This window comes from Fibrobacter sp. UWB10, assembly GCF_900182935.1.
Lineage (GTDB): Bacteria > Fibrobacterota > Fibrobacteria > Fibrobacterales > Fibrobacteraceae > Fibrobacter > Fibrobacter succinogenes_O.
Map to the genome: position 1 here is coordinate 57672 of NZ_FXUE01000004.1, position 115343 is coordinate 173014.

Annotated in this window: 85 protein-coding genes, 1 tRNA gene and 2 pseudogenes (2 of these 88 cut by a window edge); 50 read left to right on the forward strand and 38 right to left on the reverse strand. The window is 49.4% G+C overall.

The annotated features are described in order from the left end of the window. On the reverse strand, positions 1-153 hold the beginning of the coding sequence (locus QOL41_RS10575; RefSeq protein ID WP_283429729.1) for a cellulase family glycosylhydrolase. Its footprint begins 2082 nt before the window's first position; only the first 153 of its 2235 coding nucleotides appear in the window; it begins with the start codon at positions 151-153; its stop codon lies beyond the left edge, outside the window. 396 nt (positions 154-549) lie between these two features. Here QOL41_RS10575 and QOL41_RS10580 point away from each other — a divergent pair, with 396 nt between their 5' ends. From QOL41_RS10580 to QOL41_RS10590, 3 genes are all read left to right on the forward strand, one after another. Continuing rightward, entirely contained in the window at positions 550-1452 is a 903-nt protein-coding gene (locus QOL41_RS10580) for a T9SS type A sorting domain-containing protein (RefSeq protein WP_283429730.1), read from the forward strand. A 158-nt stretch (positions 1453-1610) separates the two neighbouring features. Further along, on the forward strand, positions 1611-3113 hold the full coding sequence (locus QOL41_RS10585; RefSeq protein WP_283429731.1) for a glycosyl hydrolase family 8: 1503 nt from the start codon (positions 1611-1613) through the stop codon (positions 3111-3113). A 154-nt stretch (positions 3114-3267) separates the two neighbouring features. Further along, positions 3268-4146 carry a BatD family protein gene (locus QOL41_RS10590; RefSeq protein WP_283429732.1) on the forward strand — a complete coding sequence of 293 codons (879 nt, stop codon included), beginning with the start codon at positions 3268-3270 and terminating at the stop codon, positions 4144-4146. Here QOL41_RS10590 and QOL41_RS10595 read toward each other — a convergent pair. The 3 genes from QOL41_RS10595 to QOL41_RS10605 all read right to left on the reverse strand — a co-directional run bounded on the left by QOL41_RS10595 (position 4118) and on the right by QOL41_RS10605 (position 6284). Next, positions 4118-4762 (reverse strand): hypothetical protein, encoded by a 645-nt coding sequence (locus tag QOL41_RS10595; protein WP_283429733.1) that lies wholly within the window; start codon positions 4760-4762, stop codon positions 4118-4120. The genes QOL41_RS10590 and QOL41_RS10595 overlap by 29 nt on opposite strands. An 86-nt stretch (positions 4763-4848) precedes the next feature. Then, a complete protein-coding gene (locus tag QOL41_RS10600; RefSeq protein ID WP_283429734.1) occupies positions 4849-5460 on the reverse strand; it encodes a hypothetical protein in 612 nt (203 codons plus the stop codon). A gap of 11 nt (positions 5461-5471) precedes the next feature. Then, positions 5472-6284 carry a TIGR02147 family protein gene (locus QOL41_RS10605; protein WP_283429735.1) on the reverse strand — a complete coding sequence of 271 codons (813 nt, stop codon included), beginning with the start codon at positions 6282-6284 and terminating at the stop codon, positions 5472-5474. Positions 6285-6485: 201 nt separating this feature from the next. Between QOL41_RS10605 and QOL41_RS10610 the strand changes: the two genes are divergently transcribed. Beyond that, a complete protein-coding gene (locus QOL41_RS10610; protein WP_283429736.1) occupies positions 6486-6917 on the forward strand; it encodes a GNAT family N-acetyltransferase in 432 nt (143 codons plus the stop codon). A 12-nt stretch (positions 6918-6929) separates the two neighbouring features. On the opposite strand, the gene QOL41_RS10615 is transcribed toward QOL41_RS10610, so the two are convergent. Continuing rightward, positions 6930-7376: a zinc ribbon domain-containing protein gene (locus QOL41_RS10615; RefSeq protein WP_173370692.1), complete on the reverse strand. Its 447-nt coding sequence runs from the start codon at positions 7374-7376 to the stop codon at positions 6930-6932. Between the two features lie 104 nt (positions 7377-7480). Continuing rightward, on the reverse strand, positions 7481-7813 hold the full coding sequence (locus QOL41_RS10620; RefSeq protein WP_283429737.1) for a DMT family transporter: 333 nt from the start codon (positions 7811-7813) through the stop codon (positions 7481-7483). Positions 7814-7867: 54 nt separating this feature from the next. Between QOL41_RS10620 and QOL41_RS10625 the strand changes: the two genes are divergently transcribed. From QOL41_RS10625 to QOL41_RS10640, 4 genes are all read left to right on the forward strand, one after another. Then, positions 7868-8257 (forward strand): TfoX/Sxy family protein, encoded by a 390-nt coding sequence (locus QOL41_RS10625; RefSeq protein ID WP_283429738.1) that lies wholly within the window; start codon positions 7868-7870, stop codon positions 8255-8257. A 65-nt stretch (positions 8258-8322) separates the two neighbouring features. Continuing rightward, positions 8323-9084, forward strand: a complete 762-nt coding sequence (locus QOL41_RS10630) for a hypothetical protein (RefSeq protein ID WP_173653649.1) — start codon at positions 8323-8325, stop codon at positions 9082-9084. A 178-nt stretch (positions 9085-9262) separates the two neighbouring features. Next, positions 9263-10246 (forward strand): AAA family ATPase, encoded by a 984-nt coding sequence (locus QOL41_RS10635; RefSeq protein WP_072807678.1) that lies wholly within the window; start codon positions 9263-9265, stop codon positions 10244-10246. A 76-nt stretch (positions 10247-10322) separates the two neighbouring features. Continuing rightward, complete coding sequence (locus QOL41_RS10640; RefSeq protein ID WP_283429739.1) at positions 10323-13076, forward strand: TIGR02171 family lipoprotein; 2754 nt, start codon at positions 10323-10325, stop codon at positions 13074-13076. 56 nt (positions 13077-13132) lie between these two features. Here QOL41_RS10640 and QOL41_RS10645 read toward each other — a convergent pair whose 3' ends face one another. Then, entirely contained in the window at positions 13133-15601 is a 2469-nt protein-coding gene (locus QOL41_RS10645; RefSeq protein WP_283429740.1) for a hypothetical protein, read from the reverse strand. Between the two features lie 246 nt (positions 15602-15847). On the opposite strand from QOL41_RS10645, the gene QOL41_RS10650 reads away from it, so the two are divergent. From QOL41_RS10650 to QOL41_RS10715, 14 genes are all read left to right on the forward strand, one after another. Next, a complete protein-coding gene (locus QOL41_RS10650; protein WP_283429741.1) occupies positions 15848-17131 on the forward strand; it encodes an adenylosuccinate synthase in 1284 nt (427 codons plus the stop codon). Positions 17132-17153: 22 nt separating this feature from the next. Then, complete coding sequence (locus QOL41_RS10655; protein WP_173653646.1) at positions 17154-17867, forward strand: Crp/Fnr family transcriptional regulator; 714 nt, start codon at positions 17154-17156, stop codon at positions 17865-17867. Positions 17868-17882: 15 nt separating this feature from the next. Then, complete coding sequence (locus QOL41_RS10660) at positions 17883-18656, forward strand: PASTA domain-containing protein (protein ID WP_173653645.1); 774 nt, start codon at positions 17883-17885, stop codon at positions 18654-18656. Positions 18657-18690: 34 nt separating this feature from the next. After that, complete coding sequence (locus QOL41_RS10665; RefSeq protein WP_283429742.1) at positions 18691-20598, forward strand: tetratricopeptide repeat protein; 1908 nt, start codon at positions 18691-18693, stop codon at positions 20596-20598. Positions 20599-20693: 95 nt separating this feature from the next. Continuing rightward, complete coding sequence (locus tag QOL41_RS10670) at positions 20694-21467, forward strand: hypothetical protein (protein ID WP_283429743.1); 774 nt, start codon at positions 20694-20696, stop codon at positions 21465-21467. A 19-nt stretch (positions 21468-21486) separates the two neighbouring features. After that, complete coding sequence (locus tag QOL41_RS10675; protein WP_283429744.1) at positions 21487-24888, forward strand: FG-GAP-like repeat-containing protein; 3402 nt, start codon at positions 21487-21489, stop codon at positions 24886-24888. Continuing rightward, positions 24885-25775, forward strand: a complete 891-nt coding sequence (locus QOL41_RS10680) for a formylglycine-generating enzyme family protein (protein ID WP_283429745.1) — start codon at positions 24885-24887, stop codon at positions 25773-25775. Before QOL41_RS10675 ends, QOL41_RS10680 begins: the two co-directional genes overlap by 4 nt. 46 nt (positions 25776-25821) lie before the next feature. Beyond that, complete coding sequence (locus QOL41_RS10685; protein ID WP_283429746.1) at positions 25822-26340, forward strand: copper resistance protein NlpE N-terminal domain-containing protein; 519 nt, start codon at positions 25822-25824, stop codon at positions 26338-26340. A 13-nt stretch (positions 26341-26353) separates the two neighbouring features. Further along, positions 26354-27121 carry a LytR/AlgR family response regulator transcription factor gene (locus QOL41_RS10690; protein ID WP_283429747.1) on the forward strand — a complete coding sequence of 256 codons (768 nt, stop codon included), beginning with the start codon at positions 26354-26356 and terminating at the stop codon, positions 27119-27121. 56 nt (positions 27122-27177) lie between these two features. Then, on the forward strand, positions 27178-29214 hold the full coding sequence (locus QOL41_RS10695) for a fibrobacter succinogenes major paralogous domain-containing protein (RefSeq protein WP_283429748.1): 2037 nt from the start codon (positions 27178-27180) through the stop codon (positions 29212-29214). Further along, the gene (locus tag QOL41_RS10700; RefSeq protein ID WP_283429749.1) at positions 29214-32144 is read left to right on the forward strand and encodes an FISUMP domain-containing protein; all 2931 of its coding nucleotides are present in this window, start codon (positions 29214-29216) and stop codon (positions 32142-32144) included. The genes QOL41_RS10695 and QOL41_RS10700 overlap by 1 nt, the downstream gene beginning before the upstream one ends. Positions 32145-32197: 53 nt before the next feature. Beyond that, a complete protein-coding gene (lepB, locus tag QOL41_RS10705) occupies positions 32198-33601 on the forward strand; it encodes a signal peptidase I (protein ID WP_283429750.1) in 1404 nt (467 codons plus the stop codon). Then, the gene (locus tag QOL41_RS10710; protein ID WP_283429751.1) at positions 33601-35382 is read left to right on the forward strand and encodes an Ig-like domain-containing domain; all 1782 of its coding nucleotides are present in this window, start codon (positions 33601-33603) and stop codon (positions 35380-35382) included. The genes lepB and QOL41_RS10710 overlap by 1 nt, the downstream gene beginning before the upstream one ends. Before the next feature lie 35 nt (positions 35383-35417). Further along, the gene (locus QOL41_RS10715; protein WP_283429752.1) at positions 35418-38144 is read left to right on the forward strand and encodes a helicase C-terminal domain-containing protein; all 2727 of its coding nucleotides are present in this window, start codon (positions 35418-35420) and stop codon (positions 38142-38144) included. Positions 38145-38151: 7 nt separating this feature from the next. Here the strand turns inward: QOL41_RS10715 and QOL41_RS10720 are convergent, their stop codons facing one another. Together QOL41_RS10720 and QOL41_RS10725 are read right to left on the reverse strand one after the other, a co-directional pair. Then, positions 38152-39174 carry a diguanylate cyclase domain-containing protein gene (locus tag QOL41_RS10720; RefSeq protein WP_173653637.1) on the reverse strand — a complete coding sequence of 341 codons (1023 nt, stop codon included), beginning with the start codon at positions 39172-39174 and terminating at the stop codon, positions 38152-38154. Positions 39175-39396: 222 nt separating this feature from the next. Beyond that, positions 39397-40554, reverse strand: coding sequence for a GGDEF domain-containing protein (locus QOL41_RS10725; protein WP_283429753.1), 1158 nt, complete (start codon positions 40552-40554; stop codon positions 39397-39399). Between the two features lie 71 nt (positions 40555-40625). Between QOL41_RS10725 and glmM the strand changes: the two genes are divergently transcribed. Then, entirely contained in the window at positions 40626-41966 is a 1341-nt protein-coding gene (gene glmM, locus QOL41_RS10730) for a phosphoglucosamine mutase (protein ID WP_283429754.1), read from the forward strand. Between the two features lie 422 nt (positions 41967-42388). Here glmM and QOL41_RS10735 read toward each other — a convergent pair whose 3' ends face one another. The 15 genes from QOL41_RS10735 to QOL41_RS10805 form a co-directional block, all read right to left on the reverse strand. Then, positions 42389-43888, reverse strand: a complete 1500-nt coding sequence (locus QOL41_RS10735; protein ID WP_283429755.1) for a T9SS type A sorting domain-containing protein — start codon at positions 43886-43888, stop codon at positions 42389-42391. A 242-nt stretch (positions 43889-44130) separates the two neighbouring features. Then, positions 44131-44502 (reverse strand): Hsp20/alpha crystallin family protein, encoded by a 372-nt coding sequence (locus QOL41_RS10740; protein ID WP_173653633.1) that lies wholly within the window; start codon positions 44500-44502, stop codon positions 44131-44133. A 242-nt stretch (positions 44503-44744) separates the two neighbouring features. Further along, entirely contained in the window at positions 44745-46049 is a 1305-nt protein-coding gene (locus QOL41_RS10745) for a TolC family protein (protein ID WP_283429756.1), read from the reverse strand. Positions 46050-46166: 117 nt separating this feature from the next. After that, positions 46167-46241: transfer RNA gene (locus QOL41_RS10750), tRNA-Val, on the reverse strand. Positions 46242-46287: 46 nt separating this feature from the next. Further along, a complete protein-coding gene (locus tag QOL41_RS10755; RefSeq protein ID WP_283429757.1) occupies positions 46288-46752 on the reverse strand; it encodes a PTS sugar transporter subunit IIA in 465 nt (154 codons plus the stop codon). Between the two features lie 99 nt (positions 46753-46851). Continuing rightward, positions 46852-47616 carry a type I 3-dehydroquinate dehydratase gene (locus QOL41_RS10760; RefSeq protein ID WP_173653630.1) on the reverse strand — a complete coding sequence of 255 codons (765 nt, stop codon included), beginning with the start codon at positions 47614-47616 and terminating at the stop codon, positions 46852-46854. A 16-nt stretch (positions 47617-47632) separates the two neighbouring features. Continuing rightward, positions 47633-48634: a dihydroorotase gene (pyrC, locus tag QOL41_RS10765; protein ID WP_283429758.1), complete on the reverse strand. Its 1002-nt coding sequence runs from the start codon at positions 48632-48634 to the stop codon at positions 47633-47635. A 99-nt stretch (positions 48635-48733) separates the two neighbouring features. Next, positions 48734-49528 carry an ABC transporter ATP-binding protein gene (locus tag QOL41_RS10770; protein WP_283429759.1) on the reverse strand — a complete coding sequence of 265 codons (795 nt, stop codon included), beginning with the start codon at positions 49526-49528 and terminating at the stop codon, positions 48734-48736. A gap of 20 nt (positions 49529-49548) precedes the next feature. Beyond that, positions 49549-50427 carry an MlaE family ABC transporter permease gene (locus QOL41_RS10775; protein WP_283429760.1) on the reverse strand — a complete coding sequence of 293 codons (879 nt, stop codon included), beginning with the start codon at positions 50425-50427 and terminating at the stop codon, positions 49549-49551. Further along, a complete protein-coding gene (gene yihA / locus QOL41_RS10780; RefSeq protein WP_283429761.1) occupies positions 50408-51091 on the reverse strand; it encodes a ribosome biogenesis GTP-binding protein YihA/YsxC in 684 nt (227 codons plus the stop codon). Before yihA ends, QOL41_RS10775 begins: the two co-directional genes overlap by 20 nt. After that, positions 51088-51684 carry a recombination mediator RecR gene (gene recR, locus QOL41_RS10785; protein ID WP_072801045.1) on the reverse strand — a complete coding sequence of 199 codons (597 nt, stop codon included), beginning with the start codon at positions 51682-51684 and terminating at the stop codon, positions 51088-51090. The genes yihA and recR overlap by 4 nt, the downstream gene beginning before the upstream one ends. Next, positions 51674-52909 carry an EAL and HDOD domain-containing protein gene (locus tag QOL41_RS10790; RefSeq protein WP_283429762.1) on the reverse strand — a complete coding sequence of 412 codons (1236 nt, stop codon included), beginning with the start codon at positions 52907-52909 and terminating at the stop codon, positions 51674-51676. Before QOL41_RS10790 ends, recR begins: the two co-directional genes overlap by 11 nt. 3 nt (positions 52910-52912) lie before the next feature. Beyond that, complete coding sequence (gene hisG / locus QOL41_RS10795) at positions 52913-53752, reverse strand: ATP phosphoribosyltransferase (RefSeq protein ID WP_163437458.1); 840 nt, start codon at positions 53750-53752, stop codon at positions 52913-52915. Further along, positions 53749-54009: a phosphoribosyl-ATP diphosphatase gene (hisE, locus tag QOL41_RS10800; RefSeq protein ID WP_072979481.1), complete on the reverse strand. Its 261-nt coding sequence runs from the start codon at positions 54007-54009 to the stop codon at positions 53749-53751. Before hisE ends, hisG begins: the two co-directional genes overlap by 4 nt. Positions 54010-54049: 40 nt before the next feature. Further along, complete coding sequence (locus tag QOL41_RS10805) at positions 54050-55012, reverse strand: GGDEF domain-containing protein (protein WP_173653626.1); 963 nt, start codon at positions 55010-55012, stop codon at positions 54050-54052. A 288-nt stretch (positions 55013-55300) separates the two neighbouring features. Between QOL41_RS10805 and QOL41_RS10810 the strand changes: the two genes are divergently transcribed. From QOL41_RS10810 to QOL41_RS10825, 4 genes are read left to right on the forward strand one after another with little or no spacing between them, the layout of a single operon-like run. Then, positions 55301-55810 (forward strand): DivIVA domain-containing protein, encoded by a 510-nt coding sequence (locus QOL41_RS10810; protein ID WP_173653625.1) that lies wholly within the window; start codon positions 55301-55303, stop codon positions 55808-55810. A 6-nt stretch (positions 55811-55816) separates the two neighbouring features. Beyond that, a complete protein-coding gene (locus tag QOL41_RS10815) occupies positions 55817-56038 on the forward strand; it encodes a DUF167 domain-containing protein (protein ID WP_173653624.1) in 222 nt (73 codons plus the stop codon). Between the two features lie 52 nt (positions 56039-56090). Continuing rightward, entirely contained in the window at positions 56091-58364 is a 2274-nt protein-coding gene (locus QOL41_RS10820; protein ID WP_283429763.1) for an HD domain-containing phosphohydrolase, read from the forward strand. A gap of 13 nt (positions 58365-58377) precedes the next feature. Continuing rightward, positions 58378-59268: a flavodoxin gene (locus tag QOL41_RS10825; RefSeq protein WP_283429764.1), complete on the forward strand. Its 891-nt coding sequence runs from the start codon at positions 58378-58380 to the stop codon at positions 59266-59268. A 5-nt stretch (positions 59269-59273) separates the two neighbouring features. Here the strand turns inward: QOL41_RS10825 and QOL41_RS10830 are convergent, their stop codons facing one another. From QOL41_RS10830 to QOL41_RS10845, 4 genes and pseudogenes are all read right to left on the reverse strand, one after another. Further along, complete coding sequence (locus QOL41_RS10830) at positions 59274-60053, reverse strand: DUF975 family protein (protein WP_283429765.1); 780 nt, start codon at positions 60051-60053, stop codon at positions 59274-59276. A 45-nt stretch (positions 60054-60098) separates the two neighbouring features. Further along, complete coding sequence (locus QOL41_RS10835) at positions 60099-61895, reverse strand: glycoside hydrolase family 44 protein (protein WP_283429766.1); 1797 nt, start codon at positions 61893-61895, stop codon at positions 60099-60101. Between the two features lie 148 nt (positions 61896-62043). Continuing rightward, positions 62044-65700: a methionine synthase gene (gene metH, locus QOL41_RS10840; protein WP_283429767.1), complete on the reverse strand. Its 3657-nt coding sequence runs from the start codon at positions 65698-65700 to the stop codon at positions 62044-62046. A 75-nt stretch (positions 65701-65775) separates the two neighbouring features. Then, a pseudogene (locus tag QOL41_RS10845) lies at positions 65776-65877 on the reverse strand (CobW C-terminal domain-containing protein); the annotation flags it as partial. A 317-nt stretch (positions 65878-66194) separates the two neighbouring features. On the opposite strand from QOL41_RS10845, the gene QOL41_RS10850 reads away from it, so the two are divergent. The 18 genes from QOL41_RS10850 (at position 66195) to QOL41_RS10935 (ending at position 98503) form a co-directional block, all read left to right on the forward strand. Further along, positions 66195-67058 (forward strand): DUF4423 domain-containing protein, encoded by an 864-nt coding sequence (locus QOL41_RS10850; RefSeq protein WP_173653618.1) that lies wholly within the window; start codon positions 66195-66197, stop codon positions 67056-67058. Further along, positions 67055-68359 carry a hypothetical protein gene (locus QOL41_RS10855; protein ID WP_283429768.1) on the forward strand — a complete coding sequence of 435 codons (1305 nt, stop codon included), beginning with the start codon at positions 67055-67057 and terminating at the stop codon, positions 68357-68359. Before QOL41_RS10850 ends, QOL41_RS10855 begins: the two co-directional genes overlap by 4 nt. A 123-nt stretch (positions 68360-68482) precedes the next feature. Then, complete coding sequence (locus QOL41_RS10860) at positions 68483-70711, forward strand: carbohydrate-binding protein (RefSeq protein WP_283429769.1); 2229 nt, start codon at positions 68483-68485, stop codon at positions 70709-70711. Positions 70712-70837: 126 nt separating this feature from the next. Next, positions 70838-73066, forward strand: coding sequence for a carbohydrate-binding protein (locus QOL41_RS10865; protein WP_283429770.1), 2229 nt, complete (start codon positions 70838-70840; stop codon positions 73064-73066). Positions 73067-73199: 133 nt separating this feature from the next. Beyond that, a complete protein-coding gene (locus QOL41_RS10870; protein ID WP_283429771.1) occupies positions 73200-75290 on the forward strand; it encodes a carbohydrate-binding protein in 2091 nt (696 codons plus the stop codon). Between the two features lie 150 nt (positions 75291-75440). Continuing rightward, the gene (locus tag QOL41_RS10875) at positions 75441-77045 is read left to right on the forward strand and encodes a sialate O-acetylesterase (RefSeq protein WP_283429772.1); all 1605 of its coding nucleotides are present in this window, start codon (positions 75441-75443) and stop codon (positions 77043-77045) included. Positions 77046-77213: 168 nt separating this feature from the next. After that, the gene (locus QOL41_RS10880) at positions 77214-78887 is read left to right on the forward strand and encodes a sialate O-acetylesterase (RefSeq protein WP_283429773.1); all 1674 of its coding nucleotides are present in this window, start codon (positions 77214-77216) and stop codon (positions 78885-78887) included. Positions 78888-79159: 272 nt separating this feature from the next. Beyond that, the gene (locus QOL41_RS10885) at positions 79160-81484 is read left to right on the forward strand and encodes a beta-xylosidase family glycoside hydrolase (protein WP_283429774.1); all 2325 of its coding nucleotides are present in this window, start codon (positions 79160-79162) and stop codon (positions 81482-81484) included. A 24-nt stretch (positions 81485-81508) separates the two neighbouring features. Further along, entirely contained in the window at positions 81509-83008 is a 1500-nt protein-coding gene (locus QOL41_RS10890) for a carbohydrate binding domain-containing protein (RefSeq protein ID WP_088628536.1), read from the forward strand. A gap of 166 nt (positions 83009-83174) precedes the next feature. Beyond that, positions 83175-84998 carry a carbohydrate-binding protein gene (locus QOL41_RS10895; protein WP_283429775.1) on the forward strand — a complete coding sequence of 608 codons (1824 nt, stop codon included), beginning with the start codon at positions 83175-83177 and terminating at the stop codon, positions 84996-84998. A 62-nt stretch (positions 84999-85060) separates the two neighbouring features. Then, complete coding sequence (locus QOL41_RS10900) at positions 85061-85216, forward strand: hypothetical protein (RefSeq protein WP_283429776.1); 156 nt, start codon at positions 85061-85063, stop codon at positions 85214-85216. Positions 85217-85231: 15 nt separating this feature from the next. Then, positions 85232-87916, forward strand: a complete 2685-nt coding sequence (locus QOL41_RS10905) for a beta-L-arabinofuranosidase domain-containing protein (RefSeq protein ID WP_283429777.1) — start codon at positions 85232-85234, stop codon at positions 87914-87916. Between the two features lie 176 nt (positions 87917-88092). Beyond that, positions 88093-91671 carry a fibro-slime domain-containing protein gene (locus tag QOL41_RS10910; RefSeq protein WP_283429778.1) on the forward strand — a complete coding sequence of 1193 codons (3579 nt, stop codon included), beginning with the start codon at positions 88093-88095 and terminating at the stop codon, positions 91669-91671. A 111-nt stretch (positions 91672-91782) separates the two neighbouring features. Continuing rightward, a complete protein-coding gene (locus QOL41_RS10915; RefSeq protein ID WP_283429779.1) occupies positions 91783-93444 on the forward strand; it encodes a carbohydrate-binding protein in 1662 nt (553 codons plus the stop codon). Positions 93445-93552: 108 nt separating this feature from the next. Then, positions 93553-96159, forward strand: a complete 2607-nt coding sequence (locus tag QOL41_RS10920; RefSeq protein ID WP_283429780.1) for a carbohydrate-binding protein — start codon at positions 93553-93555, stop codon at positions 96157-96159. A 104-nt stretch (positions 96160-96263) separates the two neighbouring features. Then, a complete protein-coding gene (locus QOL41_RS10925) occupies positions 96264-97421 on the forward strand; it encodes a hypothetical protein (protein WP_283429781.1) in 1158 nt (385 codons plus the stop codon). 105 nt (positions 97422-97526) lie between these two features. After that, on the forward strand, positions 97527-98069 hold the full coding sequence (locus tag QOL41_RS10930) for a glutathione peroxidase (protein WP_283429782.1): 543 nt from the start codon (positions 97527-97529) through the stop codon (positions 98067-98069). An 8-nt stretch (positions 98070-98077) separates the two neighbouring features. Continuing rightward, positions 98078-98503, forward strand: a complete 426-nt coding sequence (locus tag QOL41_RS10935) for a MarR family winged helix-turn-helix transcriptional regulator (RefSeq protein WP_283429783.1) — start codon at positions 98078-98080, stop codon at positions 98501-98503. On the opposite strand, the gene QOL41_RS10940 is transcribed toward QOL41_RS10935, so the two are convergent. The 5 genes from QOL41_RS10940 to QOL41_RS10960 all read right to left on the reverse strand — a co-directional run bounded on the left by QOL41_RS10940 (position 98500) and on the right by QOL41_RS10960 (position 105354). Continuing rightward, entirely contained in the window at positions 98500-98631 is a 132-nt protein-coding gene (locus QOL41_RS10940) for a hypothetical protein (protein WP_283429784.1), read from the reverse strand. The genes QOL41_RS10935 and QOL41_RS10940 overlap by 4 nt on opposite strands. 27 nt (positions 98632-98658) lie before the next feature. Further along, entirely contained in the window at positions 98659-100077 is a 1419-nt protein-coding gene (locus tag QOL41_RS10945; protein WP_283429785.1) for a hypothetical protein, read from the reverse strand. A gap of 479 nt (positions 100078-100556) precedes the next feature. Beyond that, positions 100557-102599, reverse strand: a complete 2043-nt coding sequence (locus tag QOL41_RS10950; protein WP_283429786.1) for a hypothetical protein — start codon at positions 102597-102599, stop codon at positions 100557-100559. 6 nt (positions 102600-102605) lie between these two features. After that, positions 102606-103970, reverse strand: coding sequence for an ATP-binding protein (locus QOL41_RS10955; protein ID WP_349362405.1), 1365 nt, complete (start codon positions 103968-103970; stop codon positions 102606-102608). A gap of 181 nt (positions 103971-104151) precedes the next feature. After that, a complete protein-coding gene (locus QOL41_RS10960; RefSeq protein WP_283429788.1) occupies positions 104152-105354 on the reverse strand; it encodes a PDDEXK nuclease domain-containing protein in 1203 nt (400 codons plus the stop codon). Positions 105355-105725: 371 nt separating this feature from the next. On the opposite strand from QOL41_RS10960, the gene QOL41_RS10965 reads away from it, so the two are divergent. Next, positions 105726-106028, forward strand: a complete 303-nt coding sequence (locus QOL41_RS10965; RefSeq protein ID WP_283429789.1) for a hypothetical protein — start codon at positions 105726-105728, stop codon at positions 106026-106028. 517 nt (positions 106029-106545) lie between these two features. Here the strand turns inward: QOL41_RS10965 and QOL41_RS10970 are convergent. The 3 genes from QOL41_RS10970 to QOL41_RS10980 form a co-directional block, all read right to left on the reverse strand. Further along, on the reverse strand, positions 106546-107937 hold the full coding sequence (locus tag QOL41_RS10970) for a hypothetical protein (protein WP_283429790.1): 1392 nt from the start codon (positions 107935-107937) through the stop codon (positions 106546-106548). 88 nt (positions 107938-108025) lie between these two features. Further along, positions 108026-108679 carry a hypothetical protein gene (locus QOL41_RS10975; protein ID WP_283429791.1) on the reverse strand — a complete coding sequence of 218 codons (654 nt, stop codon included), beginning with the start codon at positions 108677-108679 and terminating at the stop codon, positions 108026-108028. A 34-nt stretch (positions 108680-108713) separates the two neighbouring features. Then, positions 108714-109463: an AgmX/PglI C-terminal domain-containing protein gene (locus QOL41_RS10980; RefSeq protein ID WP_283429792.1), complete on the reverse strand. Its 750-nt coding sequence runs from the start codon at positions 109461-109463 to the stop codon at positions 108714-108716. A 264-nt stretch (positions 109464-109727) separates the two neighbouring features. On the opposite strand from QOL41_RS10980, the gene QOL41_RS10985 reads away from it, so the two are divergent. Continuing rightward, positions 109728-110435, forward strand: coding sequence for a master DNA invertase Mpi family serine-type recombinase (locus QOL41_RS10985; RefSeq protein WP_349362403.1), 708 nt, complete (start codon positions 109728-109730; stop codon positions 110433-110435). On the opposite strand, the pseudogene QOL41_RS10990 reads toward QOL41_RS10985, so the two are convergent. Next, positions 110333-110683 (reverse strand): annotated as a pseudogene (locus tag QOL41_RS10990) ((deoxy)nucleoside triphosphate pyrophosphohydrolase); the annotation flags it as partial. The gene QOL41_RS10985 and the pseudogene QOL41_RS10990 overlap by 103 nt on opposite strands. 1 nt (position 110684) lies before the next feature. Next, a complete protein-coding gene (locus tag QOL41_RS10995; RefSeq protein WP_283429793.1) occupies positions 110685-113585 on the reverse strand; it encodes a DUF3427 domain-containing protein in 2901 nt (966 codons plus the stop codon). Between the two features lie 183 nt (positions 113586-113768). Between QOL41_RS10995 and QOL41_RS11000 the strand changes: the two genes are divergently transcribed. The 3 genes from QOL41_RS11000 to QOL41_RS11010 all read left to right on the forward strand — a co-directional run. Continuing rightward, positions 113769-114326, forward strand: coding sequence for a hypothetical protein (locus QOL41_RS11000; protein ID WP_283429794.1), 558 nt, complete (start codon positions 113769-113771; stop codon positions 114324-114326). Next, positions 114313-114501 carry a hypothetical protein gene (locus QOL41_RS11005; protein ID WP_283429795.1) on the forward strand — a complete coding sequence of 63 codons (189 nt, stop codon included), beginning with the start codon at positions 114313-114315 and terminating at the stop codon, positions 114499-114501. Before QOL41_RS11000 ends, QOL41_RS11005 begins: the two co-directional genes overlap by 14 nt. 139 nt (positions 114502-114640) lie before the next feature. Continuing rightward, a protein-coding gene (locus QOL41_RS11010; RefSeq protein ID WP_283429796.1) for a DNA cytosine methyltransferase crosses the window boundary here: on the forward strand, positions 114641-115343 show its 5' portion. It continues 425 nt past the right edge of the window; the window shows 703 of its 1128 coding nt (coding positions 1-703); it begins with the start codon at positions 114641-114643; its stop codon lies off the right edge, out of view.

Genomic DNA, 115343 nt, shown 5'->3' on the forward strand with positions numbered 1-115343 from the left:
GTTCTTGGCGCCAACGATTTTACCGCCGTCAGTATGGAGAGCGCCATAATAGCTGACAGGGCCAATGCGTTTGGGGGTGGCAGTGGATGCTGCCGCGAGTGCCGGTACCGCAGCGAGTGCGAGCAGGCAGGGGATAAGTTTTTTAATATTCATAATGATTCCCTTAGATAATCCCTTTTTTCCCATCGAGGGTAAAGATACCTTAATTATGGAATATTTGGAGGGTTCCGCCCCTAAAATAATGTTTACTTGTGAATACGGGAAAAAATATATTTTTTCGGCCTTTTTATCGCTGTTCGCAAGAAATAAAAAATGTGCGCGTGTATCGAATGTGATTTCGCTTACATTTGTTAAAAATAGCGAAAATCGGCATATCTGGTAAATTTTTATTATCCTTTTTGCGTTTTTTTGAAGATTTTAGGGTTTGTGCAATAGGTGTCCGTTTTTTAGCGAAAAAAAGGAAAAAATATTTGACAGCTTGCGAAAAAAAAAGATATATTAGGGTGCGAACCGCCCTTATGGGCATAACTTTAAAAAAGAGAGAGAATTATGAACAAGAAAATTCTTAGCGCTTCTGCCATCTTGGCAGCTGCTTCCCTTTCCTTCGGTTTCGTGACCTGGAATGGTGAAGATGGTATTGCTCGTGTTGATACCGAACTCGACGCTGGCGAAGATAACTCCGGTTACTGGTACAATTACAACGACAAGGCTGATGGTGGCGAATCTGTTGTTGATTGGAAGGTTGCACCGGACGAAGAATACGGTGGACTTGAACCTGTTCTCGAAGCTTGCGTCACCGGTATCTGCGGTACTTACACCCTCGGTAAGGGTACCTTGGATTATGACCCGTTCATCGGTATCGGCTTCAACGTTGGTGGTGCCGACGCTGCTGGTAAGGCTATCCCGGTTGATGCTTCCTCTATGAGTGGTGTTTGCATGACGCTTTCCGTAACGCATGCTGCTACCCTCGAACTTGGTCTCGGCGACGCTAACGACGCTAAGATCGGTTACGCTAACCCGGCTTATGACATGGGTAAGTCTGCCACTGGTAAGTCTGTTGATGTTCCTTGGGCTAAGTTTGCTCAGCCGAGCTGGGCAAAGGCTGAACAGTCCATCTCCATCGACGAAGCTGTTGCATCTCTCGCTTCTATCAAGGTGAAGGTGCAGGCCAAGACTGGTTCTACCGGTGAATTCAACATTATGCAGGTTGGTGACTACGGTAAGTGCGGCACTGCTATCGGTGCCAAGGCTATGCAGTCTTCTCTGAAGGCTCAGCTCGCTGGCCGTACCCTTTCCTTCGGCAAGTCTGTTGCCAAGGCTGAAATTGTGAACCTCCAGGGTCAGGTTGTTATGGCTGCCTCCTCTGTGAAGACCATGGATCTTTCCAAGCTCCAGGCTGGTGTCTACATGGTTCGCGCTATGGGTCTCTCTCAGCAGATCATGCTGAAGTAATCTTACTTCGGTAAAATCTTAAGGAAGGGTTGCGGGTTCCCGCGGCCCTTTCTTTTTTTGATATGACCTAGATTACACTAAAATTAATTTTTGGTCTGGTTTGTTGAAAAAACGGCAATAAAATATATATTTGAGAAAAAACGCAAAACGAGGTTGTTATGCATTTCAAGAAATTTCTAACCCCCATGATGGCTCCTTTGGCCTTGAGCTTGGCTTTTGGCCTTGCTGCATGTGGTGACGATTCTACATCAGGTACACCTGATCCTGTTGTGGATCCGACGCTTGATCCGGGTACCACTATTCCGACCGATCCCGGTACGACAATTCCTACAGATCCGGGTACAACTACTCCGACCGACCCTGGTACGACAGTTCCTGTAGATCCGGGCACCACGACTCCGACCGATCCGGGTACCACTACGCCGGTTACCAATCCGGGAACTGCTTGGACGTCGCCGGTGGCTTTGGCTGCTTCTGCCAACCCGGCTTATCCTGCCAATGTTTATGCCCTTTGGAAGCCTTCTCACTTTGCAACTCTCGAAGATGAATTGGTCTACTATTCTTCGAGTGCAGCAGACTTTGCGGAAATTTTTACAGCGCAGTATTTGCCGGCGGGTCGTGTGCTTTGGTCTAACCAGAATACGGGTTACTATAAGCAGTCCTGTTTGAATAAGGATTCTGATGTCGCAAGCATGAAGTATCGCGGTTGCACTGTGTCCGAAGGCGTTGGCTACGGCATGTTGCTCACCTACTTTAATGGCGATGACGACGCCTTTGTGCGCATCTGGAATTATTCTAGGGCGTTCCGCGATTATTATGGCGTCGAACTTACTCCGTGGATTACTTTCAGCTTTGCCAAGAAGGTGGACTATACCAGTGCTACCGATGCTGACCTGGATATTGCCACGTCACTTATCTTGATGTATTACAAGACCGGTTCTGTGGCATACCTTACCGACGCCCAGAGAATTATGAAGGCAATTTGGGACTACGAAATCAACAAGACCAGTTTGCTGATTTACTCGGGCGATGACGATATGTGGCAGGGAGCTGATCCTGTTTACAACCTCAGCTATTTCTCGCCGGTGGCACTCCGTTTGTTTGCCATGGTTGATACCGATCCGAGTCATAACTGGACCGGTGTGCTCGACGCCATGTATGCTTACATGACTATGGTGCAGAATGCCGGTACGGGCGTGTTCCCGGATTGGAGCAATTCGGCCGGTGTGGCTGTGGACCCGGACAATGGTTCTGCCGCAAAGACCTACTGGACATTCAACAAGGAATCGGTACGTATTCCGTGGCGTATCGCATGGGATTACTACTGGTTCCAGGATGAACGTGCCTTGGCTATCTTGACGAAGCTGAACACCTTTATTTCTGGAAAGTCTGGAGGCGATCCGTCTTCGAATGCGTTGATGGTCAACTACTCATGGGATCCGGCAAAGAATGATGCTGCTAGCACTGGTACGGCAACTCCGTCTCATTGGCTTGGTGCTTGGTGCGTAACTGGTTTTGGCTCCAATCCGACTTGGGTAAGCGCCTGTACGGATTTGTTCAACACCAGAACTCCGGCTAACACAGGCTCTAGTTACTTCACCGATATCCTGATGGGTATTTACAGTGCCTTGCTGAACGGCAACTTCGTTCGCCCGTTCTAACAAAAAGCTCGGGGCGAATACGAAATTGCAATAGCGTAAGTAAGCGCCCCTCGCCGGTATAAGAAACCCTAGACTAAAACGTCTAGGGTTTCTTTTATACCGCGCAAAACTTGCTCGCGACTCTCGGCTTTTGGTTTTTGTATATTCTGCGTGTATGGAAAACGATTCTTTGAATGTAGAAAATGTGGCTGATTCTGCTGTAACTGATAGCGTTGTGGCGGCGCCGGAGATCGAAATGCCGACGCCGGAACAGCTCGGGATTTCAATTTCAGCGGGGCCGCAGGGGGGAATGCCTGCGGTGACCGTGGGCGACACGTTTGAATTCCCGGTGACGGTTTCTTGGGGCGTGCAAGGGAGTGCGCTTTTGGTGGTGCCGACGGGCACGGCGAATGCGAAGGGCCTGACTCAGGTGGGCATGTCGCAGGAATCGGCTCGCTCTGTGAAAGACGGCAAGGAAGTTGCCTCGATTACGTTTACCTACAAGATTTTGGCGGCCGATACGGGCAACTTGCATATTCCGGCGATGCGGTTTGAAATTCCGACGCAAATGGGGCAACCGCTCGATTTGCGCAGCGAAAGCGTGGACGTGCGCGTGAATGAACCTTTTAACCCGCTTCCGCTTGCTGTTGGGCTTATTGTGGCTTTGTGCGTGCTTTTAGCAGGCTTGTGGCGTGTAAAGCGCCGTAGTGCAGCCCGAGAGGCTGTTGCGGCTAAAAACGCCGCAGAAGACGCCCTGCGCGAACGCATGATGGTTCTTAAGCAGCGAGTGAATACGGCTGATAGCCGCGAATGGCTCCTGGAGCTCGAAAGCATTTGCAAGGATTACGTGGCGGAAAAATTCGGAATGACCGCCTCTGCGGTCAATTTGGATGCCCTTGTAAAAGATGGCAAGCTTGAAGGCTGGGAATCGCTTATAGAAGAATTCGCGCATGCCCGCTATGGTGGGGGCAAGCGCGACGGATTCGAGAATCGTGAGACCTGGAAAGGCGCCATGACTCTTATGGCTATTTCTGAAGACGACATGGGGAGATAACCATCTCGGCGAAAGGTCTCCAGTATGGGTCGCTGTAGGTGCGGGCTATGTCTTTCGGACAGCCTTCGCATTCTAGGGGCTTCGTCTTGACCTCGCATTCAAGGGCATCTTCGTTAGTATCGATGAATGTCCCGCCCTCGGCTTCGCAGGAATCCCGGAATGCCTCCTCGATACCGGTGACGTATTTGGCCGAGTTGCGGCTCAACGTTTTCGATACAGTACTATCGTCCATGGAGAGGTGCTCGCGGTAGGTAAGGGTGTCCTGTGCCAGTTCGCAACTGATGCGGTCACTTGTTCCCCAATACATATTGGCTACTGTCCCGCTTTCTAATTGGACCCTGTGAGGGAGGCACCACATGGGATTATCCGGATGTTCTGGGCTTTCGACACACCAGTGGTCGACCATAATCATTTTGCTGAGCGTGTAGCCTTCCAGCCAGCTTTCGGGAATGGAGTCCGTTTCGTTTGACGAATCGATGCGAGCTTGTTGTTGCTCCTCGTTGTTGCCGGATGCCTGCGAAAGGGCTTGTTCCGGGGCGGACGCGTTGTCGTTTGAACAGGCATACAGCGCGAATGCGGTAAGCCCGCAGATGAATGTTTTGGTTGCGAGTTTCATAGTTCCCTCCTTGTTTATGGATGAGTTTTGTAACGCGTCATGGCACGAAGCCTTGACGCCGTATTTTGTTGTTTTGGTTTAGTTTCTTATTCTTGGCAGATGCCTACAATCAACTCTACGTACTTCTTCCAGGTTGGGTCCACGTATTGCCTGCTTTCGTTCAGATGTTTGGAACTTTCCAAATCACAGGAGTGGGTGTGCTGGCCTGCAGTTTTGCTTGTCGTGTCCCTCCCGAACGCGCCCCCTTCAGCGTTACAATCCGATTTGAAATCATCTGCGTCCAAGGAATCTGGCAGAACGAGGTACTTTCGTATCAGCGAATCGCCGGCATTGACGGAATAGACAAACCAGTTCGTTTCGGTTTCGCAAGTGAGCGATTTGAAATGTTCGCGGACAACGTTGTACAGCGCCCCGTTTTTGACATTTATGTCCGGATTTCTAATTGTGCTGATGATGTAGCCTTCCCGGGGAATCTGCGGGTCATGTGGCTCTGTGGCTATAAGCGTGTCGTTTATAAGCCATTCGGCAAGCGCGCTGTCGAGTGCTGCCGTGATGGAATTCTGCTGCTCGTCGGTGCCGGCGGTGTTGTCTTTGCCGCAGGCCGTGAGTGTCGTAGTTGTGACAAGCGGGAGTGCGACTGTGAATAAGCCTGCAAACAAGGTTGTTGCGATGGAGAAGATTTTCTTTGTGGTCGTCATGATAAGCACTCCTAAATCTTGTCGGTCAATGGGAATAGTTGCAGGTTCAGACGATAGACTTGATTGATGTCCTTACATTCATTCGCTAGAGCGATAATGCGTTTACGGCAGTTGTTTACTTCTTCAGAGATTCTTGCGAGTGTGGCATCGTCGACGCCTATCGTGACTCCCGAGATATTCCTTTCGCGGACGTCAATTTTGTCGAGGGCTTCTTTCGCGAGATCGGCCATTTCGCGGTTCATGCTGCGGAGCGCAAGGGGAATCGCCTCGGTTGATCCGGTGATGGCCTTGTCTGTTTGACGGTAAACGTTTTCGTCGGTTTCTTCGAGGAATTTTGCGCGGGTGAGCATGGCGAGAGAGTCGCGGACTTGCTGTGCGGTGTAGAGGTGCTTGATTCTTTTGGCCATTTCGTTCGGGAGGGCACCTGGCATGAGGGGCGCAAGCTCACGGACGATGGAATTTACAGCGGATTCGTAGTAGGCGAATGTATCGGCGTCGATGACGCGGGCTTTTTGTTCCTTGGCAATTCGGGTGAGTTCTGCGAAGGCGGCCTTTTTCTTTTCATCGTTTGTGGCGTTCCCGAATTCAACCATCTTTTCGAAATAGGTGCGTTCGAAACCAGTGAGCCCCATGGCGTTTGCGACGCGGGGGAGACCTACGCGGCTGAGGGAACTCTTGCCTTCGCAAACAAGCTTGAGGTACGAGGGCGATGCGAATCCAGCCTCTTTCGAAAATTCGCGCCAGGTAAAGCCGGACTTCTTCTTTTCTTCATAGAAATCCTGCATGAATCGGCGGTAATCTTGATATTCGGTTATCGGTTTCATTTTCAATTCCTTTCGGTTAGAATATAGATTGATTTTTGCGAAAGTCAATACTTGATGATACAAAAATGCTTAAAATTGAATGAAAATACGATAAAATGTGATATGCTAAAAATTATTTTTCTTAAATGAAACAAGACGAGGCGTATATGATACAAGGCGGACGAAGATGGTTTTGCCCTCGTTTTGTTATCATTGGTTGAAATGAAAATTATCCGGGTAACAAAAGAAAGCGAACGGGCTGGCGCCTACTATGTGCGCATGGCTGCGATGATGCGCAAGTATCAGATTCCGCTGGATGCTGAAATCGATGCGCATGACGGCGAGAACTGTCATTACATTTTGGCGCTGGATGATATTTACCCGGTGGCCACTTGCCGCTGGTTCGAAGTTCGCGATGGCGTTGCCGAAATCGGACGTGTCGTGGTGCTGCCGGAATATCGTGGCAAGCATTTAGGTCAAGTTGTCGTTGCCGAGGCTGAAAAGTGGATGCACGAAGTTGGCGTCAAGAAAGTCGAAATCTCGAGCCGCGTGAATGTTGCAGACTTCTATAAAAAAATGGGTTACCACTTCAATGAAAGTGGTAAAGCCCATCATGACACGTTCGAATGCGTGTTTATGGAAAAGGAACTCTGATTCCTTTGTCTGTTATGCCTTCCAATGCTTGAGCTGCGAAAGGTGCGAGTCGAAGAACTTGCGCCTTTCTGCGTCGGGGGTGTTTTCGGGGTTCGGCATGTGCGAAAGCAGGAAGTCTAGCAGCGTATCCTTGTTGCTGTAGGTGAACTTGCCTTCAGTGTAGCACCACTTGCAGTAGTCTTCGTTGAAATTTCCGTCGAGTTCGCGGCTGATCATGGCGTCATCGCCGAGAGGCATGCCGCAGCACTGGCAGAAAAGTTGCCTCGGGGCGCCCAGCAGAGTGTTGATGGAGACGTTGAATTCGCGCGAGAGCACCTTGAGCATTTCGGTGTTGGGCTGCGTTTCTCCCGTTTCCCAGCGGCTTACGGCCTGGCGCGTCACGTTGATGCGTTCCGCGAACTGCTCCTGGGTCAGATTGTGCTTTTCTCTAAGGCTCTTTAAAACATCTTGAACTTGCATGGGGTCTCCTTTTTGTCTATGCCGCAAATATACCTACGCAGCTATGCGAAGTCAAGAAACACGCTGTTGCTTTTTGTAAAAAGTGGACGGGACGAAGCTCGATATCAGTGGATATCCATCTTCGAAAACAGGTTCAGGACCGCCACACCGGAGATGATCAGGATAAGTCCCACGATGGCGCCCAGGTCGGGAGTCTGCTTGAAGAAGTAGATGCCGCTGATGGTGATGAGGGCGATGCCGAGCGCCGACCAGGTGGCATATGCGATGCCGATGGGAATGCTGCGCAGGCAAAGACTCAGCAGGTAAAGCGACGCCACGTAGCAGACGAGCGAGGCGATGGACGGGACGAGTTTGGTGAACTGCTCCGACATCTTGAGGAGCGTGGTGCCGGCCGCCTCCGCGACAATGGCGAGGATGAGGAATACGTAGTTGAGCATGTGGAGAATATACAAATTAATTTTTTATATTGTGAAAAAAGTTGAGAGGAATCCATGCCGAGTTCAGAGAAGTTTCGTGACCATGTTTTGGAGCAGTTCAATGGAAAGCTGCTTGAAGGTGGTTTCCGCGTGACTACCCGCAAGATGATGGGCGAGTACATCTTGTACGCTGACGGGAAAATCTTTGGCGGGATTTACGATGACCGCCTGCTGGTAAAGCCCGTGCCTGCGGCCTTGGCGATGCTCCCTGCCGCAAAGAAGCAGCTGCCATACGATGGCGCTAAGCCCATGCTCCGCGTGACCAACGAACAGATTGAAGACAACGACCTCTTAGTTCGTTTGCTCGACGCGATGCTTCCCGAGTTACCGGCCCCTGCGAAGAAGAAAAAAAGTAATTGCGCTGATCATTTTCCCGGCGTGGGGAAAATGGTTCGTTTTATTTGATGAAGTCCGCGAATAGGCTGATGGAATGAATCCGGGTTTTGCCTGGATATTCTATTTTGTAGATAATGACTCGCGGAATTTTATGGATTGTGTTGGCGGTGTGCGCCCTGCTGCTTGCGGGGTGCAGCGTTATAACTCGTCCGCCTTCTGCAGCTGCCTTTATGGATTCGTATAGAGAAGACTTTGCAACAACTGCTTTGACATTGTCTATGTATACGGGCGATTTAGTAAATGAAACAAAAAGGGATTTAGATTATTTGCCGTCTGGTTATGATGAGATAGAATCGGATGAGTGGCCGGTTGATTTATCTGCGATACATTATTTCAATAAATCTCATTTTACTTTAGGAATTGGATTGCAGAGCTTGACTCCGATTTGGCAACCGGGTTTTGTGTCGAAAAATTTTGGTGTGATGGCTTGGAGTAATTTGCTCCCGTTGTCTGATCGCGTTGATGAGGGAGGTGGTAAAACAGCTGTAGTGGGGTGGACTGGAGGTATATCTACTATAGAGCAATTTTATGCAGGTGAAAAATTGCGGTTTGGATTGACAGAACATATTTCTAAAAATGGACGAGAATCCTATTGGAAAGAAGAAGATTGCGGAGGGGGCTTTGGTCCTACGGGATCTTGTATGGGGAGCCCTAAATCTATTCGTTATACAGAAGTGGGTGCGGGCGGTTATGTTTCGTATGGGAATTTTTCATTGGAATTTCGTTATGGGCGAGATATCAGCGAAGATAGGAATCGTTTTTCCGTATCTCTGGATTGGATGATTCATTCAAAGAAGGAATCATTGTCGTTTACCGAAGATAAAGGACGAATTTAAAAGAAGAATATGGGGGTGCTAGGGGGAACCATTCCCACCTTTGATAAAAAAGAAAATGCCGTTAGGCATTTCAAATCCGTGTGGCATTTTCTTTCTTTCGGTCTAAAACTCGGGATTAATTTGCCTTTTTTCGTGTAATTTTGTATCTTAATTCGCGAAAACAGAAGAGGTTAACTAAATGGATATTCAGGAACTTTCGGAAAAGGTTAGACAGCAGAGTGCTTTTTGCATGAATTTGCTGCGTGAAGTGGAAGGTACGGTGATTGGCCAGAAGGCTCTGGTGGAAAGCATTCTGACGGGTATTTTGGCGGACGGTCACGTGCTGCTGGAAGGCCTGCCGGGCCTTGCCAAGACGACCGCGGTGAAGGCTTTTGCCGATGCCGTGTCGCTGGATTTCAAGCGTATCCAGTTCACGCCCGACCTGTTGCCGGCCGACTTGCTGGGTACCACGATTTACAACGCGAAGGAAGCGAAGTTCGAAACCCGCAAGGGCCCGCTGTTTACGAACCTGGTGCTGGCCGACGAAATCAACCGTGCTCCCTCGAAGGTGCAGAGCGCGCTTCTCGAAGCCATGCAGGAACGCCATATCACCATTGGCGACGAGACATTCAAGCTGGACGAGCCGTTCCTGGTGCTTGCCACGCAGAACCCGATTGAGCAGGAAGGTACGTATCCGCTGCCCGAAGCCCAGGTGGACCGTTTCCTGTTGAAGGTGAAGGTGTCTTACCCGAACAAGGCCGACGAAATGAAGATTCTCGACGCCGTTGCCGGTGCGGGACTCCGTCAGCCGCAGGCCGTCGCAACGAAGGAAGACATTCTGGCTGCTCGCCAGCTGGTGAAGCAGGTGTACGTGGACGAACGCGTGCGTGAATACATCGTGAACCTGGTGCTTGCGACCCGCGATCCGGGCAGCATCAAGCGCAGCGACCTGGTGGGCTTTGTGGAGGTGGGCGCCTCTCCGCGTGCATCCATCGGTCTTGCCCAGGCTTCGAAGGCCCATGCGTTCATCCAGGGCCGCGCCTACGTGACGCCGGAAGATGTGAAGGCTGTCGCTATGGAAGTGCTCCGTCACCGCATTATCCTCAGCTACGAGGCCGAAGCGGAAGAAGTTTCCGCCGAAACTGTCGTGCAGAAGATTCTCGACAGCGTTGAGGTGCCGTAACCTTCGTTGCTGTCGCGCGGAAATCATTTGAAAAAAGAACGCCCCGAAAAGGCGTTCTTTTTCTATTTTAGAAATCGTGAAAAATTGGCTGACTCTATTGTTTCTGAATTGTGCCGTGCTTGCCATGGTGCTTTTCGGGGCGTGTTCGAATTCGCATTATGAAGAGCAAGAGGGTTCGGTGGCTGATGCGGGGGTTCCGGCGGTTGATTCGGTCAAGGTCCCCGTGATAACGGTCGATTCCCTTAGGCCAGGAATGATGCGTATCGTGCCGAATGGGGCGTCTGTTTTGTTGGGTGACGGGAAAATGCGCGTGAATCTGAATTACGAGTATTCGCTCGGAATTCACGAAGTGACTTGCGACGAGTATAAAGAAATATCCCGAAACGAAGACTGGTATTTTGGCTTGAATTGTGGTCGTGGTTTGCCCGTGTCTGATGTGTCGTATTTTGAGGCCGTTCTTTTTGCGAATGCTTATAGTAAGGCGAATGGCTACGATACGGTTTATGCGTATCATAAGCCCATGTTTACCTCGGATGGTCGTTGCGTGAATTTGGAAGGTCTAGAGACTCGTACTGACGTAGACGGATTTCGGTTGCCGACCGAAGCGGAATGGGTGATGGCTGCGTCGCAGACATGGAATCCTGGAGTGAATAGCTGGAATTCTGCAAATTCGAATTTTACACTTCAAGCGGTTTGTGCTTTGCCGGATTCGATTGGCTTCTGTGATTTTGCTGGTAATGCCCTTGAGATGACAAATGACTGGCTTGGTGATTTTAGGGATACGGTTGTAGAAAATTATGTGGGCACACCTACAGGTAATTCGTTGCGTGAAAAGGTTGTTAAGGGTGGGTCGATTGCTAATTCGATTGCGGAAATGAACCTTGATAATCGCGGTGACGTTTATCCTGTGACTGCATCGACTCTTTTGTCGTACATGGGTTTTCGTTTGGCGTTTGGACGAATTCCGAATGCGGTGTGGATGAATGGACGTGGTAAGTCTGAAACGAGTTTTGTGAAAATGAAAGCTTATTCGTCAGATATTCAAGAAAAAATTGGAACGAGGCATGCAAAACTTGTGTTTAGAAATGGTGAGACTGATAATTTAATGTATGTCGATTTCAGTGGGGGAACTGCGAATGTTGTTGAAATCTACGATAGCATTCCCGTGTTTCATCCAGAAATTTCACCGGACGGCATGAAGGTCGCTTTCTGTACGGGAATAGAGGGCGTTAATGGTGAGTCTTCGGTGTATGTGAGAAATTTGGATGTGAATGGAAGTGAACTTGTAAAACTGGATGTGAAAAATGCGGCGATACCCCGTTGGCATGTAGACTCAAATGGCGATACTTCAATTGTGTATGTAGATGGAGCTGGTGATAATAGTGACGATGCAGAGTTCTTTGCGCATGCAACATGGATGGTGCCTTTTTCAAATGGAAAATTCGGAAAGCCAAAGAAAGTTTTAAATGGAGCTTACCATAGCGGTTTTGAAAAAGGCGGAAATTTGGCGGTGTCGGGTGCACGTAAACTACGTGTGCATGCAAACGGAAAAGATGAAATTTGGTACAATGGGGAACAGGCTTGCAATGCGTCGCTTTCGAAAGACGGCTTGAAACAAGTGCTCTTTTTGGATTTTGGCGGTTCTACAGGAAGAAAATTTGCTAGCGAAAAGTATGGCGTTCATGAACGCTTGCTTGTTGCTGACAGCAGTGGAAAATTGATTCGTGCTATTCCTGCGCCCAAGGGATATTCTTTTGACCATTCCGAATGGGCTGGCCGCGAGAATTGGTCGGTTGCGACGCTTGTGAATGCACGTGGTGAACATGCAAAATTGGTGCTGGTGAATGTTCTTGATTCTAGCATGATTGAACTTGCTGAAGGAAATGAATTGTGGCATCCGAGTTTATGGGTGATGCCGAAGGTGTTTTTTGAAAACGAATACTTGGACTTAGATAGTGCTGGCATGTATTGGGATCCTATTTTGCAGGCGGGAGAAAAGTCTGTTGCTTTAAAAATGCGCATGTTTTGGGATATGCGGGATACCTTGAAGATGATAGCTGTCGGAACTTCGCGTGCTGAGAGAGGCTTTGACCCTGCGCTGATTCCGATGCCTTCCTTAAATTTGGGGTATGTTGGTGGAGATGTGTGGACGGAACTTTATTTGCTTGACAATTATGTAGTACCGCATGCGCATGGGCTTAAATATTTGATTGTGGAGATATCTCCTGATTTAATGAAAAATGACATTGCAGTGAGGGAACGAAAATTTTTTAAACAGGCTCCAGGATATATTTATGACAAGAATCATGGTTTTTGGAAGGCTGGTGTGCCTGAGAACTTTGAAGTAGTCGTAGATGCGAATGTTTGCTATTCTAGCGAAGACTCGTTGAACTTTGTCAATACCCGTGGATTTCTGAAAATGCTATCGAATGGCTGGGGCCCAGAGATTCGAGCTTCGGGAGATTCGATTTTGTCGGGGAATGAAGAGAAAAACCTTGCGGAAAGTATTGATAGCTTGACAGCATTTATTGATAGTACACAAAACAAGGGATTTAAAATAATTGGCTTGGTTTATCCGCAATCTCCCAAGTATGCAAAAACAGGTAGTTTTGGCCGATATGGAGTACGTAGAAGTGTTGCAAAGGAAATAATAGCGTTCTTTGATTCGTTGGCCAGCGTGTATCCGCATTTTATATTGATGGATGAAAATAAGTTTGGAGCACATGACTATACGAATGCCATGGCAAACGATTATGACCACTTGTGCGCTGCAGGCGCAGAACACTTGTCTGCGCGGCTGGATTCATTGATAAAAAGCTTGGAAAAATAAATGGAAAAAAAGAGGCCAACCCGAAGGTTGGTCTCTTTTGTATTACGCATTATTGCTTACTGCAAGAATCCCTTGTCGAGTGCTGTGACTGGGATGATTCTGATGTTGTCGTCAGGATCCGTGATGATGGCTACACCGGAGAGGTAGTTGATCCAATGCTGATCATTGGAGTACTTGTGGTAACGCAAGTCGCGTCCATTGTCGCCATGAATCTTGCGCTTGCTGATGGAGATGACGAACGGGGCGAGGAACTGGTCGTGCGAAATGGCCAGGGTAACGCCCGGTTTCATCTTGTCGTAGGTGAAGTGTCTTTGAACGACAACGTCAACAATGCTGTCAATGTTGTAGAAGGCGGCTTCGCAATTGTTTCTCTGGTTGTCGTTGTCATATTCTCTGTAGGCGGCTTTTGCGAATCCACCCCAACCAGATTTGCAGGAACTGCGCTTGCCTTCGTTCTTGACGTACACCTTTTCTAACAGATCGTTGTTTGTGGTCTGGAAGCTGTTGTCGGTTTCGCCAAACCAGGTGCTGCTATCGCCCATGTATTGACCCTTGTTGTTGCCGATAATCCATGCGGATTGCTTGGCACGGTAGTAATAGGTGTGCATGTAAGAGAAATCGTCGAGATTCATTTCTTTAAGTCTGTTGCCGACGGTGGCGCACTGTTGCATGCCCGTTTCGTTCAGCGGGTCGTTCGGTCCATACTTGTCGCTGGGGCGGGCGGCGTGGCGGAGAATGAAGGTCGCCTTTTCAGTGGGACGGAGGCAACCGAGCACGTCGTAGATCGAAGAGAATTGGTCGGTGGTAGAGCGGAGGGCCCTGCATTCGGCGCTAAGGGGCTGAATGCCGTCCTTACCGTCTTCGCCGTCTTTTCCGTCCTGACCATCCTTTCCATCTTTACCATTGTAAAGTTCGCCAATCTTTTCTGTGCCGCAATAGATGTCGTAACCGTTGATGGCTTCATTCTTTACGACAGAGCAAGAGGTTCCGTCCTTACCGTTGTTACCATCCTTGCCATCGGTACCATCTTTACCATCGGCGCCATCCTTGCCGTTTTCGCCGTTCTTGAGTTCGCCGACCTTGATGTTGCCGCAGAAGATGTCGTAGCCGTTGTTGGTCAGGTTCTCTTCGATGCGGCAGGAAGTTCCGTCCTTACCGTTGTTGCCATCCTTACCATCATTGCCGTCTTTACCATTGGCGCCGTCCTTGCCGTTTTCGCCGTTGCGGAGTTCGCCGACCTTGAATTCGCCACAGTAGACATCGAAACCATTGATGTCATCGTTAGCTTCGACGCGGCAAGAAGTTCCGTCCTTACCATCGTTACCATCCTTGCCGTCGGCGCCCTTTTCGCCATTGCGAATTTCGCCGACCTTTTCTTTACCGCAGTAGACATCGTAGCCATTGATGTCATCGTTGGCTTCGACGCGGCAAGATGTTCCATCCTTACCATCAATGCCGTTGTTGCCATCCTTGCCATCGGTGCCATCTTTACCGTCGGCACCATCCTTGCCGTCTTTACCGTTGTAAAGTTCGCCAATCTTTTCGTTGCCGCAGTAAACTTCGTATCCGTTGATCTTGTCGTTCTTTACGACAGAGCAAGAGGTTCCGTCTTTACCATCCTTGCCATCGACGCCATCCTTTCCGTCCTTACCGTCGATACCATCTTTACCATTGGAGCCGTCCTTACCATTGGCGCCATTCTTGAGTTCGCCAACCTTTACGTTGCCACAGTAAACGTCAAAGCCATTGATTTCAAGATTTTCGGCTACATAGCAAGAGACGCCATCCTTACCGTCCTTGCCGTCGTTACCATCTTTACCGTTGGTACCGTCTTTACCATTGGTGCCATCTTTTCCGTTAGCACCGTCCTTACCGCTTGCACCGTCCTTTCCGTTGCGGAGTTCGCCGGCCTTTTCACCACCGCAGTAAATGTCGTAACCGTTGTTTTCTGCGTTGACCTTGACCGTGCAGGAGGCTCCATCCTTACCATCCTTGCCATTGGTGCCATCCTTTCCGTTGGTACCGTCTTTGCCATTGGTTCCGTCCTTGCCGTTTACGCCATCTTTACCATTGGCGCCATCTTTGCCGTCTGCACCGTCTTTACCGTTGTGCAGTTCGCCAACTTTTTCGTCGCCGCAGTAAATGTCAAAACCGTCAATTTTTGCATTTTCGGCGATATAGCAGGAGGTTCCGTCCTTGCCATCTTTACCGTCTACGCCGTCCTTACCATTGACGCCGTCTTTACCGTCATTGCCTTTATCACCTTTTTCACCCTTTTCGCCATCTTTTCCGTCGATGCCGTCGAGACCGTCCTTGCCGTCTTTTCCGTTCTGGACAATGCCGACAGAGTCACCGCCGCAAATAACCTTAAGCCCGCTTAAGTCTTGCAAAGGTTCCGTTACACAGTAAAACGGTTCCTGTTCTTGTTCCGGTTCGGGTTCGGAAACCTGACTTGTTTCTTCAAGACAGCCGAAGAAAACCGGCATGCAAATGAGTGTAGATACGAGTAGAAATTTCTTCTTCATTTTTAGCTCCCTTTTAAATAAGCGCGTACAAATTAAAAATTGTAAGCAAAAAAAAAGTTTGATGTATTTTGATTTGTATGGATTTTTTGACAATAAATGCCTGTTTTTGGGCTAAAACGATGCCTTTGGGTGTCCGCTTGGCGCCATTGAATCCCCACTTTTTTATCTTTATGGCGAAAAAGGGCTCAGGGAAATTCCCTGGGTAGCTTATTTTCGTGTTTAACTAGAAATAAAAACGAAGGATATATGGCAAATCGTGTTGTAATCGGTTCCCAATGGGGTGACGAAGGCAAGGCCAAGGTTGTTGATTTTCTGACTCTGGACGCAGACTACATCGTGCGTTTCCAGGGCGGCGCCAATGCAGGCCATACCGTGGAAGTGGGCGACAAGAAGTTCGTGTTCCACCTGATTCCCTCGGGCATTATGCATGATGACAAGATTTGCGTAATCGGTAACGGCGTGGTGCTTGACCCGGTGCAGACTTTGGCAGAAATCGCCGACTTGCACACCAAGGGTATCAACCCGGAAGGTCGCCTGTTCATTGCCGACAACGCACACGTGGTGCTCCCGTACCATTCTACCCTCGATAAGGCCAAGGAAAAGAAGGCTGGCAAGGGCGCTATCGGTACGACTGGCCGCGGCATTGGCCCCTGCTATAGCGACAAGGTGAACCGTATCGGTGTCCGCGTGGGCGACTTGATGGACGAACGCGAACTGCGCCCCCGCGTCGAAGCGATGGCCAAGGTTCACAACGAAGAATTTAAGGTGATGTACGATGTTCCCGAAATTGATCCGGAACAGGTCATCAAGGACTACCTCGAACTCGGTCAGAAGATCAAGCCGTTCGTGCGCGACGTGAGCGCTATGCTCTATGCCGCTGTGAAGGCTGGCAAGCGCTTGGTGTTCGAAGGTGCCCAGGGTACTATTCTCGACGTGGACCAGGGTACTTACCCGTTCGTGACCTCCAGCAATACGGTCGCTGGCTATGCAAGCTGCGGCGCAGGCATTGGCCCGACGGCTATTGACCAGGTGGTGGGTGTCGTGAAGGCTTACACGACTCGCGTGGGTAACGGTCCGTTCCCGACTGAACTTTTGGACGAAACGGGCGAAACGCTTCGTAAGATTGGTAACGAATACGGTGCTACCACGGGCCGTAACCGCCGCTGCGGTTGGTTCGATGCTCCGGTGGTTCGCAAGGCTGCCGTGGTGAATGGTCTCACTCACCTCGCCATTACCAAGCTCGACGTGCTCGATACGTTCGATTCTATCAAGATTTGTACTCACTACGAATGCGATGGTGAAAAGATCGAAAACTTCCCGAACCAGCTTTCGAAGGTCGGCCGCTGCGTGCCGGTTTACGAAGAAATGCCGGGTTGGAAGTGCGATACCACCAAGTGCCGCAAACTCGAAGACCTGCCGGAAAATGCCCGCAAGTACCTGAACCGCATGGCGGAACTCGTGGGTGTGAAGATCGGTATGATTTCGATCGGTGCAAAGCGTGACCAGAGCATCATCGTAGATCTGGACTAAAATCTAAAAGAAGGAGAAGGTTATGGACAACAACGATGTATGCAGCCTTTTGAAAGGCGTAGATCTCTTTTCTGAATTGACAGAAGAACAACTTGGCTTGCTTGCCAACTTGGTTGTTGTCCAGGACTTCAACCGCGATGAAACGGTGGTACTCGAAGGCGACTGCTCGATGAAGGCCTTGTACCTGATTGCATCGGGAACGGTGCAGGTGTACATGACCGGCGTCGATGGTCGCGAAACCATCCTCAGTTTCTTGGAACGCGGTGACTTCTTTGGTGAAATGTCGCTCATCGACGGCGAACCGAGGTCTGCCTCGGTTCGTACCGTGACCGATGCTCAGTTGATGATTATTCATCGCGAGCCGTTCCTTTCCTTGATTCGAAAGACACCTGAAATTGCAATGTGTCTTTTGTCTGAAATGTGCAAGAGACTGCGCAAGGCCAACAAGCAGATTGGTTCCCTTTCTACCATGTCTGTGAGCGGTCGCGTTGCCGGTACTCTCCTGAACTTGATGGAAGAACGCGGTATGCGTATTCATACCGACAACGGTCAAATGGTCACGGTGATTCACAACCGCCCGACCCAGCAGCAGTTGGCCGATATGTCGGGCACCACTCGCGAAACGGTGAGCCGCATTTGTTCGATGCTGGTTAAGGCAAACGCAATTGCCATGACCGGCAAGGACATTGTGATTTTTGACGAGACTGCTTTGCAGGAAAAAGCTACTAAAGGGTAGCGACGACACTTGATTATGGATAAAGTAAAGAATTTCTTGAATAAATTGCTCGCGTGGGCCAAGAAAGCTCCGGTAGTGAAGGCAATCGGCATTTGGATTGTGCTTTTGATTGTGCTCGCCTTTGCGGTTGATAAGTTGATCATGCCGATTTTCTCGGGTCATTTTGCCTCGACGGGTGAAGTCCCGAATTTGGAAGGCATGAGCGAAGAAGCTGCCCAGAAAGCTTTGGAAGATGCCGGATTCAAGTACGAATGGCTTGAAGAAGGCCGCTACAGTGCGCAGATTCCTGCCGGCATGGTGCTTGTGCAGATGCCTGCCGCCGGACGTACCGCAAAGCTCGGGCGTACGGTCAAGCTCACGAGAAGCTTGGGCCTTCGCGAAGTGGAAATTCCCGATTTGCGCGGCAAAAGCCAGAAGCAAGCCTCTATTTCGCTTGCTCGCGCAGGCCTTGTCCAGGGTGCGATTGTGAAGGGCGCTCACCAAAGCATTCCGCGCGGCGTCGTGATTCGCACGATTCCGGTGGCTGGCGAAAAAGTTCGCATTGGCGACACGGTGAAGGTCGTGATTTCTGCTGGCGCTACCCAGGGTAAAACTGCTCTTCCGGATTTTAGCGGTGAACTTATTGACAACGTTTACATCAAGATGGAAACGCTTGGCTTTAAAGTTGGAAAGATCAAACGCAAAAAAGACGAAGAAGGCCGTCAGCCTGGAACGGTGATTGAAACTTCGCCGAAGCATGGCGATTACTTGCCGCCCGATTCCAAGGTTAACTTCGTGATTGCGGATTAAAAAGTTCATGAGGGCATTGCTACTTTCACTTTCTTTGATAGCGACTCTTTTTACGATGTCGCTTTCGCTCGGAGCGTGTGCTTCGTCGAAAAAGAGTAGTGCCCTGACTGCTGCTGATTCTGCTGCGATTGCCGCTGCAGTTAATGCAAAATTGGATTCTATCAAATTTGCCGAAGAACAAGCTTATGCGCCGAATTTAGATGCGGCGCACGAGTCGTTCATTCGCGCCCAAGAAATGGAACTTCGCGGCGAGAAGGCTTTGGCAAATGTGTTCTGGCAACATGCGGCTGAATCGGACCCCAAGAGCCGTTATCTCGCATTCAAGCTTGCTGAAATCATGATGTCGCAGGGCTCGGATTCGCTCGCCCTGTTGCAGGCTCAGCGAGCCCAAACGTTGAAAGGTCGCGCTACCGCTTCTCAACTTGGTATTCTTGCACACCTGTACGTGAAGGATGGCCGTGCCGATTCTGCCCGCAAGTACTTTAATGCGGCGCTGGATTCTTCGCGCTACCAGGACATGACGCTTTTGTACGATTATAGCTTGTTCCTAGAAGCCATTCAGGATGCTAAGGAGCTAGTTCGTGTGTATGATTTGTTGCTGCCGCAGGTGAATTTCATGCCGACACTTTTCCAGCGTCAGCTTAAATTGCTGCTGGATTTGGGCAGGGATTCTGCTGTCGTGGAACTTTTTGAAAAAGGTCACGAGGCTACGGGCGACAAGAAAATGCTTTTGCAAATGGTGCAAGGGCTTGTGTTCCAGAAGCGCTTGAAAGAAGTTCAGGCCGTTGTTGACACGCTTACGGAATCGACGCAAGAAGATGAATCCATGGTGGTGCTCTTGATGAGTGCCTTGGCCGAAAACAACAAGCGCGATTCAGCCTATGCAATGCTCAAGAAAAAGTATTTGGTTGACATGGTACGTACACCGTTGTTGGCTAGTTTCTTGGGGCAGTACGAAAATGTGTATGGCGATGTGGATAGTGCAAAAGTGCATTTAAAATATGCCGCAGAAAATATGGGTGACCAGCGGGTTTATGTAACGAGTGCATACCACACGCTTTCGGCGATTGCTTTTAAAGAAAAGAAGACTAAAGATGCGGTACGCTATGCCGAAAAGGCGGATTCTGCTGCGATGGGTGGCGATAAGGCGTCGCTTGCATTGACTTATGGCACAGCTGGAATGTTCAATAAAGCCTATAAGATGCTCGACTCGTTGATTGCCGTGTGGGACAAGTGGACTCCGATGGAAGGAATTGCGGATTCTGCTTCGATGGTCCGCATGAAGATGGATGTTGAGCGTAACAGGCGCCAGTTCCGTAATGTGTATGCCCGCCTTTTGAGTGCCGAAGCTCAGGACATTTTGCAGAAGGATATCGGGGATTCTGTAAGAATCAAGAATGCGATGGGTTTGCGTGAACGTGCCGATGGCTTGTACAAGGATCTTGCTTCGAAGGATTCTTCGGATTTGCAGGTCCGCGTGGTGCGTGCCATGAACTTGGAACGCATGGAACGTTATGATGAAGCGTTTGCCATTTTCGAATATGTGCTTCGCTTTGTGAATCCCTCCATTGACCGCGCCGAAGTGTTGAACTATTATGGCTACACGCTGATTGACTTGAATCGTAGCCCCGAAGAACTTGACAAGGGAATCGGTATGGTCGACCAAGCTTTGTTAATGGAAGAAAAGAAGGGCGAGCCGTCTGAAGCGTACTTGGATTCAAGAGCCTGGGGATTTTACCGCAAGGGAAAGTTTGAAGATGCCCTGACGGTGATGAAGCTTATCAAGAGCCCGCATTTTGACGATGACTATGTCTACTGGGAACATATGGCTGCCATTTATGAAGCGCTTGGCATGAAGAATGAAACCAAGGCCGCTTACAAGAAATTGAAAAAATTGCAGCCGCATCACCCTGCCGTAAAGAAATACTTTAATAAAAAGTAGGAAGTAAACTGTGGCTAATGTGAGATGTGGAATGAAAAATGTGAGATGATGAATCACGCATTACACATTTCACATTGCATGTCACAAGAGCCAAATTGATTGAATCGAAGGACCTTTTGTTGAAGTTTATCTATTCCATATTGGTGCTACTTTCTCTGTGCGTTCTTGCCGGATGCGCGGGTAAAAAGCCTGTGGTGGAGCCTGCCGCTGCGGTCGATAGCGCTCAAGAGGCTCCGCGTGATAGCCTGCGCGCCAAGTTTTTGCTGACGATTTATGAAGAAGGAAAAACGCAGGAACTGGACGCCGTCATTTTCTCGGTGCCGGGCAAGCGTTACCGTATGGAACTCACGGGCCCGCTGGGAATTGGGGTCGCTTCGCTCTTGTGGAAAGAAGAAGGCTGGCAGATGACTTTCCCGACCGAAAAGCTTTACATGAAGGGTGTGGGCTACATGGTCGGACTCTTGAACAGTGATGCTATCCCGATGGTGCATATTCACCAGGTAGCAGACATTTTTGACGGGCGCTTGTTGCCCGAAGGCTACAAAGAAGTCGAACCGCCCGAAGATTCGACACGCATGGAAGGCGTGACTTATGCCCGCGAAAAGATAGGGCGCCTTTTCCGATTTGCCAAAGAGGGTGGCCACGTCGCTTGGCTTTCTCGCATGGGCCGCGGCGGCAAGACCGAAACCATTCATTTTAATGATTTCAAGCAATTCGAGGGAGTGGATACTCCGTCGAGAATTGAGTTTGATTTGGATGGCGAAAAATTCCTGGAAATCAAGATCAAGAAGATTGCCCGAAACAAATCGTTCAGTTCAGGAACCTGGCGATTGAACATTCCCAAGAGCTTCAAGCGCGTTGGGGAATAATTTTTTGTAAATTATGGTTATGAAGTTGAATGCTAAGATTTTTGCATTGGTTTTTGGGCTATTCTCTTTAGCGACGACGTTTGCGGCAGATACGCTGCAGGTGTTTGCCATTCGTGTGGAATTTGCCGAAGAAAAAACAGATAACAGCCTGACGACAGGAACGGGGCTTTTTGATTCTGACAAGACGAAAAAAGATGCTTATAGTTTAGACCCTGTGGGTGTGCGTAACAGTGTGCCTTACTGGAGAAAGCATTTTGAATTTGCCAATGCCTACTTTAACAAGGCGAGTAACGGTAATGTGGTCATCGATGCGCACTTTTATCCGAAGGAATCGAGTGCCTACAAGCTGAAAAAGCAGATTATCGATTATAACCGCACAAGCAAGATGAAGGGCGAAAAGACGGCGGAATTCGACGATGCCCGCAGCCGTGACTACTTGCAGTTTATTTATGACGCCGTGATGGCGGCACATGAATCGGGCGATTCTCCGTTCAAGGAACCGCTTTCGAAGAACCCGAATACAAAACGTGCCTACATGATTATTCATGCGGGCGCAAGCCGCTTGGTTGATGGCGGTAGCATGGGGACGCGCGGCGCCGATACGCCGGGCGACTTTATGGATGTGTACATCGATAAGTCTGCCTGGCAGTACTTGCCGGATTCGATTAAGAATGTGGCGCTCCGTAAGGAGGGCAAGAAGGCGAATGGCAAAGAGGATTCGCTGGTGGCCGAAGCCCTGCTGTTGAAGGATGCTGCCATCGATACGCTGAAATCGATTATGGTCACGAGCGAAACCGCGTCGCAAGACGGCCTGAATTGGGGCGTGAATGGAATTATTGTGAACCAGATCGCGCGTGAACTGGGGCTCCCGAATACATACGATGTGGTGAAGGGCATTAGCCGCTTGGGTTATTACGATGTGATGGACTTTGCGGGCTATAATGCGGGCAATGGATTCTTGCCTTCGCTGCCGGCGGCGTGGGAACGTGCCTACATGGGCTGGACTCCGGTAAAAGAAGTGCGTCCGGTGGCAGGCAAGCCCGTGACGGTCGAAATTTCGGCTGCGGGCACCGGCAAGGGAACCGAGATTGTGAAGGTTCCGCTTTCTGCAAGCGAATACCTGCTGATTGAAAACCGTCAACGCAGTTGGAATAAAGAGGGTGAAGTCAGCGTGTCGCTGAGCGCTGCAGGCGAAAGTACCGATACGACAATCAAGACCGTGCCTGTAGATAGCTTGCATTTGGTTTTTGAAGATAGCGTGGATTGTGCGAAAAAGTGCAAGGCCAATAATAAAAAGGCGAAGGGTGTTATCGTTGATATTGACAGCTACGATGCGGGCCTCCCGGCAAGCGGTATTGTGGTGTGGCGCGTAAATGATTGGTACTTGCGTGAAACCTTGGAATACGGCATTGCAAACTTCTGGGGTGGCGACACTTTGCGCGACCACCAGTTCGGTATTGCGATGGTCGAAGCCGATGGCATTTTGAGCATTGGCAAGACGTTCAAGAATGCCCTTGGCGAAGATACTTATGACTACGGATCGGGTACGGACTTGTTGCCGCACTTGCGTAAGCCGAACAAGGATTCCAAGCAGAAGTTTGATACGGTCAAGACGATTGGTTCTACCGGTTATGCAAACACCATGACGACCCAGGGCGGCTATACCGGAATCAAAATTGCGGTGAATGTGCCGAAGGGTGCCCGTACGGAAAAGACCTCTAATTCGTTCATGGGCGATAGCGTGGTGAACTTTGGCGCGCAAAAGATTAGCGTGACCATTAGCATTGATGACGGAAGCATCGATGGCGCCGAATTCCCGCGTAACATTGGCCTTGCCTCTGCTGTGCGTGGCGCTGTGTTTGTTGACAATCCTGAAAGCGATGGTGAAAAACTCATTGTTGCTGGAGCAATGGATGGTACTCTTCAAGTGTTCAATGCGATGGGCGATACCTTGTTCCCGGCAGATACCGCAATTGTGCAAAAGACATTGAGCCGCGACAATGCCGAACGTGAAGTTCCGCTGTACCGCGTGGGCGCAAGCTATGGCCCGCTGGTGGGCATGGCAAGCGATGGCAAGGATGTTTACAGCCTGCATACGAGTAAATTCGTGAAAACGAGCTTTGTAGGTGGACTCCCGACGCAAGAAGCAATTACGATTGATTCTGCTTTGACAGGGCCCGTTATTGTTGACGGCAACATTTACTATACAACGGTAAAAGGCTCCTTTGTCTATAATGCAAAAGAGGGCAAGGTGACTGCTCTCGGCAACGAAGGCGCCGGCAACCACACTGGTATTACCGACATGGCGTATTGTGGCACCGAAGATGGTAAGCCTGCCTTTGCTTATTATGTGGCTTCGGAAGGCTCTGCATATTTGCATGGTGTCGAAGTGAAATTGAATGGCCGGGGTGATGAGAAATATCGCCTTGCTTGTACCGATTTGAATCGTGACGGCAAAGAAGAAGTGATTGCGGTTGGTAGTCGCGGAACGGTTGCGGTTTCGACTGCTGCAAATGAAAAGACGGACTTGAAATGGACCAAAAACTACAAGCGCGGCTCTGCAGGTACGAGTGGTTTGAAGCATGAAACCTCTGGTATTGCTGTTGGTGACATCAACGGCGACGGCTATCCTGAAATTGTGTTCCTTGGCGACAATCTGGTGTATGCGCTGGATCGCTCGGGACTCCCGATTGCTGGATTCCCGGTAAAAATTAGCCGCGGTGCGCCTGTTTATGGATTCTTTAGCGACCCGATTCTTGTAGATGTGACGGGCGACGACATGCCTGAAATTCTGGTGCCGAGTAGCGATGGCTTGGTGTATGCGTTTACTGGCAAGGGCAAGCAGGTGACGGACGGATTCCCGATTGCCGCTGGCAGCTATGAAGACATGGATTCTACAAAGGTTGTTCAGCCGATGAGCATCTTTGTGGCAAACGCTGTGTCTGATAAGAAATCTGCGGGCCCGGAACTTTATGCGCTGCATCGCAATAACCTGACGGCTTTCCGCCTGCGCAAGGCCTCTAGCGATGCCACAGAATCGGATGCCGCGTGGACGCTTCCGGCTGGCGGTAACGAACGTACGGGTTACTTTGATGCTTCTAAGCTTGCCGATGTAAAGAAGGTCTCTGCGAAGGATGAAATTTCTGAATTCTTCATGTTCCCGAATCCGGTTCGCGGCGGCAAGGCGAAGGCTCGCTTTGAAATCGGTGCGGCAGCAAAGAATGCAACGCTTGAACTCTATGATATTACCGGACTTTGCGTGTTCAAGGCAAAAATGAGCGATGCAAAGCAGGGCCGCAACCAGTTTGAAAACCTTGATCTGAAGGACCTTGGTTCTGACGTTTATACTGCTCGACTCAAGGTGAAATTTGAAAGCGGCAAGACCAAGCAGAAACTCTACCGCATAGGAGTGGTAAAATGACACGAAGAATCGCCACATTATTGGTCGGCATGACGGTCGCATTCCTAGCCGCTTGCACAGCGGATGGGGAATCTACGGAGTTGGTGCCGGTATACCATGGTGATGACGATTCTGGTAACGGGAAAAGTTCTAGCGGTAACGCGGGTTCTAGCTCTTCGGCAGAATCTTCAGAGTTGGCAGAGCTTTCGGACTATTTAGAGATGGTAAGGGTGCCGGCGGTTTCCTTTACTCGCGGTACTGTAGACTATAAGATTAGTGCATTTTCTGTCGGCAAGACCGAGGTGACGCAAGGTCTTTACCGCAAAATCATGGGCTCTATTTCTAAAGACGATGAGCTGGGTGATGACTATCCGGTTTTCAATGTAAGCTGGTACGATGCAGCCCTTTTTTGCAATGCGCTTGCAAAAAAAGTGGGGTATGATACGGCTTATGTTTATGAATCGATCAATGATGGCGGTGAATTAGAGAATTTGTCTGTAAACTACGCGGCGGAAACGGTGCGACTCCCGACAGAAATGGAATGGGAAATTGCGGCCCGTGCGGGGACCTTGACGACTTACTACTGGGATACCGATGTGGCCTCGAAATATGCATATTATGCACAAAATAAAGGCCCTGTGGCGGTTGCCGGCTTTATCCCGAATGACCTTGACCTTTATGATATGGCGGGCAATGTTGCTGAATGGGTGAACGATTGGTACGGCTCGTATCCGACGGTTTCGCAAACGAACTATACAGGCCCTGCTGAGGGTTCGTACAAGGGAATTCGCGGCGGCGGATGGTCCGATAAGGCGACTGCTCTAGCTTCTGCTGAACGTGACAAGAAAAACCCCAAGCATCGAAGTCAGACGCTTGGCTTTAGGGTCGTTTATTCAGCCGGATTTTAGTTGCTTTAAAAGCCTGTTTCAAACTTAAATTACTACATTGTGAACCATGAAGAGGTTTAAATCCATGGTTCTCCCTGTTGCAAGAATGGCTTTGCCATTGCTTGCTGTCTTTGCCTTGATGGCTTGTGAAGAAGAAAAATCCGCACCGTTGCCGGATTTGCCTGCGATTGAAATCCCGAAGGATGTGCCGGGGCTTTATTCCGGAAGATTGCCGTGCGATGACTGCACGAGTCGCATGGTGCGCATGACTCTTGGCGAAGACAATTCCGTCGAAGCGATTCAACTGGTGTTGAAAGATACGATGGAAACGGATTCCCTGAAGGGAACGTATGCCGTAACGGATAGCACCATCAAGGTGACTCTTGAGGGCGATAAAGGCCATTGGAATTTTAAGCGAGCCAAGTTTGGCAATTTGCAGTATATGACGGCGGCCGGTACCGTGTACGAAGACAAAGATGGTATGACCGCTGAACTGATTCGCATTTTCAAAGTCAAGCCAAAGACTATTGCAAAAGATACGGCAAAGGATTCCGCTGTTGCGGATACAGTAAAGAAGGGAAAATAGCCTAAGGAGTAATATGCAGTGTACCGCGTTAGTGATTGATGACGAACCGCTTGCCCGCAAGCGTATGATTTCGCTTTTGGAACCCTATTCTTCTGAAATTGAAATTTTGGGTGAAGCCGGTTCGGGAGCACAGGCTGTCAAGATGATTCACGAGATGATTCCTGACGTGGTCTTTTTGGATATCCAGATGCCCGACATGGATGCTTTCGAAGTGTTGCATTCCCTGCAGGGTGACGATGTCCCGCTGGTGATTTTCACGACTGCGTACGATAATTTTGCGCTTAAGGCGTTCGAAGAAAATACGGTGGATTACCTTTTGAAGCCGGTGGCGCCTGAACGTTTGGCCGCCTCTATTGAAAAATTGCGTAAGGCAATTCCACAGGTGGACGACACGACGATTCCCTCTGACTTGAACTGGGAAAAGCTGCGCAACCTTGTGGACATGAGTGGCCTTTACTTGCAGCGTTTGCAGGTCAAGGTGGGCGACCGCATCGTTTTTGTGAATATTGACGAAGTGATTCGATTCCATAGCGAAGAAAAGTACACGACGGTCTATACCGTGAACGGCCAGTACGTGATTGATACGCCGCTGGTGGAACTCGAAAAGAAACTCGACCCGAAACACTTTACTCGCGTGCATCGTTCTCACATTGTGGCTATTGACTACATTGCTGAATGCCGCAAGGGCGATGCTGGCCGTATGGTGATGGTGTTGCGCGACAAGGCTGCAACACAGCTGGTGGTGAGCCGCTCACTCGTCAAGAAGATTAGAACGCTGTAGGCATTGCTTTCTAAAAACGAATTGTCGAAAGACAATTCATGTGGAAGGAGGGTATCATGAAGAAAATAATCGTGGCAAAAGCGATGTACTTTGCCGTATCTGCATGCTTTTGGCTTGCGGGCTGCGGTTCGGATGGCAGTTCCAAGGATCCTGTTAAGGAAGAGTCTTCAGAACAGCCCGATGCTCCTGAAGAAGAGGGGCAAGAGCCTAGCGGCGAAGAAGGTCGCGGCGGAAATTCGGAGTCCGGAGTCAAGGTCAATCCGAATGACGAGAAGGATGTCATTAAGTCGACCCTCATGGAGACCGAGGATTTTTCGATTGATACCATACGCGATTCGTATCGGGGAACCTATAGCTACTACCTCCGCACGGGAAATGTCGTGTGGTCGCTCCAGAAGGTTTCGGCGGAATCTGCTGATATAGAGAGCGTGTGTTATGACGGACAGAATGGCAACTGCGATGATTACGGTCGCCTGTTTTCGGCGAGTGTGAAGCCTGCCCATGCCGTATGCCCGGACGGACAGAATTTGGCCTCTTCGAAGGACTGGACGATTTTGGATGCCTACCGCTCCAAGCATCGCGAAATAGACAAGCTCCTGAATCTTGCGTATGGCGGCTATTGTCTGCAGCTCGGGGATTCGCTTGCCTGTTCCGGTATCGATACCACGGCAAACTACATGACCTCGGATGGAAAAGTCTATTCGATCAAGAAGGGTGACTTGGTGGCCAAAATGGGTGCCGCCAGCGAAAACGGCTTCTACAATGTTCGCTGCGTGACATACCCGACTTTCGTGAAGTCGCTCAAGGATCTGCCCGCTTGCGACCCGTCCTTGAAAAATCCGCCGGAACGGATTTACGTGTTCGACGAAAGGGAAAATTACCGCTGCTATGCAGACGAAAAGTCTTGGTTTCCGGATTTTACTGAAACCTGCACTGAAAAGAATAAGACGCTTGTCTTTGACAATACGATGATGGTTTGCGAGGACGGCCTTTGGCAACTTGCGGACATAAGCTATTCCCCTGAAGAATGCAACTCCAAGAACAACGGGAAAATCCTCGTGTTCAACGGAGAAAAGTATGCTTGCAACGGTTCCAGATGGCGCGAGTTCACGGATCTCGAAGATTCACTGGGAATTTGCAATAGCCGTAAAGAAGGTATGTTCGACACCTTGTACACGGGGAGCAAGATTAGGCTGTATTACTGCAATGGCGTTAAATGGGATGATGCATCCATTGAAACCTATAAGGGCGCTTGCAAAGACAGCTCTTCTAAATTCATGAACGACACAATCGATTTCAAGAACGTGCTCTACGTTTGCCGCGGAAACGGCTGGAAGGAATATTCCGATATCGAAAAACAGTTCGGCGTCTGCATTCCACAAAAACTTTTCATGTTCGAAAACGGTAGCTATGATGTAGATAACTACAAAACAGAATACCTGTGCGATACGACCGGTTGGAAAAAGTTCGGACCCAATGATATTTTTGGTGAATGCGATTCGACGGAGGTCGGGATGGTTACCATCTATCGCGATAAGCATTATAGATGTACTCAATATGGGGACTGGATACATCATGGGGGAATAAATACCAGTATTCCTCGTGACAGTATGCACCTTTGCAGCGAGCAAAACAATACGCGGATTATTTCTGGAAATTACGAGAAGGTTTCTATATGCAGGCAGTATAGTAACGATTCCACTAAGTATGGCGTTGTCACTACGGAGTTCCCCAAGTGCGACAAGTCCAATGAGGGCGAAGAATACATACACGATTCGGGTTTCTGGACTATAAAGGCTTACTGCGGCGGTAATGGCTACTGGCACAATTACTACGATGATTTGAAAAAGTGTACGACGGCGAATTATGGCGAACTTGCGGAATCGAAGGAATTCGGTGCGGTAGGCTGCGATGATGATGGCTGGCGCCCTGTAATCGATTCAGAAAAGAAATATGGCCTTTGCAACGATAACAATGCCGATGAAATAAAGAAGGACGGGAAGAAGCAGGTTATTTGTCACATGGGCGCGTGGAGCGGATACAAGGACAAGAGCGCGTATCGCGTGAATGGTTCTAAAGGGGAGGGTAAATAATGAAGACGTTTTCTGATTGTCTGATGAAAAAGTCCGCCGCCTTTTTGTGCATGGCGCTGGTTGCCGTATTTTACGCTTGCGGCGATGACTCGAGTTCTTCGCAGGAACCTAACGAAGGCGACGTTGTTGCCGAAAGCAGCAGTAGCGGCAAGAAGGGCTCTTCTAGCAGCGTCGAACCGATTGTCGATATTAAGGAAGGCTCGGTTGTCGACGCAGACTCGATCGATTTGAGCGAATTTGAGCCGGAAGGCACTGTTGTCGACACGCGAACCAGAAAGTCTTACGACCTTCTGGTTTCGGGAATTACGGTCTGGGTGAATGAGAATCTGGATTACAAGACAACACGCCCGATGAGTACTTGCTACGATTATGCGGATTCCCTGTGCGTCAAGTACGGCAGGCTCTATACCTATGCAGAAAAAGACGTTTGCCCTGACGGATTTGAGTTGCCCAATGTAGAAGACTTTAAGCTTCTGGTAGAATCCGAGGGTGGCTACAATGCTCAATATGCCGGAAGCTGCAAGACGCAAAAAGACAAGCCGATGGCATGCTCGGGAGCCAATGATACGGCGTTCTATGCGGTTCAAGGCGATAGCATCGTGGCAATTTCAAAGAAAGGGGACGTTAGGGCTTTTGAAAACGATGGGCGATTTGTCAGCGTTCGCTGTGTCAAGGAGAAGACTATTGTCGAGAAAAATAAGGAACTGCCCAAGTGCACGGACGCCTATAAAGGTCGCACGGTCTTTGTGATTGAAAAAGATTCCGCCTATACTTGCAAGAATTTCGAGTGGGAATACGCAAAGGAATACTCTGTCTGTAACGATGGCGAAAAGTATGTCTATACCAATAAGAAGAAAGACATCTTGTACGCATGTACCGATGGCATGTGGCATGTTGCCGCCCTCGAAGACATCGACAAGCCCTGCGTCGATGAAATCCGCCATAAGAACGTCGTCTTTAACGGTGTTCGCTATGCCTGCTCCAGGACAGGCTGGGTGGAACTCGAATACCCCGCATCGGAACTTGGCGAATGCTATTCCGATATTTTTGGAACGGCAACCAAGAGTGAATCGAATAGGACCTATATATGCAAAAATACGGGCCGCTGGGAATTTGCGGGGCCGTATGACCTTTATGGTGGATGCTCGCGCAAGTTCCATGGACAGGTCGTGACGATTGATTCTGTCGATTATTTCTGTTCGATAAAGGAACTTGTGTACGAGGAGAAATATTATTGGCAATCGAATAAGGGGAACGTGAATGAGGAACATGGTTTTTGCACCGATGACCGCATTCAGGAACGTGTTGTTTATGCCGATTTCTTCTATTATTGCACCTACCATAACGAATGGCAAGTCGCGACCAAAAACGAGTCCTATCTGCCACTCTGCAATTCTTCGAGGTGGGATACCACCTATAATGTAGGAAATAACGAATACTGGTGCAGCAGCCGTAATAAAGACTGGCAACTTGTGGAGCATTGGCTCTTTGACGGTCAAAAGGATTCGATTGGCTGCAAGCCGGATAATTATGGCAAGATTTACACTTTGAAAGATGTCGAGTACATTTGCGCCTTGAGCGATAATGTGTTCGAATTCAGAAAGCTGAATAAATTTGAATCGAGATTTGGTGTTTGCAAATTGGATACGCTGTACATGATTGCCGAAGATGATACTTCTTACACTTGTAACGATGGCGTATGGAGCAACCGAAAGCTCGGTGTCTGCGAGGCCGAATATGGTACATGTGCGAGAGAAAATGACCGTGTAGAAGTCTTTGGCGATTCCGCCTGTATCTGTGATGCTGGCAGTTGGGAAAAGCGCGAATTGAAAATTGTCGAGAAAAAATTTGAAATTTGTACAAGGGCGCATAACTATGTCATATTCTATGGCGATGACCGGTATTCATGTACAAATGGAGTTATCAGCTCGCGTGAGATTGTCACTACCGATTATAGGACGCTATTCGGTGAATGCAAGGGCAGCCTTCAGGGAAAAGACACGGTTCACTATGGTGTAAAGTTTGTTTGTGATACCAATGTGGTGGGTAGAATCAATTACGATTGGTACCGCTACCAGGAAGTAGATTCGCTGGCGGGCTCGCACTGTAACGCAAAAATTGTAGACAAGAATGTTCAGACAAAGGATGGCGCGCATTATAAGTGCACCTTGAATAGTTCCAAGAAAAAGTATGAATGGGTGATGCAGAAGGTTTCGGAGTACATGAGCGAATGTAACGAAGCCAACAAGGGAATTGTCGAAAGTAACGGTGCCACCAGAAGTGTTTGCCTAGGGGACCATTGGGCACCTGCTGATACGTTCCATGTGACTGATAAACGTGACGGCAAGGAATATGCGGCGATTACGATTGGCGGCGTTACCTGGATGGCAGAACCGCTCTCGTATGTGCCGGAAGGAAAGCCCGTGTATGTAGACCACTCCTTAAATACTGTCTCGGAATTGGCCAGTGGCGAAGTGGCTTATTATTCCTGGTCGGTTGCACTGGGACTTGACAAGAAATACGATACGACTTCAATCGAGAATATTATTAACGAAAATACGGTTGTCCAAGGCGTCTGTATGGATGGCTGGCATGTTCCCAAGGTTGAAGAAGTCGACAAGCTTTTCTACGAGATTTCGAAAGGCTTTACAGGTTATAGCCAGTGCTTTGATGATGATGATATGGTCGGCATCCATTTTGAAAATCGCAAGTATGTGAGCATGCATCGTAATTCCGAAACAGGCGTGGAGTCTGTTGCGGAAATCCTCAGTGCCACTGAAGAAATGATGTGGACGGCTTCTGAAAGTTACAATCGGTTTGACAAGATAAAAATGGCGAAAAGAACGGGTGTTTCCGGAACGGCAAAATTCCAAACCGATGTGTATAAATACACGTTGGCGCCGGTTCGCTGTGTTAAGAATAGCGAATGACGCAGTAATTTTCTAAATTACTGCTGAATTTCTTGTCTTTAACGTTGAATTTTATGGAAAAAGATAAACAGCCGATTTCGTGGAAAAAGTTTGCGAAGGGCCTGCTCCGGGAAATCATTGTTCCGGTGGCTCTTGCTTTAATTGTGATTCAGTATGTGATTCAGGCTTTCCAGATTCCGAGTGGATCGATGGAAGATACTTTGCATACGGGTGACTTTTTGCTAGGCCTTAAGTTTACTTATGGTTCGCCGATTCCGTTTAGCAACCAGAAGTTCCCTGGCTACGCTTACCCTGCCAAGGGTGATGTGGTGATTTTCCGTTACCCGGGCGAGCCGGAATATCCTGATGGCAACCCGCAGCGTTACACGCACTTGTTTAATGCGCTCATGTTCGGAAACCTTTATTGGGACCATGAGCCGCAGGCTGGTCAGCCGCACTTGATTCATTACGCTGATGGTCCGAAGGACTACATTAAGCGTTGTGTCGCGGTGAGTGGCGATACGGTGGCTGTCCATAAGGGTCGCCTTTTCGTGAATGGTGTGCTGCAAGATACATTGCCCGGTCGTGGCAAGTATACGGCGATGGCGCGTACTTATTCTCCGCGTGATGAACGCGATGCGTTTGTGGTCCCGTCTGTGGGTGATACGTTTACCATTGATTCGATGCCGCTTGAAAAATTGTGGTGGCTGCGTTCCTTGGTGGCGCAAGAAAATCCGGATGAAACGGTGGAACTTGATATTTCTCTGTGGAAGGATTCTGTCGAAATCAATAACTACGATTTTGAAAACTTTAAACTCCCGGTTGAAAATGACCGTGGCCTTGCGCTGAATGAATTCTTTGCTAGAAACCGTACGCTGATTCAGCAGCGTTTGACTCAGGGTGACACCCTTTCGGGCGTGATGTCGTTTGCATACTTCAAGGAACTTTCTCGCATGGCCTATTTGCCCATGATCGACCCGAAGGTTCAGGGTGGATTTACGCGCCCGGTGAGCTATATGGCTTTTGAAGGCTCTCTGTTGCGTGACCTCGAAGGCAACGTGGCTTTGTTGAACCAGGCCGAAGAAGATAATGCTGGCACTGTAGAACTTGTTGATGTGGATGCTCCGCAAGATGGTGCCAAGACGGTGGAAGGTGTTGCCGGCGATACGCTTGATGCTCCTGCAAAATCGAAGTATGAAATTCGTCGCAAGTTGCTCGTAGGTGGCAAGCCGATTGATACCTATGTGGTTAAGACGCCGCAGTTCTTTATGATGGGCGACAACCGCGATAATTCTGCCGATAGCCGTTACTGGGGCTTTGTGTCGCTCAGAAATATTCGCGCCAAGGCCTTCGTGATTTACTTCTCGTTCGAAAATGATGATGAAGCTTTTGCCTTGAAGAATCCGTTTACTTGGTGGCGCTTGCCGTTCCGTATTCGCTGGGGCCGTCTCGGCAAGATTATCCAGCTGATTGACTAATGCATTCGTTGTTAAAAAAATACGGTGCCGCCTTGGCGGCTTTGTGTGCGGCAGGGCTCTTGTCGTGTGCAACGCAGGTGGCGCCTACGGGTGGCCCCGAAGATAAGCTTCCGCCGCGCGTGGCGGGCGTTTACCCGGCTCCGAATACGACGAATCATCCGAACGAGCTTATGATTAAGCTCGAATTCGATGAATGGATTAACGCATCGATTCCGCGCAGCGCTGTTTCTATTTCTCCGCCGATCGATAAAAAGTTGCGCTTTGAAGTAAGCGGCAAGAGCCTGGTGCTATCGTCGCGGGCGGTTTTAGATACCGGTACGACTTATACGGTGACATTTGCAGGCGGAATCAAGGACTTGCATGGCAACGCTTTGGCGAAACCGTTCCATGTGGTGTTCTCGACGGGAGCAATTATCGATTCGCTGACTCTTTCGGGTCGTGTGCTTGTGGACCAAGCGATGGCCCGCAAAAAGGAATACCCGAGTATCGGACTTTTCTTGATGGGCGAAGAACGTAATTCCAAACACTATCTGGATAAGTACCGCGACACGACAACCAAAGAACTGAGCAAAGATCCGATGCTGTTGAAGGAACCGCCACTGTATGTGACGCGTGCCGACAGTGCGGGCCATTTTACGCTGACAGGTCTTAAGGCGGGCCATTACCGCGTGGTCGCTTTTATGGACGGCAATGGTAACCAGAAAATTGAACTTTCGACAGAACAAGTGGGCATTTGGACGGGTGACCTAGAATTGACCGCCGAAACGAAGGATACGTTGTGGCTTGCCATTGCCGATATGGACACAACCAAGTTGGAACTTTCTTCGGTGTCGCAACCGTTTGCTAATGTGCTCGAAGCGACTTTTACGCGTAGCGTGTACTTTGATTCTGCGTTTACCGATACATCGAATTGCTACTTGGAATCGCCTGAAAAGAAGAAACTTTATCCGAAACTGGTGTACTTGAGTGCAAGTACCAACAAACCGCAGTTCTATTTTGATCCGGCGCCCAAGAAAGAAGTGCTGTACAAGTTCATTTGCTCTGCCGCGAAGGATTCCATGTTTCGCACGCTTGATACGTTGCGTAACGAAGTGGAATGGGAATGGAACAAAATGGAAGGCGATACGCTCCCGCCCAAGGTGGCTGGCGTGAAGTCGAATTCCAAGGCCAAGGCGCTTTTCCCGGATGATTCGCTGGTGGTGTACTTTAACAAGCCGAAACTCGATTCTTTGCAGCAGACGTTCTACATTGCAATTAACAAGGATACGACTCAGGTTCAAGTAAAGCAAATTGACCCAGTGCGCTTTGCGGTTGAAAATCCTGAGCCGTGGGGTACCGACATTGCTGTGAATTTCTTGATGGGTTACATGGATACAACGCTCGCTGCCGCCGATAGCAATGGTAAGCGCGATACAGTTGTAGAACTTAAGTACCAGAAGATGCAAAAGTTTGAAACGGTCAGCAAACTGAAACTTGCTAAACTGCGTGGTAAAATTCCGGGAGCAACTCCCAAGACCATGGTGCGTTTGCTTTCGGCTGAAACCAAGAACTATTACTTTGAAAATTGCAAACCCGATGGAAGCTTCAGTTTTGACGGCCTGGTAGAAGGCGCATACCTGATGGATTACTATGTGCCCGAAGAAGGCAAGAAGTTGCCGGATGGTGGCTCGGTAGACCCGTTCCGTTACGGTTCTCAGTGGCGGGCTATTAACGATACGCTTAAAGTCAAGAATGGCGAGAATGTGCTGGATAGCTTGGCTGGCGTGGTGCCTGGATTGTAGAATAGAATTTGATGAAAGTTTGAATGAGGAATCAAATGGAAATGAAATCTTTCGTTGCGATTGACCTTGAAACGACTGGCCTTGATTTTGAAAAGGACGAAATCATCGAAGTGGCGCTGGTGCGCTTTGAAAACGGTGTGCAGGGCGAATCGGTCGATTACTTGGTAAAGCCTACGAATGCAACGCTTCGTCCGTTTATCGAAAGCTTGACAGGTATCAGCAATGCAGATATTGAAGCCGCAGAACCATTTGCTGCTGTCGCTCAAAAGATTTATGCTTTCATTGGAGATTTGCCGATTGTCGCACACAATGCGATGTTTGATTCCAAGTTCTTGAAGCAGACTTTTGCAAAGGTCGGCATTTCGTTCGATGACCATCCGGTGTGGGATTCGCTGACGGTTTCGCGCATTGCCTACCAGAATGTGCCGAATCATCGCTTGGATACTTTGGTACAGGAATTGGGCATTGAACGTAGCCGCGCTCACCGTGCGCTCCCGGATGCGGAAGCATGCGGGCACCTTTTCGTGATGGCGCTTGACAAGATTGCAAGTATGGACCCGTGGCTTGTGAATGCACTTTCGAAGGTTGCCAGGGGTTCGTACTGGTCGCTGGTATGGAATGAAACCGAAGGCGCTTCGGATCTTCCGCAGTACAAGCTGCCGGATGTCCCGCTGGAAGATGCGCCGGCAAAGGAACGCGCTCCGCGTGTGAGTGAATTCTTTAAAGAAGGCGGCCTCCTTTCGACGAAGGTTGAAAATTTCCAGATTCGTTCGAATCAGCAAGATTACGCCTCGGTGGTGGAACGCAACATGCACAAGGGTGGCCTTTGCGTGCTCGAAGCGCCGACGGGTTCGGGCAAGTCGCTTGCTTACCTGGTGTCTGCCGCCTGCAAGGCAGTGTCGGGCGAGCGCGTGGTGATAAGCACCGCGACCCGGGCACTGCAAGAACAGCTTTGGAGTAAAGATATTCCGACGGTTGCGAGTCTGTTTGATGGCAAATTGAAAGCGGCCGTACTCAAGGGCCGTGAAAATTACCTGTGCCTTCGCAAGTTCGAAGAAATATTGAAAGCTCCGCAAAGCCTGTTGCTGAGCGACGAACGCGATTCCTTTATGGCGATTGTGCCGTGGGTATTTGAAACTACAACGGGCGATGTGAACGAATGCAATTCCTTTAGCCAGGGCCGCAATCGTGTGCTTTGGTCTAAGCTTGCAAGCTCTGCAAAGTCGTGCCTTGGTGAAAAGTGCCCGCATTACAGCAAGTGCCCGGCTCTCGCAGCCAAGCGCCGCGCCATGAATTCCAATTTGGTGCTGGTGAACCATTCGCTGTTCCTTGCCGATATGGCGGTGGATTTTGCACTGCTTCCGCTTTATGAACATATCGTGTTCGATGAAGCGCATAGACTCCCGCAGGTAAGCCGTCAGGCATTTGGCCGAACCATTTCGTTCTTTGCTCTCAGAAATATTATCAAGACGCTTGTTCCGTCTAGGGGTCACGAAAACGAAAACCGCGACGGCTTGCTTGCCGAAATTGAAAAGCGTATCCCTGTCGAAGAAACTGAAATTCACAATCTTTGCGTGAACCTTTCTGAATCGCTTTCTGAAACGGAAAAGGCTTTGCATCGTTTCTTCATGAAGATTGGCAAGAAGCTTGCAAAGCAGAAGAATAACCGCAACGGCTTTACGTATTCTTCGGGAATTATGGCCGAATACGATGCGGATCCCTCTGCCTTTATGGACCAGGGCTTGAACGCAATCAAGCTTGCGGATACCCTTGCCGCTGCAGTACGTGCGCAGCAGGCTCTTTCGGGCTTGTTGAGCGATGTGAACGGTCGCATGACAGAACTTTCCCGTTTCTTGCAGGACTTTGAATTCATTACCAAGGCTGGCCGTGAAGATTGGGCCTTCTATATGGAAGAACCTTTCAACCCGCATACCATCAAGTTGCATGCAAGTCCGCTTGAAGCAAGCGCTCCGTGGAAAGAAAAATTCTATCCGTGGATTAAGTCCGCTACGTTTACCTCGGCAACGCTTTCGGTTCAGGGCGACTTGACCTATTTCGTGCAAAAAATGGGTATGGATGCTCCGGGCGGAAAGAAGTCTCCGTTCTTGCGCGTGTATAATGAATCGGGCAAGAAAGATGAAAATCGCTCGGTGATTGTGGCGAAGTATTTGCCCAAACCCTCAACTCAGGAATACAACGACGCCGTAAATGAAACGCTTTGCGCTGTTTTGCCTGAAGTCGAAGAAAATACGATGGTTCTCTTTACCAGTATTTCTGCGATGATGAAGGCTCAGGCAGCCCTCGCTCCGTTGTTTGCTGAAAAGGGTAAACTGCTTTTGTGCCAGCATGTAGATGGTGCTTTGGACGGCCTTGTGGCTATGTTCCGCAAGTCCCGCGGCGCATGCTTGCTTGGTTGCCAGAGCCTGTGGGAAGGCGTTGACTTCCCGGGCGATGCATTAAAACTTTTGGTGATTCCGAAACTCCCGTTCCCGAATCCGGTGGATCCGCTGGTCGCAGGCATTACCAATAAGATGAAAGCCGAGGGCAAAAATTCGTTCAAGGATTACTTTGTTCCCGAAGCCTTCATGGAATTACGCCAAGGCCTTGGTCGTCTGATTCGTTCCGAAGAAGATAGCGGTAAGGTGCTGATTCTGGACAACCGTGTGGTTGTCGAACATTACGGCAAAACCTTCATGCGTATTTGGAATAACAAGCAGAAGATTGCAGGCTCCATTGACGATATTAAGGCTGCTTTAAAGTAGCCTGGAATTATTCGTTAATGTCGCGGTGATTGTACTGCAGTTGCGTGTAGTAACTGGTTTTTTCTTCTTGCATGGATCTCATGATTTCGTCAATGAAATCGTCCATGGTCTTAGAAGTATCGTAACTTTGGCTGCAAATGCAGGTGGTAAGCTTGTACGAATTGCTGAATGTGTTGACTTCGTTCAGGCCGGCCTTGATACGCGTAATGCACATGCTGACGGCTATTTCGTTCGTGGTGTTGATGAAAGCGATGAATTCATCGCTTGAATAACGGACGATAATTCCGAGTTCGCCCACGGCGCGATTTAGAACTTTGGTGACCTTGGTAAGGACCCTGTTTCCGATGACTCTGCCGTAATTTTGGTTGATCTTTTTAAAGCTGTTGACGTTTACGAGAATTCCTGTGACATGAAGGTCTTTTTTCTTTTTCTTGTATTCCCGGCTCAAGATTGCTAGGTAAGCATAATTGTAAACGTTGGTGAGTTTGTCTCTATAGACGCGTTCTCCGTGAATAGATGAGAATACGCCCGCGATTGCAATTGCGGTGCACGAAGAAATAGCGGAGATTCCGTAAAAGAGCGATTGGGCGACTGTCCCTGCGATAATCGGGAAAAAGAAAATCCAAACAGGGAACGATTTGAGCGGCCCGCCTCTGTGTTTGCAGATGAGATAGATGATAAGGCTGTCCAGTAAGAGGCCGTAATCTATAATGGTGTAAATCCAGAAGTATCTGCGGGTATAGACGTTGTTTGCGGAAATGTCAAAAATAATCGGAACGAAATTGTTGAGAATGACAAGAACCAGTCCTAGGACAATGGAAAAACCGAGAACGTTGCGGTGGGCGGTTGAAAAACGGTAGTTCAGGTGCTCGGCAAGGAACAGTAGCCAGAAAACACCGCTGAACATGTTGGTGAGGTATAGAAGTTCGTTGCTGCCGTACACGAAGATACGGGCGATTGTTCCGGGGCGGCCATCGGCCGTGTAGGCAATAGGATCAAGAACGCAGGTGCAGAACGTGAAAAAAAGCAATAGCTGAAGATAGGCGTTTTCGGACCCTCTTTCACGAAAGCGCCATGCGTTGCCCGCTATTAAAACGGCAAGTAACACTATCCCAAAAATATTCGTTGCGTAAACCGCTGTAAGTTCAAAAGTCGGTTCCATGTTGATCCCCTACTATTAATATAATCACTTTTTTCGCAAATCGGTAGTTTTTATATAAATTGCCGATTTTATGTAATACGATGTAGTGATTTAGTGCTTACGACGATCCATAACTCTGTGAGACGCATAGAAAGCCTTCTTATTTTCGTACATGCGGGAGTCAATGGTGTTGATAAAGGTGTCGACACTTTCTTCTTTTAAGTTCAGTTTGTAACAACCGATTGCGGCCGAAAGGTTGTATGCCTTGTCGTTCTTGTTGTTGAATTGCGAGAAGGACTGCTGAATCTTGTCGATGCAGGCCTGGGTGACAGAGTCGTCTTGAGTATTGATGAGAATAATAAACTCGTCGCCTGCATAACGGATGACAATGCCGAGACTGCCTACGGCTTTTTGCAAGATTTGCGTGGTGGCAACAAGAGCTTCGTCGCCCACAAAATGTCCGAATTCGTCGTTGATGCGTTTGAAATCATTAAGGTCGAGCATAAGGCCCGTAATATTTTGTTTGGGGCGCTTTGCGAATTTTTTGAGTTTGTAATCTAGATAGGTGCGGTTGAAAAGGCCGGTGAGCACATCGCGGTAAATCATTTCGTTTTGCAGGCTCGCTAAAATTCCGGCAATTGAAATCGTAATGCTTGTAGGAATGACCGATATGCCGTAGAATACGGTTTGGATGATTCCGCCAATGAGGATGGGAACGATGAATACCCAGATAGGGAAGAATTTCAGGTTCCCCCCTTTCTTCTTGCTCCTATAGTAAGTGATAAGACTGTAAATGACAAGAAGGTAGTCGGCGATCAAGAAAAAGAAATACAGGCTTTTACGGGTGTACAGGTTGTTTTCATCAATAGAAAATACAACGGGGTAGAAGAAATTAATGATGAGCAGGATTAGACCGATGGATACAGTCGTGTTCAGAAACAGGTTTGCTCTTTTCGATATTCTTCCGTTCAGGTAATAGGCAAGGAATCGGTTCCAACTGAACACGGCGAACATGTTTGCGACGAAAAGCCAAGTACTTGTTATATAAACGGACGCGGTTGCGATAGTTCCCGAGAGGCCTTTTGTGGTATAGGAAATCGGGTCTGCGATGCAACTTGTCAGGGCAAAAAACATCATGGCGAGCAGGTTTGTGTTGGCGTGATTTCTGTTTTGCAGACGCCAAAGATTACATGCTATCATGACGGCCATCAGAACGATGCCGATGATATTTGTAATGTAAATACTCTCCAAATTGAACAAAGGATTCATTGTTTTGTGCCTTCTTCAACCTTTAATAATACATAATATTTTTGTATCTTTTTGATAAAATTGGAGAATTTATGTCTAAATTAATGCGTTCTATTTCGGGTATCCGCGGAATTGTGGGCGATACCCTTACCCCCCAAGTTTTAAAGAGCCATGTAAGCGCCTTTTTGCAGATTACCAAGGCCAAGCGTGTGGTAATCGGCCGCGATAGCCGCCCGACGGGCGACGCTATCAGTCAGTTTGTCGCGGGCATCTGTCGTCTGTCGGGCGTAGACGTTGTAGAGGTCGGCCTTTCGACGACCCCTTCCGTTGAAATCCTTACGACCGAACTGAAGGCCGACGCTGGCATTATCATTACCGCAAGCCACAATCCGCTGGAATGGAACGCCCTCAAGTTCCTGAACAACAAGGGATTGTTCCTTGGTCCTGCCGACGTGAAGCAACTTTTTGAACTTGCCGATGCCGATGACTTTAAGTATCCGGATTACCGCGGCATGGGCAAGTATGAATTCATGAAGGATGCCGACGGCGTGCATGTCGATGGCACTTTGAAGATTCCGTTTGTTGATGTGGAAGCTATTAAGGCCAAGCATTTCAAGGTGGCAGTCGATGCCGTGAATGGCGCTGGCAGCTACATTGTGCCGCGCCTGTTGGAACAGCTCGGTTGCGAAGTGGTGCGCGTGCACTGCGAACCCGATGGCACGTTCCCGCGTGGTGCCGAACCGATTCCCGAAAATTTGGGCGACCTGCGCAAGGCTGTAAAGGATAACGGTTGCGCTGTGGGCTTTGCGGTGGATCCGGATGCGGACCGTTGCGCTCTTGTCGATGGCCTTGGTCAGAGCATTGGCGAAGAATACACGCTTGCCATTGCGACCGAAGAAGTTCTTAGCCAGAAGAAAGGTGGCGTTTGTGTTAATTTGTCTACAAGTCGCATGAACGAAGACGTTGCCGAAAAGTATGGCTGTGAATTCAGCCGCGCTAAGGTCGGCGAAATTAACGTAAGCTTGCAGATGATTGAAAAGGGCTGCGTTATCGGTGGCGAAGGCAACGGCGGCGTGATTCTCCCGGCCCTCCACTACGGTCGCGATAGCCTCGTGGCTGCTGCTCTCGTGCTCAGCTGGATGGCTCACCATAACGGCGGTCCGGAAAAGTTCGTGGCTGAAAATCCGTCTTACGCCATGCCCAAGAAAAAGTTTGAACTCGGCGACAAAAAGGTGGCTGATATCTTGCCCAAGGTCAAGGCTGAATTTGCAGGCTGGACCATGGATGAACGCGATGGCCTGTGGCTTGGCAAGGAAAAGTCTTGGGTGCATGTGCGCGCCAGCAATACGGAACCGGTTATCCGTGTTATTGCCGAGGCTCCGACTGCTGAAGAAGCCGAAGCTCTCTGCACTAAAGTCGAAAAACTTATATAGTCTTCGCTATGCGGCGTTGTTCGCCCCCTCACGTACGACTTAGTACGCTACGGGGGTGAGCGCTACTGAAACTCCGCACTTTAGTGCGGGAAATGGGCGTAGCCCATTGTTCGTTGAAGGATGTCGTAATCCTATCTTGTCAGAAACTTGTTTCTGTATCAAGATAGAGATTAGGACCTGGCCTAGCTCGACTCTCTAAGTTTTTCTTTGATTCATTTTGTGCTCGCTTTATGCGAGCATTTTTTATTGCGATGGAACTGAGCGGTCTCTGTGAGCAAAAAGCGACCCGGTGTTAACGGGTCGTGATTGCGAGAGCGAGGCGATATCACATTCTTGGATATGCAATAGAGCCGAGCGGTCTTATAACAAAAGGGTTCGCCTTTGATGGCGAACCCTTGAGGTTGGAGTGTGTGTAGGAAATTTTAGAACTGTTCGAAGAACTTGTGAACTTCTTCAGGAACCCAGGTGTTCTGCCAGTTGCCGTTGTCGTAGGCTGTCCACTGGTGCTGACCGTTCCAGCTGCAGAACTTGACCGGGAAGCGTTCGTCGACGGTTGTGAAGTCATAGCAGAGGTGTCCGCTGCCACCGACTTCCTTCGGCTTTTCTGCGCTGGCGTCGGTGAAGTTGCCATCTGCGTCGGCCTTACCGTTGTTCTTGAGGATGCGCTTGAGTGCACTGTCACGAGCGCGGTTGTATTGGCAGGTGCCGTCGTTCTTGCCGTGCACAGCCATCCAGGCGATAGGCAAGCCCTTGTTCTTCGGCAAGTAGATGTTGTAGTCGGCGGTTGCATAGACAGCGACTGCGCGCAGGCGGTCTTGCATGTCCTGGGCCATGGAGTTCGTGACCATGGCACCGAAGCTGAAGCCCGTCATGAACACGCGGCTGGTGTCAATGCAGTAGTTTTCTTCGAGAGTCGTAAGCAACTGGTTAATGAACACGTGGTCCTTGTCGCTAGATACGCTCCACGGCATACCGTCGGTATCGCCACGCGGAGAAACGAAGATGTAGTTGCCTTCGGTGTCGAGTTTTTGCTGGCCGTAGTACGGACTCGGATGGTCCTGGTCCGCATAGTGGTGAACGAAGTCTTCGGCGTTAGAGCCCATGCAGTGCATGGCGAAGAGCAACTTGTAAGGTTTCTTGTTGTCGTAGTTCTTCGGTAGCGTGATGAAGTATTCGCGGTTGTCGCTGCCGACTCTCATTTCGAAACGGTCGCCGTTTTCGACACTCTTGGTCTTTTGCAGCTTGGAAGTCGTGCCGCAGCCCTTACTCGGGGTCGGGGTGTTCTTCATTGCGTAACCGAACTTGAATGTCGGTTCAGAAGAGACTTCATTAAGCTTGATGCTTACGGTTGTGTCAAGGTTCGGGAGGTATGTCTTGAGGGTGTCATAGCCTTCGAAAGTGACTCTCAAGGTGTCCTGTTCGTTGGAAAGTCTTGCGAGAGCCTGGTGCTTCTGCATTGCAGAACCAGAGAAGCTACCGGAAGCGTTAAAGCGAATCGTTTCTTGTGCAGAACCGAGCTTGACGCGGGCGAGGTAGGTGCCCTGAGCTTCGATAACGGAATTCAGATCCACAGAGCCGGAACCCTGGAAGGTCTGAGCAAAGACCTGGTTGCCGACCATATCAAAAATCTTGACCTGAACCGGGGTGCTACCATTCTGAGTAAAGTTCAAAACGCCGTTAGTGACGCTGAAACCGCCGGCGCTACGAGCCTGTGTAAGACCGATTGTTTCTTCCTGGAAGGTGAACTTGCCTTGTTCATCAGTGGTGGTGGACTTGTTTCTCTTGAGGAGCTTTACGTCCGCGCCCTGGATAGCCTTGCCGTCTTTACCGGTGACGGTACCGTTCAATGTATATGCAGATGCTGTGCCGCACAATGCAGCAACAAGTGCTGTTGATAACAGCGTTGAGAACTGCTTTCCCATACTTACTCCTTTTTGGGCCCAAAACACTCTTTAGCCCTCTATCCCAAAAATATATTTCATGGGGTGATTTGTACCGGAAAAATTACAGGGCTCATTGATAAACTGTCCATAACAAAAAATTTACACAAAAAGACCCCTTTCGGGGTCTTTTCGGGGAAGGAGTATGATGAAAAAAATTAATTTTTACACGATTTTTGCCCCTTTTGGGGGCAAATTTCGCGTATTTTGGGGACTTTTTAGGCTTAGTCAATCGTCAGTTTGCGGGCGGCTGCGGCCTGCTTTTTTGACAAGGCGAACGACAAGACGCCGTTTTCGAGGGAGACCTTGATGTTTTCGGTGTCGATATCGTCGGCCAGGCGGAAGCTGCGCTCGTAAGTGAACTTGCTTTCCTTGCGGTTACGCGTTGCCTTGACGGTGATGATGTTCTTTTCGACCTGGATGTCCAAGTCTTCCTTCTTGACGCCCGGGAGTTCCACTTCAAGCATGAAGCCGTTGTCGACTTCATAGTAGTCGGCCTTGGGCGTGTAGCTGCATTCGTTCTGGGCGTTGCAGGCGTTCAAGTTGTCAAGGAAGTTCTGGATACCGTAGAAAGTGCTCGGAATAAACTGTGTCATAATTTTAACCTCTTTGGATGTGGGTCCAATCTTTGGCGGTTTGCCTCGGCTTGGTGCCCTGTTTTTGTTTACACCCACCTAATAGCAAAAGGCGTGCCAATTCCGCAGATATTTTTGCTGTGGAGGCGCAAAGTGCCTTATTGGGTATGAAAAGGAGGTGCCGGGTTAGGCCCGGCATGACATTAGGTACAAAAAGAAACGCCCCTTGTTTCAGGGGCGCAACATCTGACGTTTATTTTTGATTAGTCCAGCTTGCCTTGGTATAATTCAAGGAGCTTTCGGGATAAAAGGCTCGTGTATTTTGCGTTGGTGAGCGTAATTTGGGCCTTTTCGAGGTTGTTCTTTTGACTCAGGAAGTCGGTATAGGTGAGGGCGCCTGCGTTACGCTGTTCCTCGGCTACGGTGAGTGCTTCGGATTCGGCCTGCACTTGGAGGATTGCTGCCTTCCATTGCATGTCGGCGCTCATGGCATTTAGATAGAGCTTTTCGAGATTGTTTTCGAGGGTCTTTAAATCTTCTTTGAGGCTGACCTGCGATTCGGTTTCGCTGACTTGTGCCTGCAAGACTTTGCTTGCGGTTGCACCACCATCGATAATCGGAATGTTAATGCCAAGCGTAATAGAATTCTGCCAACCGTACTTGAGCTGGTTCTTGTAGGCATCGGATTCCCAAGCTTGCAAGCCCGTGCTGGAATTGGCTCCGAGAGTCACAGTAATGGAATTGCCCTTGCTGGCGACTTTCGTGTTTTTTTGGGCGGCGCGTACGGACACGCTGTCGGACTTGAGTCCGGGGTGTGCGTTTTGGGCGTCCGTCTTGAGCTGTTCGAATGTCGGGAGCGGTTCAAGGGAATCGGGACTTTCGATATTTGTTTCAGGTGCGGTAATTTGGAATTCCGCGTTGTCGTCAAGTTCCAGAAGTTGGCGTAGTGTGGTTTTCGCGGTGCTGACCGAAAGCTGAGCGGTGAGCTGCGAGGTTTGCTTTTGCAGCACGTTGGACTGCGACTGGGTCAAATCTTTCTTGGTAATGGAGCCCGCTTCGTAGAGTTTGCTGTAGTGCTCGAATTCGGCCTGGGCAAGTTCGACCGAGGCGTCTGCAGTACGCAGGTTCTCGTTTGCGGCAAGCAGGCTCATGTAGGCGTTTAGCACGCTTTCTTGCACGCTGCGTTCGGTCTGCTTTGTGGCAAGGACGGTCGCTTCTTTGGATAGTTTCTTGGATTCCACGTTCAAGCTAGTGGCGCCGCCGTCCCATAGTGTGTATGATCCCGAAATGCCGAGGTTCAATCGATAATGGTCTTCGTTGTCGATAAAGGGGTGGTCGTAGAGCGTGTTCTGGATGCTTGCACTTACGGTAGGGCCGCCGCTAGATTTAGCCTGCTTAATTGAAATGTCGGCGGACTGCTCGCGGAGCTTGGCCGATTCAAGTTTTAGGCTTGCCTTTTTGGCTTGCTTGAGGCAGTCCTCTAAGGTCCAGGAGCCTTCGGCAAGAGCCGTCGTAGAAAGGGCGGCTGTTGTAAGGATTGCGGTAATGAGGACTTTGGTATTAATCATGCCTTTTAGATGCCTACAGGCTTTAAAACGTTGCGTTGTGGAGACAAGATAACAAAATAACTTGCTCCTAAAGTACCAAAAAACAAAAAAGACTTCCGGGGTAGGAAGCCTTTTGAGTGGACGGTACTGGATTTGAACCAGTGACCTCTGCCGTGTGAAAGCAGCGCTCTAAACCAACTGAGCTAACCGTCCGAGGTAGGCGCAATTATAGAAAACTTTTTCTAGCCTGTCAAGGGGATTAGAGGTATTTGTCTTCGGCGGCGCGGAGAATCGTCAGGAACTCGGCCGGGTCCTTGGAGGCAATCAGGTCCTTACGGACACCGCCATCGGCCAAAAGACGGCTGACAGAGGAAAGAGCCTTCAAGTGCGGGCCCACGGTGTTGCCGGGGCTTACGATCAAAATGATCAGGTATACCGGTTCGCCGTCGAACGAGGCGAAATCCAGGCCGCTTTCGATGGTGGCTGCTGCCATGCACATGCGGTCTACGCAGTCAATCTTGGCGTGCGGAACGGCAAGTCCACAACCGATACCGGTGGAACGGCTCTGTTCGCGCGTCCAGACGGCATCAAAGATTTCATTGCGGTGATCCAATTTGTAGGCACTGCAAAGCGTATCCACGAGTTCGTTCAGGATTTCTTCCTTGGACGTGCTCTTGGAGTTAATCAGAATGCAATTGTCGACAAACCTTTCGGAAAGGCGCATGGTTACTTCCTTTTGTAAATTTCAATATGGATATTTAGCAAAAAAATGCGCCGTTTGGACAAAAATATGCCCTTTGAAACGAAAAAATATCAAAAATGACTAGAATTGCTCCAAAAAAGCCAAAATTTCCATCTGGGAATGCAAATTTTCGCTTTGATCGAGGGCGCGACGCATAATAGAGACTTCGATTTGTCCCGGTGCCTCGGAGTGTCCGATGGAGCCGTAGGTGAGGTTTGCGCCTTCGTTCAACGACCAAAGGCGGCTGACTCTGCCGGTTTCACCCATGCCGAAGGCGGCAAACATCTGGAATTTTTTGCCGTACTTTTTTGCGAACTTGTATAGGCGGTCGCAGTCGCTGTCGGAATTGCTCATGGCTGCAATCTTTAGACCCTGGGCGCCTACGCGCTTGAGGTCTGCGGCGAAGGTTTCAAGTTCCATGTCGGTCGGAATGCGTTCGAAGTTGTGTTCTGAAATGAGCAGGCCGACACCGATGGGGTAGGCCATATCGTTCAATGTCTTGAAATCGTTCAGGCAGTCGCGCTCGAGGTCTAGCCATTCGGGAACTTGCCTTGCCGAAAGAATTTGCTTCCAAAGCTCCAGGCGTTCGACGGCGCGGGCGTCGGGGAACTTGCCGCCATCGCGCTTTAAGCGGATGGTGCCGATTTGGATTTTGTTTGCGACAATGTTTCGGACTCTTTCTGAAAGGGTGGGCCACACGGATTCGTCAAAGAAATCGTAGCGGATTTCGATGGCGTCGCAGCAGTCGAGGTCGAGACGCACCGGATGGAACAAGTCCTTTTCGGCGGCTTCGAGAACGTCGGGGCCCACAAGCCCCACAAGGTATTTGCGAGAGTCAGAAATCATGGCGCAAATATAAAAATTATGCGAGCTTCCAGTCGAGTTCCTGGCCGGCGGCGAGCGGGACGACTCCGTTTACGATCGCGGGTACAGTCCACTTTTCGCGGACGACTTCGATCTGCTGCGTGGTCCGCTTAAGGCCGTAAAAGTCGGCGCCGAAGCCTGCGATAAAATTCGGGAGCTTGTCCAGGTGGCCAGCCCTTTCGAATTCTTGAACCAAGAGCGGGATGGCGACCGGGGCGCTGTAGACGCCTGCTGCGCCGCAGGGGCATTCCTTTTTGCCGAGCTGGTGCGGCGCAGAGTCCGTGCCGAGAAAGAACTTGGGCGAGCCGCTGAAGGCGGCTTCACGAATGGCGGCACGGTCTTCCGGCCGCTTCGGGAGTGGCTTGCAGAAATGGTGCGGCCGTAAGGCGTCTCCCACGATGTCGTCGAGAGTCATCATCAGGTGGTGCACCGTGAAGGTGGCGGCCACGTTCGCGGGGAGTCTCTTGACTGCCTCGACCGACTTCGCCGAACTCAAGTGTTCAAAGACGATTTTCAAGTTCGGAAATTTTTCGGCCAATGTTTCTACGCGCTTGATGAAGGCGGGCTCGCGGTCCAGGCAGAATTCACCCGGTTCTTCGCCGTGCACGCACAGCACAAGGCCAAACTTTTCCATCATGGCGACAACCGGGAAAATGCCTTCGAAATCGCTGATGCCGTCGGCGCTGTTGGTGGTCACGCCTGCAGGGTAATACTTGCCCGCCACAACACCGACCGCCATCATATCCTTCAAATCTTGTTCCGTATAATTCGGGTTCAGTTTGAAAGTCATGAGCGGAACAAAGTCCGGGCGCACGGCCTTTGCCGCCTCCAAGATCTGCGCCTTGTATTCGGCAATCACCTTAGCAGAAGTCATTGCGGGAACGGTGTTCGGCATAATGATGGCGCGACCAAATTGTTGAACCAAGTCGCGAACGTAACCGGGCATCAATTCGCCCTGGCGGAGGTGCGCATGAAAGTCGTCAGGTAAAGGAAGAAACATTTTAAAATCCTTTTGTAAAATGTGTAGTGTGGAATGTGTAGTGTGTAATGGTTAATTATTCATTTGTCATTTCACATTTCACATCGCGGCTTCGCCGCTCTACCCGCTATTGCGGAGGTCGCGGAACAATTCTCTAGAAATTTCGCTATCGCTGTTGAGCCAGTAATCAAAGGGTTTGGGCTCTGTGAGAGTCTTGCGATGCAAGAAACAAATGTTGCAGTCCAGTTCCTTCGAAATCATAAGGTCATGCGTCACGATAATGATTGTCGTTTTGAACAATGTACGCATGTTATCAATCAGCGGCAGCAGGTTGCGGCGGTTGTAGTTGTCAAGCCCTGCCGTCGGTTCGTCCATCAACAATAGCTTCGGGTCCATAGCCCAACTACGAGCAATCGCGACACGTTTTTGCATGCCGACACTGAGCATGTGCGGGAACAAGTCTGCTTCATCGCGTACACGCATCAAGTCCATGGCCATGTTGATTTTTTCGTCGATTTCGGCGGGAGATCCCATTTTATGGTAACGGAGTGGAAGTCCGATGTTGTCGCGTACACGCAGGTTTGAAATCAAAGCCCCGTTTTGGAATACCATTCCCACTTGGCGCTTGGCTACTTCTAGAGCCGTCAACTTTTCAGGCGGAATGAATTCACCGAAGTAGTAAATGTGTCCGCGGGTGGGACGGGTAAGCCCTGCGATAATTCGTAAAAGAGCACTCTTACCTTGGCCAGAAGGACCGCCAATGCAAACCGTTTCACCGCGTTTGACAGAAAAATTCACGTTGGAAATCAGCTCTTTTTGCGGGTCCGTTTCGATGCCTCTGAAATACCCTAAAATTCTTGGCTTAGAGAACATCGCTCCTACGATGTCCCTATAGGCAAGGTGGATATCTTCCATTCTTAAGGCTTCGTCAAACATTAGATAAGCGTATTGAGGTTCTTTATGTAGTCAACAATATAGAATATCGAAATAACCACGTCGGCAACGACAATGTACAGGAAAGATTTGATCACGGAACGCGAAACGGCTTTGGGAACTTGGCGAATGTCGCGTTGAATATTCAGTGCTTGGTAACAGGCGTTTGTGGTGATAATGGCGCCGAAAACAAGAGGCTTGATGACCATGAAGGCGAAATCAGTAATCTCAAGGGCGTTCATGATTTCGGTACTCAGGTATGACCAGGTCAGCTGAGTGTTCATGATGTTGCCGGTTACGTGAATGATAACCTTGGTGACGACAAATCCAGCAAAGATGGCGCTTGCGCTAAAGAAAATGTTCATGATGAACATGGCGATGCATCCGCCAATTAGGCCCGGCATGACTAAGAATCGAATGGGGTTTACACCCATAGAGGCTAGAGCGTCTACTTCGTCGTTAATGACCATGCTGCCGATATAGGTGGTCAGCGAAGATCCGCTTCGGCCTGCAATCAAGAATGCGGTGAGAATAGGGCCTAGTTCGCGGATAATGACGATCACAATTGTGCTTCCCACAAAGTCGGCGAAGCCCATTTTGCCCATCATTGAAATCACTTCGATGATGGTAACGGCACCAAACAAGGTTGCCACAACAAAAAGAATCGGGAAAATTTCGACGGCCGTAAAGAACGTTTGCATGATGATGTTTCGGGTGTCTGTCTTGAAGCTACGCTTTTTAGAAAACAGACTTGCGATAGCCCTGCAGAACAAGGCAATTTGTTGACCGAACTGACGGTGCAACACGAACAGGCCCAGCAAATGAAACGCTCTTGCGGGGAGCGAAAAGCGGTGCCAGTTTCTAGAGCTCCTTTCCTTCATCTTTCTGTTCTATCGCTTCCAGAATATTGTGCCATAGGTCACCGAGTCCGAACTTTTTGAAAGAACTCACGCTCAAGGGATTCTGGTCAAGACCGAATTTTTCCTTGATGCTGCGGAGTCCTTTTGCAAGTTCCGATTGGTTTGCCTTGTCGCGTTTGCTTGCAACAATCAACACGGGGCAACCGGTAGCACGGATAGCTTCGACCGTCTCGATATCGATAGCGTGACCACCATGGCGCACGTCTACCAGATAAATGAGTCCTTTCAGGTCCTTGCACTTTTCCACATAATCGCGGATAAAGTCTGCCATCTGGTCTCGTTTGCTGTTGCTGACTTTTGCAAAGCCTACACCTGGTAAATCTACTAGAAAAAACTTCCCGTTGACTTTGAAAAAATTCAATTCGCGGGTTTTTCCGGGGGTTCTTCCCACTTTTACCAGGTCTTTACGGCCCATCAGGGCGTTCATGAGCGAAGATTTGCCCACATTGGAGCGTCCGAGGAAGGCTATTTGCGGTAAGCGTTCTTCGGGAAGGTGCTTGATGCTTGTGGCTCCTTTGACAAATTCAGCGGAAATAATTTTATAGTCGCCAACGGTTACGGGAGCGTGATGACTGGTTTTAGGCGGAAGGTTTGCCTTTATTCCTTTCGGCTTGTTTTCCATCATAGACTGACTCTCCCTTCGAAAGCGCGGAGCATGGTGACTTCGTCGACAAATTCCAGGTCAGACCCCATCGGGATGCCGCGGGCAAGGCGCGTGCGCTTGACGTTTACGCCTGCAAGCATGTGGTCGAGCATGAGCGCTGTGCTGTCGGCTTCGGGGCTAGAACCTAATGCAAATATAAGTTCTTCGATGCCTTCGTCTTTAATGCGCTTTACCAGTTCGGGCAGATGCAAGTGTTCGGGACCTATGCCGTCCAAGGGCGAAATCACGCCACCAAGGACAAAATAAGTGCCTTTATAAATGCCCGAGCGTTCGAACGGAACGATGTCGGAACTTTTTTCAACCACGCAAATGCACTTGGAGTCGGGCCTTGCCTTGCAAACGGGACAAAGGTCTTCGTCGGTAAAGGCGTAGCAGCGCGGGCAGGGGTGAACGTTCTTTTTGGCGTTCAGCAAGTTCGCCGAGAAGCGTTCTACATCACCTTCGTTTTTAGAAAGAATATGATACGCAAGCCTTCGGGCGGTCTTTTGCCCGATTCCGGGGAGCGATGAAAATTCCCCGATTAACGCTTCAAGACTTTGCGGTTCAATGTTCATTGGCAAAACTGTAGGATTCGTTGATGCAGAGTTTCAGTTGGGCGAAGTGGATGCCTTCTTCCTTGAGACAAGTCTGAATGGAATCGCGGTCGTCGAGTTCCACGGCGTCGGCCAGGCGAAGCAGTGTGCCGAGGCGGCCACTGCGGTTCAAAAGGGCGTCTTGCATTTCGTCGTCGGCGGGAGCGTCGGGCAAAATGGTTTCGAGCGGGGCGCGTACCAAAGCGTCCATACGGCTGATGAGTCCGACCATGAATGCCTTCGCGCAGAAGTCGTCGTTGTTTTCGTCGATACAGCGGGCGAGGCTTTCCATGAACTTGGCGCGATGGCTTGCGTTCTGGAACAAGGGCGATGCCTGCGGGCTCATGCCAAGTTCCGGGCGTGCGTACAGCATGAGCATCAGCCATTCTTGAATGCGGCGCATGCCGACCCAGACGATGGCGTCTTTGACGGTGCTAATGCGGCTGTGCTTGGTTTCCGAGTCGGAGTTCACAAAGCGCAGCAGGTTCTGGGCAATGTCTTCGTGCTTGGTAATGCTTTCGACCATGTCTTCGAGACTCGGGCGCGACTTGATGCGAAGCAACAACTGCAAAAGCGTTGCCGAAGTAGCGTCGATTTTACGGCCGGTCACGAGTTCGGGCTTTGCAAAGAAGAACCCTTGGAAGTAGTCGTAGCCTGCTTCTTCGCAGCGCTTGAACGTGGCTTCGTCTTCCACCTTTTCGGCCAGGAGTTTGACTCCCATGGTCTTGAAGAAGACTGCCGCTGCGTTCATGGACTCTTGCGAGTTGTCGACCACGTCCATCTTTACGTAGCTCACGTAAGGGAACAGCGGCTTGAATCTCGTAATGAATTCGTCGTTGAAAATGAAGTCGTCGAGCGCCAGTTCGAAGCCCAGTGCCCTGTAGCGCTGGACGGCTTTGACGATTGCTTCGTCGACTTCGACGTCTTCGAGAACCTCGAGTACAAAGTACTTGGGGTTCAAGAGCCCGAACAGGTTGTCGAGCAGCATGTTGCGGCTGCAGTTCACGAACGCCTTGTTGTTTCCAATCAGGCGTTCGATACCGATATTGTTCAGCACGTTTTCGAGCACTTGAGCGGTCGCGAGCACATCGCTTGCGATAATCGCGATGTCGCTTTCGGGCGAATCGCGAAACAAGAGCTCATACGCGTAAATCTTACCCTCGCGGTCGAGGATAGGCTGGCGTGCTAAGTAAGCAAGTGTTTGCATGTCTTAGATACGGGCGCTCTTGATACCGAACAGGAGAATGCTGCGTGCGCCAACGTCCCAAAGCTTGTCCATGATGGCGTTTGCTTCTTCTTGCGGAACCATGGCCTTCACTGCATACCATTCGCGGCCGTGAAGCTTGGTCACCGTCGGGGCGTCGAGGCCCGGCGTGAGTTCGCATGCCTTCTGGAGAATTTCGGCCGGGCAGTCGTACTCGATCATCATGTATGTCTGAGCGACGAGCTTACCCTGAATGCGGCGAATCAGCGTGTTGACTTCTTCGAGTTCGGTCTTCTGCGGGTTGCAGAAGAGGGCGGCGTTGCTACGGAAGAGCGGTTCGCCCACAATGCGAAGTCCAGCCTGCTTGAGCGTGGTACCGGTTTCGACCACGTCGACAATGGCATCTGCCACGCCGAGGCTAACCGAGATTTCGACGGCGCCTTCGAGCACCACGAAATTCATGTCCTTCTTGTAGTAGCCTTCGACAATGTGCGGGAAGCTGGTGGCAATCGTTGCGTTCTTGAGTTCATCAAGAGACTGCACCGGGCTTTCGTTAGGCACTGCGGCGCACATCTTGGAAGCGCCATAAGGCAGGTCGAGAACCTTGACTGCCGGGCTCTTGGCTTCGGCGTTAAAGTCGATACCCGTAATGCCGGCATCAATGATACCGCGGCCCACGTACATCGGAATGTCGCTCGGACGCAAGAAGAAGAATTCGATTCCGTTCTTGGTGTCGAGCTGGGTCAATGTCTTGTACGGCTTGGTGGCCTTGTAACCGCAAGCCTTCAAAAGTTCCTGGGTGGGCTCAAAGAGCATGCCCTTATTCGGGAGAGCTACCTTAATCATAGTTTAGCGTACACTTCTTCGAGGGTGAGACCTTTTTCGGCCATCATAACGGCCACGTAGTAAAGAACCTGAGAAAGTTCCAAGCACTGGGCGTCGCGGCTTTCGAAGCGAGCGGCCATCCAGCTTTCGGCGGCTTCTTCGACAAGCTTCTTGCCAATGCCGTGCGGACCCTTCTTGAACAGTTCAGTGGTACCTTTGCCTTCGGGCATTTCTTTTTTGCGCTGGCAAGCCAGTGCGAACATTTCTTCAAATGTCATAATGGACCTCTTGTTTTTTCCGCGGTAAAGATAGAAAACTCTAGTTTTCTACCATGTTGCGGATTTGGTTTTTGCCTTGCTTTTTGGCAGAAACCACAAGCTCGTCTACTCGGAAAAGGAGCTGGCTTATGTCGGCTACCGATTTGGTGCTGCAGGGGAGCAACCCGCCGCTGATGGTAAGTTGCAGTTCCTGGTGATCTTCGAATGTAATTTGGCGTACGGCCTTGCGAATGGATTCGACCTTGGAGTATGCTTCTACTTCGGAGCCGGCATTAATGAGATAGATAAACTTTTCACAGCCGAAACGGGTGACGATTTCGCCCGAGGTTTCGTCTTCGCTTTTTTGAATGAGCTTGCCGACCGTGCAAATGACCGTGTCGCCAAAGTTGTGTCCGTACTTGCTGTTAATTTGTTTAAAGTTGTCCAAGTCGAACATGGCGATAAAGTATTCGTTGCGGTGTTTCCAGACCGTTTCTTCAAGGAACTTGAGCAAGTACCTGCGGTTGTACAGCCCGGTGAGGGAATCCCTGACCGACAAGTAGTCGAGCTGGGCGACTAGCTTTTCTCTTTTTTCGCGTTCTTGCACATACGACATCAGTGAGAAGGAGCCGACTGCAAAAAGCGTAATGCCTGTGAGAATATGCGTCACCAGAATGTCGAGGTAGGCGCCATCGCGGTCCAATTCAACAAACACAATGCTCGGGTTTTGCCACGATACGTAGATAGTTACCGCTTGGACCACCAACGAAACGAAAAAAGAGATTCTTTTGGCGGCTCCGCGAGTTGCAAAGGCAATTAGTGCAAGTGAGGTAATGCAGTACAACGGCATGCCGCTTGTGATACCACCGCAGAACAAGAACAGCATGGGCATCAGAAAACAGCTAAGTGCACAGCACATGACCAGATAGCACTGGTTATAGAGCGAGGTCTTGACGGCGACAAAGGCGATCACGAAGCAAAGAACGGCGCAACCGATGCTTGCAAGTGATGCGGAAACGTTCAAACCTTCATAAATTGTAAAAATGGCGGAACAGGTCGCTACCGAAGTGACGACCACTAATATAGACCAGAACATTTTTCGTTCTAGTGTGTCCTGATCCCCCCAGAATTGTTTCAAGGACTTTATCATAGGTTGTGTAAAAACAAATATAACATGAAAAAAAAGAAACAGAGATAGGGGGAACGACTTTTTATATCTTATTTTTTGGTGTCAGTGACACCTTCTTTTGCAAGTTGTTATATTTCTCACAACGCCAAAAACGGCAAATTTCAATTTTTTGCAGGTTTTAGTATGGAACTTACACCACTGGATATCCGAAATCAGAGCTTCCACAAGAAGAATTTCAATGGAATCGATGCTGAAGAAGTCAAGGCTTTCTTGGAAACCGCGGCTAACGCGTTCGAACAGATGTCCAGGGATAAAACCGACCTTACTGAACGCTTGAAGGTTGCCGAAGAACGCGTGAATTACTATCGCCAGATCGAAAAGACTATTCAGGATGCCGTGGTGACCATGCAGAAGACCGTTGACGAAGTCAAGGCCACTGCCGAAAAGGAAGCCGAAATTATCGTTGCCGAAGCAAAGGCAAGAGCGGTCCGCGAGGTGGAGTCCACCAAGAAAGAGGCCGAAGAGCTCCGCATGGAAATCGAGCAACTTAAGCAATTACGTACAAACTATTTTATTCGCTGCAGAGCCTTGATTAGGGGCCAAGAAGAGCTTCTGACGGCCATGGAAAACGACCAGCGCATGCAGGAAGAGCTGATGGCTCGCCCGGTTTCCCAGGGAAACGTTCTGGCCTAATTGCCTATGAGAATAAATATCAAGGTGCATGCCCGGAGTAAACGCGAAAGCGTGGTTGAACTTCCGGACGGGAGCTACAAGGTCGAAGTCAAAGCTCCTCCTGTAGATGGGGCCGCGAATGAGGCCATTTGTGAACTCCTGGCAGAACATTTCGGAGTGCACAAAAGAGATGTTTCGGTAGTTTCAGGGGCTACAAACAACAAAAAAATAGTGGAAATTATAAAGTAGGACTCTTGCGAGTCCTTTTTTATTTTATTTTAAGAGTATTAAGAAGGATAGAATGGGTCAAATGAAAGCGGCTCTCAAAAAGTTTTTTGATTTTGAAAACGGCTCCAGCTTAAAAAGCGTTTTGCTGCTTATTGCTGCGGGCCTGTTGCTGAATATTATACCGGCAAAGACGGCGCTTGCGCTTCACCTGCCGCTTTACTTGGATTGTTTGGGAACCATCATTACCGCTATGCTTGGCGGTAACCTGCCGGCAGTCATAGTCGGTTTTACCTCGAATGCAATTAACGGTATTTCGGACCCCGTGACCATGTTCTATGGGGTAATCAGTATTTTTATTGCTGCCCTTGCGACCTTCTTTTACCACCAGCGCTTTTTCAAGAATATCCCGCGCCTGTTTGTCGTGATTCTTTCGTTTGCCTTGATTGGCGGCGGTATCGGGTCTGTCTTTACTTATTTCTTGTATGGTTTCAATTTTGGCGAAGGAATCTCGGCTCCGTTCTCGATTGCGTTCCACGAAGTTCTTGGCTGGAGCAAGTTTACCTCGCAACTTTGGGCCGACATTGTTCTTGACTTCTTTGATAAGGGTGTTGTCGTTGTATTTGCGGTGTTCCTTTTCCGCTTTATTCCCCGCGCCATCAAGAACCACCTGAACAAGGTGGTCTTGCGTGTCAACACCAACGAAGGCATGAAGAAAATGGTCCGTACTTCCTTGCTGCGCAAGGTGGTGTACATGGTGATTGTGGCCGAAGTGCTTTTGGGCGGCCTTGCTTGTACGATCGGCTTTTTCCTGTATCGCGAAAACTCCGTCAAAAACTTTATCAGTATCGCGACCGGTGTGACCAAGGCTGCGACTACGGTAATTAATCCTGACAAGGTTGACGATTACATTAACAAGGGTTACGAAGTCGATGACTATGCCTTTGTTCGGTCGGTGTTGCACTCTATTAGAGAAAGCTTCCCGCAGACCAAGTATTTGTATGTGTACCAGATTCGACCGGATGGTTGTCATGTGGTGTTCGACCTAGATACGGAAGAAGCTCTGGGTGGTGCACCGGGTGATGTGGTGGAATTTGACCCGAGCTTTGAACCGTACTTGCCGACGCTTTTGGCGGGCGGCGAAATAGAACCGATTATCTCGGATGACCAGTTTGGTTGGTTGTTGACTGTTTATCGACCGATTCGCAATTCGTCGAACAAGACGGTGGCCTATGTGGCTGCAGATATTTCGATGGAAAATATCATCCGCGACGAAGCAATCTTCTTTATCAAGATGCTTTCGCTGTTCTTTGGTCTTTCCATTATCATCATGAGTATCGTACTTGAACTGGTGAAGCGTGGCGTGGTGATTCCCATGAACCGGATGTCTCTGGCTGCCATGAAGATTGCTGCCAATACGACGCGTGCCAGCATGTTTGAAACCGAAACGGTGGACCTCGAAAGCATTCGAGACAGCGTGGAACGCCTCGGAAAAATCGGGGTGCGAACGAACGACGAAATTGAACATCTGTACGAATCCATGTACACGATGGCGAGCGATACCTACAACTTTATTCAGCGAGTGCAAGCGCAGAACGAACGAATCCAGCGAATGCAAGAAGTCATTATTATGGAATTCGCTGAAGTGGTTGAAGCACGCGACAAGAGCACGGGTAACCATATTAAGAAAACTGCTGAATACGTGGAAGCGATTGCTCGCCAGCTCAAGAGCGAAGGCAAGTTTGTCGATGTTCTTACGGACGCCTATATCGAAAAACTCAAGCGTGCCGCTCCGTTGCATGACATCGGTAAGATTGCTGTGTCTGACTTGATTCTGAATAAGCCGGGCAAACTCACCGACGAAGAATTTGCCATCATGAAGAGCCATACCACTGAAGGTTGGAAGATCTTGGTGAAGATGGTTGAAGATGCTGGTGATACTATTGATGCGGACTACCTGAACGAATCGATTGATATGGCGCACTACCACCACGAAAAGTGGGATGGCACGGGCTACCCGACGCGTATCAAGGGCGAAGAGATTCCGCTGTCTGCAAGAATCATGGCTGTGGCCGACGTGTTTGACGCTCTTGTGGCCGAACGCGTGTACAAGAAGCCGTTCACTTACGAAAAGGCCATGCAGATTATTGTGGAAGGTGCGGGCAAACATTTTGACCCGGATATTGTGGAATCCTTCACGCATATATCTGAAAGACTTTATGGCGCAAGAACCAAGCTGACCCCGCCGCCTGAAGAAAGCTCTAATGCTGATGCTGCAACAAATGCTGCTGCAACAACTACGGCTGCAAATGGTGCAAACGGCGCTGCGCCGGAACAGGCTAAGAGCTAAATAGGAGAACGCAATGTTTAACAAGATGAAACTGACTGTAGCTGCTATGTCTGTATTGGCGGCCTCGATGGTGTTTACCGCCTGCAACGAAAAGGAATCCAAGACGGAACCCAAGGCAGAATCTGCCGAAGTGGTGGCGCCTGCAACCAAGTCGGTGGTGGTGTATTTTTCGCAGAACGGTGCGACTAAGAAACTCGCTGAAATTTTCACGAAGGCGAAGAACGCCGATGCCGTGGAATTAAAGCTTGTGACGGCTTATCCTTCAACGTACGACAGCACGATTGCTGCAGTAAAGGCCCAGCGTGATGCCAAGCAGTGGCCCGCCCTTGAAAATGCGAAAGTGGAACTGGACAAGTATGACACGGTTTACTTGGGTTACCCGATTATGTTTGGAAGCTTTACGCCGCCCATTTACACCTTCCTTGATTCGAATGATTTGAGCGGCAAGGTTGTGGTGCCTTTCTGCACGTACGGTAGCGGTGGCCGCAAGGCTTCTGCCGCAGAACTCAAGACTCTCGAACCGAATGCGAATGTAACGCTTGCCTACGGAATTTCGAATAAGCGCATTACCGCTGAAAATGGTGTCGAAGTTGCCGCGAGTGAAGTCGAAGCCTTCTTTGGAAACCTGGAAGCCGGCAAGACCGATGAAATGCTGATGGGTGGCTTCTCGGAACAGCGCCCGCTTGCCGCAGAAGATTCTGCCGTATTTGCCGAGGCGACCAAAGACTACGCTTATCTCGGACTCAAACCGCTGAGCGTGTCGACGCAGATTGTCGCGGGCACGAACTATTTGTTCGTGTGCGAAATGAAGGCCTTTGGTGGCCCGGCAGTTCAGACCAACGTGAAAATCTTCAAGCCGCTCCCTGGGAGGGGCGTGCCTGAGCTGATTGTGGTCGAGAAGTAATTCTTTTACTCTTCGACTTCGAACTCTTTTTCTTCTTCGACAGGTTCGGCAGGAACCGTTTCCGCTTCTTGAAGGGCGGTGGCGGCGAGTTTCTGTTCGTACGCAGCCTTAACGTCTAGATAGAACTTGGCTCTAGCGGTATGGAAGTACGGGAAGACCCATAAAGCGGCGAAGCCGAAGGTCACAAGACAGAGCAAGTTCCAACCGATGAATGAAAGGTCGAGAATGAATAGGCGCATGCGATTGCCGTCCATCATCTTGCGGCTCTCGGTGATTGCTTGCAGGGGGCCGTATTCCGGGTGATCAATGAGAATATATTCTGTCATTGCATAAGAGAATGCTTTGATAATGCCGGGAACAATAAGGAGTAACGTCCACAAGATGAGGAAAATAGTTTGAAGCAAAAAGGTGAGAGCGATTTTTAAGAGATATTTGATGCTACGGAAGCCTGTGAAAAGGCGGGTATAGTCGTTGGGAAGTTTGCGTGCGATGTCAACGAAGCAGGCGAGAAAACCGAGCCATAAGCCCCAAGAATAAATGGCGCTGAGAATGCTCCAAATGTAAGAAAGGGTGGTGTTGTCTTCTATAAAGAGCCCTGGAACGGAGGGAGCAATATAGAGCAATAAACCCAAAAGGCAAATCAATACGCCGTAGCCCCATTTGCCACGCATGGCTTCGCGGGCGTAGGCCCTAATTTCTGCAGCAGATGCCGCCATTTCTTCTTCGCGGCCTTCAAAAACTTCTGTCTGGGTTTCTTCGACCTGAATGTTTTCTTTGTCTTCCATATAAATCCCTTTAAGTTGTATGCACTTAAAGGGAATATATAAAAATTATCGCAGAATGTAGTAGCCGGGGCTTGTGCGGGTGTGGGTTACGTTACGTCCTTTTGTATCGAAGCGGCTTGTGACGCCGTAATGCGTTGCGGGGCGAGACCTGAGCCTAGGCTTGATAGCGTCAATAACGTTCGGGGTGTCGGTAGTGAGCAAGACCGCAGTGATTGATTTTGCCGGGAGCGATAGAGAGAACTTATTTGCAGAGGATGCCGCCGCGTTGGTGGCGCCGCCTAGCACTTTAGTTGCGACAGCGTCTTCTTTTAGGGCATTGTTCGTGTGCGAAACGAAGGTTTCTCCGGTGATTCCAGCAAGCGTTAGCGTCTTGAACTTGAGCGATGCGTCAAAGTTCTTGAGCTGCAATTGAATGTCTTGTGCGTCCTTTTCGGCGCGGTTCACGAAGATGACTGTGAGCGAATCGCCCTTGTTGGTGATGGAACTGTATGCTGAAACGAGTGAGTCGTTTGTGGAGGCGGATTCGACACGGTTCGCATGACCGTAGCGGCTGAAGAGGTGTAGTGTTTCGTACATGCCGTCCCCCCATGTCCACGGGGTGAATATTTCGACGCCGTTGTCTTGCATGGTGCCGATGAACGAGGCGTAGGTGAGGGCTGTGACCATGGGGTCGTCTTCGTCGATGAGGCTTGTTTCGGTAATGCCGAGCGTGATGCCGTGATCCTTGCCGAAGTATTTGTCGAGCCAGTCGTTGATACGCTTGAAGATGTATTCCTTTTGGTTGTCGTTGTCCCAGCCTCCGTTCACCATCTTGATCCCGTTTGCTCCGGGATAGTTATAGGTGGTGTCGAATAGAACTCGATGCCAGTTCACGCGCGATTCGTAATCTTTTTCACTCGGATACCAGTGAATGTCGAAAACATCGAGAAGACGTGTGCCAGAGGACTTTTGCGCCTCGGCAACTTTCATGATGAAGTATTCTAGCCAGCAGTAATCGCGATCGGGGCCTTTGGGTCTATCCTGTTTGTTGTACGAGGACACGGAGCACCAGAACCATTCGTTTGCGACCACCGGGCCGGTGAGCTTGATGTCGCCCCAGGCGGCGCGGGCCTTCTTGGCCACGTCGATATAGCGTTCAACGAGAAAGTCTCCCGTGACAGGCAAATCCAGGTCGGAATGCGTGCCGCGCCAGATTTCCATTTCGTTGTCCATGCTCCAGTATTTAAAGCGGCTCATGTCGAACTTGAGTTCGTCACGCCAGTACGGGATGATGGCGACGGTGGAGTCGGCGGGCCATTCCATATTGTAGAGTTTGTAGTCGCCAGCCTTTACGAGTGTCTTGCCGTCTTCATCTACTTCGCCGCCACCTGCAAGGTCGAGTGTCGAGGTCGCGTAGAATCCGTGCTCTTGTTTCCAGTTCCAGTCGCCAAAGTTGTAGTCGGTGGAGCTTGCGGCGAAACCGGTGAGCTGGAAGGCGTACATGGCGTCGATACCCGGCATTTTGTCAAGGACTTTTTGTGCGGTAATCGCCCAGTCGTGAGAGTAAACGTTGTTGTACCAGTCGGGGTGAACGGTCATTTTGTGACGCCAGTTGTAGCGCGTGGCGTTGTTGCCGTTGTTTGCACGCAGCATATGCACGCCCGCTTCGAGCATCTGGTTGATGAAAGCGGTTTCTTCTTCATTCACTTCGGGGTCGCCATCGCTGATTTTATCAATGTTGCGCCCGTACAGGTACTGTGAAATTTTCTTGATACCTTTTTGCGTGTCGACGGTGATGTCGATGGCGGCGGTAGATACGGTCGCGAAACCCGCGACGGTAATAGCGGCTAAAAGTTTTTTCATAAAACAACCCTTTTTAAACAACCTGCCTTTAAAATAATCTCTTTTTTGAAAAAGCGGTTGAAGAGTCGAGGGCGTTTATATGCGTTTACGTTGAAAATCCCGCAACGAATACGATGCGGATTGGGACAAAAAGGGCGCGGACTTTGGTTTACACCTTCACGTGGAAGTAGTCGATTTCGGGGTGGCTGATGTAAAGGCCGCTCACGGAGGCTTGCGGGTACATGGCGCCGTTTTCGGTGAGGCTGATGCCTACGCTGCCGAAGTCGATGAGACGCGCGACATTGAAGATTTCCTTGATGTTCGGGAGCACGGGGTAGCCGACGGCCGGGCGGATGCCCTTCCAGCTGTTGGTGCGTTCGAGTTCCTTGCTCAAGTATTCGGCGCCGGCTTCGGCCAGGCGGTCGGCGACAGTCTGCATCAAGAGAACGTCGTAGTCGCTGCCGCCCTGTTCGGCTTTCAGCTTTTCGAGGCGCTTCACGAAGGCGTCGCTTACGGTGACGGCGAAGGCGCCCACGATGTCGCGGAATACATCTTTACCAGCGGGAGCGGCGAAGACGCTTGCGGTGTTCGCATTAGCGGGCGCAACGTAGTCGCAGAGGGCGAGGCAAGTGCCTTCAGGATTCTGCTGGCGTGCCGTGGCGACTTCGACAAGGTCGGAGTCGGTGCCGGTACGGCCCGTGTTGAAGATGACTGAACTTGCCGTACCGGCTGCAGGGTAGAACGCCTGCACGGCACGCAGTGCATACTCGGGCTTTGTAAGCGACTTGATGAGCGCTTCGGCATCGGCCTTGAGCTTCTTTGCTTCTTCCTCTTCGGGCTTGATTTTCCAAGTGAAGAAGAAGTATTCCCAGCTGATAAGCGGAATGACTTTTTCGAGCGGAATCGGCGGGAGCTTGCTTTCGCCCATGAACGGCGGTTCCACAGGCTGGTACTTGCTCCAGTCGCATTGATAGCGGCGTTCTTCGGGAGTCTTTTCGGCTGCGGCCATGGCGCTTGCGGCTTCGGTCTGGATGCCGTTTTGCTTGTCGCGGATTCTCTGCTGTTCTTCCCGGTTTTCCTGAATGGTTTGTTCGCTAGTCGCTGGATCCAAAAGCTTTTGCACAAGGCCTGGGTTGCTGGCGGCATCGCGCACATGGAATACGGGGCCGTCGTAGCACGGGGCAATCTTTACGGCCGTGTGCGTGGGCGAAGTCGTTGCGCCGCCGACGATAATCGGAATGCGCTGACCAGCATCTTGCATAGCCTTTGCCACCGTGCACATTTCTTCGAGCGATGGCGTAATCAGTCCAGAGAGGCTCAAGATGTCGGCCTTGTTTTCGATGACCGCCTTCACGATGACATCTTCGGGAACCATCACGCCGAGGTCCACCATTTCATAGCCGTTACAGGCCATAATCACGGAGACGATGTTCTTGCCGATATCGTGCACGTCGCCCTTCACGGTGGCGATCACGATCTTGCCGCGGCTCGATGCGTTGGCGTCTTTGCCCGCTTCAATATAGGGCTGCAAAATTTCTACGGCCTTCTTCATGGTGCGAGCGGTTTTCACCACCTGCGGCAAGAACATCTTGCCTTCACCGAAGCGGCGACCGACTTCGTTCATGCCGTCCATGAGCGGGCCAGAAATAATTCCCACCGGGCTGTCGCCGCGGTTGATGAGTTCCATCAAGTCGGGCTGAAGTGATGTGGAAGTTCCTTTGAGGAGGGCTTCTTGCAATCGTTCTTCGGGCGTCGTGGGCTTGGCGTCTGCGGCGGCGTTTGCGCTGTCGTCAGAAGAGCTGCTTGCGCCTGTGCTCATGGCGAAAATGGCCTTCGGGTCGTACTTGGTGCCTGCTTCCTTGGCGGCAGCGGCGGCCGCGGTCATGCGGCTTGCAATTTCGATGAGCGCTTCGCTGGCATCCGGTTCCGTGTTGTAGATGACTTCGGTAATCGCCATGCGGAGTTCCAGCGGAATCGTCTTGTATTCGATAATCGCGCTCGGGTTCATGATAGCCATGCCCATGCCGTTCGGAATCGCGTAATGCAGGAACGTGGTGTGCATCGCTTCGCGCAGGTAGTTGTTGCCGCGGAAGGCGAAGGAAAGGTTTGAAAGACCGCCCGAAATGCGCACGCCGGGCAGGTTGTCCATAATCCAGCGGACCGCGCGGATAAAGTCAATGGCGTAGGCATTGTGTTCTGCCATGCCCGTAGCGACCGTCAAAACGTTCGGGTCGTAAATAATGTCGGAGGGGTCGAAGCCGAGCTTTTTGACCATGATGTCGTAAGCGCGGGCGGCAATCTCCACACGGCGCTCGTAGTTGGTGGCCTGACCTTCTTCGTCAAAGAGCATCACGATGACGGCGCCACCGAGGCGCTTGATAGTGAGCGCATGCTCAATGAAAGCCTTTTCGCCCATCTTCAAGGAGATGGAGTTCACAATGCACTTGCCCTGGGCGCACTTGAGGCCCGCTTCGATGACTTCGAAACGGGAAGAGTCCACCATGATGGGCACGCGGCTGATAGCCGGGTCCGATGCGAGCAGGTTCAAGAAGGTCTGCATTTCGGCGGTTGCATCCAACAGGCCGTCGTCCATGTTCACGTCGATTACGTCGGCGCCATCTTCGACTTGTTTGCGTGCGATGTCGAGGGCTTCTTCGTAATTCTTTTCGTTGATGAGGCGGAGGAATTTCTTGGAGCCTGCCACGTTGCAGCGTTCGCCCACCTTCACAAAATCTTCGGCGTTGCAGCTGTCGGCGCCGTTGCTCGGGCGCACCTGTTCCTTGAACAGTGGTTCCAAACCGGCGAGGCGGAGCAGCGGGCTCGTAGCATACTTGGGTGCGGGCTTGCGGCGTTCGTAATCGGCCGGTAGGGCGTCGAGCATCTTACGCATGGCGGCGATGTGTTCCGGCGTGGTACCGCAGCAACCGCCAATCATGTTCACCAGCTTGTCGTCCAGGTAAACGCCCATAAGCCGCACCATGTCTTCGGGCGTGTCATCGTAACCGCCGAACTGGTTCGGAAGACCCGCATTCGGGTGACAAGAAATGTAGCAGGGCGCGACCTTTCCCATACGGCGCAGGTACGGCACCATGCCGTCGGCACCGAGACCGCAGTTCAGGCCAATCGAAAGCGGATGCATGTGCATCACGCTCACGGCGAACGCTTCCACCGTCTGGCCCGAAAGCGTACGGCCCGAGGCGTCGCTCACCGTCATGGAGAACATGACTTCCACAGGCTTGAGGTCGGCAGCCTTATCGCCGGCTTTAGCGGCGCGAGCTTCCATTACCTTGGTGAATGCGCTGGCGGCGGCCTTTGCATTCAGCGTATCAAAAATCGTTTCAATCAGAATCGCATCGACGCCTTCTTCAATCAACACCTGGATCTGTTCCAGGTACGCGTCTTCCAGTTCGTCAAAAGTAATGCTACGGCTCGCGGGGTCGTTCACGTCTTCGCTCATGGAGAGCATCTTGCTGGTGGGGCCCACGTCGCCCAGGATGTACACCTGACGGCCGTACTTTTCCATGGCCTCTGCCGCCGCCTGCTTCGCAATCTTCACCGCGGTGCGGTTCATTTCGGCAATGCGGTGTTCCTGGTGGTATTCGTGCTGGCTTACGCGCTGGCTCGAGAACGTATTCGTCGTCAGACAGTCCACGCCCGCATCCACGTAACGGCGCTGGATATCGAGAATGATATCCGGCTTTTCGATGGAGAGCATGTCGTTGTTCGCGCCCTTGATGCCGTAAGTCTGAATGACAGAACCCATGCCGCCATCGAGCAGCATCATCTTGCTTTCAAAAGCTTCGCGTAGAGTCATTTTCTTATCCATGGCACGAACCACCGTTTTTTCGCTATTTATGCACTTATTTAGTTTTATGCATAAATATAGAAAAAGAGTTTTCGGCTAGTCAAGGCATTTTTCGAGTTCCATTCGGATAGAATCCTTGTTGTAGCCCTTGCCGATAAAGACGACTTGGTTTTCGCGGTCGCCGTAGCGGGAATCCCAGTTTTCCCGAACTTCGGGATTATCGGCGAGTGAGTCGAACTGTTCTTTTTTATAGTTCTCCTTTTAATCCTTTTTCTTTTATGAAAAGACTGAATTTGCGAATCAATTGCAAAATATAGTAAAAATGAGAATGAATTGCAAATTGTGTGGGGGGGTCGCGTAAATGTCAATTTTCGGGAGGATTTGGACCAGACTATATATAAAGTGATGACTGTCACAGCGCTCTTGGACAAAACGTCCACAGCAATTTTAGTACGAGTATATGTTTTTTTACCTGCAAAGTCTATTTTATTATTGTAAATATACAGGTGAAAATTATGGTTACGTTTTCTGACATATCGGATTACCGCGACTTCTTGAAGGAGTACTACGATCGTAGAAAAGCTGAAATGCCTTTCTACTCGTACCGCATGATGGGCGATAAGCTGGGCTTGGATTCCAGCTATCTATACCGTGTGTTGCAGAAAAAGCAACATCTGCCGGCTCATGCGCTTCCTGCCGCGAAGGAAATCCTGGATTTGTCCGGCCGTGAGGCCGAATACTTTGACTTGCTGTTCTCCGCAGCAGTAACCAAGGATAAAGCCAAGCGTGAAGAACTGATGGCAAAAGCCCTCGGTCTTAGGGACGTGGAACGCCATAGTCTGCAGGCAGCCGAACTCAAACTGCTCGAAAACTGGTGGATTCCGGCTGTTCGCGCTTACCTTGAACTGAACGGTGGCGTTGTTAACGTAAAACAGATTTCACGCGACTTGTGCCCCCCGATTACCGAGGCTCAAGCACAAGAAGCGATCGATACATTGCTCGAAGTCGGCCTGGTCAAGAAGATGGCTTCGGGTAAACTTGCTATTACGGATACCCATTTGACGGCTGGCGGCCCCGAAAAGAAGCTCGCAGTACGTCATTTCCAGAAAGAAGTGCTCGCTTTGGCTAGCAATGCACTTGACAACATTCCCGTCGATGAAAGAAATATTTCTACTCTTACATTGTCTGTGGATCAGTCTTGCTTCGACGACTTAGGTGATATGCTTAGGGAATTTAGGCGTCTGGTCCAAAAGAGGGTGGACAGTGCCAAGAATCCCGACCGGGTAATGCAGCTTTCGATGGCCTTTTATCCGATTGCACGTAAGGGCGGTGTCCGTACCGTTGATTCTGTGGAGGGCGACAAAAGGGAGTCCAAATGAAGAAATGGGTGTGGCATATAGGATCGGCCGTGATGGGCATGCTGGTTGCAGCATGTACCAATGGTGAGCCAAACAACGCGAGTACTACGCTTGAGACGGAGAACTCGGTTGCTCTTGTTGTGCAGCTAAGCGATGGCTCGCCTGCTGCTCGTACCAAGGTCTTGGTGCGTCCTGCGGACTTTTTGGCTGGCGCTAATAATTTGAAGCTTGAAAAGAGTGCAAAGGGTGAATCTCCGGTAGTTGAATCCGATTCTTCTCTTGGTATCTTGAATTTGGAAACCGACGAGAAGGGCCGGTTGAACCTCCCGAGACTCAAACCTGGTGCCTATAATATTGAAGCTCGTCAGGATACCGCGAAGGCATTTGTGCGTGTGGTGATGACTGATGCATCCCGTGATTCTGTCGTGCTTAAGGTTGAACCGACGGGCGCTGTTTCGGGTCAGGTGAACTTGCCTGAAAGCGAATCGACCGTGACGGTGGCTGTGAAGGGACTTGATTACTTTGTTGAAACTGACACTGCCGGTAAGTTCAAGTTCTCGAAGCTCCCGAAGGGCATGATCAACTTGGTCGGTTTCGTATACCGTACCTACAAGACTCTCGATATGAACGGCGAACCTTCGACCATCAGTAACTTGATGACGGTGGGTAACCGCAATGCAAAGATTGAATCTAAGAAGACTACCGAAGATATCGTGATCGGCCAGAAGATTGTGCCTGCAAACGATACGGTTATCGAAAAGGATGTCTACCCGGTTTACAAATTTGCTGACTTTGAGGACAGCACCTATGGCTGGTATATTTCTAGGTCTAAGTATGCCGAGGCAGAACTGGATGCCGAAAAGAACGTGGCTGGCCGTAAAGGCATGTCTGCTCATTTCGTGTACCAGAATGATTCCAACGCCAACTGGGCCTTGATGGGACGTGCCTTGAACGGAATGGTTGACATGAGTAAGCTTGATTCCGTTGAATTCTGGGCTCGTTCCGGACTCAGCGATTCGGCTCAGTGGATCAGCGTCTCGTTCGATGTGCTTCTCGATTCTATCGCTCTCGATAGCACTGGCTACGAAAACGGTAAGGCTTGGGTGCACTTGGAACTTGATACCGCCTGGCAGCGTTTCGTGGTGACTCCGAAAGACTTGATCGAACCCGACGAACACAATATCGGTGGCAACATCGGTTGGGATGAAGTCAAGAAACACGTGACGAACTTGAACTTCTTCGGTGGTGGTGTTACGGAAGGGACCCCTTACGAAATGTGGGTCGACGACATCACGATTTACGGTGTCAAGAACCTTGAATAGTCTTTAATCCAATGGATAAAATGTCAATGAAAAGTGCCCTCCGGGGCACTTTTTTTTGCGTTCCTGAAAATAATTTTTGAGTTAAGAAGGTTTGGTTGTGTTTATGCCTTCGAAGGAGTCCATATGGATCTTAGGAATGTTTGGAATTTTGCTGGTCTGAAAAAGACCGCTTGTATGGTTGCGGGTCTTGCCGCATTTGGCTTGGCCGACAACCCGATTTCTAGTTATCACTACTTGGCTGACCCAGGTGCTGCCGCCGATGATACTTATTTCTACGTCATTACCGATTCGGATGACCCTGCTGCATCTAATGCCAATGGCTATAATATCAAGGCCCTTTACGGTTTCCGTACCAAGGATATGAAGAACTGGACCGACTTCGGTATCATTTACGACGCGCGTAAGGTGGACGGTATCGGCGATATCTGGGCATCCGGCATTGCGGTGAACCCCAACGACCATAGACTTTACATCGTGTTCCCCGATGGTGGTGGCGGCGGTATCGGCCTTATCGGTGCCGACAGCATTGCCGGCCCCTGGACGAACCCGGTCTCTGGCAACAAGAAACTCATCAACAACTGGGGTGGCGGCATCTCGGATTGCGACGGCATCGGCTGGTGTTTTGACCCGGCAATCTTCTTCGATGACGACGGTACAGGCTACTTCACCTTTGGTGGCGGTAGCAGCGATAGCCGCCCGGCGAACAACAACAATAACGATATCTTCAACATTTACAAGTTGAACAAGGATATGAAGGGCTTCGATGTAAGCACCAAGACTCACCTGAAGATTGGTGGTCCGAAGGCGATGGAAGCCTCGTACATCCACAAGTATAAGGGCAAGTATTACCTCTCTTACAGTACTGCCGATTTGCGTATTGCGTACGGCATGTCCAACAACCCCATGGGTCCCTACGAATACAAGGGAATCTTCATGGGTAACCCGAACATTGGCGGCCAGAACATCAATGCGAACAACAACAACCACCATGGCATTGCCGAATTCAAGGGCCACTGGTATGTCGCTTATCATGACCGCCGCATTGCGAACGGTTACGACGGCTTGGAAAAGATTCCTGCCGATGACGGTAAGGCGAATCCGGTGCCGGCATTCCACCGCAGTGTGAGCGTTGACGAGTTCTACTACAACAGCGACGGCACCATGAAGGAACTGACCTTCACGAAGGAAGGCCCGAAGCAGATTGAAAACTTCGATCCGTACGACTGGTACCCGGCTCTCACGAGTTCCAAGCAGAAGGGCATCCGTAGCCGTTCCAACTGGAGCCCGGGCAAGGTCGCTGAGCACCTGTTGCTCCCGCTTTCTTCCAAGGAATCCTGGATCCGCGTGAGTGGCGTTGACTTTGGTACTGCGGCCACCGGTTTCGTGGTGCAGGCGGCAAGTGCAGCCGACGGCAACAAGATTGAAATCCACACGGGTTCTGCGACGGGTACGCTCGCTGGCACTTGTACCTTGAAGAATACCGGCAACAAGTCGACCTTCGCCGAAAATTCTTGCGAAGTTACTGGCCTCAAGGGCATCGTGGAAAATGTATTCCTGGTGTTCAAGGGTTCTCAGGATTCGACCATGGCCATTAAGGCTTGGGGCTTCGAAGGCAGCGGAACCACTCCGCCGACTCCGCAGACTCCTTATGGCGACAAGGCTGTGACGATTCCGGCCAAGATCGAAGCAGAAAACTATGACGTTCCGGGTACGGGCCGCGGTGGCGATGTCGATTCTTACAGCGACAACGATTCCGAAAATCAGGGCGATGCCGATTTCCGTTCCGACTTGGGTGTCGATATCGTGCTGGGTGGTACCGGCAAGGCTATTGGTTACACCGCTGCTGGCGAATGGTTGGAATACTCGATTGTGGTTCCTGAAGATGGCAGCTACGCTATCAAGGCTTCGGCTTCTACAGGCATGGAAAACGGCGCAAGCTTCTGCCTGCTTGTTGATGGCAAGGCTGTGGGCGATACCGTGAAGGTCCCGCAGACGGGTGAAGACTGGAGCGTTTACGAAGAATTCGATGCTGGTTCTGCTACCCTGACCAAGGGCGAACACATTGTCCGCCTGGTGGTTACCGGTGACAACGTGAACGTGGACTGGTTCTCGATTGGCGAGACGACCACGGGAATTCATCAGAATGCCAAGCTGAATGTTGCCTCTGTTTCGACTTACGACGTGTTCGATTTGAGCGGCAAGAAGATTGCAAGCTTTAAGGCCCGCAACATGATCGAAGCTTCCAAGATGTGGCGCGACGGTTCCGTGAAGGGTTCTGAAAAGGCCCGCGGCGTGAACTTGATTCGTAACCGCACCAGCGGCATGGTGACCAAAATTCGCACCACGAAGTAAAGTTTTATAAATAAAACCATTGACAAAAAGTCAAAGAAAAGTGTCCTCCGGGGCACTTTTTTTGGTGCTTTTGAAGATAATTTTAAAGATGGAAGGTGTGGTGTTTTACCTTCAGAGGAGTCCTTTATGGATGTTTGGAATGTGAAAGGCCTGAAGAAGGCCGCGTGTTTGGTCATGGGTTTGGCGGCTTTCGGCCTTGCCGACAACCCGATTTCTACTTACCATTACCTGGCAGACCCGGGTGCTGCCGCTGACGATGAGTACTTCTATATCATCACGGACTCCGATGACCCGGCTCCGTACAATTCTAACGGTTACAAGATTTACGCCCTTTATGCATTCCGCAGTAGGGATATGCAGAACTGGACCGACTTTGGCATTATTTACGATGCCCGTAAGGTAAGCGGCATTAACGACATTTGGGCTTCTGGCATTGCCGTACACAACGGCACGTTCTATATCGTGTTCCCCGATGGCGGTGGCGGCGGCATTGGCTACATCAAGGCTCCTGCAATTGAAGGCCCCTGGACAAACGCCGTGGGTAATGGCAAGGACAAGCTTGTCGGCGGTCGCGGCATCATCGGCTGCGATGGCGTTTCGTGGTGCTTTGACCCGGGTATCTTTATCGATGATGACGGCACGACCTACGTGACGTGGGGCGGCGGCGAAAGCAACAGCCGTCCGAACACCGACAACTTCGATATCGTCAAGCTGAACGATGCGAAGAATGCTCCGGTGGGTAACGGCAGCCACGTGAAGGTGAACAACTTGCCGACCCGCAAGATGCTCGAAGCGTCTTACATCCATAAGCACAAGGGCACTTACTATTTCTCGTACAGTACCGGTTGGCAGCAGGGTGCACCTACCATTGACTACGGTACTTCTAACAACGTAATGGGCCCGTACACTTGGAAGGGCACCATTCTCGGCGACCCGAGCATGAACGGCCGCAGCATCAACGGCAACAACAACCACCATGGTATCGCCGAATTCAAGGGCCACTCTTATGTTGTCTATCATGACCGCCGTATTGCCAAGGGCCACAACGGCCTGGAAATTATTCCGGCCGATGACGGTCAGCCGAAACCGAACGAAGGCTATCACCGTAGCGTTTCCGTAGACGAAATGTTCTACAACGCCGACGGTACAATTAAGCAGGTGGTTTGCACCAACGAAGGTCCGGAACAGATTGAAAACTTCGATCCGTACGATTGGTATCCGGCTCTCACGAGTTCCAAGCAGAAGGGCATTCGCAGCCGCTCTAACTTTGTGCAGGGTAGGGCCGCAGAACATGTATTGCTTCCGCTTTCGACCAAGGAATCTTGGCTGCGCGTTTCGGGTGTTGATTTCGGTACTGCAGCGACGGCCTTCAAGGTTGAAGCCGCAAGCGCTGGCGACGGCAACAAGATTGAAATCCGCACGGGTTCTGCAACGGGTACGCTCGCAGGTACTTGTAACCTCAAGAATACCGGCAACAAGAATACTTATGCCGAAACCACTTGCGAAGTGGAAGGCTTGAAGGGCATTGTAAAGCAGCTGTTCTTGGTGTTCAAGGGCGCTCAGGATTCTACCATGGCTGTTAAGGCCTGGGGCTTCGAAGGCAGTGGCTCGACTCCTCCCACACCGCAGTCTCCGTTCGGCGGCAAGGCTTGGGAAATTCCGGGCAAAATCGAAGTCGAAAACTTCGATGAACCGGGTGTCGGCCGCGGCAGCGAAATCAAGTCTTACAGCGAAAACGATTCCGACGACCATGGCATTGAAAATGGTGGCACGAGCTACCGCGAAGGTACCGGTGTCGATATTTATAAGAAGGCGACCGGCTACGTGGTGGGCTACAACCAGTCTGGCGAATGGCTCGAATACACCGTGAACGTGAAGGAAGATGGCGATTACACCATGTACGCTTCTGTCGCAACGGACAATTCTACCGCTGGATTCTCGCTGTCTATCGATGACAACAAGATTGCCGACGTCGCAGTCTCTGGTTCCAGCTGGGATGACTTTGCCAATGTGAAAGCCAATGTGTCTCTGAAGGCTGGCGAACATATTCTGCGCATGACGGTGACAGGCGACTGGTTCGATATTGACTACATCAACTTCGTTGCAGGCAAGGACGCTCCGGAAGGTACAACTGGCCTGGCTGGCGATATGAAACTGAATGTGGCCAAGGTTGCTCACTTCGACGTGTTTGACTTGAGCGGCAAGAAGGTGGCAAGCTTTACGGCCCGCAACATGGCCGAAGCTTCCAAGCTCTGGCAGAGTGGTTCCATTCAGGGTAGCGAAAAGGCTCAGGGAATTAGCCTGATTCGCAACCGCGCAAACGGTGCAATTGCCAAGGTGCGCACTACCAAATAAGTTTCCCATAAACACATCCAACCAGGAGGACACCCCCGAATGGGGGTGCCCTTCCTTCCGGAAAAAAACGCTTGATTTTGAAATTACGAGAATGTATTTTAATATCGGGAGTTGTGTTAAAAAGGAGTATAAGATGACAATCCAAAAAATTGCAAAGAGTGTGGGTCTCGCCTTTGGAGTGGCGGGCCTATGGAGCGCGGCAACGGCGGCAACCGTCAATGTTGACGTGACTGAAGAGCATCAGGTTATCCGTGGTTTCGGTGGCATGGTGCATAACCAGTGGCAAGGCGGTGGCGGACTTTCCGAAGCCGATGCTAAGCTTGCATTCGGTACGGGCGATGGCCAGATTGGCCTGAATACGCTGCGTATTCCGGTGTATGCAAATTCCAGTGACTTCAACAAGGAAGTTCAGGCCGCAAAGTATGCCAAAAAGTACGCCGGCGACGATTTTATCTTGTATGCAACGCCGTGGACTTCTCCGTATGCGGGTGCAAACCAGCACATGTCTTCTTCGAACTACCAGAAGTACGTGGACCACCTGAACAACTTCAACGATTACATGAAGAACCAGGGCGTTCCCCTGTACGCCATCTCCATCAGTAACGAACCGGACTGGTGCGGTGAATGGGCTTGCTGGAGCGCTGACGAAATCTACAACTTCACCAAGGGCTATGCCGATAAGATGCGCAAGAACGGCGCCAAGGTGATTTCGACGGAATCTTTCCGCTACGACAAGAACCTTTACAACAAGGTGCTGAACGATGCTAACGCCCTCAAGAACTGGGATATTCTCGGTGCGCACTTCTACGCCTCTGAAGCTTCTACCGGCGATAATTTCTTCCAGTATAGCCTTGCTGACCAGAAGAATGTGGAACGCTGGATGACGGAACACTACACCGAAAGCCAGGGCAGTGGTAACTACTGGCGTACCGTGATGCGTACCGGTGACCAGGCGAACCAAAACAAGTTGGATACCGTGCGCGCTATGGACGTGGCTTACGAAATGTTCCGCGGACTTGCCATCGGTAACTTCAATCAGTACACTTGGTGGTACATCCGTCGTTGCTATGGCCTGATTATGGAAAAGGACTTTGGCAACAAGCTCAGCATTCCGCAGAACGAAATCGGTAAGGTTTCTAAGCGCGGTTACATTATGAGCCAGTACGCTCGATTCATCCGTCCGGGTGCAATCCGCGTGGGTGCTACTCAAAAGCCCGAAGCCAACTTGTTCGCTAGCGCTTACAAGAGCTCCGAAGGCGACTCTGTGATTGTGGTGCTTGTGAACCGCGATTACAAGAATACCAAGAGTGTGACGGTGAACGTGAAGGGTGCCGATGTGGAATCCTTCCACGTGTATACCACGAGTGAAGCTAAGAATGCGAAGTATGAAGGCGAAGTCGAAGCCAAGAACGGTTCTGTGACCATTACCATGGATCCGGGTAACACGAGCAATAAGGACTGCATTGTGACGCTCGTGGGTGTTGGTACTCCGGCGGAACCTGTGCCGCGCGAACCGTTTGGCGGCAAGGCTGTGGAACTCCCGGGCAAGATTGAAGCCGAAAACTTTGACGTTCCGGGTACCGGCAAGGAAAACAAGACCTATTACGACTCCGATTCCGAAAACCATGCTTGCACCGACGAAGACAAGACGGCCGAATGCTCCAAGGTTCGTGAAGATACGGGCGTCGATATTTACAAGAAGTCCTCTGGCGCTGTCGTAGTGGGCCATAACCAGGCTGGCGAATGGCTCGAATATACTGTGAACGTGAAGGAAGCCGGCGAATACACGATGACCGCTTCTGTTGCGACTGCCAATTCGGATCCGGGCTTTACGCTTTCGATCGATGGCAAGTCCCTGGCCGAGGTTCCGGTTTCCGGTTCCAGCTGGGATGAATTTAAGGATGTCACGGCCAAGGTGACGCTCCCTGCCGGCGAACACATTCTCCGCCTGGAAGTGACGACTTCTTGGTTTGACATTGACTACCTCAAGTTCGAAAAGCCCTGCGATGACTGCAATACGACTATTGCTGGCGCTAGCTTGAGCTTGCCGACCGAAGCTGAAAACTACCGCATTTTCGATATCAACGGAAGCTACCTCGGTATGGTTAAGGCATCGAGCATGCCGGAACTCCGTACCAATGCGGCTAACCTTGTGAAGCGCGGTGGCGCCTACCTGGCTAAGTCTATGAATGGTCGTACCAAGCTCATTCAGGTGACTAAATAAGCTTCGAATTTAGGCGAAATTTTGCAAAAAATCCCGGATTGTTTCCGGGATTTTTCGTTTGTTGACGGTTTGTCCATAGAAAAACGAGCCTTTTTTTGATGATTTGGGCGATTTGAGGGTAATTTTAGAGTGTTGCAAAAGGAGTGTGAAATGGATATCAAGAAGATTTCCGAGTTTTTGACCCCGGCCCTTTGGCTTGCGGGTGGGCTGATGATGCTTGCGACCGTTGCAAATGCAGCACCGGACCCGAACTTCCACATTTACATTGCGTATGGCCAGTCCAACATGGAAGGCAATGCGACGAACTTTGACAAGAATGTCGACGGTAAGGAACATCCTCGCGTAAAGATGTTCGCAACGACGTCTTGCAGTAACCTTGGTCGCCCGACAGTGGGCGAGATGTACCCGGCAGTGCCTCCGATGTTCAAGTGCAACCAGGGCCTTTCTCCGGCAGACTGGTTTGGCCGCCATATGGCAGACTCCCTGCCCGATGTGACAATCGGTATTATTCCGGTGGCGCAGGGCGGCACGAGTATCCGCCTGTTCGACCCCGATGACTACAAGAATTATCTTAATTCTGCCGAAAGCTGGCTGAAGAACGGTGCCAAGGCTTACGGTGACGATGGTAACGCCATGGGCCGTATTATCGAAGTGGCCAAGAAGGCTCAAGAAAAAGGCGTCATCAAGGGCATTATCTTCCACCAGGGCGAAACCGATGGCGGCATGAGCAATTGGGAACAGATTGTCAAGAAGACTTACGAATACATGCTCACGCAGCTGGGCCTTAAAGCAGAAGAAACCCCGTTTGTCGCCGGCGAAATGGTGGACGGCGGTTCTTGCGCGGGCTTTAACAGCCGCGTGCACAATCTTTCCAAGTACATCGTCAACTTTGGCGTGGCAAGCTCCAAGGGCTACGGAAGCAAGGGCGACGGCCTCCACTTTACCGTAGAAGGCTACCGCGGCATGGGTCAGCGTTACGCCCAGGAAATGCTCAAGCTTGTGAATGTGACTCCGGTGGATCCTGAACCGCAGACTCCGTTCAAGGGAGAAGCTCTTGCGATTCCGGGCAAGATTGAGGTCGAAGATTTCGATATTCCGGGTAAGGGCCGGAACGAAGACGGTACCACCAACGATTCTTACAGCGACGATAGCGAAAACCACGGCGATTCCGACTACCGCAAGGATACCGGCGTAGACCTTTACAAGAAGGCTACCGGAATTGCCGCTGGCTACAACACTACCGGCGACTGGCTCGAATGGACTGTCAATGTTGCCGAAGCAGGCGATTACACCGCTGCAGCTTCTGTTGCTACCGACGGTACGGGTTCCTTTACGCTCTCTATCGATGGCAAGTCCATTGGCGAATTTACGGTCACGGGTTCTAGCTACGATGATTTCACCGAAGTCAAGCAGAAGGTGACTCTCCCGGCCGGTAAGCATATCCTGCGCATGGATGTGACGCAGCAATACTTTGATATCGACTACATCAGCTTCTCGACGGAGCAGAATCCTTGCGATGGTTGCGAAGCACCTTGTGCCGATTGCAACACAAAGATTGCCGACGTGCGTCTGAACATGCCGACCGAAGCCGAAAACTTCCGCCTTTTCGACATGAACGGTACCTATCTTGGCGTGGTCCGCGCAACGGGCAAGGCGGAACTCCGCAAGAATGCCGCAAGCCTGGTCAAGCGAGGAGGATCCTACATGGCGAAGTCCATGAACGGCCGCACGATGATGATTCAGGTGGCAAAATAGGCCTATTTTGCCCTAGTTGTCAGCTAAAGTTTACAAAAGGATTGGGAAAACCCCGGAATGTTTCCGGGGTTTTGCTTTTGTTGACTATTTATCCATAAGTTTTGGCCTTTTTTACGTAAAAAAGGCAATTTTTGAGGGTAATTTTAGGGTATTGCAAAGGAGTGTGGTATGGACCTTAAAAAAGTCTCTGAATTTTTAACCCCGGCCCTGTGGCTTGTCGGCGGGCTCATGATGCTTGCGTCGCTTGCCAGTGCGGCGCCGAACCCCAATTTCCATATTTATATCGCTTACGGCCAGTCGAACATGGCCGGTAACGGCGAAATCGTGCCTTCCGTGGACCAGGCCACGAATCCCAAGAATTTCTTGATGCTTGCTTCGCACAACGCCAATGCGAGCCAGCGTAGCGGCAAGACGACTCAGTCTATCAAGACGGGCGAATGGTACCCGGCAATCCCGCCGATGTTCCACCCCTTCGAAAATCTTTCCCCGGCGGACTACTTCGGCCGCGCCATGGTCGATTCCCTGCCGGGCGTTACCGTGGGTATTATCCCGGTGGCTATCGGTGCGGTGAGCATCAAGGCTTTCGACAAGGACCAGTACAAGGCTTATTTCAGTTCTGCGGCAAGTTATATCCAGAACTGGGCGAAAGACTACGATTCCAACCCTTACCAGAGAATTGTGGACCTGGGCAAGAAGGCTAAGGAAGTGGGCGTCATCAAGGGCTTTATTTTCCACCAGGGCGAAACCGATGGATCTGGCACCGAATGGCAGAACAATGTATACAAGACCTACAAGGACATTGTAAACGCTCTTGAACTGGACGAAAACGAAGTCCCGTTTGTTGCCGGCGAAATGATGAACGACCCCACGGGTAACTCCGGCCAGGGCAGCTGCTGCAGCTCCAAGAACGGCGGTATTGCGCAGCTGAAGAGCAAGTTCAAGAAGTTCGGTCTGGCTTCTTCTCAGGGGCTGAAGGGTAACGGCAAGGACCCCTACCACTTTGGCCGTGAAGGCGTGATTGAACTCGGCAAGCGTTACTGTTCCGAAATGCTCAAGCTTATTGACAAGACGATTGACCCGGATGCTCCGGCAGTGAACCTGGTTGACCCGAGTCAGTCAACCGTTCCGGACGAACCGCCTGAGGAATATGGTCCGTATGGCGAAGCGCCGGCAAAGATTCCGGGTACCATTGAAGTCGAAGAATACAACAAGGGTGGTGCCGACAAGGGCTACTACGATTTGAGCAAGGGCAACGAAGGCGGCAAGTTCCGCAAGAACGATGTGGACATTTACCAGCCGAACATGGGCCTGGTCGTTGGCCACTGCCAGACGGGTGAATGGCTCAAGTACACCGTGAAGGTGGAAGCCGACGGCGAATACGAAATTTCTGCGCTTGTGGCTAGCGACAATACGACGGGCGGCTTCGAGCTGTATATGGACGATACCCGCATCGGAGAAAAGATCGTGAGCGAAGGCAAGGGCTTTACCAGCTTTACGACGGTGAGCGGCGGCAAGGCTAGCCTGAAGGCGGGCGAGCACGAGCTGAAACTTGAAATCGTAGGCGACTGGATTGATATCGACAATATTGAATTCAAGGCAGTCCAGAGTGACGAGCCTCCGAGCGGGATTGATGCGATTCGCCTGAACATGACCGAAGCTGAAAGCAACTTCAACTTGTTCGATATGCAGGGCAAGCATGTGGCAAGCTTCAATGCCTCAGGCATGGATGCGGCAGTCCGCATGGTCAAGGAAGGTGTCAAGGGTATCCGCCAGGGAGTGTATTTGGTTCGCTCTGCCGGCAAGATGGGCATTAAGCAAAAGGTGGTGACCTATGAAAAGTAATGAAATTTCAATTATCAAGCAGATTGCGTTCTTCTCGGTAGTCGCGGTCGTGCTCGGATTCCTTTACGGTTAGGACTTAAACTCTCTCTCTTTTGAATTACCCCTGATTGCAAAATCAGGGGTTTTTGTTTTGGAGCCTATTTTGACGCCTATCTTTGACAATTTGTCAAAGGATTATGTGGGAAAAGGGGGTATTTTCCCCCGTTTTTAGGGTAATTTTACTATAAAGAAATTTGCATGGGCGGTGGTGCGCCCGCAAAAGGAGTCTTAACATGGGATGGTTTAAAAGTTTGGGCATTGCCCTCGCTAGTTCTTGTGCAGTTTACGCTGTAACAGTTAACAATCCGATTATGTATGTCGATAGCCCGGACCCCTCGATTGTCCGCGTTGACGACGCCTATTACATGGTCACGACGACCATGCATTTTGCCCCGGGCGTGCCCGTTTTCAAGAGCACCGATTTGGCCCAGTGGCGCACGGTGGGGTATGCTTACCAGACGCTCACCAACAATGACCAGCAAAACCTGAATGGCGGCAAGGACGCCTATGGTAAGGGTTCTTGGGCGTCGAGCATTCGTTACCACAAGGGATTTTTCTACGTGCTGACTCCGTCTTACACGACGGGTAAAACTCATTTGTACAAAACCGCCGACGTGGAAAGCGGCCAGTGGTCCGAAGTGCAGCTTCCGTTCTACCACGACCCTTCTCTGTTCTTCGATGATGACGGCACCGTGTGGGTGTTTTACGGCAGCGGCGACCAGATCAGCTATGTGCAGTTGAATGACGATGCGAGCGGCGTCAAGCAGGGCGGCAAGAGCGGCAAGCTTGGCGGTGTGAGCGTGAACCAGGCAACCGGTAAGAGCGGCTATATTGTGCAGCAGGAAGGCTCGCACATGGAAAAGGTGAACGGCGAATACTACCTGTTCACGATTTCCTGGCCGAATGGCTCCTGCCGTACCGAAGTGGTTTACCGTTCCAAGAGCCTGCTTTCGGGCTATACCGGTAGGGTGTTCTTGGCCGATAACGGCGTTGCGCAGGGTGGCATCTTTGATACGCCCGAAGGCAAGTGGTATGCACTTTTGTTCCGCGATTCCGGCCCGGTTGGCCGTATGTCGCACTTGGTGCCGATGGAATGGAAAGACGGCTGGCCCGTGCCCACGAGCGGTTCCAAGGCCCCTTCTACAATTGACTTGCCGGAATCTCCGCTGCCGGGCTACGGCATGGTGACTTCTGATGACTTTGAATCTGGCGAACTTGCTCTTGAATGGCAGTTCAACCATAACCCCGATAACAAGAACTGGAGCTTGTCTGCAAATCCGGGCTTCTACCGCATTACTACGAGCCGCACTGATAGCCGCGTGGTGAATGCGAAGAACACCTTGACCCAGCGCTCTTTTGGCCCCAAGTGCTCTGGCCGTACGCTTGTCGATGGCACCGGCATGAAGGATGGCGATATGGCTGGCCTCGTTGCCCTGCAGGACGACAAGGGCTTTGTGGCGCTCGCTAAAGATGGCGGTAGCTACAAGGTGGTGATGTACACCGGAAACAAGAATGGTGAAAGCCTGAAGGATAGCAAGGCGATTTCTGGTTCCAAGGTTTACCTGCGAATTGATTTTGACTTGCCGATTGACCGCGGCACCGCCTACTTCTACTACAGTACCGATGGCAATACTTGGTCAAAAATCGGTAGCGACGTGAAGCTCAATTACGACCTCCACATGTTCGTGGGCGTCCGTTGGGGCCTCTTCAACTTTGCGACCAAGCAGGCCGGTGGTTACGCAGACTTTGATTGGTTCAAGGTCGGTACCGACGTGAACGATGAAATTTATCTCGATGGCGCTGGCTCTGAACCTGTTCCGCAGACTCCGTTCTGCGCTGCTGGTGAAAATTGCCCTGCCGTTGCGCTCCCGGGCAAGATCGAAGCAGAAAACTTCGACGTTCCGGGCAAGGGTAAAGATGGCACCTCTTACTATGACGCCGATTCCGAAAACCACGGCGATAGCGATTACCGCAAGGGCACGGGCGTTGACCTTTACAAGAAGGCGACCGGCGTCATTGTGGGCTACAACAGCGAAGGCGACTGGCTCGAATACACCGTGAACGTAAAGGAAGCAGGTGATTACACCATGTTCGCGGCTGTTGCTGCGGCTGGCTCTACCTCGAGCTTCAAGCTCTCCCTGGACGGCAAGGACATTACCGAAGAAATCGCGGTGCCGGCAGCAAGCTCCGGCGAAGAGAATTACGACGATTACAACAAGGTGAAGGCCAATGTAACGCTCCCTGCTGGCGAACATGTGCTCCGCTTTACGGTTACTGGCGCCTGGCTCGATATTGACTACTTCACATTCGTGAAGGGCGCAAACGCTACGGACCCGGAACCGATTGATCCGACGGGTATCGCAAATGCAGTGCGCTACGATGTGCAGGCCGAACAGGTTTACCGCGTGTATGGCCTGAACGGAAACTTTGTGGGCTCCGTGTTTGCGACAAGTGCAAGCGAGGCTCAGTCTAAGGTGCGCGCCATGGTTTCGGAAAAGGGCGTGTACCTGATTAGAGCGAAGAATGGGATGGTTCATCGCTTTACGGTAACGAAGTAAGGACCCATAAAAAAGGAGCGAAGGATGTTTGGTATGAAAAATTTGGGCAAGGTGGTGCTTGCCTTCGCAAGTGTTGCGCTGCTTACGGGTCATGCTGTTGCTGACAACATCACAGTTGACGGAAAATCCCGCAGCATGCTCGTGTATGCTCCGTCGGGAATCGAAAAGAATCGCCCGCTCATCATTCAGATGCACGGCATGAACCAAGATGCCCCCTACCAGAAGAATGCGGCGAAGTGGGAATCCATTGCCGATACCGCGCGCTTTGTGGTGGTGTTCCCCAACGGCGAAAATAAGGCCTGGGACATCGGTGGCAATAAAGACATCAATTTTATCAAGGCCATCATCAACGAGATGTACAACAAGTACGGCATTGATAAAAACCGTGTGTACGTTTCGGGATTTTCGATGGGTGGCATGATGAGTTACCATGTGGCAAACAAGATGGGCGACCAGATTGCGGCTATTGCGCCTGTTTCGGGTGGCGGTGGCGTGAATTCGCCCAAGCGCGCCATGCCGATTATGCATACGCACGGTACCACCGACGACGTGGTGAATTATAACAGCACCGTGAATACCCTGAAGGGCTGGGTCAATGCGCAAAAATGCTCCAGCAATTCGCAGAAGATCAAGCCGTATCCGTCGACCAAGCCGGGCTCTGCCGCATCGCTTGAAATCTGGAGCGGCTGCACCGATGGTGTCGAAGTGCGCTTGCTGACTATTGATGGCAAGGGCCACTGGTATTCCATGGACGAAGCCGTGAGCGTGAACACAAGCGTGGAAATCTGGAATTTTGTGAAGAACTACTCGCTGGACGGTTCCAGCATTACTCCGCCGACCCCTGCGATTGTCGTTCCCACGAACCGCGAAGAAGTCTTTAACGGAGGCTTTGATTCGAGCGCCGTGGCTTGGGACTTGCAGACGCATGGTGACGCTCAGGCCACCGGCGATGCGAAAGACGGCAAGTACAAGCTCGATATTTCGGCAATCGGCACACAGAATTACCAGGTGCAGCTGATCCAGCACGACTTGCGCCTTGTAAAGGACCAGTGGTACGAAATCAGTTTTGATGCCAGTGCAAGTGCAGCCCGCACGCTCGAAGTGAACGTAGAACAGCATACCGATCCGTGGGCTAGCTACCTCAAGGAAAAGCAGAACTTCGAAATCGGTACAGATGTAAAGAACTTCAAGTTCAATTTCCAGATGACTGCCGCTACCGATACCAACAGCCGCTTGAGCTTTAATGCGGGCGCTGCGACGGGCTCGCTCACCTTGGATAATGTGGTGCTTAAAAAGATCGATGCCCCGACGGATCCGGAATTGACTGGCATTGCACCGAAAATGGGCTCGGTTGTCGCTGCTACCGCCGAATATGCGGTATATAGCCTCTCCGGCAAACGCCTCGGAACGGTAAAAATTCGCCATGCGACGGAAACGGAGACTTTGTTGAAGGCCAAATTCGGGAAGGGCGTCTACATGCTCCGTAGCGAGAACGGCAAAAAGACCTTGTTCCATGTTAAATAAAAACGGTCGCTTTTATCGGTAAAAATTGCTGAAATTCGCTTAAATTCAGAAATAATATGACAAACGGCATTGACAAATAGTCAACGCCGTTTTGCTTTTCTGGGTGAGTTTTCCCTTTTTTTAAGAATATTTTTTTAGGTGTAAATATCATCATGGAGTGATGAAGATGTTTGGCTTAAAAAAATACTCGTTCGGCGGGGCTATCGCCCTTGCTTTTTGTGGTTTGGCCTCTCAGGCTTTTGCGCATCCTGACAGCTTGGTGCTTACGCCCCCGCTGGGGTGGAACAGCTGGAACGTGTTCCACGAAAACATCAACGAAAAGCAGATTCAGGAAATCGCCGATGCCATGGTGTCTTCTGGCTTGAAGGACGCGGGCTATATTTACCTGAACCTCGACGACAACTGGATGGATACCAAGCGCGATGCGCAAGGCAACCTCCAGAATAATCCGAAAACCTTCCCGAGCGGCATGAAGGCCATTGCCGATTACGTGCATGCGAAGGGCCTTAAGTTCGGCCTTTACGGCGACCGCGGCAAACGTACTTGCCACCATTACAACAGCAAATGGGATAGCCAGAGCGGTTCCAACGGTCACGAAGAACAGGATGCCAAGAAACTCGCCGAATGGGGTGTTGACTACTGGAAGTACGACAACTGCGATTCTGACCCGAATACCCAGGAAAAAGATTACACCGCTATGTCTAAGGCTCTCCGCAATTCCGGACGCGACATCGTGTTCAGCATTTGCATGTGGGAATACAAGGAGTGGATGCCAAAAATTGCGAACCTCTGGCGTACCACTTTCGACATTGGCCCTGAATGGATTTCGACTTCTTGGTATCGCGGCGTCTACGAAATTATTGATGCCAACAACAAGTACTGGCAGATTGCAAAACCCGGCCACTGGAATGACCCGGACATGCTCGAAGTGGGCAACAGGGGGCTCTCTTACGAAGAACAGCGCTCCCAGATGACGATGTGGTCCATTATGGCGGCTCCCATCATGATCAGTTCCGATGTTCGCAGCATGAGCAACGAAACCAAGGAACTCTACCTGAACAAGGACATGATTGCCATCAACCAGGATTCTTTGGGCGTTCAGGGACACCGCATCTCTGACAAGCAAGGCAAGCAGGTCTGGACCAAACCCTTGAAGAATGGCGACCTTGCCGTGGCACTCCTCAATAACAACAATTCTACCCAGACTGTGGAATGCAACTTTGCAGACATTGGCGTAGAAGGCGAAGTGGAAGTTCGCGATGCCTGGAAAAAGAAGGATTTGGGCCCGCTTTCGCACGTTTCTATCGAACTTCCGGCTCACGGCTCGGCACTCCTCCGCTTGGTTTTAAAGCCGGTTCCGCGCGCTCCGTTCAAGGGCGAAGCTCTCGCTATTCCGGGCAAGATCGAAGTCGAAGATTTCGACATTAACGGCGTGGGCCAGGGCAATACCACCTATAACGAAAGCGATACCGAAAACCATGGCGATTCTGACTATCGCCCGGGTACCGGTGTCGACCTTTACAAGAAGGCGTCTGGCATCATTGTCGGTTACAACCAGGCGGGCGAATGGCTTGAATACACCGTGAAGGTGGCAAAGACCGGAACTTACACGATGAACGCCTCCGTGGCTTCTGCCAACAGCACGTCAAGCTTCAAGCTCTCCATGGACGGCAAGGACATTACCGAAGAAATCGCAGTGCCTGCAGCAACCGCCGGTGAAGACAACTATGACGAATACAATACGGTCGAAGCCAAGGTGAGCCTCACCGAAGGCGAACACGTTCTCCGCTTTACGGTTACCGGCGACTGGATGGACATTGACTATATCGAGTTCTGCGAGGGCGAAACCTGCAATACCACGGGCCTGCACAAGGCAATCCCCGCGGCTGTGCGCAACACCAATTCTCCGCGTCTCTTGAAGAAGGGCAATGCCGTGTTCATCGAAAAGAACGGCAAGCGCTTTGACCTGACGGGTCACCGCATCAAGTAATTTGCTACTCCAAAATACTCCTAAGAAAAAGAGGCTCCGCTAGCGATAGCGGGGCTTTTTTTATGCGTCTCACTCGCGTTGTTGTCGCGTTTTGTTGGCATCGTTTTTGCGACTTGATTACATCTTTGACTATTGAAATTTCTGCAAAGGTATTTGGCTTTGAAGGGGTGAAAATCGTTGGTGCAAGATATAATTTTATAAAGGATAAATTGGTTTAAAAAGGATGGTATAAGATGTTTGGAATCAATACAAAAAAAATCGCTTGCGTTACCCTTGCTGTGGTAGGAGGTCTCGTCACTCAAGGGTATTCGCAAGACGTTCTTTATCCTGATATGTTCGCGTTGAACGAAGTTCAACTGCTTGACGGTCCGTTAAAAGAACGCCAAGACTTGAACGTAGAAACCCTGCTGAGTTACGACGTGGACCGCCTTCTGGCGCCGTTCTACGAAGAAGCGGGCATGCGGCCGAAAGCATCCAAGTTCCCGAACTGGGCTGGTTTGGACGGGCATGTGCTCGGGCATTACCTGAGTGCACTTGCGATGCATTACGCCGACAATGACGACATTCAGGTTAAAGAACGGTTGGAATATGTCTTGAAAGAACTCAAAACCATTCAGGACCAGAATTCCAAGGACAATAACTTCAAGGGCTACATTAGCGGCGTGCCCAACGGCAAAAAGATGTGGCTCAGCATGAAGAGCGGAAATGCCGGCGCCCAGAATGGTTATTGGGTGCCGTGGTACAACATTCACAAGCTTTACGCGGGCCTGCGCGATGCCTACATTTATGCAGGCTATGAACAGGCTAAGACCATGTTCTTGGCTCTTTGTGATTGGGGCCTTACAATTACGGGCGGCCTCAACGATTCCAAGATGGAATCGATGCTCGGCACGGAACATGGCGGCATGGCCGAAGTCTATGCCGACGCCTACGCGCTCACCAAACAAGACAAGTACTTGAAAGAGGCCAAACGCTGGTCGCACAAATGGCTTTTGAACGCCATGTCTGCAAACAACGATAACCTTACGAACGTGCATGCGAATACGCAGGTGCCGAAAGTCGTGGGCTTTGCGCGCGTTGCCGAACTCACTAACGATGCGACCTATGTAAAGGGCTCTGAATATTTCTGGGACCGCGTGGTCAACAAGCGCAGCATCGCTATCGGCGGCAACAGCATTTCGGAACATTTCCCTTCTTTCGATAATCACAAAAAGTATGTGGAAGAGCGCGAAGGACCGGAATCTTGCAACACCTACAACATGCTCAAGCTCACGGAACGCCTGTTCAATATGGACCATAGTGCCAAGCAGGCGGATTTCTATGAACGCGCACTCTTTAACCATATTTTATCCACAATACATCCAAAACATGGCGGGTACGTGTACTTCACTCCTGCACGTCCCCGCCATTACCGCGTGTATTCCAAGGTGAATGCAGCCATGTGGTGCTGCGTGGGTTCGGGCATGGAAAACCCGGCCAAGTACAACCAGTTTATTTACACCAAAGACGGCGACAAACTTTACGTAAACCTCTTTGCTGCATCCATTTTGAATTGGAAGGCGAAGAACGTGCAAATCAAGCAAGAGACCGCATTCCCGAAGGGTGAAAGTTCCAAGTTCACCGTTACCGGCTCCGGCTCTTTCGACATGCAGATTCGTCACCCGTACTGGGTCAAGGAAGGCGAATTCAAGGTGATCGTGAACGGCGATACCGTGGTCAAAAAATCGGACCCGTCGAGCTACGTGTCGGCCGGAAAATCTTGGAAGAGCGGCGATGTGATCGAAGTGCTTTACCCGATGTACACGCATGTCGAAGAATTGCCCAATGTGTCTGATTACGTGGCGCTTTTGCATGGCCCGATCGTGCTTTCTGCAAAAACGGGAACCGCAAACCTGAACGGCCTCGTAGCCGATGACGGTCGCTGGAGCCATATTGCCTCGGGTGCGCTGGAATCCCTCGATCAGGCTCCTATGCTCGCAAGCAAGAAAGAAGATATCCCCTCGAAGCTTGAACCTGTAAAGGGCGAACCGCTGCACTTTAAGGCCCCGTACCTGTTCGCAAACAAGAAAGACGGCGGCTTGCTTCTGGAACCCTTCTACGAAGTGCATGACGCCCGTTACATGATGTATTGGATGGTGCTTACGGACCCCTCGATTCTGGAACGCCTGAAAAAGGAACAGGAAGAAGCCCTGGCGCTCGACGAAAAGACGGTTGACAAGGTGGCTCCTGGTGAGCAACAGCCTGAAGTGGATCACCAGATGAAGACCGAAAATACGACCTCTGGTACGGCAAACGGTGAATTCTACCGCGACGCAGGTAAGTGCAATGCGGGCGACGGTGGCATGATCAGCTACGTGCTCGAAACCAATAGCGAAGATTCCTTGAGCCTGATGGTTCGCTACTGGGGCAACGAATCCTGCTCGCGCACCTTTGATATCATGATCGATGGCGAAAAGCTTGCGACCGAAAGCATCGAAGGCAAGTGGAACAAGAAGGAATTCGTGAACGAAGTCTATGCGATTCCCGATGCCATGGTCAAGGGCAAAAAAGAAGTCCGCGTGACGTTCAAGGCGGGTGCCGGCAACATGGTGGGTGGCCTTTATGGCGTGCGCCTGCTGCGCAACAAACCCAAGCCGGAACCGACGACGAATATTGCGGCCAAGGTGAAATCTTCGCTCAACTTGAAGGCCCGCGTTTACGGTGGAGAATTGCAGATTGATGCCGGAACCGCGCTTTCGCAGGGCTATACCGCCAGAATTTTCAGCATGAACGGTCGCTTAGTAAAATCGCAGGCGCTTGCGGCGGGGCAATCCAGCTTCAGCATCGGCCTTGGCGACATGCAAAACGGCATGTACATTTTGAAGATCCAGCGCGAAGGCTTTAGCTACGGCACGACGATTTTCAGAAAAAACCGATAAAATTGAGAACATTTCGCGGAATTTGAGAACATGAATTCTGCGGAATGCTTGGTTTTGCGCTTAATTCTGTTAAATTTTAGTTAATTTAGGATATTTTGCTAATATAGAACTATATTTACCATATAAAATTTGAGAACATTTTAAAAGTTCTCCGGGATGGATATATGGTAAATTGGGTGAATAAGTTCAAAATGGCGGCCTTGGCCGCCGCTTTGGGCACAGGCGTTGCCTCGGCAGAAAAGACGGTGGTGTTTTTTACGCCGTGGTCGAATACCAATGCAGTCTTGTTCATGAACGGCGATTCCGTGGCGACAATGACTGCGCTTGACAATTATTGTGGCTGGTTCAAGGCGACCGTCGACGCTCCCGAAAAGAATTTCAACGTCTACTTCAAACAGACCGTTGGCCTGAATTACGTGGGTGCCGAAGGCATGGTGACCGAAGAACCCATGACCGCGGGCGAAATTTCGCTCGATTCCGTGGCCGCGCTTTCGGACACCATTTGGGTGCAGGGCTACAAGACCGACGTTCCGGCGCAGTTTTCGAGCTACCCTGGCGTACTCGGCGATTGCCCGCTCAAAAAAATTCCCGTGACCGTTTATGACTGGTTGCACGGTACCAAAGGCGACGGCAACGGCAGCGGCAAAAATGGCGACCCCGCAAACGGTGTCAGTGCCGACTTTGGTTCGGGCGGATGTTCCGGCAAAGACAAGGCTGTGACAGGCATGGTCGAATACAACCTCGGCGAAAACGGAGTCCCCGTGCGCGCAGATCCGTTCCCCGAAAAATGCAAGATTACGGAACATCTCGACAGTTGGTTTTTGTCCGAAGTCATCGCCAAAGACGACGAAGGCAACGAATACACCAACATGACTTGCCGCGACCTTTATGTGTCTATGGACGACGAAGGATTTTGGCTTGCCGAAGTTTCCAAAGACCAGATTTCTAAAGGCAACGAGGCCAATTCGGACGGCATGTTCCTGCTGGACGATTTTGAATTTCTCGACGAAGCGAAAACAGTTCCGAACCCTTATTACGACCAACTGAAGGGAACAAAAATCGGAAAGCATAACTTCGGTTATGCCGCAAAAATCCAGGCGACGTTTGAATACGTTCCGGGGCAGTATTTTGATTTTTACGGCGACGACGATGTGTGGGTATTTATCGATCACCGCCTGGCGGTAGACATTGGTGGGCAGCATGGCCAGGTGGCGGGCGCTGTGGATCTCGATACCATCGGGCAGAATACGGGCGACAAACTTGTTCCCGGCAAAATCTATGACTTCCATATTTTCTATGTGGAACGTCATACGGGCTCTTCGAATTTCCGCATGCGTACCTCGATTGATTTGCAGGTCGATGCGTCAATCTTCTTGTCGTCGGACAATCGCGACGGCGGCACCACATACGAAGTCTGGCAGATAAACAAGAAGAACAAGCTTTCTTGCAACTTTGATGCAAATTCAACCGAGCTCGATACGACCGGTGGCGTGTCTACCTTCAAGCTTACGGGTGGAAACCTCGCAGGGCCAGAAATTCTGGGCATTGGCACCCATTACGAAGGTATCAAGATTACGAGCGATTCGACGTTCTCCATTGACTCTGCAGCGATTGTTTCTAGCTTTGCGCTTGCCCCCGGCCATTACTTTTTAGAGATCACGCTCAAAGCGGATCCGAGTCAAATGGTGAAGGTCGAAATTACGGTGCCCTCTTATTCTGTGCCGAGTGTTGCGTTTGCAAAAGAAGACTGGACGATTCTCGGTAAAGAGGTTTCGGGCGACACCGCCCAAATTGGCCCCTGGGCGTATGCGACTTACCAGGTGAACATTACCTTCTTTGAAGAATGGGCGAAGGTCAACAATTACAACCGCAAGATTAACCTTTCTTTCTCGAACCCGGATATCGATATTTTAGATACGGTGGGCGGCAAGAAAATCAATGCCGTGACTCTCGACGAAAACGGTCGCGCCACGTTCTACGTACATGCGAATTCCCCTGTGTCGGGCGTGAACCTTACGGCCAAGGGCGCTGCAGCGGGTGTTTCGGTGTGGAGTAACTTGAAATTTGCCGAACCGCCTGCACCCCGTGTAGAACGCGCTATTGTGGTAGATAGAAACGGTGACGGCCGTGCAGATAGTTTGTATGTGCATTTCGAACGTTCTATCAAGGGCAGTAGTCAACTTGATTCAATCCAGTTTACTTTTGGCGAATCGTTCCAACCGACATCGAAATTCAAGGTGATAAACGAAACCGATATCGTGATTACGGCTGAAGACATGACCGGCGAAGGTTGCAGCAAGAGCGTTTGCGGCTTTGGCAGCAGGCAATTTACGGGCGATGCGTCCGGTGTTTACACAGGGACTTTGAACAATTGGTTCACCTACAAAAACGAAGGCGAAGTAAGCAACTTCTACATCGAAAATGAACCGGTAAGCGATGGCGTTGGCCCTATTGTTCTTGCGGCTTCGAAAACCGAAAGCAAAGACGGAAGCAGAATCTTGAACATTACCTTTAGCGAAGCGATTACAGATGAATCCAGGTCCGCCTTTGCCGAGATGTTTGAATTCACCTGCATACGTTCGGGCTCGAATCAGGTGCCCGAAAAGCCTGTATTGCAGAGCGGTTTGGGCGCGCAAATGATGCTGGTTTATGCCGTAAGCGAAATGGATGCGGTGCTCCCGAATGCCGGAGACATGATCCGCTTTGCGCCTCGCGGCTCTGCTCGTGATTTGGTCGGCAATGCGCCACATGCCGAAAACCCGTGGGTCGTAATTACCGGAAACCAGGATCTCGGCGTAGAAAATCCAGGCGTTGTCGCTCTTGGCGAAGACCCGTACGACATCATCAAGAACAATTCCGTAACGCAGCCGAAGCTCATTACGGGCACAACGCAGACTGCCCAGCAGATAGCGGATTCCTTGGGCGTGCAAGGGTCGCTTCTTGATTTCGATATCGCAAAAATCATGGTGGAACAGACGAAAAATGCGGTCGATGCTCTTGAAATCTTTGTCAAGTCGCGCATCGGGAGCGAAACCGATTACGACACGACTATTACGAGCATTAGCGAACAAGAAGCGCTTGCGCAATTGTTCAACGATATCCGCGTGAATCTGTTAGACACGTCGTACGGATTTAGCGAACAGACCATCAATGGAATCTTGGACGGCTCAATTACTGAAGAAAACTACAAGAACTTTGTGGGCGAACAGGAACTTGGCGTGATTGCGACCATGACCGAAGCCAATATCGATGCAAGCCGCGACACGACCATTACCATAGGCGGCGTTACAACGGTAACTCAGGGCGACATGTTCGAATTGATTCGCAGCGGAAAATTGGATGCCGAACTCGCCGAGGCGGGGGTGAGCGAAAAACTGGTCGAGGCGATCAAGCGGGGCGATGTGACCGAATACAACCTCGAAGAATACCGCAGCGGCGAAAAGACGGTTGTGGCCGACAATGCAGTGGAACTTTACTACCGCACGCATTATTTTAGCCAATTTGGCCAGTATGTGGGCGGAACGTCGGGTTCCATCAAGTGTTCCGACAAAGAAGTGTACGGCGACGAAGGCTGCCTCAAAAACAAGGGTAAAGTGTTCCTGGCCTGGAACATGCGCTCCAAAAACGGGCGTTTGGTGGGTACAGGCGTCTATATTGCGCGTCTCGAAGTCAAAATTGTGGTAGACGGCAAGAATACGGTGCACCGCACGCACGATTACCTATGGGGCGTACGCCGCGGAAAATCGGGTTTTTAACTTTCCATTGACATTATGTCAAAAGAATCTCCTTTTAGGGGGTTCTTTTTTTTCGTTTAAAAGGTAATTTATAATCAGGTTGTTTGAAAGGTGGAAAAGGAAGGTGTTCTTATGAAGTTTGGTTTTAAGGTCAGGCATGTTGCCTGTGGTATTTTGGCTGCAATGGCCATTTCGTCGGTGAGTTCCTTCGCGGTAACGAGCCAGTTCCGCGGCGTGAACTGGGCCGATAAACGTGACAATTTCGTGTCAGACGTGCTGGTGCTTTCGGGCATGAGCCTGTCGGACAATTACCAGTCGGCATCTGTGGTGGCAGACCGCGTTATCGGGCAGTTCCAGGAGCTGTTCGGCACCAACAGCGTGCGCATTCCGGTGAACGAACCCACGGTTCTCAAGTTCTGGGATACCTACACGGGTGTTATCGATATGGGCCTTTCCAAGGGCCGCATCGTGATGGGCTACTGGGGCCCCGCACAGCCTTCGGGCCCGAAAAATATGAATGATTGGTGGAGCATGTGGGCAAAAATCGTCGAAAAATACGGCGACCACCCGAATGCCTATTTTGAAATCTTCAATGAACCGCACATGTACAGCAAAACGGAACTGCGCGATCTTTATGCCCAATGGCTGAGCAAGTTCCCGAATGTGCCGCGCGACCACATTCTGCTCGACGGCTCGGGCCTTGCGTGGAATGTGCCCGACATTGCCGACGACCCGCGCTTCGAAGGTTGCCTTTTCGCGGTGCACGAATACACGTTCTGGAACATGAGCATTACCACCGAACAGGGCTGGAAAAACAGCTTCAAGGGCAAAGTGGGCAAGTACGTTGACCGCACGGTGTGTACGGAATGGGGCGGTGCCATGAGCCCTGGTGACAAGGCGGGCGTGCATTACGACTACATGGACTATAATTCTACTCCGACGAATTACTTTATGGCCTACATTCGCGGCATGTCCGATCAATTGCGCGAATGGGAAATGGGCAGTTTTTACTGGCCGGGGTTGCGTGATGGTGACTGGTATAGTATGACCAAGCGCAGCGGCGAAGGGGCGAACATCAAGCTCCAAATCGTGAACCAGTCGGGCGTAGACCGCATGAAAATGGCCTGGGCCGACACTGTCGAAACGAACCCGCCAGAACGCAAGGCATACGGTGACAAGGTTGCCGAAATTCCGGGAAAAATCGAGGCCGAAAATTACGACGAGGGCGGTAACCGCTTCAGTTTCTACGACAAAGATGCTACCAACAAGGGCGAAACTTATCGCGAAGACGCTGTGGATGTCGTTACCCTGGATGGTGCGACTTGCAATGGTGACGCTTGCAAGGGTTACGCGATTGGTTACACCGAGGCGGGCGAGTGGCTTGAATATAGCGTGAAGGTCGCTGCCGATGGCAAGTACGGCGTTCGCGCGAATGTAGCGACCGCTTCCGAAACTTCAAAAATCCAGTTGCTTGTCGACGGCAAGGTGCTTCTCGATACCATTACATTCGAAAAGGTCGACACAACCTGGAATGTATACAAACAAGTTAATCTCGGAGCCGCAAGCCTTACTGTCGGCGAACACATTCTAAGGCTTGTCATTGCAGGTAGCTATGTGAATGTAGACTGGCTAGAGTTCTGCGAAAAAGAAACTTGCGAAGACAAGACAGGAATCCGTGCCATCGCTCCGGCGGCGGTTTCTAAGGCGGCTCCGCGCCTGCGCAAACAAGGCGGCAAGCTCTTTGTCGAAAAGAACGGCGTGCGCTTTGACTTGACCGGACACCGTATCAAATAAGTGTTTCGGCATTGACAACTTGTCAACGAGAACTCCCGAAAAGGGAGTTCTTTTTTTGACATCAAAAGGTATTTTTTTTACTGGTGTGGATTTTTCGTGAGGTTTCTTATGAATACAAAGATTCTTTCTTTGGCGTTTGGCTGCACGCTCGCTTTTGCCGGTGCTGCCGCTGCTGCCACCCAGGCAACGTTCTATGTTTCTCCTTCTGGAAGCGATGCTGCCGCGGGTACAAAAGATGCTCCGTTCAAGACGATCACGCAGGCACAAAAAGCCGTGCGTGCCATTAATGGCTCCATGACAGGCGACATCGAAGTCATTCTCCGCGAAGGCACCTACGCGCTCCCCGCAACAATCAACTTTGACGAACGTGACGGCGGTAAAGACGGCCACTACGTGCGTTATAAAGCGGCCGATGGCGAAAAGCCCTTGATTACCGGCGGTATGGGCATTACCGGCTGGACCATTCACGACGAGGCGAACAACATCTGGAAAGCCGAAGGCGTCGATGGCCGTTTCCGCCAGCTTTACGTGAACAACCGCAAGGCGGTTCGCGCTTGTTTCCCCAACGTGATTGCCGCAAACGAAAAGGGCAACGGCGGTTTCGACCACGATTTCGTGCGCCTCACGAAGGTGGACTCTTCGGGCCGCGCCTTCGATGTCTCCGCCGACTACGTCAAGAATATCAAGAACATCGAAGATGTCGAAATCCACTTGATGATTGCCTGGTCCGAAAACATCTTGCGCCTGGAAAAGGCCCAGGTAAACGGCGGCACCGCAAAGCTCATCCCCAAGGATCCTGAACGCACCAAGCTGTTCCACCGCGCTTTCCCCATGCTCGGCACCGCCTTCATGAGCAATCCGCCCAAGCAGCAGGTTTTCTACTTGGAAAATTCTTACGACTTGATTGACGCTCCGGGTGAATGGTACCTGGACGAAAAGAATCAAACGCTTTATTACAAGCCCCGTGAAGGCGAAAGCATGGCGACTGCCCACGTGGTTGCACCCCGCCTCAATACTTTGTTCAGCGTTTTGGGTAAAGACACCAAGAACAAAGTGGGCTACATGAGCTTCGAAGGCCTCATCTTTGCTCATTCCAACTATACCCGCCCGAGCGAAGAAGGTTTTTTGGATTTGCAGGCAGCAAACTTCAATGTAGATGTTCTTCCGGATCCGGGTCGCGGAAACTGGGAAAAGTTGAACAGTAACAAGTATTTGCTGTGGCGCCCCGATGCGGCTTTCCGCGTCGAAAATGCGCATCATTTTTTGGTGCAGGGTAACGTATTCTCGCAGATTGCAGCCACGGGCCTCGACTTTGTCTCGGGCACTAACGATGACATGATCCAGGGCAATGCCTTCTTTGAAATCGGTGCCGCGGGCATTATGCTGGGCAAGTTCTATCAGGATTCTACGACCGAAATCCATATCGCTTACAACCCGAGCGACAAGGACGAAATCAGCACCCGCGATACGGTCAAGAACAACCTGGTCACCAACGTGACGAACGAACATCAGGGTGCCGTAGGTATTGGCGCCGGTTACCCCCGCTATGTGGTAATCGAACATAACGAAGTTTCTTACACTTATTACTCCGGTATTTCCATTGGCTTTGGCTGGACAAAGAATCAGACTGCCATGACCAATAACCATGTGAACTGGAACGAAATTCACCACATTGCCCGCCTGCTTTGCGACTCCGGCCCGATTTACACTTTGAGTAACCAGGGCACCGGTAGCGAAATCCAGCACAACTATATCCACGATAACGGAACTTCCAAGTGGGCCGACTACTGGAATGTGCCCATCTACCTGGACGAAGGCTCCAGCGGCTTTACCGTGAAGGAAAACGTGTTCAAGAATTCCCCTGCAGGCGTGGGCCAGAATCAGGCGGGTCAGAATAATCTCCAGCAGTCCAACAACTATTACAGCGATGACGTCGTGAACAACGCCGGTATCGAAAAGTCCTTCCGTTACATCCGCGACATCAAGGAAATTCCGCTCGCCGACTTTAACGGTGCTGTGGAACAGACCCCGTACAAGGCTCAGTTCACCCTTCCGGGAATCGTGCAGCTCGAAGACTACGATGAAGGTGGCCAGAGCGTATCGTTCTACGACAAGGACTTTGTGAACGAAGGCGGCGTGTACCGCGAAGACGGTGTCGACATTGTGCAGGTGGATTCTGCTGACGCCAGCAAGGGCTATGCCATTGGTTACACCCAGGCAGGCGAATGGCTTGAATACTCTGTGAACGTGGTGACCGCAAGCAAGTTCGTGTTCCGCGCCAGTGTGGCAGACGGCCTTGAAGGCGGTGGCATTCGCCTCTTCATTGACGGCAAGGCTGTAACTGATACCATTGCGGTACCGCAGACCGAAGATTGGAACACCTATACGCTCATGGACGGCGAAACTAGCGAAATCGAAAAGGGCGACCATGTGCTTCGCGTGCAGTTTACCGGTAGCTATGTGAATCTGGACTGGATCCAGTTCGCGCTCACCAAGGAAGAACTTAACACCACCGGCATTCGCGACTACAGCGTGAACTTCATGCCGAATGCGGATCGCTCTCTGAAGGTGTTTAACGCAAGCGGTCGCCTGATGGGTGTCGTCAATAACCGCGCAGGCCTCTCGATCACCGAAACCTTGAAACAGGCTGGCCTTGCAAAGGGAATCTACCTGGTGCTTGGCGCCGGCAAGACGCTCCGCGTGCAGCTCAAGTAGAGTTTACTCCTTGCCTAATTGCCACCTGGGATTCCTTCCGGGTGGCTTTTTCATCTATGATTGGTTATATTTATGATGTTCGACCATTCAGGAGGTAACATAGAATGTTGCGAGTCGGAAATTTTTTTGTATATGGTGCGGTTTGCGCATTGTCTTCGATGTTGTTCGTTGCCTGCGGTGGTGACTCGGCCTCGTCTAGCTCGGGCGAAGATACTCGGTCTGTGATAGACAGCTTGATGGAAGCCTATTCGATTACAGTCGAAAATGACAAATTGGTAATGTCTATTAATGATACGGTTGACAAGAAAAAACAAGTTATCTCTTTCGAGGAAACTATTTGGCCGTCTTGGAAGTGTCTTGTTAAAAATGAAAAGTTTCAGTGGGGCATAGTAGATGAATCTTTTAAGATGGATTCCTATAAATACCTATTTGTAGGAGATACCTTGGTTCTGTTTTCTGAGCGATTCAATGGATCTTTTGAAAGTGATGGCAGCATGTATGTCGGGGGATCTGCCGGAAATATTGAAGGAACGTGGACTCCTACGTCTTGTTCGTACAGGGAATCTAAAAAAGAGACGGTGTGTCGCGATGGAAATAGTCGGATAGGCACAGATATAAGAATTGCGAAGAACACCGTCTCGTTTATTGCTCCTGGCAGCGTGTCTGATGTGTTGGATTCTTCAGACGTATTGGAACTCAAGCGTGTTGATTTTGGGTACAAGATTAATGGTGTTCGTACCTATCTGTATAAATCGCTTTATACCGGGAAAGTTGTCGAATTCCGAGCCACAAGCTTAATGGTGTATCCCTATATAGGTGATGATGAAACTGTGTATCCTGAGTATACTGATGAACAGCTAGAATCCCTTGGTATAGAAAGCCTTTCGATTACGGATACCGGAGAAACGTTCAAAATTGGCGGAAAAACATATTCTGTAGAAATTACTAGAGCGGAGTATTTGGATGGCGGGGACTATGAATCTAGCCTATTTGCTGAACTGCAGGTGACATCGGATAGTACGACTTGTACCTATTATGACGAACGTACCAAAGAAATTCCCAAGTTCCTGTGCTCAGAAGAAAATGCCAAGTACATTAAGGATTTTACGGACAGTGTAGATGCGTCCGGTAATGCTTTTACCCTCGCGCATAACTATGAAAAGAATAACAAGACGAAATTCTTTGCTTGCCTGAAAAAGATTCTTCCGGAACCGACTGGTACGGCTAAAAAATTCGATAAATTGACCGAATTTGACATGTAGAATCGACCATAAGCTTATTTTTTGCTTTTAGCTATTGCTTTTTCTAATTTAATTTTATAAAATTGAATTGTATGCAATTAAATCTATAAAACGCGGAGGCAAAATATGACCATCTACGATTACACGCTCACCGACGGCAAAGGAAACGAAGTCCCGCTCGCAAATTTCAAGGGCAAGGTAATGCTCATCGTGAACACGGCGACCGGCTGCGGCTTCACGCCGCATTACAAGCCCATCGAACAGATGTACTCCGATTTCCACGACAAGGGTTTCGAAGTCATCGATGTTCCCTGCAACCAGTTCAAAGGCCAGACTCCCGGTACCGATGAAGAAATCCACGAATTCTGCACGCTCCATTACGGCACCGAATTCCCGCAGATGAAAAAGTCCGACGTGAACGGCCCCGATGAACTCCCGCTCTACACCTACCTGAAATCGCAGAAAGGTTTTGAAGGTTTCGGGTTCGGCGTGAAGGCCGCCGCCATGGCGCTTTTGCTCAAGAGCATCGACAAGGACTACAAGAAAAATCCCGATATCAAATGGAACTTCACCAAGTTCGTCGTGGACCGCGAAGGCAATGTAGTTGCACGCTTCGAACCCACCGCCGACATGGACGCCGTGCGCGCCTGTGTAGAGAAACTGCTCTAGGAACCCCCATGAACTGTCCCCAGCTAAAACTCGAAAACCAGCTGTGCTTTCCGCTGTACGCCGCGTCCAAAGAAATCACGCGCCGCTACGCCCCGTACCTGGAACCGCTTGACCTCACGTACACGCAGTACATTGTGATGCTTGTGCTGTGGGAAGAAAAGAAGTGCAACGTCTCTGAACTCGGCAAAAAGCTATTCCTCGATTCGGGCACGCTCACCCCGCTTCTGAAAAAGCTCGAAGCCAAGGGCTACATCCAGCGTACCCGCGAACAAAGCGACGAACGCTGCCTTTCCGTAAGCCTCACCCCCGAAGGCGAATCGCTCAAGCGCAAAGCTGCAAGCGTCCCCAAGTCCATGGCCAGCTGCGTCAACCTCTCCGACACCGAAGCCAAGACCCTGTACACCCTGCTGTACAAGGTCTTGGAAGGGCTTTAATTCAACTCGCCATGAGTTGTTAAAGGATCCGACGACGAAGCTTGCAGCAGCTGGGCCTGGTGCTTGAGTTCAACCACTCTCACTGTAGGGGTTGAGTATTCTTTTTTCTGTTCGATTTCTTTTTTCATATTTATCAACTCGTATTATTAAATGTTTTACTTGTTTAAATAAACGCCCTTGGCCATGCGGCCTGCGTCGCGGACAGAACGGCCCTTCAGGTCGTAAGTATGCGTCGTGCGGTTCAGGCGGATTTCTCCGGTACGGCTGTTGAACTGGCCAATGACAGTTGTATGTTCTTCGCCTTCTTTTTTACCATCAACGACAACAATGTTCATCACCTCCGGAAGATCGTCATCGATGGAGGCAATCGGGCGCAAACTGCTGCCATTATTCACATTAACACTTTGGACCGGACTCTTGTAGATATAGCCACGGAACGGCTTGATGAAGGCGCCTTCGCCCACCTTGACAAACTGGCCAACAGAGATGTCAGACGTGGCGGTACCCGCAAAGCCATAGGCTGCAGCCTTGTTCGTACCCAACACTTCCGGACTGTTGGCATCCCAGGTTTTGCCTTGGACAACGCCACGGAATACATAATTACCATACTGATTGTAATCATCAGACTGCATTACATCAAAATCACCATCCTCTGTCGGAGTCGCCTTAAGAACAAGGTCAGTCGTTTTTTTGATTACAATGTTCGTTGCATTGGATTTGAGCTTGATTAAATACGGCTTGTACGCTTCCATCGTATATGATACACTTAACCAATTACTGTACCAAACAAAATCCACAGCCACATACTTATTATTACTTTTATCAACGCCTATGCCGAGGAACATGTAGACCTGATCTAAATTCTCGATTTCTTCAGCCTTGATTTCGAACGGGAACATAATAGTGGAATAATTATTTCCCCCCACGACAACAGGGAACGTACGTTTAAAAATAATCGTGTCAACAACCATATCCTTCGCAAAGTTCACAGCTTCATTGCCGCTATAATCGCCGTCAATAATACCAATAGTCTTGCTACCAGGAGTTACAATTTCGGCAGCTTTTGCTGGGCGCATGAAAGGATTTTCTTCAATACTTCCTTCTACATCATCGACGGTAACAGTACCGACAAATCCATCAGATCCTCCAATGCTATAAGGAGCATTCTTTCCCTTTATTGCTATAACTTTAGCAACATCTTTTGTAATTGTAACTTTTCCACAGGACCCTTCGTCTGCACGGCCAATGCCGGCAGCTCCGTCACCTCCCATTGCTATAATTTTACCGCCACTGATAGTTATATCGCCACACTTCGATTCTGCACTATAACCGCCACCGCCAATGCCAGCTGCATATTGACCACCAGCGGCGGTAATTTCACCAGCTTCGATAACGATATTGCCAATAGCATCATCCTTACAAGAGCCAATGCCGGCCGAAGTGTAACCTCCCACTGCTTTAATTTTACCACCTTTGATAACGAGATGGCCACAATTTGTATAACGGTTACAGCCGATACCAGTTCCATAACCATTGCTACTTGCTTCAAGGGAACCATCACCCTCAATTGTCATCGTATATTTTTGGCCATCTTTATCTTCTGGCACCTGGACGCCCGGGTAACTTTCATAATACCCCTTCATGATATTTTTCCCCCTAAGATCGAGGGTACAGTTCCCCAGACAGCTAATACCAGCCGACCTAAACTGACCTTCATTCACACCAAGAACTTCAGCGTTTGAAAGCATGATTTTAGCATTGTTGGCGACTAAAATTCTGACCTTCCTTTTAGTCCCATCAATGGTACCAGATATGACATCGCCATCCTTTAGCAAAAGTTCTTCACCAACTTCAGGGACTACTGAGATATTGTATGCCTTTCCTGCAAACGATGTTGAAGCAGCAAATAAAGCAAAAAATATAGGGTATATGCATTTCATATAATGACTCCTTCTTCTAAATGGGCTTTCGCCTTTACACTGCGTAAAATATACATTTTTTTTACAATGGTTAAGTTGTCGAAAACCAGCTGTGCTTCCCTCTGTACAAGGTCTTACTTGTTTAAATAAACGCCCTTTGCCATGCGGTTTCCACCGCGGACAGAACGACCCTTCAGGTCGTAGGTGCGCGTCGTACGGTTCAGACGGATTTTCCCTGTACGGCTGTTGAACTGGCCAATAACCGTCGTCTGTTCCGAGCCATCCTTTTCTCTGTCAACAATAATAACCTCCATCTCGTCCGGAAGGTCGTCGACAGGTGCGGGCTGGTACAAGGCATGGGACTGCGCCCGCGGTGCTGATTGCGGTACCGGCTTTTTATAGATATAGGCGCGGAACGGCTTGATGTAGGCTCCTTCGCCCACCTTGACAAACTGGCCAATCGAGATATCTGTAGCGGATGAACCCGCAAAGCCGTAGGCCGCGGCCTTGGCTGTTCCCTCGATTTCTGGATCGGTAGCATCCCAGGTTTTTGTTTGTACAACGCCACGGAACACGAAATCACCATATGCACTATAATCGTCGTCCTGCGCCACGTCGTATGCATCAGCGTCGGTCGGACTAGCCTTGAGCACAAGCGGGTTCGTATTATTTATGGAAATACTCGTTTTTCCAGACTCAAGCTGGATTAGATACGGCTTGTACGCTTCAAGCTTGGCAGTGCCGTAATTACATTTTGTGTTAGATTGTTCATTGCACCAGACCCGTTCCACAGCCACATACTTATGGTTTGTGCTATCAATGCCTATGCCGAGGAACGAAACAACCTGTTTTACGTTTCCAACTTTATTTGCGCTGATTTCGAATGGGAACATGATAGTAGAATAATTATTTTCACCATCGATGGCAGGGAAGGTGCGTTTAAAAATAACATTATCAACAGACGCATCTTCTGTAAGGCTCAAGGCGTCTTCGCCGTTATAATTGCCGTTAATAAAGGCGACGGTCTTGCTACCAGCGGTTTCAACATCAACAAGTGCCGCAGGGAATTCAAAGGAACTCTTTGCAATAGGCCCCATAACAACTCCACCGATAGTAATCGTAGAGGCAGATTCCTCATCCCCAACATTGATGCTATAGGGAGCATCAATCCCCTTTGTTGCCATAACCTTAGTTATGTCATTGGTAATTATAATATCGCCACTTTTTCCTTGATCACCATTGCCTACGCCGGCAGCTTGTTTACCAGCCGTCGCTTCAACTTCGCCACCACTGATTGTTATAGCGCCACTGGTTCCTCCATTGCCACTGCCTATGCCGGCTGCATAACTACCACCCATTGCTGTAACAATACCGCCTCTGATTGTTATAGCGGCGCTTACTCCACTTGAGCCGCTGCCTATGCCGGCAGCTTGAGGGCCACCCGTTGCTGTAACTTCGCCACCACTGATTGTTATATTACCGCAGGTTCCTCTACCGCCGCTGCCTATGCCGGCTGCATAACTACCACCCGTTGCTGTAACAATACCGCCACGGATAATTATATTACCACAGTTTTTTTTACCAAACTCGGCGTCATTGTCACTATAACCACCGCCTATGCCGGCGCCATAACCGCTGCTTCTAGCATCAAGGGAGCCATTGCCCTCAATCACTAACGTATATTCATCACCTGCTCCTTCATTTTTCGCAGCTTGAATGCCAGGAAATTCATCATAAAAACCCTTCACTGTATTAGAGCCTTTGAGAACGACGGTACAATTACCCAGGCAGGTAAGGCCCGCCCACGGGCAACCTTTTGAGTTGGAGCTGTTGATTGTCGCGTCACTGAGTGTGACCTTGGCATCGTTGGCGATGGAGATCTTGATTTTATTTTGAAGCGAGCCCGTCAGGACATCGCCATTCTGCGCTGTATAATTGCCTGTTAACGTAGAAAGATCGACTGTCGCAGCAAACGGTGCCGTAGCAGCAAATAAAGCAAAAAACATAGGGTATATGCATTTCATATAATGATTCCTTGTTATAAGTCCATTTTCGCTTTTAAGCCGCGCGAAATATACATTTTTTTTTACAATGGTTAAGTTGTCGAAAACCAGCTGTGCTTCCCGCTGTACAAGGTTTTGGAAGGGTTTGGGGCTCCTTAAAGAACTTTTGCTCAACCAATTCTACTTTATCTGCGATATGGCGTAAAGCGGACATATTTGAACGTGGCGAATTGCATTTTCCGCTTCGACATCGCAGTAGTCGAATTGCCCTAAGTTTTCAAGAGAAATACGATAAGCGTTCGAAAGATTTTTCTCGCGCATCATATTCCATAGGCTCTTCATGCCCCCCTGGGTATCTGCCTTGACCTCGATAGGCATGACATGCCCACCAAGGGAATCTACATAATCCACTTCGGACTGGCTATTCTTTTGCATCCGCGTCCAATAGAATAATTCGTGCCGCATATTTGGCGTCTTGTTCCGTAAAAGTTCAAGCCCGGCAACCATTTCTGCCAACGAGCCCTTGTTCACAAGATCCGTGGCACTTGCCGTGAGAATTGCAGAGATAGTCTCGGAAATGTCGCCAAGGGACATATTCATTAAACGTAATTGCAAACCGGAATCGAGAAGCAGGTATTTTTGGTAAGACGGATCCGCTTCGCTCCCCAAAGGGAGTCCGTTTGCTGCAGAACGTGTTACGGGAGTGACAATTCCCGCAAGGGTAAGCAACTGCATGGCTTCACGGATTTTTTCTGTTTTGTAACCGTTCCCTACCTTTGCATACGTGAATTTCTTTGTGATTTGCAATGCCGCACTTCGGAATGCAGACCTGAGTAAAGTAGGGTCGACATTCTTCTTGTATTTGGCAAAATCATCTTCGTACGAAATCAGAATGTCGTCTTGGATAGATTGACACTGTAGGTAGTCCTTGCTTTCAATCCACTTGGCGACTACTTCTGGCATTCCGCCCACCATGAGGTAGGTTCTGAAAAGTTCCACGAATTTATTGTGAACCGTTTCCGGCAACGGCTTATCGCTCGATGCCTGATCGCGGACTTTTAGAAGCTTGTCAAAACCATTTGCCTGCGCGAACTCGTCAAAGGTCATGGGGTACATGAACATGGAATGGATGCGGCCCACGCCAAAAGTCGGGAGTTCCTGGAGGGCGAATTCAAGCAGTGATCCGGCGGCAATCACATGCAAGCAGGGCAAATCCTCCTTGAAAAAACGGAGCGACATGATCGCTTCGGGGCAAAGCTGAACCTCATCTAGAAAAAGGAGCGTCTGTCCAGGAATAATAGGCCTGGCACTTATAGCGGAAATTTCAGCAACGATTCTATTCACATCCAGATTTTTGTTAAAAACCTCTTTGTATTCCGGATTCTTTTCAAAATTGATGCTGACGCAATTTTCGAAGTGCTCACCCAGGTGTTCAACAGAACTAGATTTCCCTACTTGGCGTGCTCCACGTAGCAGTAGCGGCTTGTGGTCTTTCTGCTTGGACCATTCCAACAAGAATCTGTCAATTTTTCGCTCAAAATACATTCTAGAACCGCCTTCGGACATTTTCCAAAGAAAAATATAGTCAATTTTGGATATTTTCCAAACAAATAATTCGCCGTTTTCGGATATTTTCCAAAGAAATAATTCAAAAAATGCGATTTTAGCGGTTTTTCATCATTCTTCATCAAAAAACCTCCTTTTTTACCGCCCCTCCATGAACGCGCTATTCGTCCTTTTTCCGAATGAGTCGTTTCGTAGTATGCATTTCCTTTTGCAGAAGGCGCATGCGCTCTTCCAACAGTTCCTTCGAAGGCAACGCATCTTTGATGCGGATGTTGTTGTATGTCGCGACCCCCATCGGCGTGCCCAGCCCACGGAAAGACCACTGTACATCGGTTGAATCCATGTTGGAACAAATCAACAGCCCGATTGTCGGATTGTCTTCGGGTGCCTTCAGCAACTCATCTACCGCGTTCACGTAAAAGTTCAGCTTGCCGACAAATTCCGGCTCAAACGGCTTTGCCTTCAGCTCGCAGGCGACGAAACAACGCAGGCGGATATGGTAAAACAGTAAGTCAATTTTGCGGCTTCGCCCACCAACAAGTACCTCTTTTTGCCGTCCGATGAAGGCAAAACCCGTACCCATCTCAAGCAAGAGATCGGTGACATTCTTCGTAAGGGCATCTTCCAGTTCAGCCTCGTCGTAAATTTCGTGACCAACAGTCGCAAAGCCAAAATCGTAGTTCTCTTTCAGCACATCTTGAACAAGTTTGCTCTGCAAATCGGGCAGTTTTTCGGTAAAATTGTTGACTATCTTGCCTTGGTGGCTGTAAAGATCTGCCTTGATGCAGTTGATCAACGCAGCGCGGCTCATCCCTTGTTCCACAGTCTTTTTGATGTAAAACAGGGCCTCATCTACAGATTTGCATTTCGTGATAATTTCTACATGGTGACGCCAAGGGATACCGGCAAAGATTGCTGGTAATTCTGCACCAACTTGGTGCAGTTTTGCCATGTCTAATTCTGCAACAGGCTGTTGCAGTTTTTCTCTGTCAAGTCGGCTAGACTTAGTTTTGGCTAATTCTCTACCAGCTTGGTAGAGAATTTGATTAGCCCCTTTCTGCGTATAAAAACAGTACCATTTCTTCATAAACCACAGATTCGACACTGAAAATCCGTCTGCATTAGGGAACTCCCGCCGCAAATCCAGGCTGAGCTGTTCCACGACTCCCGTACCCCAGCGCTCCTCGGCCTTTTTGCGCACCAAGTCGCGCCCTAGCAGCCAGTTGAACTGCAGTTTTTCGGCATTTACCTTGATGACCGCCTTTACCTGTGCCGAGCGGTAACGCTGCTTTAGTTCCGTAATCCAGTTGATGTAATCAGAATCAATATGGATATTGTGAGATTCAATCTTTCGATTGCTCATAAAAAACCTCTCTTTAATAACAATACGAAGGCGCAAATACGCAGACGCACAACGTATGTTGAGCCTTAGCTTTCTAGTAGTTTTATTTGGGAAGCTCTTGCGGTGCTGTTGGCGGGGGCTTTCCCCGGCGTTACCTGGCGCGGCTTTCGCCACACACTCGAGCAGGCTGCTTCTCCTGCCAGCTATCCAACAACATCAACAAGAAGGTTGATGAACCCCACCGCGGATGCACGTACGGGCGCATGGCCTATGCCGACTGTCGCAGGGATTGTCGTAATACGAGGGTAAATATAAACAATTGAAATCAGCAAGTCAATGTAAAGAGCAAACCATTGCTTTTTGGACGCTGCGGAATTAGTTTTCTCTGTATCATGTTCAACGCATCGCTGTCGTGGGTCAAAAGCGCGAAAGTCTTTCTGAAAGTCCAGGCGGGCACGGGCGACAACCTGCTCGAAGAAGACATTCGGGAAGGGTTCACCGACTATTGCCTATGGTCCATGTTCCGGCCGGAAAGCATTGACACCGACGGCGAACTCGACATGGAATGCCTGGACAGCGGCATGGCCCTGTTCAGGGAAAACTGCACCCCCGAAGAGGCGCTGGAATCGAGCTACCGGCAAGCCTTCGAAAAAGATTACGACAAGGACGACGTCGTGGTATTGATGGAAGAGTGACAGGCTCTTTTCTGTTTATATGGCGAAAAAAGCGCCGCTGAGAGCGGCGCCGTGTTTACCATTGTCTTTGATTGCTTGTTATATGCCATCCGGATCCCTCTGGACAGCGGTAAACATGCATCGTTATACCTGTTGCAATTCTGCGTTGGTTGGCGACAATGTTCGCCTCAGATTCAGAATGGTACAGGTTCTTTTTCTTGCCATCTTTGCCACTACAAGAACACACTATTTCCTCCTTCCCTGGTACTTAACATCTGTCGGATTGCAAATACGCGATTTGTTTTTCATCGCATCGAGATACTGCTCGTTGAACCCCGTTGTACCCTTGTTGGAGTTGTTCATGTTGCTAACGTTATCTTCTGGTTTCATCTTTTTTATCCTTTGAATCTCCAAGGCTGAATTACCTTAGGAGCAAGAACAAAAATACCTTGATAGCAGTTGCTAAACAAGGCGTTTCGTGAACCGGGAAAAAACTGAAAAAGGGGGCAAAAAGAAAAAAAGGGGGTAAGAGAACTTTTTACACCATTTTTGTCATAACTTGCTGGTAGAGCTTTTTGATGTCAACTGCATTAAATGCGTCATGATTATTTTTGTAGGTGTCGTAACTGGTTTGAATGGGGATTGCCTTGGCGGTTGAAAGAATGAACATTGCCCTGTAACATTGCAAAGGCATCTCGCTATAGTCTTTTTCTCCTAGCTCTTCAAAGTGCTTGTTTATATCTTTTTTGCTGACGCCTTTTAAAAAATTGCTGACGCCTGATTTCGATAAAATATCTGGTAATATTATCTCCATAGCCTCATTAAAAGATGCGCCTTGTAATTTTAGTTCTGCTACTTCGGGCAGAGATATTTGTGAGATTGTATTTTCGTAAATGTCTATGTCTTGCTTGTTAGAAAGGGTGATTATTTCTCCGTAGGACCCTTGTTTTTTCAAATCCTTTATGCTGAATTTTCGTGCTTTTTTCTTGAATATGTCTTCGTCAAGCGTAATGCACGCTTGAATTTTTTCTTTCTCTTTTATTTTTTCTAAATCGAAAATAGGATTGAGATCAAGGAAAGATCTCCATGTTGCGTGGGCTAATAAAGAAAGTGTCTTTACCACTGAGCTTCCTTTTTCAAACTGCAAATATTTTGTATGAAGCCCAATAATGTTGTAATAACGTCCCATACAAAGTAAATTTTTTAATGGGGTCACGTAACCGGCAAAACATCCCTTTTTTTTAGAAGTTTTGTTTCCGAATGCGACCAAGGCTTCCTTAAAGAAAAGGGAAAGATCTTCTTCGCTAAAATCGCTAAAGTCTGATTTCTCGACCAATTCTTTGTACCAATCCCTGGCCATGTCTTGGTCCGCCTCGTTTGCGTCTTTATCTTGCTTTATAAAATCAAAGAATTTAGCGTGGTTCTCCTTCCATTCTTTCACTTGGCTATTGTTTAAATTGCTTTCCTTCTCATAAGGATAAATAAACAAGAAACGATTGAAGTAGCTTGCGGGTTCGATGTTTCTTTTGGAAAACATGAATGATGCCAGTGAATATATGAAATCTACTTCTGCCAATGCCAAAATATCAGCTTCGTTTAATTTGTACTCTCGTCGATAATTTTTTGTCCACTTTAAAAATTTATGACATTCCTCTTTTTGTAGAATAGATTTTTTTAGCTCAATAGGGTTCTCAGGAATTTTATCGGTTTTAAAGTGATGGCCGTAGCAATAATTGATAACGCTTATAATAGAATTTTTCGTTTTATTTAAGTGTGCAGTTGCTCTTGTGTAATCTTCAATTATTCGGCTATTAAAGTAGTCGATAAAGACGCTAATGAGAAGCTTGTGACAAGGTAGATCTTCTTTTGCGTTTAGCACTTTTTCTCGGATGACATTAAAGAAGAGCGAATGGTCCAGGAATGTCTTCATGAACCTGTCGTAATCATAATAGAAGGCGAGACAATGGTGGTCCTTGTATTTTTCCGACATAGTAAACCTCTTCTTTAATATCCAAGTTTTATTTGCAATAAATTGCGCTTGTAACTTTCTTGGTTTTCTTCATCCCGTTATTGCTCATGCAAAAACCGCCATGAATATCGCCGATGAACTTAAGTGTGCCGTCTTTTCGGTAAATTTTCCAAGGTCCAAGATCCTCAATGTTTTGTGTTAGTAATGCACTAACAATGTCTTCTTTTGAAATGAATCGTTGAAATTCAGTTTGTGCGAATGTCGTGTCGGGGGTCGATAATTCAAATTCTCTATTGTAACCGCAGTTATAATAGTTTACGCCGAATTCCTGATCGTAATTGTTGAAGTATATATCCCCGATATTGAATTCGTCTGTTTTAAAAACGCTGTAATTGCAGCTGTATGCTGCTGCATAGGGGTATATTTTGAATACAATGCCGTTTTTCGTGAATTCGCGTTCGTCGCGAGGGCTTCTGACGGTGTTGGATCCCCAAAATATTTCTCCTTCGTCTTCGAAAGAAGTCCCGTCATCGAAGGTTGGCCAGTGTTTGTATACTTGAACGAATTGATCGTCGTTAAAAGCATAACATTTGTAGTAGAATACCATACTTTCGTCATAATTATCGCACATTGGATTTTTGGCGAATGCAAAGGGTAATAATGCCGTGAACAAGGCGAGTGTTGTAAAATATAAAAATCTCATTTTAGTCCTTTGCATAAACGTGTTTTTGTTATAATTATTCGCTAAATGTAAATGGAATTGTGACGGTTGTGTTGCCGGATTTCACTTTGTTGAACTTCCAGCGGCTTACATCGGCCTTGACCTCATCGTCAAATGCGCTGTAACCGGTTGTAGAATTGGCGACGGAGATGCTGATGATTTCGCCACCCGAAGCGATTGTGAATTTTAAGGAAACTTTACCCTGGAAACCAGGTTTCTTCTTTAGGAATTTGTTGTAAACGTGACGTAAACCTGGAGTACGCTGACGTACAACTTTCATGATGTCTGCAGCGGAACGGATTTCGGCGCCGTCGCTTATGTCGATATCTCTTTCAGACGGTGTCCTGATGGAACCTTTGGCTTTAGTGGCGATTCCGCCACCGCCGCCACCAAGTAAACCGGCAAGACCGTCACCAGTTCCATACGAATCATTTCTGCGCGAATTCGTGTATTCTGAGTCGCACAGGTCTACTGCCGTCGAAACAAAGTCGACAAATTCAGGATGGTCTATGTTATTGTACAAATCTTTGTTGATATACAGGAATTCCGCTTCGCTGTATTCGTGTTGAAGCTTTTCCAAGACGCATTTGCATATCCACTTGTTTGCGTTTTGAGAACAATCCTCTACGAAATATTCCCTTGTGTCCCAGGAATAATTGTAATCCTTGGTCTTGCTTTTTTTGCCGACAAGCGATGCCGCGCCTGCAGCCTGTGCAGATATGGACGTGGCGACTAAGCCGAACAGTATGAATTTCAAATATTTCATGGTCAATTTCCTATATATTGTAAAAATAATATAATTTGGTAGACAAAAAATGACATTTTAGCGTGTCTATATTTGGGCGTGACGTAAAACACACGATGAATAAGGAAAGGAACTTGATTCTTGACGGTCGGTGGTGGGGGAGTCGTCCCCCTGGTTTGTATAAAGTTTTCTTATATTTTTGCATGTCTTTTGTTTATATGGCCGGTGATGTTTTTTCTGAGGCTGATTTTTATATAGGTTTCAAAATGGAAAAATGTTCACATAATGGTTTACGGCTATATACGCGTGAGTACCGACCGGCAAACGGTCGAAAATCAGCGCTTTGAAATAAGTCGGTTTGCGCAACAACAGAACCTGCAAATAGACGGCTGGATTGAAGAAACGATCAGCGGTGCAAAGAATTACACTAAACGAGGACTCGGACGTCTTCTGAAAAAAGTGCGGAAGGGTGATTTGATTATCTGTGCCGAACTTTCACGCCTCGGACGCAGCTTGTTCATGATTATGGAAATTTTGAATATCTGCATGAACAAGGAATGCCGCGTATGGACAATTAAAGATGGTTACCGCCTTGGAGACGACATTCAAAGTAAAGTTCTTGCGTTTGCATTTGGCCTTTCTGCTGAGATTGAGCGAAATTTGATAAGTCAGCGCACCAAAGAGGCTCTTGCTCGCAAAAAGGCGGAAGGGGTAATCCTTGGGCGCCCCAAAGGAAAATCACCTATTCCAAATCAGCAATGCGAAAAGAATCGCGATTGGATTCGCGAAATGATCTCTCGTGGCATGCCTAAGAGTGACATTGCCAAGAACCTGCACGTTGCACGCGGAACGCTTTACAGATTTCTTTCTAGTGCCGCGACAACTTCAACATCGGCCGGCAACCAATTGACAGAATGCAGCTCTGTCGTTTTCAACCATTTGGCGGCTTCATGTTCCAACAGGGTTAATTCTCCACCGATAACGGAACAATAAAAGCAATGCATTGTCAAATGGAAAGTGGGGTAGTCATAGTCAACGGTGCAGAGAAAATCGCCGACGTTTACATCGATAGCGAGTTCTTCTTTCAATTCGCGAGCGAGCGCTTGTTGCGGAGTTTCGCCAGGTTCCATCTTGCCGCCGGGAAATTCCCAACCGTCTTTGAATTCACCATAGCCTCGCTGAGTTGCGAAAATTTTGTCACCGTCTTTGATAATGCCTGCTACTACTTCGATGTGTTTCATGTTATCCTACTAAATAATCATAAATGTCCTGACGCACAGGTGTTTCTAGGGTATAGATAAACTTAACATAAGACTGATCTTTTCCGAGATCCTTGTTGAATTTTTTGAACTCTATAGGTTCCGACGATGTATGTAATCGTCCCAAATAATAAAATTCCTTAGATGTTTTATCATCTTTGTTTTTTCGAACAAACAGGTCTATTTTTATACCAATTCTATCGGAATTCTGAATAGAAATGACATCTTTAGATGTTTTCTTTCGATTTACTTTAGAAATCCATTCTAAGGTCTTCTCGTCAATAAAACCGTCTTCGTAGCGAATCGATTCTTTAACGTTATCTCCTTTTTCATAATTGACAAAAATCGGAATTGTGTTTGTGTTTTTATCGTGCTTATAACCACCTATATTTTGGCTTACTTCATTTTTTTCCCAATCCAAAAGACGACACACATCTTCGTAAGTGTATTTTTCGTAAAGGCAGAATGAAGTGTCCTTGTAGCGATGACCAAAATATTTTTTGTTGCGGAATAGACCGAACTTTACGACTTCCGTCATTTGTCGCCGGAACTCATTATTGTCAAGTAGTTCATTGAACTTTGAGGAAATGCAAAAGTCGTTTCCATCGTTTTCGATGAATGTAACGTCAGCATAAGTGTCTTTAGCAGCGCCTGACGCAAATTGACCGGTTAAAATATTTTCAACATTCTTTCGAGTTTTTTCGTTGACGCTAATGCCGAAATCGTTTTGCATTTTACTCATCACCCGGGACATGACATTCCCGTTATTTTCACCTAACAGCTCATCAAGAATCAGAAGTTCGTGCAATCGCTTGCCATTTGCAAATTTCGTTGAGACATATTCCAGGTACTTTTCTTCGATGGTACTGAAATCAACTTTGTATTCGTCCTTCTCGACTTTCTTCAGAAATTTATGATACGAACCTAAAGATGCATTTTCAAAAATACGCATGACGTCGATTTCGCCGTATTCTTCATAATCCATTAAACTTGGAATTCTGCCCAATTTATATTTCAGGTTTTTATAGCATTCCTTGATTAGCTTCATCTCGCTGAAATTGGCGGAATCGATGGATTCATAAATCCGCTTGCGAGCAATTTCATCAAAGTGGATAGTGGAAGCTCCTTCTAGAGCTTTTACGCCTTGACGAACATATCGCCGGATGTTGTCCTTATTGTATGTTCGGTCGCCAGAAAGGGCAATAGGAATCATGTAGTTATTGCTGTAATTCCCGATAAAATCGAGAATCATCACGAATTCTTTGTCTTCTGCCTTACGTAATCCGCGCCCTAGTTGCTGCACAAAGATGATGGGTGATTCTGTTGGGCGAAGCATCAAAATCTGATTCACTTGCGGAATGTCGATGCCTTCGTTGAAGATGTCTACCGTGAAAATGTAATCGAGACCGTTGTCGCGATTATCGTTTTCCAATTGCTTTACGGCTTGTTCTCTCGCCTCTTGGGAATCGGCTCCCGACAAAGCAATTGTTTTATATCCTCGCTTGTTGAACTTTTGGGAAAGTTCCTTTGATTCTTCTAGCGAACTACAAAAAGCAAGACCTTTTACGCGATTTCCGCTGTGACCGAAATATTCTGCTTTTTCAATAATGTAATTGACGCGCTCGTCACAGACGAGTTTTGCGAAATCTCTCTTTTCTTTCTCTTCTCCATCGACAAAGATGTCCGTTATGCCGTAATAATGGAATGGACAAAGAAGGTTGAGCCGCATGGCTTCTTGCAAGCGGATTTCGTGGGCGATGTTGTGATCAAAAGCGGCGTAGACGTCAAATTTGTCGCTACGGTCAGGCGAGGCTGTCATGCCAATCCACAAATCGGGATTAAAATACGCCATCATTTTTTGATAACTTTCAGCACCTACGCGATGTGCTTCATCAACAACGATAAGCTGAAATTCGTCTTTTGCAAAATCGTTAAAATGGGTTGCCATGGTTTGCATAGTCGCAAAGACGAAATCACGGTCTGTTTCCTGTGATGAGCCGGAGTACAAACCGAAGGTTTTTGTATCTCCAAATACGTTCTTGAAAGATTCTATGGCATTGCGCAAGATTTGTTCACGGTGAACAAGAAAAAGAGCCCGTTTAGGGTTGATTTCTCTCATTGCGAAAGCGGCTGCGTATGTTTTACCCGTTCCTGTGGCTGAAATTAGCAGCGCTTTGTGTTCGCCCATGGCGCGGATTTCGTTCAGCTTTTGAATAAATTCCAATTGCATGGAATTTGGTTCAAGTAAAATCTGCTCAAGTGAGACCGTTTTCGATTCGTTGATGGCTGCTTCTTTTTCTAGGGCTATTTTTTGTCGCTGGAGTTCCCGACGAATTCGCTTTTGCTCGATATAAATCTGAGCGTATTCGTTAAGGACTGTATCTGAAGCAGAGAATGCGTTCGGACTATTCCAAAGTTCGTTGAAGTCGTTGATGACATTCTTGCATAAAGCTTCGTCTTCTTCAACAGAATAGCAGGTGTTCCATTCTTTATTAATAGCAAGGGCGTTCCCAGTAAGGTTCGAGCTGCCAATAGTGACGCTGACAACCCTATTTTTGAAAAAGAGATAACCCTTGGTGTGGAATCCTCGTATATTTTTGTCGCAACGAAGAATTTTTAATTCGATATTTGAATATTTCGAAAGTGCCCTGAGGGCTGATGGCTCGGTAAATGTTAGATAATCCGTTGTGAGAATTTTTCCGGGAACATTTCTTTTTTCTAGCTCTAGCAAAGTTTGCTTTAATGGTGCCAATCCACTACGTGAAATAAACGCCACGCTAATAATGAATTTATCGCATTTTGATAATTCGTTGTCAAGAAACGCCTGCATGGTGTTTCCAGGAGCGTTTGAAATAAATAGCGGATTTGATGAAGAAATTTCCATGAAAATGTATTGGGAAAACGTTCGTTTAAACGGAACACTTGCGAAAAAAATCGCAGAAAAAAAATGAAATCAGTTGACAAGAAAAATTTCTTTGGCTATATTACGTAGTGCACATGCGTGCATTCTACATTTTTCAACTTAACGCCTCGCAGTTTTTGCTTGTCCGCGAGGAAGGAGATAAAGATGAATAATCTTGTGAACATCGGTTGCGTCGGTATTTGGCTCGATGAAATAGTGCCCTGCCTTGAAGATTCAAGTACTGGAGAAATTAAGGAAACCGTCGTCTTTAAAATCGAAAGCCGTTCTTTCCTAAAGAAATTCACCAAGAAAAATGGATGGGAAATCAACTGGATCGAAATGCCACAAGACACGGAAGTCTACGCATTGGCGCTAAAGGAAAATAACGAAATTCAGGGACTTGTTGGCGTCAAAAATATGCCTGATAGTAAGGCTGTCTATTTGCACTGGGCCTGCTGTGCTCCCCAAAACAACAAGCATGCGTTTGGAACACAGAAATACAAGGGTGTCGGAGGGCACCTGTTTGCCATTGCAATAGATAAATCAATACAATGGGGGTACGACGGCGTTATTTACGGATATGCCCTTAACAAAACTCTGTTAATTCACTATATTGAACGAATGGGATGCTCGCATATAGGGATTCTTCATCCGTATCATTTTATGCTGGGTCCTCTCAATGCAAGGAAATTACTGGAGACCTACACCTATGAATGGAATTAAAAAAAATGCCGACATCTTGGCGGATATCAGAATTCCATTTTCTGCGGTTCCGAATCCGTACAAAGACCCGCCACCATGTAAGCTGAACCTTTTGGAATTAGCCAAATATGCGGATTCTGCGGGAAAAGATATTAGCGAGCTAACCCCTGAGGAAATCGCTATGTTTAGGATTTGATCTTCCAGAGAGTGTCTTTTTTTTCGAGAAACCGGTCCAAAGGGGCCGGTTTTTTGCTATTCGCGTCAAAATAGGCTGAATGTCATTTTTTTACGCTCGAATTTGATTATTTTTGTGTTCAAAGAAAAGGAACGTTTAAATGGGACAGAGAAAGCCCGAATTTACTTTTATTGATTTATTTGCTGGTATTGGTGGATTTCACACGGCAATGCATTCCGTTGGTGGAAAATGCGTTTTTGCAAGTGAATGGGATAAAAATGCTCGAATAACTTACGAAGAAAATTACAAGGCGATTGAGCCGGACCTTTTTGAAAAAGATGAGGATGGGGAATATAAGTTTTTCAATGCAGACATAAACGATGTTGAGTTAGACAAAGTTCCAGATTTTGATGTCCTTTGCGGAGGCTTCCCTTGCCAGGCCTTTTCAATTGCCGGAAAACGCAAAGGTTTTGAAGATACTCGAGGAACACTTTTTTTTAATATCGCAGCAATTGTTAATCATAAAATAAAAATTGGAAAAAAGCCTAAGGTTCTTTTCCTTGAGAACGTTAAAGGTCTAAAAAATCATGACCATGGAAAAACGCTCGAAACGTTATTGCGTGTATTGAAAGAAGATTTGGAATATGAAGTCAAAACAATGGTCTTGAATGCCAAATATTTTGGCGTACCGCAAAATAGAGAAAGGTTGTTCTTTATTTGTTGGGATAAGGAACAGTGCGTGGCTGAAGACTTTAAATTTCCCCTTGGCCTTGATAAGAATTTGAAATCAATATTTGAAAAAGATCAATTGCAAAATGTTATTTCAACGAAGGTTTCTGACATTCTTGAACCGGACTCGTCTA

What these genes read in the sequence shown, in the direction of transcription:
- QOL41_RS10725 (WP_283429753.1), bottom strand. Translation starts at nt 40,554, where the DNA reads ATGAATCCTTTGTTCAATTTGGAGAGTATTTACATTACAAATATCATC.
- QOL41_RS10955 (WP_349362405.1), bottom strand. Translation starts at nt 103,970, where the DNA reads ATGTATTTTGAGCGAAAAATTGACAGATTCTTGTTGGAATGGTCCAAG.
- QOL41_RS10880 (WP_283429773.1), top strand. Translation starts at nt 77,214, where the DNA reads ATGGACCTTAAAAAAGTCTCTGAATTTTTAACCCCGGCCCTGTGGCTT.
- QOL41_RS10690 (WP_283429747.1), top strand. Translation starts at nt 26,354, where the DNA reads ATGCAGTGTACCGCGTTAGTGATTGATGACGAACCGCTTGCCCGCAAG.
- QOL41_RS10595 (WP_283429733.1), bottom strand. Translation starts at nt 4,762, where the DNA reads ATGAAACTCGCAACCAAAACATTCATCTGCGGGCTTACCGCATTCGCG.
- QOL41_RS10655 (WP_173653646.1), top strand. Translation starts at nt 17,154, where the DNA reads ATGGACAACAACGATGTATGCAGCCTTTTGAAAGGCGTAGATCTCTTT.
- QOL41_RS10645 (WP_283429740.1), bottom strand. Translation starts at nt 15,601, where the DNA reads ATGAAGAAGAAATTTCTACTCGTATCTACACTCATTTGCATGCCGGTT.
- QOL41_RS10700 (WP_283429749.1), top strand. Translation starts at nt 29,214, where the DNA reads ATGAAGACGTTTTCTGATTGTCTGATGAAAAAGTCCGCCGCCTTTTTG.
- QOL41_RS10630 (WP_173653649.1), top strand. Translation starts at nt 8,323, where the DNA reads ATGACTCGCGGAATTTTATGGATTGTGTTGGCGGTGTGCGCCCTGCTG.
- QOL41_RS10710 (WP_283429751.1), top strand. Translation starts at nt 33,601, where the DNA reads ATGCATTCGTTGTTAAAAAAATACGGTGCCGCCTTGGCGGCTTTGTGT.
- QOL41_RS10680 (WP_283429745.1), top strand. Translation starts at nt 24,885, where the DNA reads ATGACACGAAGAATCGCCACATTATTGGTCGGCATGACGGTCGCATTC.
- QOL41_RS10820 (WP_283429763.1), top strand. Translation starts at nt 56,091, where the DNA reads ATGGGTCAAATGAAAGCGGCTCTCAAAAAGTTTTTTGATTTTGAAAAC.
- QOL41_RS10580 (WP_283429730.1), top strand. Translation starts at nt 550, where the DNA reads ATGAACAAGAAAATTCTTAGCGCTTCTGCCATCTTGGCAGCTGCTTCC.
- QOL41_RS10810 (WP_173653625.1), top strand. Translation starts at nt 55,301, where the DNA reads ATGGAACTTACACCACTGGATATCCGAAATCAGAGCTTCCACAAGAAG.
- lepB (WP_283429750.1), top strand. Translation starts at nt 32,198, where the DNA reads ATGGAAAAAGATAAACAGCCGATTTCGTGGAAAAAGTTTGCGAAGGGC.
- QOL41_RS10695 (WP_283429748.1), top strand. Translation starts at nt 27,178, where the DNA reads ATGAAGAAAATAATCGTGGCAAAAGCGATGTACTTTGCCGTATCTGCA.
- QOL41_RS10975 (WP_283429791.1), bottom strand. Translation starts at nt 108,679, where the DNA reads ATGAGATTTTTATATTTTACAACACTCGCCTTGTTCACGGCATTATTA.
- QOL41_RS10590 (WP_283429732.1), top strand. Translation starts at nt 3,268, where the DNA reads ATGGAAAACGATTCTTTGAATGTAGAAAATGTGGCTGATTCTGCTGTA.
- QOL41_RS10660 (WP_173653645.1), top strand. Translation starts at nt 17,883, where the DNA reads ATGGATAAAGTAAAGAATTTCTTGAATAAATTGCTCGCGTGGGCCAAG.
- QOL41_RS10865 (WP_283429770.1), top strand. Translation starts at nt 70,838, where the DNA reads ATGGATGTTTGGAATGTGAAAGGCCTGAAGAAGGCCGCGTGTTTGGTC.
- QOL41_RS10940 (WP_283429784.1), bottom strand. Translation starts at nt 98,631, where the DNA reads ATGAAAAAAGAAATCGAACAGAAAAAAGAATACTCAACCCCTACAGTG.
- yihA (WP_283429761.1), bottom strand. Translation starts at nt 51,091, where the DNA reads ATGATGGAAAACAAGCCGAAAGGAATAAAGGCAAACCTTCCGCCTAAA.
- QOL41_RS10600 (WP_283429734.1), bottom strand. Translation starts at nt 5,460, where the DNA reads ATGACGACCACAAAGAAAATCTTCTCCATCGCAACAACCTTGTTTGCA.
- QOL41_RS10615 (WP_173370692.1), bottom strand. Translation starts at nt 7,376, where the DNA reads ATGCAAGTTCAAGATGTTTTAAAGAGCCTTAGAGAAAAGCACAATCTG.
- QOL41_RS10970 (WP_283429790.1), bottom strand. Translation starts at nt 107,937, where the DNA reads ATGAAGACATTCCTGGACCATTCGCTCTTCTTTAATGTCATCCGAGAA.
- QOL41_RS10960 (WP_283429788.1), bottom strand. Translation starts at nt 105,354, where the DNA reads ATGAGCAATCGAAAGATTGAATCTCACAATATCCATATTGATTCTGAT.
- QOL41_RS10890 (WP_088628536.1), top strand. Translation starts at nt 81,509, where the DNA reads ATGTTTGGTATGAAAAATTTGGGCAAGGTGGTGCTTGCCTTCGCAAGT.
- QOL41_RS10650 (WP_283429741.1), top strand. Translation starts at nt 15,848, where the DNA reads ATGGCAAATCGTGTTGTAATCGGTTCCCAATGGGGTGACGAAGGCAAG.
- QOL41_RS10855 (WP_283429768.1), top strand. Translation starts at nt 67,055, where the DNA reads ATGAAGAAATGGGTGTGGCATATAGGATCGGCCGTGATGGGCATGCTG.
- QOL41_RS10985 (WP_349362403.1), top strand. Translation starts at nt 109,728, where the DNA reads ATGGTTTACGGCTATATACGCGTGAGTACCGACCGGCAAACGGTCGAA.
- QOL41_RS10740 (WP_173653633.1), bottom strand. Translation starts at nt 44,502, where the DNA reads ATGACACAGTTTATTCCGAGCACTTTCTACGGTATCCAGAACTTCCTT.
- pyrC (WP_283429758.1), bottom strand. Translation starts at nt 48,634, where the DNA reads ATGTTTCTTCCTTTACCTGACGACTTTCATGCGCACCTCCGCCAGGGC.
- QOL41_RS10900 (WP_283429776.1), top strand. Translation starts at nt 85,061, where the DNA reads ATGCGTCTCACTCGCGTTGTTGTCGCGTTTTGTTGGCATCGTTTTTGC.
- QOL41_RS10585 (WP_283429731.1), top strand. Translation starts at nt 1,611, where the DNA reads ATGCATTTCAAGAAATTTCTAACCCCCATGATGGCTCCTTTGGCCTTG.
- QOL41_RS10760 (WP_173653630.1), bottom strand. Translation starts at nt 47,616, where the DNA reads ATGATTTCTGACTCTCGCAAATACCTTGTGGGGCTTGTGGGCCCCGAC.
- QOL41_RS10620 (WP_283429737.1), bottom strand. Translation starts at nt 7,813, where the DNA reads ATGCTCAACTACGTATTCCTCATCCTCGCCATTGTCGCGGAGGCGGCC.
- QOL41_RS10775 (WP_283429760.1), bottom strand. Translation starts at nt 50,427, where the DNA reads ATGAAGGAAAGGAGCTCTAGAAACTGGCACCGCTTTTCGCTCCCCGCA.
- QOL41_RS10610 (WP_283429736.1), top strand. Translation starts at nt 6,486, where the DNA reads ATGAAAATTATCCGGGTAACAAAAGAAAGCGAACGGGCTGGCGCCTAC.
- QOL41_RS10885 (WP_283429774.1), top strand. Translation starts at nt 79,160, where the DNA reads ATGGGATGGTTTAAAAGTTTGGGCATTGCCCTCGCTAGTTCTTGTGCA.
- QOL41_RS11000 (WP_283429794.1), top strand. Translation starts at nt 113,769, where the DNA reads ATGAATAATCTTGTGAACATCGGTTGCGTCGGTATTTGGCTCGATGAA.
- QOL41_RS10875 (WP_283429772.1), top strand. Translation starts at nt 75,441, where the DNA reads ATGGATATCAAGAAGATTTCCGAGTTTTTGACCCCGGCCCTTTGGCTT.
- QOL41_RS10745 (WP_283429756.1), bottom strand. Translation starts at nt 46,049, where the DNA reads ATGATTAATACCAAAGTCCTCATTACCGCAATCCTTACAACAGCCGCC.
- metH (WP_283429767.1), bottom strand. Translation starts at nt 65,700, where the DNA reads ATGGATAAGAAAATGACTCTACGCGAAGCTTTTGAAAGCAAGATGATG.
- QOL41_RS10915 (WP_283429779.1), top strand. Translation starts at nt 91,783, where the DNA reads ATGAAGTTTGGTTTTAAGGTCAGGCATGTTGCCTGTGGTATTTTGGCT.
- QOL41_RS10715 (WP_283429752.1), top strand. Translation starts at nt 35,418, where the DNA reads ATGGAAATGAAATCTTTCGTTGCGATTGACCTTGAAACGACTGGCCTT.
- QOL41_RS10980 (WP_283429792.1), bottom strand. Translation starts at nt 109,463, where the DNA reads ATGAAATATTTGAAATTCATACTGTTCGGCTTAGTCGCCACGTCCATA.
- QOL41_RS10945 (WP_283429785.1), bottom strand. Translation starts at nt 100,077, where the DNA reads ATGACAATTGAGGGTGATGGTTCCCTTGAAGCAAGTAGCAATGGTTAT.
- QOL41_RS10685 (WP_283429746.1), top strand. Translation starts at nt 25,822, where the DNA reads ATGAAGAGGTTTAAATCCATGGTTCTCCCTGTTGCAAGAATGGCTTTG.
- QOL41_RS10635 (WP_072807678.1), top strand. Translation starts at nt 9,263, where the DNA reads ATGGATATTCAGGAACTTTCGGAAAAGGTTAGACAGCAGAGTGCTTTT.
- QOL41_RS10905 (WP_283429777.1), top strand. Translation starts at nt 85,232, where the DNA reads ATGTTTGGAATCAATACAAAAAAAATCGCTTGCGTTACCCTTGCTGTG.
- QOL41_RS10830 (WP_283429765.1), bottom strand. Translation starts at nt 60,053, where the DNA reads ATGGAAGACAAAGAAAACATTCAGGTCGAAGAAACCCAGACAGAAGTT.
- recR (WP_072801045.1), bottom strand. Translation starts at nt 51,684, where the DNA reads ATGAACATTGAACCGCAAAGTCTTGAAGCGTTAATCGGGGAATTTTCA.
- QOL41_RS10965 (WP_283429789.1), top strand. Translation starts at nt 105,726, where the DNA reads ATGTTCAACGCATCGCTGTCGTGGGTCAAAAGCGCGAAAGTCTTTCTG.
- QOL41_RS10870 (WP_283429771.1), top strand. Translation starts at nt 73,200, where the DNA reads ATGACAATCCAAAAAATTGCAAAGAGTGTGGGTCTCGCCTTTGGAGTG.
- QOL41_RS10825 (WP_283429764.1), top strand. Translation starts at nt 58,378, where the DNA reads ATGTTTAACAAGATGAAACTGACTGTAGCTGCTATGTCTGTATTGGCG.
- QOL41_RS10835 (WP_283429766.1), bottom strand. Translation starts at nt 61,895, where the DNA reads ATGAAAAAACTTTTAGCCGCTATTACCGTCGCGGGTTTCGCGACCGTA.
- QOL41_RS10925 (WP_283429781.1), top strand. Translation starts at nt 96,264, where the DNA reads ATGTTGCGAGTCGGAAATTTTTTTGTATATGGTGCGGTTTGCGCATTG.
- hisE (WP_072979481.1), bottom strand. Translation starts at nt 54,009, where the DNA reads ATGACATTTGAAGAAATGTTCGCACTGGCTTGCCAGCGCAAAAAAGAA.
- QOL41_RS10850 (WP_173653618.1), top strand. Translation starts at nt 66,195, where the DNA reads ATGGTTACGTTTTCTGACATATCGGATTACCGCGACTTCTTGAAGGAG.
- QOL41_RS10675 (WP_283429744.1), top strand. Translation starts at nt 21,487, where the DNA reads ATGAAGTTGAATGCTAAGATTTTTGCATTGGTTTTTGGGCTATTCTCT.
- QOL41_RS10995 (WP_283429793.1), bottom strand. Translation starts at nt 113,585, where the DNA reads ATGGAAATTTCTTCATCAAATCCGCTATTTATTTCAAACGCTCCTGGA.
- QOL41_RS10920 (WP_283429780.1), top strand. Translation starts at nt 93,553, where the DNA reads ATGAATACAAAGATTCTTTCTTTGGCGTTTGGCTGCACGCTCGCTTTT.
- QOL41_RS10895 (WP_283429775.1), top strand. Translation starts at nt 83,175, where the DNA reads ATGTTTGGCTTAAAAAAATACTCGTTCGGCGGGGCTATCGCCCTTGCT.
- hisG (WP_163437458.1), bottom strand. Translation starts at nt 53,752, where the DNA reads ATGATTAAGGTAGCTCTCCCGAATAAGGGCATGCTCTTTGAGCCCACC.
- QOL41_RS10815 (WP_173653624.1), top strand. Translation starts at nt 55,817, where the DNA reads ATGAGAATAAATATCAAGGTGCATGCCCGGAGTAAACGCGAAAGCGTG.
- QOL41_RS10935 (WP_283429783.1), top strand. Translation starts at nt 98,078, where the DNA reads ATGAACTGTCCCCAGCTAAAACTCGAAAACCAGCTGTGCTTTCCGCTG.
- QOL41_RS10605 (WP_283429735.1), bottom strand. Translation starts at nt 6,284, where the DNA reads ATGAAACCGATAACCGAATATCAAGATTACCGCCGATTCATGCAGGAT.
- QOL41_RS11005 (WP_283429795.1), top strand. Translation starts at nt 114,313, where the DNA reads ATGAATGGAATTAAAAAAAATGCCGACATCTTGGCGGATATCAGAATT.
- QOL41_RS10860 (WP_283429769.1), top strand. Translation starts at nt 68,483, where the DNA reads ATGGATCTTAGGAATGTTTGGAATTTTGCTGGTCTGAAAAAGACCGCT.
- QOL41_RS10625 (WP_283429738.1), top strand. Translation starts at nt 7,868, where the DNA reads ATGCCGAGTTCAGAGAAGTTTCGTGACCATGTTTTGGAGCAGTTCAAT.
- QOL41_RS10735 (WP_283429755.1), bottom strand. Translation starts at nt 43,888, where the DNA reads ATGGGAAAGCAGTTCTCAACGCTGTTATCAACAGCACTTGTTGCTGCA.
- QOL41_RS10790 (WP_283429762.1), bottom strand. Translation starts at nt 52,909, where the DNA reads ATGCAAACACTTGCTTACTTAGCACGCCAGCCTATCCTCGACCGCGAG.
- glmM (WP_283429754.1), top strand. Translation starts at nt 40,626, where the DNA reads ATGTCTAAATTAATGCGTTCTATTTCGGGTATCCGCGGAATTGTGGGC.
- QOL41_RS10755 (WP_283429757.1), bottom strand. Translation starts at nt 46,752, where the DNA reads ATGCGCCTTTCCGAAAGGTTTGTCGACAATTGCATTCTGATTAACTCC.
- QOL41_RS10770 (WP_283429759.1), bottom strand. Translation starts at nt 49,528, where the DNA reads ATGGAAGATATCCACCTTGCCTATAGGGACATCGTAGGAGCGATGTTC.
- QOL41_RS10930 (WP_283429782.1), top strand. Translation starts at nt 97,527, where the DNA reads ATGACCATCTACGATTACACGCTCACCGACGGCAAAGGAAACGAAGTC.